Raw genomic sequence first — 114,560 nt, 5'->3', positions numbered from 1 at the left:
AACGAACTCATGCCCTGGCGCTACGCTGCTATCGCAGCGTAGCAGCGACCACCGGAACCACATCAGAGCGCCTTCGCCGGACGGTCACGGTTCATTGAACCTGAGAGCACTGTCTACATGCGCGTTAACCCTGCAGTTCCCGTAACAGCCGCTGCGTTTTCGGCATGCGGTCCAGGCTGGCCTCAATCCTAGAACGCCACTTGGGGCCACGAGAGAGTGCATCTTCGTAGGCGTCATTCAATTCATCCGGCCGATCCTGAGAAAGCACCTCTATTAGAAACGCGGCCTGTCGTCTGTCCTTTTCTGCTTTGAGGGCATTTTCACCGGGACGGCGACGGTCCGCGACGATCAACTTGTGGATGGCATAGCGTTCTGGTTGCGGGATCTGCACCAAAACGCCACTCCGGTAGGTTACAGCAGCGTTGATTGGCTCCGCGATGAGGTAGTTCAGGTGGTGCAGTCCTTGCGCATCCACTCCCAAAGCGGGCAGTTCGCGCACATCCTCATCCTCACCAAATGATGGAGTGAGGAATTCTATCAGCGTGTCGCCTCGTGTCTGTTTCCAACGCCAGGTGCGTCCGGCCGTGAGACTGGGCTGCGCCATGAAGTCGAAATCGCGGAACACATCTTCCAGCGGTGGTGATGCAGTGTCCTCCAGCACCAGCGACAACCTTGAAAAGCTGGCGATGTCGATGTCATCCGTGTGAGCGGTCATATCCATGTCGAAACGCACACCCAATTCACCTTCGTAAAGGCGGAAGGCGTGCGTCCCCACTATGGTGCCACCTAGACGAAATACGCCGGACGTTGCCATCGCAGAGAGCAGGCTGCCCGTGGCAGCGTCCAGACCCAGGAAACCTTCTGCTCTTAGGAGCCGCACGAGGCGCGCCCGGTTGCGGCGGCGGTCTTCCTGTTGGGCTTTCAAAGTTTTGTGCTGTTCCAGCCTGCCGCGCAGTTCCTCACAATCCTCTCCCAAGTAGTGCTTTTTGACATCGGAACCGACCCGGTAGGTGTCATACCAGTAGGTTCTGTCGTTGCGTTCGACTCGTGTGGGGGTGCCCCGGATGTCCGAAACAGAATCGTCCCGCAGTGAACGCAGGAGATCGTGATAAGCGGCATGTGCTATGGATGAATGGCGCGTGAACATCTTGGCTTCAACTGTGCTCAACGGATTTTAATTTTGTTGAACATGACGTATGCTCAACAAAAAGTAAAGATGTTGAACATACGCTTTTAGCCCTGTAACTCGTGAATACACACAGATGGGCATATATTTCTCGCGATGTCGCAGAGATGCGCGCGATGAGTCAGGTAGATCAGCTGGCCGCTTTTGCTCATCTCAGCTAGCAGGCCGAAGGCCTCGGCGGTGCGGTCGTCGTCGAAGCTTTCCATGATGTCATCGGCAATGAACGGCACTGGGCCGTTGTTGCGAGCAAATCCCATGCTGCTTCGCACGGGGATCTGGAACAGCATGTCCAGCCAACCTTCGAGCAGGGTGGATTTCCCAGCTTCGTTTGCACCGTAGATTACGTGCAGGTCGGGGTTACCGGGTGTTTGGACGGGAAACGACAGGCTCAGATCAGTGAACTTGCCAAAACGGGTGAGGTCGAGCCGGTTCAATCGCATCGCTCAACCATCGGTCTCTTCGAGGCGCGCAAGAACCTCCATTGCGCCCTGCTGCATCGCATGGACAATAGTCGCGGCCGTCGGCGTGTAGCAGGTCGAGGTCACGACCCGCTCTCCAGGCCAATGGAGTTTCTCCGGTCAGCACTGGTCGGACGATCAGGTGCTCACCAGCGTGGTCACGCCGCGCTGTGTGCAGAGCATGCTTCAGCGCCTCAATTAGGTCTGGCCAGTCAGACAATAGGTGGCATTCCACCGAGAGCCGTTCGAACTGCGCCATCGCGAGGTGCCGTTCCTCTACTGCGATCAAACCGTCGTCGGCCACCGAAACCAGCGAAACCGACTTGTTCCCGGCCTCGCCGATGTCGCGACCCTGCGGTATTCCGGGCATGACTACAGTTGTCGTGCCGGTGTGAATGGTCCGCCGGTGGATGTGCCCCAGCGCCCAATAGTCGAACCCGGTCGCTTGAAGTTCGGCCAGCGTGCAAGGTGCATATGGATCATGCCCCTGTGCTCCGCCGAGGGACGTGTGTAGCATTCCTATATTGAAAGCCCCCATCACTGGTAGCCCAAAACGGTTCAACAGAGTGTCGGGTGCATGGGGGTCACGAAATGAAACACCGTGAACAGCAACTGAATGATCGTTCCAGGCTGCGTTGTTTGACTACGTCGTAGAGTGGGCAGGTGGACCGGTAAAGTCCATCAAGAAGGGCTTCAAGGCCGCTGCGATCGAGGCAGGTCTGCCTGATGTGTCGCCGCACGTTCTGCGCCACACGGCAGCAGTCCACATGGCAGAGGCCGGCGTCACGATGGACGAGATCGCCCAATATCTTGGTCACTCGGATACGCGGATCACTGCATCCGTCTATGCACGCTACAGCCCGGAGCACCTTCGCAAAGCGGCCAACGCGCTGGAATTCGATTAGCGCTCAGGTTCAATAAACCTCGGATCGCTGTCTTACAAACAACAAAGGCGCCCTCGGGCGCCTTGTTTTACTGGTCGGAGTGAGAGGATTCGAACCTCCGGCCCCTGCCTCCCGAAGACAGTGCTCTACCAGGCTGAGCTACACTCCGACCGTGGCGGGTGATCTATACGGGGCTTTTTCGATGCGCAAGAGGATTTTGAGAAGCGGTCATCTGAATCTTCCGTCTTTGAACCGGTATCGGATGGGCTAAGCAGGCCACGCGACTCTCATGGCAGCGGATTCGTTTTGTACAGACGGATCTTGGTGCCTCCGTGGTCTACCACCGGACCGGGTGCCAGAAAAGGCAGACGGGTCGACCGAGCCAGGGCCGGGGCGCTGGTGACCACCCCGACACGCCATCCGCGAAACCGGGTCATCAGAGACTTACCCAAGACGCCGTAGACAGAGCGCAGACGCTTTTCATCTCCAATTCGCGCCCCGTAGGGAGGGTTCACAATGACCAGCCCGGCGGGCCCCGCAGGGGGTTTGATGTCACTGACGGAAAGCTGTTGAAATCGAGTATTGGCGTTTACCTGCGCTCTCTCTGCATTGGCTGTTGCGGCTTCGATTGCTCCGGCGTTGCGGTCCGAGCCGCAGAATGTGAGAGAACATTCAGCGACGTTTGACTCGCTGCGCATGTCTTGCCAGCGGTCAGGGTCGAAGCCCGCAAGGTTTTCAAACGCAAAACTGCGGGACCGACCAGGGCGCAGCCCCAGGGCAATCTCGGCGGCTTCGATCACGAAAGTACCCGAACCGCACATCGGGTCCAACACCGGTTCATTGCCGCTAAATCCGCAGTCACGCAGAAACATGGCTGCCATCGTTTCGCGCATTGGCGCTTTGGCAATTGCTTCTTTATGACCACGCTTGTGCAAAAGCTCTCCAGAACTGTCGACGGAAAATGTACAGATGTCCTTTTCGATTCTCAGCAAGATCCTGACATCGGCGTCGGAAGATATCGGAGCGCCCAGAGTTTCGGATATCGCTTGTTCAACTCTCTGCCGTGCGGCACCGGCATGATATATTCTGGATTTGCGGCTGGTGGCCTCGACTTTGACCGGAACACCGGAGCGCAGGAACTCGCCCCACGGGAATTTGCGCGCACGTTTGTCCAATTGGGCTAAATGCACGGCAGGAAAACTGCCCAGACGAACTAGAACCTTGTTTGCACCGCGTAAGGTCAGGTTGGCGCGCCAGACCTCGGACCACGAACCACGGCAAATGACACCCCCTGGAATCGTCTTGACCTGAGCGAACCCGTTGGACTGCGCCTCGGCACAGAGGGGGGCTTCAAGGCCCGGGGTGGCAATCAGAAAGATTTCGAAGTCTGTGTCTTTTTTCATTCCGGTTGCTTACACTGGAAGTTCAGCGGGCGCGACACGCAATTTTGACCCGAATTTTTGGCCATCTTGAGGGAAAACTCCAAGATTTTGCAGTTTGATCTTAACTTTCGGCGGTAACAGGTTTGCGTTTGCGGGCATCCGCGCGTAAAGGGTCCGTGATCAGAAATACGCCTGCGGAATTTGGACCCGTTTCGACGCTTTTGCGATGGGCACCGGAAAAAACCGCGTTATTGCATGACCCCTAAAGGGTGTCGGCAGGGCTGGCGCAGGAAAGAGGCTTGGAAGAACGTAGCGGCATGCAAACTTTCAAACTTAAAAAAGGGTTGGACCTGCCAGTGGAAGGCGCTCCCGACCAAACCATTCATCCGGGTCCGGAATACTCGACCGTTGGCGTTCTGGGTGGGGATTACATTGGCCTGAAGCCAAAGATGCTGGTGCAGGAAGGTGATAGTGTCGAGCGGGGTACGCCGCTCTTTTGTCACAAAGATGCGCCTGACGCGATGATGGTTGCACCGGTGACAGGCAAGATTGTTGCCATCAACCGGGGTGCCCGCAGGGTGTTGCAGAGCGTCGTCATCGAAGTGTCCGACGCCAATGACACGGGCTTGGATTTTTCGAGCGTGGGCGATGCGCACAGCGCCGAAGGCGTGACTGCAAAACTGTGCGTCGCTGGTCTATGGACCTCATTCCGCACGAGGCCTTATTCGAAAATGCCGGAACCCGGTGCCAAGCCGAACGCGATTTTCGTGACCGCCATGGACAGTGACCCTTTGGCGGCTGATGCCGCCACGATCATTGCCGAAGCGCCCGAGGCCTTTGCTGCTGGGTTGGCGGCAGTCAGCAAGCTAACCGAAGGCAAGACTTATATTTGCCAGAAACAAGGTGACACGATCCCCGGCGCGGATGTCGCCGGTGTCGAGGCCGTGGCGTTTTCCGGTCCACATCCATCGGGCCTGGCAGGAACGCATATTCACTTCCTCGAACCGATTTCGGGGGAAAAGCAAGTCTGGACTATCGGTTATCAGGACACCATCGCGATTGGCCGCCTGATGCAGACCGGGCGTCTGGATCCGAGTGTTGTGATCGCCTTGACCGGGCCCGGTGCGCGTCAGCCGCGTTTGATCCGCACCGTGATGGGCGCGTCCACGGACGACTTGACACGAGGTGAGGTAAGTGTGGACGGAACGCCCCGCATTATCTCGGGTTCGATCCTGTCGGGTCAACATGCCGACGGACCGACCGCATATCTGGGGCGGTTTGCCCGTCAAATCTGTATCATCCGAGAGGATCACGATCAGATTCCGATGGGTTGGATCCGACCAATGCCTTCCAAGTATTCCGTCCAGCCAGTATTGGGCTCGGCCTTTTCCAGAAAACTCTATGCTTTCACGTCCAACCTGAACGGTGGCCGCCGCGCGATGGTGCCGACAGGCGTGTTCGAAGAGCTGATGCCGCAGGATTACCTGCCCACACAATTGCTTCGGGCGTTGCTGGTGATGGATACGGATACGGCTCAGGCACTGGGAGCGCTTGAGCTGGACGAAGAGGATCTGGGCCTTGTGGGCTTTGCCTGTCCGGCGAAATATGAATACGGGCTGGCGCTGCGCGACTGCCTGAAAAAGATTGAAAAGGAGGGCTGATCCGAATGGGATTGCGTAACTTCTTTGACCGGATCGAGCCGAACTTTACCAAGGGCGGCAAGTACGAGAAGCTTTTTCCGATCTACGAGATGGTGGAAAGCTTCATCTACACTCCGAAAACCGTAACCACCGTTGCTCCTCATGCGCGGTCTTACGTGGATATGAAGCGGATCATGACGTATGTCGTGATTGCTACTATTCCGTGCATCCTGTGGGGAATGTGGAACACCGGTTATCAGGCAAACTCGGCCATTGCCGCGCTTGGCCCAGAGTCTGCAACCGGCTGGCGGATTGCAGTTCTTCAGGTTTTTGGCATCTCGCTTAGTCCGGACAGTATTTTTGCCAATGTCATGCACGGGCTTATGTACTTCCTGCCGATCTATATTGTCACGTTGGTGGCAGGCGGTATTTTCGAAGTCATTTTCGCAACTGTCCGCGGGCATGAGGTGAATGAAGGCTTTCTTGTCACTTCGATGCTTTACGCCTTGATCATGCCTGCAACCACGCCTCTGTGGCAGGTTGCCCTGGGAATTATTTTTGGTGTCGTGATCGGCAAAGAGGTTTTCGGCGGCACTGGCAAGAACTTCCTCAACCCTGCCTTGGTGGGGCGGGCGTTTTTGTATTTCGCCTATCCCGCGCAGATGTCGGGCGATGCAGTCTGGACCCCGGTTGACGGGTTTTCCGGGGCGACGGCTCTGGCTGTGTCGGCTGCCGAAGGCTATCAGGCGCTGGCCGCTGACGGTATCACCTGGTGGAGCGCGTTTTATGGCACCATCCAAGGCAGTATAGGGGAAACCTCGACGCTGGCCTGCATCATCGGTCTAGCCTTCCTGCTGATCACCAAGATCGCCAACTATCGGCTGATTGTGGGATGTCTGGCAGGCACAATTGCGTTCACCTGGCTGCTGAACCTGATCGGGTCCGAGACGAACCCGATGTTCGCTATGCCCTGGTACTGGCATGTCGTATTGGGTGGTTACGCCTTTGGTCTGGCTTTCATGGTGACCGAGCCGGTCTCGGCCAGCCACACCAATGCCGGTCGCTATGTCTATGGCGCCCTGATTGGTGTCATGGTTGTGTTAATACGTGTGATCAACCCAGCCTTTCCCGAAGGTATGATGCTGGCCATACTGTTCGGCAACGTCTTTGCACCGCTGATCGATTATTTTGTCGTTCAGGCCAACATCAAACGGAGGGCGCGTCGTCATGTCTGATACGCAATCCCCTGAACGCAAGGGCGCGATTGCCCGGTTTCTGGCGGCCTCACCAGATTCAGTTGGCAAAACGATCTTTATTGCTGTTGCGGTCTGTCTCGTTGCCTCGATGATCGTGTCGGCCGCCGCGGTCAGCCTGCGCCCGGTGCAGGAGGCCAACAAGCTGAAGGACAAGCAGGTCAATATCCTGCAGGTGGCGGGGGTGTATGAACCCGGCGTCAATGTCACCGAAGCATTTGCCGCATTCGAGCCGCATGTGCTGGACCTGGCAACGGGCGATTTTGTGGATAATCAGTTCGAACCGGCCACCTTTGACGATTTGGCCGCTGCCGGCGATCCGGACCTGAGCGTCGCGCTTGACGACGATCCCGCAGGCATTGGTCGAAAGGCAAAATATCGGGTCATCTATCTGCTGCGCGACGACAGCGGAGCGTTGGACAAGGTGATCTTGCCGCTGCATGGCTATGGGTTGTGGTCTACGCTCTACGGCTTCATCGCGCTGGAAAAGAACGGCAACGACATTTTCGGCCTGCAATTCTATCAGCATGGCGAGACGCCGGGTCTGGGTGCTGAGGTGGACAACCCGCGCTGGAAGACGTTGTGGAACGGCAAGAAGCTGCGCGACGACGCGGGAGTGTTGCAGATCACCGTCGCCAAGTCGCAGCCTGCGGCCGGGCCCGACTATTACATCGACGCCCTGGCAGGTGCGACCCTGACCACTGTCGGTGTCGACAACCTGGTGAGATTCTGGATGGGTGACGCGGGTTACGCTCCGTTCCTGGCCAAGCTGCAAGCAGGAGAGATCTGATGTCGCAGACCAAGAAAGAGCTGTTGGTCGACCCCCTTGTCGACAACAACCCGATCACCCTGCAGGTGCTGGGCATCTGTTCAGCTTTGGCGGTGACTTCGTCGTTGCAGGTGGCCTTTGTCATGGCGCTGGCGGTGACCTTTGTGACTGCGTTTTCGTCGATGTTCATTTCGATTTTGCGCAATCAGATTCCCAGTTCGATCCGAATCATCGTGCAGATGGTGATCATCGCCTCGCTAGTGATTTTGGTGGATCAGATCCTCAAGGCTTATGCCTTTCAGATTTCCAAGACCCTGTCGGTGTTTGTCGGCCTGATTATCACCAACTGTATCGTTATGGGCCGAGCCGAGGCATTCGCCATGAAAAACCCGCCGGTAGCGTCGTTCATCGACGGTTTTGGCAACGGCATGGGCTATGGCCTGATCCTGATGCTGGTGGGCATCATCCGGGAGTTGTTTGGATCGGGCAGCCTGTTTGGCGTGACAATCCTGCAAACGGTCAATAATGGCGGTTGGTACGTACCCAACGGCCTGTTGCTGCTGCCGCCGTCGGCGTTCTTTGTGATCGGCCTGCTGATCTGGGCTTTCCGCACGTGGAAGCCGAACCAGGTCGAAGAACGTGAATACAAAATCCAGCAGGTAGAGGCGCACTGATGGAAGGGCTTATCTCTCTGGCCGTGAAGGCCGTCTTTATCGAAAACCTTGCGCTCAGCTTTTTCCTTGGCATGTGTACCTTCATCGCCGTGTCGAAAAAGATTTCGACTGCCATCGGCCTGGGAATATCGGTCATGGTGGTGCAGGCCATCACCGTGCCCGCCAACAACCTGTTGCTGTCCTTCCTGCTGAAACCGGGCGCATTGGCATGGGCCGGGTTCCCGGATGTGGATTTGACCTTTCTCGGGCTGATTTCCTATATCGGCGTGATCGCAGCGATGGTTCAGATCCTCGAAATGATTCTCGATAAGTATTTCCCGCCGCTCTACAACGCGCTGGGGATCTTCCTGCCTTTGATCACTGTGAACTGTGCCATTCTAGGTGGTTCGCTGTTCATGGTCGAACGGGATTATAACTTTGCCGAGGCGACCACCTATGGCATCTCATCCGGCTTCGGTTGGGCGTTGGCGATCACCGCGATGGCGGGCGTGCGCGAAAAGCTCAAATACTCGGATGTGCCGGACGGGCTTCAGGGGCTGGGCATCACCTTTATCACTGCCGGGCTGATGGCGATGGCCTTTATGTCCTTCTCAGGCGTGAAACTGTAAGGGGGGCGAGAGAATGGAAACCTTTTCGCTCGGCGTTGTCCTGTTCACCCTGATTGTTCTGGCGCTGGTGGCCATCATTATGGCTGCTCGGTCAAAGTTGGTGTCAACCGGCAATGTCAACATCACCATCAACGGTGAAAAGACTATCTCGGTTCCGGCGGGTGGCAAACTGCTGCAAACATTGGCGGCCGAAAAACTGTTTGTTCCGTCAGCCTGCGGTGGTGGTGGTACCTGTGCCCAGTGTCGCGTGAAAGTGCATTCGGGTGGCGGTTCGATCCTGCCGACCGAAGAAAGCCATATTACAAAGCGCGAAGCCTCCTGTGGCGACCGTCTGTCCTGTCAGGTGGCGGTCAAGCAGGACATGGAAATCGAAGTTCCAGAAGAGGTCTTCGGCGTCAAGAAATGGGAATGCACCGTTCGCTCGAACGACAACGTTGCGACCTTTATCAAGGCCCTTACTCTGGACCTGCCCGAAGGAGAGGACGTGAAATTCCGTGCCGGGGGCTACATCCAGATCGAAGCGCCCGCTCATCAGTTGAAATACACCGATTTCGACGTGCAGGAAGAATACCGCGAGGATTGGGATCGCTTCAATCTGTGGCAATATGAGTCGGTTGTGACACAACCGATCGAACGCGCCTATTCGATGGCCAACTATCCGGATGAAAAGGGCATGATCATGCTTAACGTCCGGGTAGCTTCACCGCCTCCGGGCTCAGAAGGAATTCCGCCGGGCCAGATGTCGTCCTACATCTTCAACCTGAAGCCGGGCGATAAAGTTACTATTTCGGGTCCATTTGGCGAGTTTTTCGCGCGTGAAACCAAGAAGGAAATGGTCTTCATCGGTGGTGGCGCCGGCATGGCACCGATGCGCAGCCACATCTTTGACCAGCTCAAACGCCTTGAGAACCGCGACCGCAAGATCAGTTTTTGGTACGGCGCACGATCCAAGAAAGAGATGTTCTTTGTCGAGGACTTCGATCAGCTGGCGGAAGAGTTCGACAATTTCGAATGGCACGTCGCTCTGTCAGACGCCCAGCCCGAGGATGAATGGAAAGGCTATACCGGCTTCATCCACAACGTTCTGTTCGAAGAATACCTCAAGAACCACCCGGCACCTGAGGATTGCGAATACTACATGTGTGGACCGCCAATCATGAACCAGTCGGTTATCAACATGCTGCTGGATCTGGGCGTGGATCGAGAAGATATCATGCTCGACGATTTTGGCGGGTAAATAAAGACACCGGCGCTGAGTGCGCCGGTTTTTTCATTCCGGCACCAGGTCGACCTATTTTCCGTAATAGTCCCGATACCAGGCGACGAATTGGGCAATGCCGTCCTTCAAGTCGGTCTGCGGGCGATAATTCGTCAGCTGCTGCAACAGCCGATTGTCAGCCCAGGTGGCATGAACATCGCCCATCTGCATTGGCATGAAGTTTTTGACCGCTTTCTGGCCAACAGCCTCTTCGATGGCTTCTATGAAATCCATCAGACGCACCTTGTCTCCGTTGCCAATGTTGACGATGCGGTACGGTGCAACTGGCGACAAGCTGTCACCGTCTTCGATATCCGCGCGGCTGGTCGGGCGAACCGGTGGAACATCGATCAGCAACCTGATCCCGCGCACAAGGTCTTCTACATGCGTGAAGTCGCGATACATATCGCCATGATTGTAGATGTCTATTGGTCTGCCATCCAGTATCGCAGCGACGAACTTGAAATAGGCCAGATCGGGGCGCCCCCAAGTGCCGTAAACGGTGAAAAACCGAAACATCGTGGTCGGCAAATCCCACAGATGGGCATAGGAATGCCCCATCGCCTCATTCGCCTTTTTGGTGGCGGAATAGATCGTCAGTTGGGTGTCGGCTTTTTCTGTTTCGATGAACGGCATGTCTTCGTTTGCACCGTAGATCGATGAGGTCGACGCCATCAAAAGATGTTCCACCTTATGCTGACGCGCGATTTCCATCACATTGAACGTGCCCACAACGTTCGACTCGATATAGCTGCGGGGATATTCAAGGCTGTGCCGCACGCCAGCCTGCGCGGCCAGATGTACGATGACATCGGGCTGAAACTCCTCAGCGACCTGCACAAGCCGATCAAAGTTTTCCAAACGGTCTTCAGTTGCCGTAAATCCTGAGGTTTGAAGCAGTATCTGATGTCGACGCTGTTTCAGGGTCACATCATAATAGTCGGTCATCCCGTCGTAGCCGTGTACCTGAAACCCTTCTGCCAAAAGCAACTTGGCCAGATGGAATCCGATGAACCCGGCAGAACCTGTAATCAATACTCGTTTCATAAAACCCTCAGAACTCACTGCAAATTCATCGCTGGCTGGAAGGCTGATCCAATCATCAGATCAACTGCTTGCGAACATCCTGCGGGCATATCGGACAATCTAAGGCTCGTGGTCAACACTTTGCCTATTCAAACAGTTGTTGATTGCGACCACCGAGCGGGGCGGGTAGGGATCAAATGCCATGATGAAAGACTGGATCAGACGGCGGTTCCAATCCGCGGCGAGGGAAAGCTCCAATGCGATGCCATGCGACGTGGCACCAGCAGAAAAAGTGACAGCTGTCGGCGATATTCACGGTCGTCTTGATCTGCTTCAGGCGGTTTTGCCACGACTCGACGATCAAAGCCCGCTGGTTTTTCTGGGCGATTACATCGACCGGGGGGCATACAGCGCGCAGGTACTGCGGCATTTGCATCACCTGAGTGAAGCGTCAGACGGGCGGGTGCAATGCTTGCTTGGCAATCACGAAGAGATGCTGCTGCAATTTGTAAACGACCCGGAACGCTACGCCAGGCTTTGGTTTCATAACGGTGGAGCGGAAACTCTGGCATCTTTCGGCCTCGTATGTCCCGACGAGTTGCACAGTGGCAAGCATCTGCCTGAACTGGCAGAGCGTCTGCGGCACAAGATGGGCGACAGCTTGCTGGACTGGCTTGCAAATCTGCCGCTGACCTGGACCAGCGGCAACGTCACCTTTGTCCACGCGGCGCTTGATCCGCGGCAATCCATTCAATCCCAGGATCGCCAAATCTGTCTATGGGGTCATCCGATATTTCCACGGCTTGCACGCAGCGACGCGCAATGGGTTGTACACGGTCATACAATTGTAAACCAACCCCGGGTTAAAAACCGGGTTGTGTCGATTGATACCGGTGCCTTTGCCTCGGGCAGATTAACTGCCGTTGAATTAGACAGCGGTAGCATCGGGTTTCTTTCCACCGGTTGAAACTAGCCTACGATCATCTGCTTCATGCGAAGCGCTTCATACTCCAATTCCCTCAGGCGGAAATGCACTACGTCACCGATAGTGATGACACCGCACAAATTGCCATCACGCAGAACCGGCATATGGCGGAAACGTCCCTCGGTCATGGTCTTCAGCACGTCATTCAGCGTATCCTCGGGCATGCAGGCTTTTACATCCCTGGTCATCAGGTCTTCGACCGACTGTGGCAGGGTCTGTCCCGGCGTATCGGCCATGCGCCTCACGATGTCGCGTTCCGACAAAATTCCTTTCAATGACCCGTTTTGATCGGTCACCAGAACAGCACCAATTCGCTTGTCCTTGAGCGTGTTCACCACCGAATGGATGGTATCATTAGGCCGCACCGAAAACACCGCATCCCCTTTACCCTCAAGCAGTTTGGCCACGGTCGTCTGCGAATGCGACAGGTTTGATTCCGCTGATTGGCTGTAGGTTGTCTTGTCAGCCTTGTCACCGCGCGACGGCGACTGATAAGAAGTTGGGGCCATGGGCAATCTCCTTATGGTTCTTGCAAAGTCTTTCCCTTTCACTTTAGCGCAGCTAAACGACCTGTATAGGGTACAATTGCACGAGTTGGCCAAACGCAGGTCAGCAGAGGGAGCTTAAGCCTTTGAATGAACTCTATCTTACGCCCCCGGTTGCCGCGCTGATCTTCTTTGCGGCTGTTGTGTGCGGTCACAACTTTCGTATGGCGTGGAAGCAACAGAAGCCCGGGTGGCGGAAACGCGCGTGGTTGTTCGGAATTCCGGCTGGAACTGGTCTTCTGCTGTTGGGTTTCCTTCCATTGAAACTGTAATGCCAATTTGACTCTGGCGGGGACCGCTGTCATATGCCGGGCACAGAATGTCCCGGAGAACGTCCAATGCGTCTTTTGCCCGTACTGGCCTTTTTCACCCTTCTTTCAGGCTGTCTTTTTGACAAGGAACCCGAAGAAGTTCGTCTGTCCGGCGAGACAATGGGCACGACCTACAATATCACCGCAATTGGCGAGGACCTTGACAAAGACGCACTGGCCGCGGCCGTCAGTGATAAGTTGGCAGCTGTGAATGCCAAGATGTCCAACTGGGATCCGAACTCGGAAGTTTCTGTTTTTTCCGCGTCGACCAGCACAGATCCGATGCCTGTGTCCAACGAACTCGCGCTGGTTCTTTCCGCTGCGAACGAAGTGCACTCGAAATCCGGAGGCATTTTCGACGTAACCCTCGGCCCTCTGATCGAACTTTGGGGTTTTGGCCCACGCAAGCCCGAAGACCCGGTGCCATCAGATGCGGATATCAACGCCGCGCTGAATGGTGTAGGTCAAGAACGCCTGCTAGCGCTCGATACCGATGCTGGTACGCTTGCCAAGTCAAACGCCAGTGTGGGCATTAACCTGTCCGCGATTGCAAAAGGCTATGGAATTGACGCTGTTGCAGAAACCTTGAAGGCCGCTGGCATCGAAAACTATCTGGTTGAAATTGGCGGCGATCTTGTGGCCAAAGGTAAGAATGACAAGGGCGAAGCGTGGCTCATTGGTATCGAGAAACCTGAAACGGGTTCGCAAACCATCCAGTTGATCATTTCTTTGAATGACAGGGGCATGGCCAGTTCGGGCGATTACAGGAATTTCTTTGAAAAAGATGGTGTGCGATATTCGCATATCATCGATCCGACAACAGGCCGTCCAATCACGCACCGCACCACTTCGGTCACCGTGCTGGCCGAAAACGCGATGATGGCCGATGCCTGGGCAACAGCCATGCTGGCCTTGGGGCAGGAAAAAGGGCTAGCTCTGGCAGAGGAGCATAAACTTGCAGTGTATTTCATCTCGCGGGATGTGACAGGCGGCGAAGATGCCTATATCACTGCCCATAGCACAGCGTTCAAAGACGCGCTGGGATCGAACTGACTGTTGGAGCTGAGATGAGTACTTTTATTCTGGCCTTCATTCTTCTCGCTCTCATCATGGTGGGCATGTCATTGGGTGTCATGCTGATGGGCAAGACCATCAAAGGCAGCTGCGGTGGTCTAAACGCGATCTCGGGCGCGGATAAATGCGTTGTTTGCCAAAAAGACATCGACCCCGACAGCCCACTGCGCGACAAGCTGCAATGCAAACGTGCCAAGAAGATGCTGGAGCAAATGGACCGCCAGGCCTGACGCTGGTTTTGCTTCGCTCTGCGGATAGAAATGGCTAACTAGGTCCTCGTGACTTGTGGGGAAGGGCGTCAACTTGGCCAAGGCAAGAAACATCCTGTTCATCATGTTCGACCAGCTGCGATGGGATTATCTGAGCTGTTACGGCCATCCGCATCTGCATACCCCAAATATCGATCGTCTGGCAGCCAAAGGCGTGCGCTTCAACCGCGCCTATATCCAATCACCGATCTGCGGCAGCTCCCGCATGTCCACTTATACCGGGCGCTATGTGCATTCTCACGGGGCGTCGTGGAACGGAATTCCGTTGAAAGTCGGTGAGATTACAATGGGCGATCACCTGCGTAAGGCGGGGATGGATTGCTGGCTGGTTGGCAAAACTCATATGCGTGCAGATGCCGAAGGGATGGCGAGGTTGGGCTTGGAGCCTGACAGCCTGATCGGGGCCCGCGTCGCCGAATGTGGGTTCGACGTGTACGAACGGGATGACGGTATGCTGCCCGAAGGTCCGGATGGGTATTATGACCCGGAAGGGGCAAAGGAATACAACAAATTCCTAAAGGCCAAAGGGTATGAGAGCGACAATCCCTGGCATGACTTTGCCAATTCCGGGCTGGATGCGAATGGCAACGTTCTGTCAGGCTGGTTTCTGAAGAACTCACCCGAAGCCGCTAATATTGCCGAGGAAGACAGCGAAACGCCCTATCTGACCGGTCGCGGGATAGAGTTCATGGAAACGCATGATGGCCCGTGGTGCTGTCATCTGAGTTTTATCAAGCCGCATTGGCCGTACATCGTACCGGACCCATACGCCTCGATGTATGGACCGGAACATGTGCTGCCTGTGGTGCGATCCGAGGCGGAACGTCAGAATGCGCATCCCGTGCTTAAAGCCTTCATGGACACAAAGATCGGCCAGACCTTTTCGCGGCAGGACGTGCGTGAGGCGGTTATCCCAGCCTATATGGGGCTGATCAAGCAAGCAGATGACCAGATGGGCCGCCTGTTGGACTGGATGGAGAGAACCGGGCGGATGGAAAACACGATGATCGTGTTGACATCAGACCATGGTGATTTTCTGGGCGATCACTGGATGGGGGAAAAGACCTTCTTCCACAACGCCTCCACCAGGGTGCCGTTGATCATCTATGACCCGTCGCCCGAGGCGGACGCGACACGCGGTACCGTCAGCGATGCGCTTGTGGAATCCATCGACCTTGCACCGACCTTTGTCGATGCGGCTGGTGGGGAAGTGGCGACGCATATTCTGGAAGGTCACTCCCTGTTGCCTATTCTCTATGGGGAGAAGGACGCATTGCCACGCGATGTGGTGATCTGCGAATATGACTACTCGGCTTCACCAATCGCAAATGTTTTGGACGTGTCGGTCCGCGATGCGGTGATGTTCATGGCCGCAAGCAAGAAATGGAAACTGATCCATTGTGAAGGTGGGTACCGGCCAATCCTGTTCGATCTGGAAAACGACCCTGATGAGTTGAACGATCTGGGTGACAGCGCGGAACATGCCGGTGTAATCGCTGAAATGTACGAGCACCTGTTCGCCTGGACGCGGCGGGCGTCACAGCGCACAACCCGGTCCGAGCAGCAATTGATTGAAATGCGAACCAAAAGTCGGGGCAGGGGTGTTGTTCTGGGCGTTTATGATGAAAACGATGCGCCGTTGGACCTGACCGTCAAATACCGCAATCGCAAGGCGCGCCCATTCCGGTGCTATCTAAAAGACTAACACACTCTGTGTCGGTTAAAATTGTTCATCATTGCAAAGGTGGTTCACCCGTTGAAGTCCAAAGGATAGAAGGTGACCCAAGAGCAGAAAACGGAGTACATCAATGGCCACCCCCAAACCTGTTGTCCTGTGCATTCTTGATGGTTGGGGCCTGTCCGAGGACACAAAAGCCAACGCACCCTATCTGGCAAACACGCCGACGTTTGACGCGATCCTGTCTGAGTGTCCGCATTCAACCCTGATCACCCACGGCCCCGATGTGGGTCTGCCAAGCGGACAGATGGGAAATTCAGAGGTCGGGCACACCAATATCGGTGCAGGGCGTGTGGTCGCCATGGATCTGGGCCAGATTGATCTTTCCATTGAAGACCGGACTTTCTTCGAAAACGAAGCGCTGCAAGCTTTCATCGCCAGCGTCAAATCCGCTGGCGGCACTGCGCATCTGATGGGGTTGATCTCGGATGGTGGGGTGCATGGTCATCTGAACCATATCGTTGCCGCAACCACTGCCATAACGGATGCCGGTGTCCCGGTTGCACTACACGCAGTGACGGACGGGCGTGATGTCGCGCCAAGGTCAGCTCTGACTTACATCGCTGAGTTGGAAGAACGCTTGCCCGACAACGCACGCATCGTCACCGTAAGCGGGCGGTACTTTGCCATGGATCGCGACAATCGCTGGGAGCGTGTCAGTGAAGCGTATGCTGCAATGGTCAACGGGCAGGGCCGAACAGCAAGCAGTGCCCATGGCGCGGTTGATCACGCCTATAACCAGTCCGAATCTGACGAGTTCGTCACACCAACCGTATTGACGGGGTATGACGGTATTAACGATGGCGATGGTTTCTTTTGCCTGAACTTTCGCGCCGACCGTGCCCGTGAAATTCTGCGCGCCATCGGAGAGCCAGGATTTTCCGAGTTTGCGACAGGACCGCGCCCGAAGCTTTCAGCACTGCTGGGCATGGTCGAGTACTCCGATGGACATAATGCTTACATGACCACGGTTTTTCCAAAGCGCTCGATTGTGAATACGCTGGGCGAATGGGTCGCCAAGCAAGGGCTTCGGCAGTTTAGACTAGCTGAAACCGAGAAGTACCCGCATGTTACGTTCTTTCTGAATGGCGGTAAGGAGACGCCCGAACTAGGCGAGGATCGCTTTATGCCGAGCTCGCCGAAAGTGGCGACCTACGATCTACAGCCCGAAATGTCGGCCGCAGAGGTTACGGCGAAATTTATCGAAGCCATCGAAGGAGGGTATGACTTGATTGTTACAAATTATGCCAATCCCGATATGGTTGGTCATACAGGTGATTTGAATGCTGCGATCAAAGCGTGTGAAGCCGTCGATCAGGGGTTGGCGCAAGTCATTGCGGCTCTTGAAAAGGTCAAGGGAGCGATGATTATCACGGCCGATCACGGTAATTGCGAAGTCATGGTCGATCCTGTGACCGGCGGCCCGCACACGGCCCATACGCTCAATCCTGTTCCCGTGGCGCTGTTTGGCGGGCCTGAAGGTGCGAAATTGCGCCAAGGACGTTTGTCCGATCTTGCCCCGACCCTGCTTGAGCTGATGGGATTGCCGAAACCGCCGGAAATGACCGGGGAAAGCCTGCTGTCATGAAAATGGCTGCTCTGGCAGTGTGTCTGTTTTTAGCCTTGCCGGCACTGGCCCAGCCAGACGCCTCCAAGGCCGCTTTGGACGCAGCGCAGATGCTCGAACAGGCGTCCATCGCGTTATCCGAGGCCGAAAGCGCCCGGGACCGGGTCCATGCTCTTACGGAGACGATCCATGCCTATGAGGCCGGGTTGGGCGCGATGCGGGTGGGATTGCGCCAAGCGGCAACCCGCGAGGCGCAATTGAGTGCCGAATTGAGGGCGCGCGAAAAGGAAATCCGGCGATTGCTTGGTGTTCTGCAAACCATTGAAACGACCGAACCACCCGTCTTGATGTTACATCCGTCCGGCCCTTTGGGGGCGGCCCGTGCAGGTATTATGCTGTCCGAGGTCACCCCTGGCCTGAACGCCAGCGCGCAGGAACTGGCGCAGGACCTGAATGAAGTGCAGACATTGCGTGTCTTGCAGCAAAAGGCCTCGGAAACTTTGACAGAGGGTCTGACGGGCGTTCAGGAGGCCCGTACCCGTCTGAGCGAGGCAATCGCCGACCGCACGGATTTGCCCCGCCGTTTCGTGGAAGACCCGGTGCGTACGGCCATTTTGATCTCGTCGACCGAAACACTGGATGGCTTTGCAAGTGGTCTGTCCGAGATCTCGGAGGGAGAGATCCTCGACAGCAATGCCAGTGTCTTGGACAGGAAAGGCCGGATATCAATGCCGGTACAGGGAATCTTGCTGCACAAGGCCGGTGAAACGGACGCCGCCGGTGTCACGCGCCCCGGCCTGATTGTGGGTACACGCCCGCGCGCCTTGGTCACCTCGCCCACCGCGGCGACAATTCGCTATCGCGGGCCGCTGCTGGACCTGGGGAACCTAATCATCCTTGAGCCTCAATCGGGTCTTTTGTTCGTATTTTCCGGTTTGCAGGAGGTCTATGGCCAGCCAGGTCAGGTGATCCCGGAGGGCACACCGGTTGGCCTGATGCCCGGTGAAATGCCGGAAATCGGCGCAATTTTGTCAACAAGCAGTGATGGCACTGGAACTGACCGCTCAGAAACGCTCTATATAGAGGTAAGAGAAGATAATCGCCCCGTGGACCCGGAATCGTGGTTTCGGACCGACAAGGATGGATAAACGCGTATGAAGAAATTTGTGGTGGCCGGTCTGGCTGGAACTGTGGCAGGTATTCTTGCAACAACTCAGATCGCAGGACCCCTGCTGGCGCAGGAGGCCGAGAACAAGGCAAGCGTCTATGAACAGCTGGATTTGTTCGGCGACATTTTTGAACGTATCCGTGCACAGTATGTCGAAGAGGTTGAGCCCGAAGAACTGATCGAGGCGGCGATTGACGGCATGTTGACATCACTTGATCCGCATTCGAGTTATCTTTCTCCTGACGATGCCGAACAAATGCGCGTGCAGACCCGGGGCGAGTTTGGTGGGTTGGGTATCGAAGTCACGCAGGAAGAAGGCTTTGTAAAAGTCGTCTCACCCATTGACGATACCCCCGCCGACGCAGCCGGAATCGAAGCCGGGGATTTCATTACCCATGTGGACGGTGAAAGCATTCTGGGCCTGACGCTGGACAAAGCGGTTGACCTGATGCGCGGCCCGGTCGGGTCCGAAATTATCATCACCGTCGTACGTGAGGGTGAACCTGATCCCTTCGACGTCACTATTATCCGTGACACAATCAAGTTGACCGCTGTGCGCGCACGGACCGAAGGCACCAGTGTCGTGCTGCGTGTAACCACGTTCAACGACCAGACCTTCCCGAACCTGAAAGAAGGCTTGCAGGAGCAGATTGCCGAAGCAGGTGGCATCGACAAGGTGAACGGCTTTGTTCTGGACCTGCGCAACAACCCAGGCGGCCTGTTGACTCAGGCGATCAAAGTGTCGGACGCGTTCCTGAACGAAGGCGAAATCGTTTCTACGCGCGGCCGCGATCCGAACGAAGGTGAGCGGTTCAATGCAACCCCCGGGGATCTGGCCGAAGGCAAGCCGATTGTGGTGCTGATCAATGGCGGCTCGGCCTCGGCGTCCGAGATTGTGGCCGGTGCGTTGCAGGATCATCGCCGCGCTATCGTCGTTGGCACCAAGAGCTTTGGTAAAGGATCCGTGCAGACGGTCATGCCACTGCGCGGTGACGGTGCCATGCGCCTGACCACATCGCGCTATTACACGCCATCAGGACGCTCGATCCAGGCCCTTGGCGTCAGTCCAGACATCATTGTTGAGCAGCCTCGCCCGGCACCTGCACAAGAAGAGGATGAGAGTAATGTGCGGACCCGGTCCGAAGCTGACCTGCGCGGCAGCCTGAACAATGACAGCCTGAGCGAGGATGAAGTTCGCCAGATTGAGGAAGATCGCGCTAGGGCCGAAGCCACGGCCGAGCTGCGGAAAGAGGATTATCAACTAGCATATGCCATAGACATCCTTAAAGGCTTGTCAGCGTTCACCCCGCACGGGCCGTCCCAATAACCAAACCAATGGGCCGCGTACAACGCGGCCCTTTTCTTTCTGGCTCGCGGGATATTATTTCATCATCCAGCAGCGCAATACGCAGGCACCGCGCTTAGTGCACATAACTGAATGGATCATCGGACTTCGCAAGCGTTTCAGCCGTCTCCTCGGCTTACCCGTCGGAAAGCGCGTTTCAGCATATCCAGCTCCGCGCGCAAAAGATCCACTTCAGCCCTGAGATCATCGGCGGCTGGTTCACCTGCAATAATGGAGAAACTCCCAAGTTTCTCAACGCCGTCTGCGTCGACTATGACGAAGCTGTGCACGCCTTCGGACAGGGCTGTCACGGGTACCGGAACATTCAGGTCCCATCCGTTGTCTGCGGGCGAAAGCTCAACTCCCTCCAGTGCTTTCCCCAGATATCGAACCTCCAATCCCGGTTGCCGCTCGGCCTCAACATGACCGTGCCAAATACCGTTTTCGAACCGAATGAAGGTCAGGGATGTTTGTGTCATCTTTGATCGTCTCACAAGTCGGCGCGATGGAAACGGCAAAACGTAAGGTCTCGTACACTCATACGGTTCATTTCCGGTTTTTCAAAAATTAGATCCAGCCAGATCTTTTCGATCCTGCGTTCATTCAGGGGCAGGTGAGCCAAGTCAAACTCAACTGCGTTCACGGCGTCAGAAGGGTTCAGTTGCCGCAAAACCTGCTCCATGTTGGGTCCGTGCTGAACATTGAGACGTGCGAACACACCCGATGGTTTTTCGCAGTCAATCAGGGTTTCCAACCGGATCAGATGCTCGCGTGTCAGGTCGCGGGCGGCCTCACGCGGCAAGTCGATCGATACCGACAGGAACGACCCCTCGAAACCAAAGACCTCGACCTCCAGACTGAACGGAGCCAGATCACTTGCCCCCCGGTTGCGGATTTGCCGCACGACGATTTCGGTCAATGGGCAGTCGTGAAACAAGCTGACCTGATCGTCCATAACCGTTTTACGGGGAACAGAGGCCATGCCGGATTGCAACAACGGCGCGCGCCAAAGTCCGGGCCGCCAGCTCCAGTCGGTGCCGACAGGCCGGTGAAACTGAGTTGATCCTATTTTCGGACGGAGCAGGCGCGCATCCGCCAGTTGGATCAGGCGATCCAGTTGCCCACGCAGACTGCGTGCCTGATCGCGTTTCAATCGCAACTCGGCTTGCGCCGAATCTGGCGCCTGCCGCACAGCCCGGCTCCAGCGGCCGAGCGTCCGGCGATGAATATAGCGATCCAGAATCCTGCGCATGGTCTCTTCGTCCGATAATGTCCTTCTTTAGTCAAAGAAATGAGTAGGAATAAACCCGCAATCACAAAAACACTACTTGAGCGCTACGTTTTCAGGTTGGTGGGTAAGCGTAAAAAAGATAGGTGCCGGATTGGGGGGCTGATGCCGTCAATTCTTGCAATACGTCAGGTCAGTGCTTACCGTCTGTTTCCTAAAAATGGGTTACCCCAGAACAGCCAAACATCAGTTAAGCTATCGATAAGGCCAGGCTATGGAGCCCACATTATTTTCTTTTATTTGGAAGTATTCGAAAAAACAGCAACTTGTCCTGTTGCTGCTAACGGTCCTGTCCTTCCCTTTTCTATATGCGTCGCTGGAGCTGCCGAAACAAATCATCAATGACGCTATTGGTGCGCCGGGCGACACGGTGACAGTCTGGGGCATCACAGTGTCTCAAGTTCAGTATCTGATGATACTGTGCTTTCTATTTCTGGCCACTGTGATCGCCAGTGGTTTGATGAAGATGCGCATCAATACGATGAAAGGCATCTTGTCCGAACGTATGCTGCGCCGTCTTCGCTATACCCTGATTCAACGCTCGATGCGGTTCCCAAAGTCCTATTTCGCGACCACCAGCCAAGGAGAGCTGGTCTCGATGATCACATCCGAGGCCGAGCCGATGGGCGGCTTGATGGGGGATGCGATTGCGCAACCGGTGTTTCAGTTCGGCCAAATGATGACAATCGTAACCTTTCTGTTCATGCAAAGCCTCTGGTTCGGTCTGGCAAGCATCGCGCTGATCCCGCTTCAGGCCTGGTTGATCCCCAAGTTGCAACGCCAGATCAATTTGCTGAACAAGGACCGTATTCAGGAGGTTCGGCGTCTGAGCTCGGAAATCGGGGAAAGCGCGGCGGGCATCAGCGACCTGCGCACGAATGGCGGCTGGCGGTATCGTCTGGCACAGTTCAGTCACAGGCTGGGAACCTTGTTCGAGATCCGGTTCAAGATCTACAAAAAGAAGTTCTTTATGAAGTTCGTGAACAATCTGATCACTCAGATGACGCCTTTTTTGTTTTATTCGGTGGGCGGATACTTGGCGATCACGGGCGAGGTGACAGTAGGTGCATTGGTTGCCGCGTTGGGCGCGTACAAAGACCTTAGCGGGCCCTGGAAAGACCTTCTGACCTACTACAACCAGGTACAGGATATGTCCCTGCGATGGGAAGTGGTCACCGAAAGATTTGCCCCGGACAACATGATTCCCGAAGAGCTGTTCATCGGCGAGCCGGAAACCATTCCGCATCTGACCGGTGATATCGAATTGCGCAATGTGACCGTACGCGATGGCGATGGCAAAACCATTTTGGAGGACATTGATCTGACTATCCCACGTGGAGCGCGTGTGGCGATTCAATCCACCCATGCGTCGGAACGCAGTGCATTGGGCCAGTTGCTGACCCGCGAGGTTCTGCCTGTTCAGGGCGATGTGATCATAGCCGGCCACAAGCTGGACGAATTGCACCAATCAGTTATCGCGGCCCGGATCGGTTATGCCTATTCACGCCCGTATCTGTTTGACGGGACTTTGGGCGATAACCTCATGATGTCGTTGCGCACCCATCCGCAGCACGAGGCAGATGCCATAAGAACCCCGTCCCGTCGTCAGATCGAGTCTGTTCGGGCCGGTAACCCACCGGACTCGCTGGATGATGAGTGGATCGATCCGGGACTGGCCGGTCTGGACGATATTGATGGAATACGTGATTGGTGGTTCCAACTGGTGGAAGCCATGGGGATTGACGAGTTCATGTTCCGGCGCACTCTGCGCACCCAGTTTGATCCAGAGATACACCCGATACTGGCACAGGAAATAGTCAGGCTGAGAGACTCCATCGCTGAACGGTTGAAGGCAAAAGGACTGGATCGGTATGTTTATCGGTTCGATCCCAACCAGTTCAACCCGGCTGTCCCGCTTGGGGGAAACCTGTTGTTCGCGGCACCGTCGCGCGACATCTCTCCAGACATTCTGGCTGGCGACGCGCGGTTTGTACGATTGCTCAGCACCCATGATCTTGCAGATGACGCGATCAGCATATCGAATGCCGTCATGGATACTCTTGGCAAGACATTTGGGCGGGATGGGGCTGACCATCCCCTGTTTCTGCGGCTTGGCATGTCCAAGGACATGTATCATCGGCTGCTTGACATCCAGGACCGGCGCAAAGCCAAAGGGAATGCTGCGCTGAGCGATCAGGAGCGCGCCTTGCTACTGACAGTGCCTTTCCTTCTGACCGCAGAACAGATCGGTCCTGATTTCCCAGAGGAATACAAGGAAAAAATCCTTGCTATCCGCAAGACCCAGGCTGAACGGTTGCGTGGTGCAATGGACGGTTTGTTCATGTCTGTGGCGCCTGACATCTATGTGCCGCGCCTGACCGTGATGGAAAACGCGATCTATGGCCGGATATCTTTGATGGCAGGTGCCCATGCCGAAGATATCGAAGACATCGTTGCAGAGGCCATGAACGAAGCCGGTCTGCGCCGTCGAGCAGCGGCCATTATTTATGACCTTCCGTCCGGGCTGGGCGGCAACAACCTTCCAACTGTGTTTCAGGAGCGTGCCGCTTTTTCGCGCGCAGGCATCAAACGCCCCGACATTCTGATCCTGGACAAGGCGTTGGCCAGCCACGACTCGGAAAGCCGGTTGCGCACGCGCCTGAAACTGCGGGAGTTGCTGCCCGATTCCATCATGATTTTCATGGAGGATCATTTTGCGCACCCCGAAGCCTATGACTTGTTTGTAGAAATAAAGGATGGACGGATCGACGGCGTCTCGCGGAGCAGGCCAGCGCATGAGGACAGCACTTCGGACGATCTGAGCCGGAAACTCGAGATCCTGTCAGCAACGCAGCTGTTTTCTGGCTTGGATGGCCGAAACCAGCGGCTGCTGGCGTTTTCGGCGCAATGGTACGAGGCCAGCGCCGGACAAGTCATCTTTTCCCGCGGTCAGGCGCCGGATGCGGCCTATTTGTGCATTTCAGGACAGGCCAAACTGGATTGGTCCAACGAGGATGGAACGAAACGGACAATCTCGATCATAGAACCCGGACGGCTCATCGGCGACCTGTCCATCATTACAGGGGAACCACGGCAGCTGGATCTGGTCGCGACGGAAGATAGCAGCTTCTTGCGTATCGGCGCAGAAGAGCTGCGTGCCGTTGTTGAAAGCGATGCTTCGGTCGCTATGCAGTTGCTGCAGACGGTTGCAGGGTATCTGACGACGCTCTCGAACAGGATCAGCGTGACCCAGAACGCCGAAGACATGTTTCCGCCCGTGACAGATGAAACGGCGCAGGAAGGTATTGGTAAGAATGCCTAGAGCGTATTCGGCTCATGCGCGTTTGGTCGAAACAGCCCGCGCCAGACCCGAACTCTGGCGTCTTTTGCTGGGGCTGGCATTGATCGCCGCGCTGGTCAGCGTTTTGAACCTGGTGTTTTTTACCGTGATCACGGGGTTGGGCCCAGCGAAGTGGGGTCAGGAACTTTTGCAAGGCAACACACCTTTGGCGCTGCTTCTGATGCTGGCCAGTTTCGGGTTCATCATTCTTGGCGTGGCAGTGGCCGCGCGTCAGCTTCAGCACCGATCTTTGCGATCAATTTTTGGCCAACGGGGTCTGGTTGCGGCCCAATTTCTGAAAGTGCTGAAAGCCCTGCTTATCTTGGGCGCCGTCGGTGTCTTGCTGCCGCCCTACGGCTTGGGGGAATCTCTGTCAAAGAATCTGCCATTTTCAACTTGGCTCTTGTTGCTTCCGGTCTCGGTATTGGTTGTCCTGATTCAGACCAGCGCCGAAGAAGTTCTGTTTCGAGGGTACATTCAGCAAGCTCTTGCAGCCAGGTTTCAATCGCCCGTCATTTGGATGGGGGTTCCGTCTGTTTTGTTTGCCGCCGGCCACTACACACCGGAACTGGAAGGAGAAAATGCAATTCTGTTTGTGCTTTGGGCATTAATATTTGGGTTGTTTGCATCCGATCTCACAGCGCGATCAGGCACATTGGGGCCAGCTATCGCCTTGCATTTCTTCAATAACATCATCGCATTATTGTTCATTTCTTTGCCAGATAACTTGAGTGGGCTGGCGCTTTTCTCGCTTCCCTTCGATGCATCTGACGCCGAACGGCTTCGTCCCTGGCTGATGGTGGATTTGGCTGTGATGTTCGTATGCTGGCTGGCAGCGCGGCTTGCGCTCAGGCGTTGATTGCATTTCTTCCCGTGGCGTCTTATTTGACGTCAACACCGCACAAGCCAAGGTTCCGACATGAACTGGATCACAAACTACGTCCGCCCCCGGATCAACTCGATCTTCTCTCGCCGCGAAGTGCCCGAAAACCTCTGGCAGAAATGTGACGAGTGCGGAACGATGCTGTTTCATCGTGAACTTGCGGAAAATCAGAACGTCTGTACCCAATGTGACCATCACATGGCGATTACCCCACGCGAGCGATTCAATCACCTGTTCGACGGCGGTATTTTCACTGAGGTTGCAGTGCCAGCCCCCAAAGACGATCCCTTGCATTTCCGCGACCAGAAGAAATATCCCGAGCGTATGCGAGCGGCGCAGAAAAAGACCGGCGAAAAAGAGGCGATGCTGGTTGTCAAAGGAGAAATCGGGCGCACGCCTATCGTTGCAGCAGCGCAGGATTTTTCCTTCATGGGCGGATCAATGGGCATGTATGTGGGCAACGCGATCATCGCGGCCGCTCAAGAAGCGGTTAAGCTAAAGCGCCCACTGATCCTGTTCTCGGCAGCTGGTGGTGCGCGGATGCAGGAAGGCATACTCAGCCTGATGCAAATGCCGCGCACAACCGTAGCCGTCGAAATGCTGAAAGAAGCGAATTTGCCCTATATCGTTGTGCTGACCCATCCCACCACCGGTGGTGTGACGGCGTCATATGCGATGTTGGGCGATGTCCACATCTCTGAACCGAACGCGTTGATCTGCTTTGCCGGTCCCCGAGTTATCGAGCAGACGATTCGCGAAAAGTTGCCCGACGGCTTCCAGCGGGCCGAGTACCTGCTGGATCACGGGATGCTGGACCGTGTCACCAAACGTACCGAGATGCGCGACGAACTGATCACCATCACCCGGATGCTGATGAACCAACCGCCGGCGATCAAAGGTGATCTGCCAGCACCGATCCCGGATGAAACGGCCAAGGTCGCGCAGGCCGAAGAGACCGGAAAAAAATGAACACCAAGACATCTGACGCCATACTCGACCGGATGATGGCGCTGCACCCCAAGATCATTGATTTGACCTTGGACCGCGTCTGGCGATTGCTGGCCGCTTTGGACAACCCGCAGCTCAAGCTGCCTCCAGTTATCCATATTGCCGGAACCAACGGTAAAGGCTCGACCCAGGCCATGATCCGGGCGGGCTTGGAAGGGGCAGGGCGTTCCGTTCATGCCTACACTTCGCCCCATCTAGCGCGATTTCACGAACGTATCCGGTTGGCGGGCGAACTGATTTCGGAACCCGGCCTGACCGCGGTTCTGGATGAGTGCTACGCGGCGAATGGCGGCGAGAACATCACGTATTTCGAGATCACAACCTGCGCCGCCTTGCTGGCCTTCTCTCGCTGCAAAGCAGATTACACTCTGCTCGAGGTCGGTCTGGGCGGACGGCTTGACGCGACAAATGTGATTGATGAACCGGCGGTGACAGTCATTACGCCGGTTTCAATCGATCATGAACAGTATCTGGGCGACACCCTGGGAAAGATTGCCGCCGAAAAGGCGGGCATTATCAAACCTGGTGTGCCATGCATCGTCGGCCCGCAAGAAGACGAGGCGCTGGAGGTGATCGAGTACACAGCCGCCCGGTTGGGCGCACCGCTGCTTGTACATGGCCAGCATTGGCACGTTCATGAAGAAAAAGGGCGCTTGATCTATCAGGACGAAACCGGGCTGCGTGATCTGCCGCTACCCAACCTGCTGGGTGCACATCAGTTCCAGAATGCCGGTGCCGCCTTAGCGGTTCTGCGTCATCTTTCAATGGGTGACGCGGCCTACGAGGCTGCCGTATCCAATGCCGATTGGCCTGCGCGTATGCAACGTCTCAAAACCGGCCCGCTGACCGAGCAAGCCCCTCAGGTCGAACTGTGGCTGGATGGAGGGCATAACGCGGCCGCAGGTATCGCGCTGGCCGATGTGCTGGCGAAAATGCCGCAACGTCCCACGCATTTAATCTGCGGTATGCTCAACACGAAAGACGTGACTGGGTATCTCGCGCCACTGTCCAGACAGGTTGCAAGTCTGACTGCCGTCTCCATACCGGGCGAGGCGGCCACGCTCAGCGCCGATGAAACCGCCGCCGCCGCCGCCAAAGTTGGCTTGCCCTCTTCGGTCGCTGCAAGCGTTTCGGATGCGTTGAAGGCAATCACGGATCAAGACCCACAGGCGCGTGTCCTGATCTGCGGCTCCCTTTATCTTGCCGGAAACATCCTGCGAGAAAACGGTTAAGCTTCATCTTTTCGCAAATACTCCGGGGGAGGCGTGCGCAGCGCGACGGGGGCAGAGCCCCTACTTCCCCCAGTTCTGGTCCTGCATTTCCCGCAGGCGCGATGCAGTACGCTCAAACTCAAAGGTGCCTTCTCCTTCGACATACAACATCTCGGGTTCCGCCGCAGCCGAGCAGATCAACCGAACTTTTGCCTCGTAGAGCGCATCTATCAGGATGACAAAGCGCTTGGCTTCATTGAAGTTATTTCTCGACAAACGGGGGATATCCTCAAGCACCAACACTTTAATTGCTTCTGCAATAGCCAGATAGTCCGCCGGTCCCAGCATCCGGCCACACAGGTCATAAAACGAAGCCCGTGCAACCCCGTTGCGAAATGCGGGCAGTTCGACGGCGCGTCCTTTGACCTGCAATATCAACGGATCGGCAGGTCCGCCTGCAAGATCTTTCCAGACATCCCGTAATTTCTGCCGCGCTTCTGGTCCGATGGGTGCAAAATAGACCGGAGCCCCCTCTAATCTGTTCTGACGGTAATCCGTGGGCGATACCAGTTCCCATACCTGCAACTGGTCTTTGATATGGGCAATAAAAGGCAGGAACAATTGCCGGTTCAACCCATCCTTATACAGCGCGTCCGGATGCCTGTTCGACGTGGTCACGACAACAACGCCACCTTCATGCAGCAGGTCAAACAAACGGCCGACGATCATCGCATCCGTAATGTCAGTGATCTGCATCTCGTCGAAGGCCAGCAGGCGGACGGATTTCACCACCTCCTTTGCCACGGGTGCCAGAGCATCTTCGACGTTCTCTTTCCGGGCCTTGTGCATTCCGGCATGGATTTCCTGCATGAAGGCATGAAAGTGAACGCGCCGTGCGGGGACTTCACCCAGCGTGTCGACGAACATGTCCATCAGCATCGATTTTCCACGTCCGACGCCACCCCACAGGTATAGGCCTTTAGGCGGAGGCGGAGCCTTGCGGAAAAACCCTCGTTTAACCGGCTCGGCCAGTGCCGCACGGATGCGCTCAAACTGGGGCAACACGGCTTCTTGAGCGTCGTCACGCGTCAGAGTTCCATCCTCGACGCGGGCTTCGTAGTGCGAAATCAGATCCGTCATGACCCAGAGCCTTACCCATGACCCAGCCCGTTGAAAAGAAGCCTTTTCCCTGACGTATCAAATTTGCTTATCCGTGACCGCAAATCTGTTGAATTGACGCAACCCGTAAATCCAGTACGGTCCGTCGGACCAAGCTACCCGAGGTCTCTATGCCGCAATCCACCCGCATGTTGAACCCGATCCTGATCGTTGGATGCATCATCATCACAGTCAGCTTTGCCGTGCGCGCGTCTTTCGGCGTGTTTCAGATTCCGATCGCCAGTGAATTTGGCTGGCTGCGCACGGATTTCTCATTGGCGATTGCAATCCAGAATCTGGCTTGGGGCATCGGTCAACCGATCTTTGCAGCTATCGCTGAGAAAGTAGGAGACCGAAAGGCCATTATCCTCGGCGCCTTGACCTATGCTGCTGGTCTGGTTCTGTCGGCTTGGTCCGTCACACCGCTCGAGCATCAGGTTTATGCGTGGCTGGTGGGGTTTGGCATTGCTGGAACCGGGTTCGGCGTGGTTTTGGCTGTGGTCGGTCGTGCGTCCTCTGATGAAAATCGGTCCATGTCGCTGGCCGTCGTTACAGCGGCGGGCAGTTTCGGACAGGTTTTGGGCGCGCCGACGGCTGAGTGGTTGTTGTCATTCCTGCCCTGGCAACAGGTCTTCGTCGTGTTTGCCGCTGCAATTCTTGCACTAATATTGACCTTGCCCTTCATGCGGGCGCCTCAGCTAGATTCAAAGACAGCTTTGCAAGAAAGCATGGGCGAAATTCTGGGCAAGGCGTTCCGAGACCCCTCTTACGCTTTGATATTTATTGGATTTTTCAGCTGCGGTTACCAGCTGGGATTTATCACGGCTCACTTCCCCGCATTCGTGACCGAAATGTGCGGCCCGATCCAACCCGGCAGCGTGCTGCATTCCATCGGCATCACATCCACGTCCGCACTTGGCGCGGTATCGATTTCACTGATTGGTTTGGCCAATATCGCCGGGACCCTTTTGGCGGGCTGGGCTGGCAATCATTATCCCAAGAAATATCTGCTGGCCTCGGTCTATGCCGGTCGGACGCTTGCTGCGGCGTTGTTCATCATTTTCCCGATAACGCCGTTGTCCGTTATTACATTCTCGCTGGTGATGGGGTCACTTTGGCTGGCCACCGTTCCGCTTACGTCGGGTCTTGTCGCGCACCTCTATGGTCTGCGTTACATGGGAACACTCTATGGCATAATCTTCTTCAGCCATCAGGTTGGCAGTTTCCTGGGCGTCTGGCTGGGGGGACGTATGTATGACCAATATGGTGACTATGCCCTTGTCTGGTGGATCGGTGTGGCAATAGGGGCTTTCAGCGCCATCGTTCATCTACCGATCCGAGAGAACCGTCTGGCAGTCCCTGCCTGAGGTGACGTTTCGCTCTCGAACTATGTGAGCGTGCCAGCGGTCATGCCGCGTGGGGTGTAAATCTAGCCGGCTCGGTCCGGAAACAAACCGGCAAGGCCTTCGGCAGAGGCGGCACAGACGCCACGCTCGGTAATAAGCCCCGTCACCAGCCGGTTTGGTGTGACATCAAAGGCAGGATTGCCACCCTCCGTACCGTTCGGGGTGACGCGAACATCGGCAATATCCCCTTGGCCGTCCACGCCCACGACATGGGTCACTTCTTTTGTATCACGTTCCTCGATCGGTGTTTCCGACACTCCATCCCGAACCGTCCAGTCAATCGTGGGCGAGGGTAGGGCGACATAAAACGGAACCCCGTTGTCCCGCGCCGCCAAGGCTTTCAGGTAGGTACCGATTTTGTTGCAGACATCGCCTTGTGCCGTGGTCCGGTCTGTACCGGTGATGACCGCGTCAACCAAACCATGTTGCATCAGGTGACCGCCTGCATTGTCCACGATGTAACGATGGGGAATGCCGTGTTCACTAAGCTCCCAGGATGTCAGCGCCCCCTGATTACGCGGTCGGGTCTCATCCACCCAGACATGAAGCGGAATGCCCGCGTCATGCGCATGATACATTGGGCTTGTCGCCGTTCCCCAATCCACCGTTGCCAGCCATCCGGCGTTGCAATGCGTCAATAGCCGGACCGGTTCACCTGCGGGCTTTCGGGCTGCAATTTCCTTGATCAGTTGCAGCCCGTGGCGACCTATCGAGGCATTGATCTCAACATCTTCGTCTGCAACCTCCTGTGCCAGTGCCCAGGCCCGTTCAGCACGATCACTTGGGGCAAGTGGCATCAGCGAGTCGCGGCATCTGTCCAAGGCCCATCGCAGGTTTATTGCCGTTGGCCGGGTCGCGTGCAATACGTCATATGCGGCGTCGAACGAAGCGTCAGAGCTGTCACGGGACATCTGTTCGGCAATTCCAAACGCGGCTGTTGCACCAATCAGTGGCGCACCCCTGACCCACATGTCGCGGATCGCTGTCGCAAATTCATCCAGCGTTTTCAGGGTAACCACCCGAAAGTCATGGGGCAGCCATCGCTGGTCGATAATCCGAACCTCACCTGCCGATTTGTCCCACCAAATTGACCGGTAATGAGCACCCTGTACTTTCATAATTCGGTCTCCGTTTGCGAATAGCCTGATCAGAAGTCTTTCGCAGCCTGCGTTCTTTCAGCGGGCTTGTAAACGGGCGTTTCTGGTTGCAGGCTCGCATTTTAGCTTGCCGATGATTGCACTTATCCTCGGGTCGCTGCGCGAAGTTCCCGCTCTAACGCATCCAGAAACCTTGAACGATCTGCTTTGCTGAATGGTCGGCCGCCGCCTCCGGCCCCCAGCGGATTGGCGGCCCGCAGGTCAGCCATCAAATCACGCATTGCCAATTGCTGGCCTATGTTCGCTGCCGTAAAAGCTTCGCCGTTCGGGCGCAAAACTTGGGCACCCGCTGCGACGCATTTCGCGGCCAGAGGGATATCGGAGGTAACAACTACATCCCCTGCGCCACAGCGTTCTGCAATCCATTTGTCCGCTTCATCAGCACCTTCCGAGACCACAATGACCTGTACAAGCGGGTTTGCTGACGGTCGAAGACCGCCATTCGACACCAGTGCCATTGGCACCTTGTGTCGCGTAGAAACCCGTTCGGCCTCGGCCTTTACAGGGCAGGCATCGCCATCGACATAGAGCGTTGTCACGCCTTTTTGGCCTCTTTTTTCTCCGGTTCTGCAGGTTTCTTCCGCACCTTGAATTCCTCCGGGATCGGCATCCGGTTGAAAGCATCCAGCCCGGCGATCTTGTAAGCCTCGGCCAGAGTTGGATAGTTGAACGTGTTTTGAACGAAGTAATCGACAGTGCCCTTCAGGTTCAGCACCGCCTGAGCAATGTGGATCAGTTCGGTCGCACCTTCGCCCACAATCTGCACGCCCAAGACACGGCGGGTCTTCAGCGAAAACAGCATCTTCAGCATGCCGTGTTCCAAACCCATGATATGCCCTCGTGAGGTCTCGCGGAATCGGGCAACGCCGACCTCATAGGGTATGCTGCGCTCCTGAAGTTCTTCCTCGGACATGCCGCAGGTGGAAATTTCGGGAACAGAGTAGATGCCATAGGGGTACCATGGGCTTTCCGGCAGTGTAGGTGTCTCAAGCGCATGGCAGGCAGCCACGCGCCCTTGCTGCAGTGAAGTAGAAGCCAGCGAAGGGTGGCCGATCACATCACCGGTCGCATAGATATGCGGAACAGCGGTCTGATATGTCTTGCGGTCTACCTTGATCCGGTTGCGGTGATCGGTTTCCAGTCCGACAGAATCCAGATTGAGTTTCGATGTTGCGCCCATGCGCCCGGCTGCAAAAAGCAGCATCTCCGCCCGCACGTGGCGCCCGTTTTCTAGGGTCACTTCGACGTGCTCGCCCGCATCTTCAATCTTTTCGACAGCCGATCCCAACCGCAGATCAACACCGTTTTCGCGGATTTGATGGGTGAAATCATGGATCAAGCGGCAGTCGATGAAGTCCAGAAACGTATCCCGCGGCTCGATCAGCGTAACCCGAACGTCCAGCGCCGAGAACATCGTGGCGTATTCGACCCCAATGACCCCGGCACCGATAACAACCAGTGAACGCGGGATTTCTGCCATTTCCAGAAATTCGTCGCCATCAACCACTGTCTTGCCGTTGAACGGAACATAATCGGGGCGATAAGTTTTGGTTCCCGTAGCAATCAGAAACTTGGCCGCTGTTATTCGGGTAGTCTCGCCAGCATCAGTGGCGACTTCCACTTCGTGCGGTCCAATGAACCTTGCCAGACCGTTCAACGTATCGACATGGTTCCGGTTGAATTGATGTTCCAGCACGTCGACCTCGTGATCAAGGGTCATGTGCAGGCGGGCTTTCAGATCCTCGGCGCGGATCTGGTCTTTGACCCGATAGGAACGGCCATAAAAGCTGCGCTCGCGCCAGCCCGACAGATTCAGAACCGTTTCACGCAATGTCTTGGATGGGATTGTTCCGGTGTGAACGGATACCCCACCAAAACGGTCTTTGCGGTCGATCACCAGAACCCGTCGCTTGAGCTTGCCAGCCTGAATGGCAGCGGAACGCCCCGAAGGCCCGGATCCGATGATGACCAGATCATAGTCGTATTTGCTCATACCTCAGTCTCCGTACAGCGCTTCGGCGTGGAAAACGATGTGGTCTTCCATGAAGGTAGATACGAAGAAGTACGAATGGTCATACCCTGACTGGAGGCGGAAGGTTGCTTGCTGGCGACGCTCAGCGATGGCTTGGGCAAGCGTTTCGGGGCGCAGCAGGTCCATGAACTGATCATTGCTGCCCGTATCGATCAGGACGGGACCGTCGAAACCGGTTTCCTTCATCAACAGGGAAGCATCGTGTTTGGCCCAAAGGGATTTATCATCCCCCAGATACGCGCCAAGCTGTTTGCGCCCCCAGTCTGCACCCGTCGGGTTCGAGATGGGCGCAAAGGCCGAAACCGAGCGGTACCGTCCCGGAAGGTTCATGGCCAGTGTCAATGCACCATGCCCGCCCATGGAATGACCGGTTATGGCCTGACGTTCGCTGTCGATGGCAAAGTTTTCGAACAGCAAGGCGGGCAATTCGTCGGCAATGTAATCCCACATCCGGAAATGCGGTGCCCAAGGCTCGTGCGTGGCGTTCACGTAGAACCCAGCGCCCTGGCCCAAATCGTAGTCGTCGTGATCCGCAACACCTTCACCGCGTGGCGAAGTGTCGGGAAACACCACTGCAATACCCTGTTCCGCAGCCCACGCCTGTGCGCCGGCTTTTGTCATCGCGTTTTCATGAGTGCAGGTCAGACCAGACAGATACCACAGAATCGGAACCGGGCCATCTTTCGCCTCGGTCGGAAGAAAAAGGCCAAACGTCATGTCGCATTGGCATGCCGACGAAGCATGGCGATACACGCCTTGCACTCCGCCGAAACAGGCATTTTCCGAAAGGGTTTCCATCAGGCATCGTCCTTATTCTAGAGTCGCAACATGGCTAACGATCCACGGACCCGGCGTAAAGTCCGAGTGCCTTTGGAGTGAGTATTTTTAAAAAGGTGAAGGTCAGGGAGTTCCTAGAGTCGCAATAACAAGCGGTATTGTGACAATGCTGACGAGCGTCGACAGCAAAATAGCAGCCGAGGCGCGCTGTGGGGCAATGCCGTAATGCGCGGCCAACATATAGACATTTCCTGCTACGGGCAGAGCGGACGCCGCAATTGCAACGCTTGCCGGGAATGTTTCGACCGGGATCAGCCAGATCAGGGCGATTGCCACGAAAAGTGGGTGGAGCACCAGCTTGCAGAAACTCAACCAGGCTGCGATCTGAATTCTTTCTGCGGATTTGCCAGCCAGGGACGCGCCGATTGCAAAAAGCGCTCCGGGGGTAGCGGCACCACCGAGAATGGTCAGAAAGCTGTTCAGCGGATCGGGAACCGGGATTTGCAGGGATGACCAGACGAGCCCGGCAGAGATCGAGACAATCATCGGGTTCTTGAGCAGACCCATTCCAATCAGTTTGAAAGTGGCTGGCGTCAGCCTTCCGTCACGCCCACCGTTGATCAGGATCACGATCAGAGACGAGAATACAACCAGATCTACGGTCAGAACCAGCATAACCGGGCCAATAGCTGCTTCGGTGAACAGCAGCGCGAGCATTGGCAGGCCAAGAAAGCCAACGTTTCCAATGGCAGCGCATTGTGCTTCAACCGCCGAAGTCGGCACTTCAAGGCCGCGAATCCACGCTACGCAAGTGGCTATGCCATAAACAGCGGCGGTGCCTATGAGGTAACCGAAGATCAGTCTTGCGTTAAAAATCTCTGCAAATGGCAGAGTCGCCGCAAATCGAAAAAGCATTGCCGACAGTGCGAAGAAGAACACGAACTTGGTCAGATATGCGGTTGCTTCGGCCGTAAAGAACCGTGTGCGCCCAGCCCAAAAGCCAAGGCCGATGATCGCAAAAAAGGGAAGAGTACGCAAAAAGATATCGGCCATGGGCCAAGTCCTAACACGGTTTGAAACCGTCGCAAGAGACCTGCGGCACAATGAGAGCATTGTCAGATATTAGCGAAATACGAGAATCCTTGTACCTGAACCGAACGGTTTATAAACTGTGTCAGGTATTGCTCAAGGAGATGACATGACCCAGACCGCCACCATCCTGCGCACAGGCCGAAAGTTCGATCAGGTTTTGCGCGGGGCCCGAGAGGTTTTCATGGCGGATGGATTCGAGGGCGCAAGCGTGGATGATATTGCACGCGCGGCTGGGGTGTCAAAAGCAACCTTGTACAGCTATTTCCCGGACAAGCGTCTTTTGTTCATGGAAGTTGCGCAAACGGAATGCTGCCTGATGGCTGAACGGATCATCGCGATGATTGACGAGACCAAACCCGCCCGCGAAGTACTGATGATCGCGGCCACGCAATTGACGGCGTTTCTGGTTTCAGATTTCGCGCAGCAAGTTTTCCGGATTTGTGTTGCCGAACGGGACCGGTTTCCGGAACTTGGCCGCGCATTTTATGAAGCGGGGCCGCAAAATGGCCAGCGTCAAATGGCGGAATATCTTGAAAAAGCCGTGGCCAAAGGTGAGTTGGCGATTGAAGATGTTTATATCGCGGCTGAGCAGTTCTCCGAGCTTTGCAAGGTAAGAATCTGGACCCGGGCCGCATTTGGAATTCAGAATTCGTTCAGCAAAGAAGAAATCACCGAAGTGGCGACACAAGCCGTGGATATGTTTCTTGCCCGTTATGGGGTCTGATCCGATTAAGAAATGGCCCATGTCCGGGTCAAGGGCACAGGCCATTGCTCACACACCAGAACACTCGATGCAGTTCAGCTTACTGCGATAAGTCTTTTCAAACTCTTTATTTGTCAAAGCGTTGGCGTGGCTTGGGACCCAACGTAGGTCGGAAAGAAAAGCAAATCAGTGTTCGAGCTTGTTGCCCGGCTTGGTGCGCTTCAGCGCGTTAGCAGCAGGCCAAGCCAGAAAGCGAACCAGCACAGAGCAAGGCTGAACAGAATATTGCCTGCTGCCAAAAACAATGTGCGTTCGCGGTGAAGCTCGAGCGATTGGTAGGCAAAGCTGGAGAAGGTTGTAAAACCGCCGCAAAACCCGAAAACAAGGCGTTTTTGGTCCTCGGCTATGTCTACAGGACCTCCCAAGTACCCCACCCAGATCCCCAGCAACAAGCTGCCCAACACATTTACGAGCAAGGTTGCCAGTGGCAGATCGTGCCGAATTTTCAGCGCCAGCCAATGGCGCATCACGGCCCCCAGACCCCCACCCAACGCGAACATGGAATGAAGATACAATTCGCTCATGACGACGACTTTTCAGAGTGAAAATGACGACCAAGGCTTTCGCCAATCAGCGCGGCCGCAAGGCCAAATGAAACTTCCAGCCCGATTGCCAGGGACGTTACCCATAGGCCGCCTTCGGCCATACGTTCAAGATCAGCAACAAAAGATGAGAAGGTCGACAATCCGCCGCAAAATCCGACGGCGCCAAGGTGCAGAACATGCGCGTGCACTTTATTGCGCACTGAATACAGCCAGCCCAGAACAAAACAGGCGGTCACGTTGATGCCGAAGGTCGAGGTGAGAAAGCTGAGGCCGGGGATTTCTAGTGCAAACGCCTCACGCATCAACGACCCAAGCGCCCCACCGACGAAGACGGACAGAAACATCACGCTTTTTCGTTCACGCCAGAGATGGGATTGAGTGTTTGCCAAGGATCGGCCCTTTGTCGTCCGGTTCGCGTGATTTATCCGCTGGTTGCATTGGGTTCAACAGTTGGGCGGTTCGTAACATGATTTCACGTTTACGTCCCTCAGCAGACATTTTTCCGCGGGCACTTGAAATAAAATTTCAATCTGTTTCACGTTGAGTTCTGACAGCATGGCTCATCAGCCCAATAGAAACACAAGGAGTTTGGAACATGATTGTACGCAGAATTTTCTTTTTTCTGAGCTGTGTCTGTCTGCCGTTGGTTCTGATCCTTGGGTTCTTCTGGTCGCCTGCGCTTTGGCTTCTGATCATTTTGGTGCCGTACGCGATCATCGGTCTTTATGATGTTCTGACGACCAAACATAACGTCCTGAACAATTATCCGGTTCTTGGGCATTTCCGGTACATGCTGGAATTTGTAAGCCCGGAAATTCGCCAATATTTTGTGGAAACCAACGAAAGCGGACGGCCTTTCAACAGGATTGTCCGAGGGCTGGTTTATTCTCGGGCCAAGGGGCAGGTGGACACACAGGCGTTCGGCACGCAATACGACATTACCGAAACCGGGTATCATCGCGCCAACCACTCACTAGCCCCCAAACATGTAGACAAAAGTGAAGAACGCATAATGCTGGGGGGTCCGCAATGTACGCAACCTTACAGCGCCTCACGCCTTAATGTGTCTGCCATGAGCTTTGGCGCGCTCAGTGCCAATGCCATCCGCGCGCTGAACGGAGGAGCCAAGGATGGGGGGTTCGCGCATAACACCGGAGAGGGTGGGCTGTCACCGCATCATCTGGCCGAAGGCGGGGACATCATCTGGCAGATCGGGACGGGTTACTTCGGGTGCCGGACCCCTGCTGGTGGATTTGACAAGGACAAGTTTGCCGAAAAGGCAGGAAGGGACGTGGTCAAGGCTATTGAGATCAAGCTGTCTCAAGGTGCAAAGCCCGCCCATGGCGGTGTTCTGCCTGCTGCCAAAGTTGATGCTGAGATTGCCGAGATACGTGGTGTGCCCGAACATCAGGATGTGATTTCTCCGCCCACCCATAGTGCCTTCGATGGGCCCACAGGTTTGATGCATTTTGTCCAGCACCTGCGAGAAATGTCAGGCGGCAAACCTGTCGGGTTCAAGCTGTGCATCGGCAGGCCGTCCGAATTCATGGCGATCTGTAAAGCAATGCTTGAAACGGGTATCTTGCCGGATTTCATCACAATCGACGGGGCAGAAGGGGGCACGGGCGCAGCCCCGGTGGAATTCACCAACCGGTTGGGTATGCCCCTGAACGAAGCCTTGATCTTTGTCAGCAACTGTTTGCGCGGTGTCGGAGTGCGTGACAAGATTCGGATCATCTGTTCCGGAAAAGTGGCGACCGGTTATGACATGGTCGAGAAGTTGGCGCTTGGTGCCGACATGTGCAACTCTGCGCGCGCGATGATGTTTGCGGTGGGTTGCATCCAGGCATTGCATTGCAACACAAACCGTTGTCCGTCAGGGGTGGCTACACAAGATCCCATCCGCGGGCGCGCCGTGAATGTGCCGCAGAAACGCCGGCGTGTTCATCGCTATCACGATGCCACACTGGAAAGTTTCCGCGAGCTTTTGGGCGCGATGGGCAAGGAAAAAGCGTCCGAGTTACATCCCCGTGATATCCTGCGCCGAACTGCGGACGAGCATGAGCGTACCTATGCCGAGCTTTATATTTATCTGGAGGACGGTGCCTTGTTAAAGGACGACATTCCCGAAGAATTTGCAGATGATTGGAACCGAGCTTCGGCCGCACAATTCTGAAAACCACATTGGGTAGCGCGATGATTGGTCATGTGAAAGCGCGGCCGTAGTTGCCCGCTTTTTCCGCCGTCTTATGCAACTTTCGTTATCTGGGAATGGATCGCGGGTTGTTTGCCACGTGGGTATTGATCTTGCGAATGCTCCATTCAACAGAATCTCTCATCGCGCGCCCCAACGCCAGGTCAAACGCGTTGATCAGATCCGGCGTCTGATCGCTTGCCGCCACGACGTTTTCCTGGAACGAGCTGGATGCAACGATTTTATCTTCGTATTCGTCGATCACCTTGATGTTAATACGAACTTCGACGCGAATATTGGCTCCGTTCTCGGTATTTTCGATCACGACCCCCTGAAACTCTCGAAGGTCCGGGGCTATTACATAATCGGCCCGCAGGCCAACGGTTGAGCGTCCAACAGCTGCGACTTTGCCCGAGTTCTCAAAGCTTTCAACCAACAAGGTTTGAACGATCAAGGGCGCGCGATCCACCCAGCGGGCGCGGGGCAAATATTGAACCTGCAACGAGGTGGGCTGAATGGCAATCTGGTCCGTGTTCACTGCGGCAGTTGCCGTGGGTTCCTGAACGACGATCTGCTTTTCAATCCTGGGCAGTGCGGAGGAAAACGTGCTTTTTGGGGTCAGCAGATACAAATCATTTGGTTTCGCCGCTTGTTGCAACGTGCCCAGACCAGCGCAGCCGCCAAACAACGCGACCATCAACATTGCAAGTGCAGGCTTGATCATTGACGGAACTCCGATGCTTGGGTGCCCAGAAGGAAACGTGCCGGATCGCGTTCAACTTTGTCTACGAGGCGATCCAGACTGATAACAAGACGCTGGGATTCTTCGATGAAACGAACAAACTGAGGCAACCCGACCCGCAGGAAGTCTGACACTTGTCGGCGGTTGCTCTGAACAATGCCGTCGATGGTTCCCAGCAATTCGGACGCGGAATTTGACGCGCTCAGGACGTCGTCCGAGATCTGGTCGATCTTTTCCGTTATGCCCGCGACAGTTTCAGTCACCTGATTGGCCGCCTTCCGGACATCTTCCGCAACAGGTGCCACGTCTTCCTCCATGACACGATTTGCAGAGTCAAAAGCGGATTCTGCCGAAGCCAGCGCCCCCTTGGCGGACTCCATGGCCGTAGTAATCGAACCAAGCGTCGTATTGGCGTTCATCACGGTTTCGTTTACAATTCCAAGGGTGATGCTGCCTTCATCAGACAGAACGGTCAATCGTTCAGCCAGTTGCGAGCCTCGCTCGATGAAAGGCTTCACGTCCTGCTGCAAAATGCGGTCCGCCGTCTGAAGGGTTGTTTTAGCTTCGTCCAGCGCCGTTTTGGCGGACCCGGATGCCGTTTTGACGGCTTCCAATGTTTCCGTGCCGGTCTTGAGCGTTGTTTGCGCAGTTTCGATCAGTGGGTCCAGCCGCTTTGAAAACGCGCCAATATCCTGCGCAGCGCTGCCGATGTCATTTGCGACGGATTCAAAACTTGTCAGTGTCTTGTCCAGTTTACCCGTAGCCGAAGCAAGATTGTCCAGAATACCGCTCACAGCTTCCCGGTTTTTATCATCGACGACTTTGTTCAGGTTTTCCAAAAGTGTCACGGCTTCATCCAGAACTTTTGGCGCGCCTTCGAACAGGGATTGAATTGCGCTGCGTTTGCTCTTGATAACACTCTTTTGTGGCAATCGTTCAGCGTTAGCCGATCCGCCGGTCAGTTCAACATAGCCAACACCGGTCACGCCAAGTGACTGAAGCTGCGCGATTGTCTCATTGGTTATCGGAATGTCTGCGTCCACTTCGATCCGCACCCGAACCTTTGACGGATCATTTTCATCCAGTTGCAAGGAAACGACCTGCCCGACCGGCAGGCCGTTGAAGTTCACGCCGCCGGCTGCCGACAGACCTGCGACATTGTCAAATAGTACATCGTAATAAGCGTATTGGCGCGTGATCTCAAACTTGGCGAGCCACAGGAAAAAGCCGAATGCGCCCAACAACCCCGCAAGGGTAAACGCGCCGATCAGGATATAGTTCGCCCGGGTTTCCATTGCTTTTACCTGTTTTGCCCCTTCTGTTGCGCCGCGCGGGCGCGGGGGCCTGTGAAGTATTCCTGTACCCAAGGATGGTCGACCTTGGTCATGTCCTCAATCGGACCTTCAACCAGTACGCGCTTTTCTGCAAGCACTGCAACGCGGTCGCAGATCGCGTAAAGACTGTCCAAATCATGGGTGACCATGAAAACGGTCAACCCAAGTGCCTGCTGTAACTCACCGATCAGTTCATCATACGCGGCTGCGCCGATCGGGTCCAATCCTGCGGTTGGTTCGTCCAGAAAAACGATCTCGGGGTCAAGGGCCAGCGCCCGAGCCAGCGCAGCGCGCTTGCGCATGCCACCCGACAGTTCTGACGGAAACTTGCCGCAACTCAGCTGTGGCAGACCCACGAGGCTAATCTTCAATGCACCCAGAGACTCCATTAGTTTTTCGCTGAGACCTGTGTGTTCCCGCAACGGAGCCATCACGTTTTGCAGCACGGTCAATGACGAAAACAGTGCCCCGTCCTGAAAGGCAACACCCCAGCGGCGTTCGATCCTGCGGCGGTCATCCTCTGGGCCATTCAGAACATCGACGCCCAGCACCTCGATTTCTCCGGCGGCGGGTTTGTTCAGCCCTACGATAGTTCTGAGTAATACGGATTTACCGGTGCCCGACCCGCCAACGATTCCCAGAACTTCTCCCTTCCAGACATCAAGATTCAGGTTTTCGTGTACCACCTGGGTACCGAACTGAGTTCGGAGCCCGCTTACACGAATGACAGCCTCACGGTCTTTAGTTGTGGCGACTGATGGCTGTGGTGTATCCCCGGTCATGTCATATTCCGATCTCTGAGAAGAAGATCGAAAACAAAGCGTCGATTGCGATCACCATGAAAATGGATTGAACAACTGATGCTGTCGTACGTTGACCGACACTTTGGGCGGACCCTTTGACCTGCATTGCCTGCCAGCAGGCAATAACGCCAATAACGAGCGCAAAGAACGGAGCTTTGATAAGACCGACCGCCAATTGCCAGACGTCGGTGTTTTCCTTCAAGCGAGTAAGAAACATGCCGGGGCTTACACCCAGGTCGATCCAGCTCATCAATGCGCCACCAAACAGACCCGCGATATCGGCGACAAAACCCAGTATGGGCAACATGATCAACAAGGCCAAAACGCGGGGAATGACCAGAACTTCGATCGGGTCCAGACCCAGTGTTCGCATTGCGTCGATTTCTTCCTGCACTTTCATCGAACCGATAGATGCGGTGAATGCAGAACCCGAGCGCCCGGCAACAATAATTGCCGTCAACAATATGCCCAATTCACGCAGAACCGAGATCGAGATCAGTTCGACAACGAATATCTCAGCTCCAAATTGCTTCAACTGGGTTGCGCCCTGAAAGGCCAGTACTACACCGATCAGAAATCCCATAAGGGCCACGATTGGCAGTGCTTTGAACCCGGTCTCTTCCATGTGTGTGACCAGCGCTGCCTTGCGCAGTCGCCATGGCATAACAATGGTACGAAACAGCCGATGCAGTGTCAGACCCAGAAATTCGAGGATGGAAAGCGTATCCCGCCAGGCACCTACGGTGATGTGACCCATTTGTGCGATCAAATCCAACAGACTTCGCGGTTTATCAAGTTCACCGGGTTCGTCGGGTATGCTGCGGGTTACAGTATCTATCAGAGTGGCATGTGCCGGTTTCACCCCTTGAAATTCAAGTGTTGCACCTTGCGACGTGAAGCGTTTGCCAAGGTCCGCGATCAGCCAGGCACCGCCGGTATCCAGGGCTTCGACCTCGGACAGATCGAGAACAAGCCTGTCTCCGGTTGGGCGGACAGAGGCAAAACCTTGTTCAACGGTTTGCAGCGATTGCGTGAGCAGCTCTCCGGATATGCGTACACGAGTACCGCTGGAATCGTGTTCTGAGATTATCGAAGGCTGCGTCATGAGGTCATGTGAAGTGAAACATTCAATGACCGCAATGGCTTTGTGCCATTGAACATCTTTTTGCCGCGCCGGATGGCCTTGACGTCACGCCGACCGTCGCATTGGAGCTATGCTGAACAGGTGCTTACCAGAAGTTATCGCACAGCAACTTTGTCGGGATAATACGCCTTTGTCCGACCGACAAATCGGTTGCGCTATGGCGGGAAGCAATACACATTCCGCGTTGTTTATTTTATTACGGCGCGGAATCGGAGAAGTCGGTATGCATCAGACCAAGAACGTCTTGTTTGTCATCATCGATCAACTCAGAGCGGATTGCCTGTCCGGGGCCTTGGCAGACCATGTGAACCTTCCGAATTTGCGGGCTTTTATGGATGAGGCCGTGACCTTTACCCGCCATTTCTCGGTCACCAATCCCTGCGGTCCCTCGCGAGCATCGATTCTGACCGGCCAATATGCGATGAATCATCGGTCGGTTAGAAACGGAACGCCGTTGCGACACGATACCCCGAACATTGCCACGGAAATGCGCAAAGCTGGTTACTTGCCAATGTTGTTTGGGTACACAGATACCTCCGCCGATCCGCGCGTCCATGATCCCAATGACCCTGACCTCAAGTCTTACGAACAGTCGATGACCGGGTTCGTTGAAGTTGTCGAAATGCGCCTTGAAGAATCATATCCATGGCAAGCCCATCTGATGAAAAAGGGGTATCAATTCGAAAAGTACTGGGACGTCTACAAGCCCGTTTCGCCCGATGGTGGACACCCGCGGCTGAATGATCCCGCGCTGTATCGGGCAGAAGACAGCGATACAGCCTTTCTGACCGATGCCTTTCTGGACGGAATCGCGCCTCATCGTGGAAAGGGTTGGTTCGCCCATTTGACCTATATCCGCCCGCATCCGCCGTTGGTCGCACCGGCCCCCTACAATGACATGTATGACCCGGCGGACATCCCTCTGCCGCACTGCTTGCCGAGCGCAGCAGCAGAAAAAGCGCTGCATCCGTTCTTCGGACCAAAGCTGGATACCTATAGCGCGAAAAAATTCGTTCACGGTTTTGATGACGTTGAACCTACGGACGAAAACAATCGCACTTTGCGTGCTATATATCTTGGCCTGGCAACAGAGGTTGATCACCACATCGGTCGTGTTGTCCAGTACCTGAAGGACAGCGGGCAATACGACGATACACTGCTGGTTATCACCGCCGATCATGGTGAAATGCTGGGGGATCGACACAGCTGGGGCAAGATGACGGTCTACGATGCGGCGTATCACACACCGCTGATGATCCGTTTGCCCGGGAATGAAGCTATGGCGGGAAGCAAGATCACCGTTCCAACCGAGTCTGTGGATGTCACACCAACCATATTGGACTGGATTGGACAGGCTGTTCCGAACGCTATGGATGGACGGTCCTTGCTGCCATTGTTGCGGGGTAATATCCCAGACGATTGGCGCGACTATTCTTTCAGCGAACTTGATTTCTCAGAACCTGAAAACCCGACGTTATGGCAGCAAGAATTGGGGACCGGTAACAGCGACTCGTGTTTGGGAATATTGCGGGATGAACGGTTCACCCTGGTCGAGTTCGCTGCCGACCTGCCCCCGATCCTGTTCGACCATCAAGGTAAGGGCGAATTTGAGAATGTCGCGGAGAATCCGGATTTTGCAACAGATCTCGCACGGTTAGGCCGACAGATGTTGCGCCACCGGATGAAAAATATGGACCACACATTGTCCTTGCACTCGATCACATCTGAAGGCGCAAAATCCTGTCCCAGATACACATCTTAGAACGCGGTTTATTGTCAACGTTCATCTATTCTGCCTGTACCGGATGCTCGGTCACGGGCGGGTGTGTCGAAGTATTTTGCTTTGTGCACTCCCGGATTGCAAAAAGCAATTGAACGAAGACAGGGTCCGAAACGCCTCCCCTCAATTCCACTACCCGTGCATGGTTTCAGATGCTAGGCATGAGCCGAGGAGAAGACGAACTTGGACATAACGGAAAAGCGTATCAAGGCGATGACGACCGCCGGGCTGAACCTGATAGGTCAGGCGCTTTCCATTTATGACAGCAAATTGCAACTGGTGCTCAGCAATCGCCGTTTCCAGGAAATGTTCGGTTTGCCGGACGAGCTTGTTCAAAGGGGTGCTTTGTTTCGGGATACGATCCACTTTCTTGCCAGTCGCGGTGAGTATGGCGACGATGAAAGTGTCGAGGAAATGGTCAATCTGCGGGTTCAGCAAGCCTTGGCGTTTGAGCCTCACTACATGGAGCGCGTGCGTCCCAATGGGCAGGTTGTTTCAATTGAAGGCGCACCGCTGCCACAAGGCGGGTGGGTCGCGGTCTACACCGATATCACCGGAACGCGGCGGGCGGAAAACCTGTTGCGCGCGCGGTCAGAGGAACTGTCGGAACAGTTGCTGAGCCACGCGGAAGAACTGTCCGCAACCAATCGCAAACTTGCGGCCACGATCGCGGCGCTGGAAGAGGCCAAGCGGGAATTGACCGAAATCGAAGCCCGTACTCGTATGGTGACCGAGATGATGCCGGCTCATATTGCGCATTTGGACAGCGACGGCCGATACGATTACTCGAACCGTCGCCTGAGCGCCGTCATGCCTGGGCGTCCGTCCGATATTCTGGGGCTTCACATTTCTGAAGCGCTGGGTGCGACCGCCTTTGAACGGGTTCAGGCCCATTTGTTTAAGGCCTATAGCGGAGAGCCGTCGGTTTTCGAGTTCACCGAAGATCAGGATTCCCGACGCATCCGGGTTTCGTTTACGCCGGATGGGGCAGGGGGTGTGTACGTGATGTCGGTGGACATCACCGAAGAGACACAGGCACGCGTTGCATTACAGCAAACCCGCCGCCGGGCGATGGCAGCCCAGATGACCAGCGGGCTTGCCCATGACTTTTCCAATCTGCTCACTATCATCCTGGGGATGCAGTCCCGCCTCGACAAGATGGATTTGCCGGATGGCGCGCAGGAACTTGTGGCCGCAACTCAACAAACCGCGCGCCGGGGCGGGCAGCTGCTGAACCGGATCGCCGACATGACTGGAAACCGAACGCCGCAACCGCAGGCAACGGACATCGGGGGATTGTTGGAAGACCTGAGGATTCTGGCGACACCCTCACTGCCTCGCGGTGTGGGCCTGTCCGTCGTAAACACCTTGCCAAAACAAACATTGATGCTTGATCCGGGTATGGTTCAGGATGCGCTTTTGAATTTGGTCCTGAATGCCCGGGATGCCTGCGGGAGCACGGGTCAAATCACAATCAGTGCACATGCCATAGGTGAGATCTGGATCGAAGTCACGGTTTCCGACACCGGGCCGGGGTTTTCACCCGAGGCGCTAGAAAAGGCACTGAACCCGTTTTTCACAACAAAAGGGAGCGACGGGTCAGGACTGGGTCTGCCGATGGTTTATGATACGGTCAAGCTTGCCGGTGGCGATCTGAATCTAAGAAATACACCATCTGGGGCCTCAGTTGTCATGCGTTTGCCTTTTCGGCCCGCTCCTCCGGCTCAGGGTGGATTGGTACTGTTGGTTGAAGACAGCGAAGACCTGCGCGGGCAGTTTAGGGACATGCTGGTGGATTTGGGCTTTACTGTCATTGAAGCAAATTCAGTTGATGAAGCACTGGCCTTGATATCGAGTGTGAAGGACATTTCGCTGGTCTTGTCGGATATCCGTCTGGAAGGACACGGTACAGGCTTGGACATCCTTGAACAGTTGAAACCGGGGTTGCCGCTTATCCTTATGACATCTCTGCCAAATTCAGATCCGCTGCATCAACGGGCGCTTGCCCTGGCACCTGTTTTGCGTAAACCGTTCTCACAGGCTCAATTGTCTGCTCTGATCCAAACCGAGGCCGCCTGATGTCGCAACCACTGGTGACCATTCTCGACGACGAACCCGAGATACGGCGCATTCTGACGGATGCACTGGAAGATGCCGGTTTCCGGACGCAGAGTTTTTCCCGTGCCAGAGAGTTTGAAGCAGCCCTTAATCGAGTAACCCCTGATGTTTGCCTTGTGGACCTGTCTTTACCAGATACCGACGGGCTGGCGCTAGTTCATCGCTTGGCGCTGGAACAGGGTGCAGCAGTGATCATTATTTCCGGCCGGGCACAGGTTCAGGACCGTGTGACAGGACTGGAGCTTGGCGCGGATGACTATATTACCAAGCCGTTTGACCCGACAGAGGTCGTCGCCCGGGTCCGGGCCAGATTGCGCGCGCCGCGCGGTAGGACTTCACAATCGGATAGGGCGGAATTCAACGGCTGGATTGCGCATTTTGATCGGTATGTTCTGGAAGACGGGTCAGGGACTGAAACACCTTTCAGCCATGCTGAAGGCGAGGTTTTGCGTCTGTTTCTGGAAAGCCCCAAGCGGCTGATCAGCAGGGGGCAGATGCAGGAGTCCTTGGGCGGTGCAGCGGGCGACAGCTTTGATCGTGCTATGGATGTCAGAATCTCCAGGTTGCGTACGAAACTTGGTGAAGACCCCAAAAATCCGCGCCTGATCAAAACGATTTACGGTGCCGGGTATATTTTCCTGGGGGATGTCGACTGGAAATAGTGACCCCCTGGTGGGCAGATTGCGAACCTGAATTTCTTTCCGCCCTCTGCGTCAGGCGATGTTGATAGAAAAACACTGTAAGCGTCGGAAAAACAACTATTTTGCACTTACTCACGCAAAGCTTGATCTTTTATCTTCACGACAGGTTCCAGCAGATACTCCAATACGGATTTTCGACCTGACAAAATGTCAACCTCTGCGATCATGCCGGGTATGATTTCCACCGCGACACCATTTCCATCGAGCATTGTGTCGCTCGTGCGAATTTCCACAACGAACACCTCTTCGTCGTTCCGCTCTGAACGTTTGACGGTATCGGCGCCAATCCGTAGGATTTCACCATCCAGCGCCCCGTATCGCGCAAAATCATAAGCCGTGATCTTTACCTTTACGGGCTGTCCAGCACGTAAAAATGCAATATCTTCGGGCTTTACGTAAGCCTCGACCAATAGTGTGTCGTCCAGGGGAACAATCTCGACAAGGTCTTCGCCACTTCGCGCCAAACCTCCAATGGTGGTTCGGTGGATGCGATTGACGATACCGCGAACCGGAGAGCGAACCTGCGCTCGTGCAGCGCGGTCGCGTAGGGCAGGCAAGGCTGGTTGCAAGGCCGCCAGTTCCGCAGTTGCAATTGCCAATTCAGTAAGCGCCGCACTTCGAAATCGGCTATGAGCAGCCAGAATCCGATCATCGATTTCATCCAAACCAGTTTGCAACCTGTTGGTCACGGCTTCGGCCCGGACCTTGCGACCGCGCCAATCAGCCTCGCTGCGCCGCAACGCCAGCAATGTTGTCGCAGGTTCCATTTGCCGCTCAACAAGCGGAGCAATGATCGCACGCTCCTCCCCAAGTACATTTAGGGTTTCTTCTGCCGTCACCTGATCCACTAAACCTTCTTCGTGTTCTCGCTGCTTTTGTTCACGCTGACGTTCCAAAATTGCGATTTCTGCCGCCAGCTCTGCTTGCCGACCCTGATACAATGCAGTTTCCGAACGCACGACACTGGGTGCACCTTCGATCAGCTGCGCATCGAAACTTAATTGTGTTCCATCAATTTCTGCCTGCAGACGTTGTGCACGGGCTTGCAGCCCGAAAGCGCGCTGTTGTTCCTGGCTAAGTTGGCTGTCGATTTGTGTGGCGTCCAGTTCCATCAACAATGCCCCTTTGTCGACCAACTGGCCTTCGCGCACATGAAGCGACCGCAACACGCCGGGCTCGGTGGCATCGATCACCTGTATGTTGCCCGAAGGCACGATCCGCCCATTGACGCGCGTTACGTCATCCAACTCGGTCAAATGCGCCCACAACCCGGCCGAGACAATACAGGACAGGATCAACAGCAAGAGCAATGAACCACGAACGGGGGAGCGCCCCTGCATTTCGCGCGCCAACTTCGCCAGATCAGGATGCTGCGACATTCAAGTGCCTCCCTTTCTGGCGCATGTGCTGCGTCAGCAAGCTCTTGGGTCCATCAGCTGCGATTTTTCCGTTTTCCAGAACGATAACCCTGTCCACAAGCTCCAGCAGGCTGGTTCTGTGCGTTACAATGACCAGGGTTGATCCGGAGGTTGACGTACTCAGGCGTTGAACCAGTTGGGCTTCGGTTTTGACGTCCATCGCACTGGTTGGCTCATCAAAAAGCAAAACCGGAGGACGCCCGACAAGTGCCCTTGCAAGTGCGATTGCTTGCCGTTGACCCCCGGAAAGCCCCTCACCGCGTTCCGCGAGTTGAAGGTCATAGCCCGACGGATGGCTGTTCACGAATTCTTCGACACCGGCAATACGACCGGCTTCGACTATATCGCAATCTCTAGGCCGGACTGCTCCACTTGCGATATTGTCCCTGACAGACCCCGAAAAAAGCCAGACATCCTGCAGAACGGATCCGATATTGCGTCGCAAGTCACCCGGGTCGATCTGACGTATGTCTAATCCATCAATCATGACCGAGCCCACTCGCGGCGTGTAAAGCCCCAATAGCAAGCGCGCAATCGTGCTTTTCCCGCATCCGATTTGACCGAGAATTGCAACTTTCTCACCGGGTTTGATGGTGAATGAGACACCATGCAGGGTATCCTCGCCTTGGTCAGAATACGAGAAATGCACGTTATTGACGGCAATTGCCCCTTTGAAATCAGATCGGGTCAGCCATGTGCGCCCCTCCGGGCGTTCGCTTTCTGCGTGCATTAGCGCATTGAGGTTGCGATAGGCGCATCTGGCCTGGTTTACGCGCGTCAAAGTCTGCGCCAGTTGACCCAGAGGGGCCAACGCCCGTCCAGTCAACATTACCGAAGCGACCAGGGCACCCATGCTGGCCTGCCCGTCAGTGATCAGAAAAACACCAAGAAATACAACAAGCACTTGCGCGGCCTGTTGGGTGAAACCGGTCAGGTTCAGGGCAAATTGCGTGACAGTCCGGCTTCGTGCACCATGCGCTGATTGCTGTTCGATGGCCTGTTCCCATCGTGCGCGCATTTTTCGGCCTGCTGCCGTTGTTTTAATGGTTTCAAGTCCCGAGACAGCCTCAACCAGAACTGATTGCTTGGACTGCCCGTCGGACAAGCTTCGTTCCGCCATCCTTGATAAAATTGGTTGCACCGCCAAACCTGTCAGGAGCACCACCGGTACGGCCAGTGCAGGGATCAAAGCCAGTTGTCCGCCTACCAGAAAGATCGCCAGGATAAACAATCCAATGAACGGCAGGTCGACAACGGCCACCAGCGTCGCGGATGTAAAGAACTCTCGCAGAGTTTCAAATTCGCGAATGGTGCTGGTCATGGCACCGGTAGACCCCGTGCGCGATTTCATCTGGATGTTCAGCAACTGGTCGAAAATGCGCCGGCCCATCAACAAGTCGGCTTTCTGCCCAGCCTTGTCGATAAATCCCGCCCGCAGCAACTTGAGGGCAAAGTCAAAACACAGTGCCAACCCCACACCCACGGTCAAAGCGATCAGCGACTCCGTTGCTTCGTTGGGCAATACCCGGTCATAGACCACCATGATGAATACGGACGTGGACAAACCAAGAAGATTTGCCAGCGCCGCTGCTAGCGCGACCTGAATGTATGACCACCGGTTTGCGGTTAGTGCGTTCCAGAACCAGTGACCGCCATGTGAACCGGGCACCCCCAATGCTTCGCCGTCGTGATGGCGCCGGAACAGGATTGCATAACCGGTATAGCAGGTTGCCAGCCTGTCTTCGGAAATCTCACCGACACCTTCGCCTAGCTCTGGGTCGAAAACCAATAAAGTACCCTTCTGCCTTCGTCCGTGAAAGACAACGGCTTTACCCTCTGCCAACAGCAACAGGGTAGGTGTCAGATTGTTATCCAAGTCGGAAAGGCGCTTTGCCCCATACCCCGCCTGGATGCCCGCCTTTTGCGCGAGGGTGAGAATGTCCCGTATTGTCAAATCCCCATCTGTGCCAGTTTGCGCCGCGTGCAGCGCCGCGAGACTCAATGGCCGTTCAAGTGCCGACGAGATGTTCAACAGACAGGCTTCAAACGGTGTAAGTAGAGAGGCATTGGGGGCAGGGTCGGATGCGTTCATTGCGTATTGCCCCAGTCGCCCAATGAAACCCCGAGCAGGTCGAGTATGTCCCCGGTCAGGCTTAGGGCTGCATAATTGGTCAGAAAGTAGCTCTGTTCCGCAAGGATCAAACGTTCCTGAGCATTAACGTAGTCCCGCTGCGCATCCAGAATTTCAATGAGGCTACGACGACCGATCGAAAATTGTTCGCGGGAAGCAGCGACATTTTCTGCGTTAGCCTCCACGGCAATCCGGGCTTCTCGTAACCGATCGGCACCCGCTTTTTGATCCGAACGGATAAAACCCAATTCTCGCGTTATTTCGCGGATAAGCTGCTCGCGCGCAAACTCGGTCTCTTTGACCAGCGATTCCGCCGCTGCTATTGCAGCGCGGCGCTGGCCGGTGCTGTCCAGCTCGTAATTGAAAGAAAAATCAACTCCAAAGTTCGCGTCACGATTGTTATTCTGGTTCGCGAATGCGGCGACCCTGACATCAGGGCTGCGACGCGCTTGCGCTGCGGACCATTCTGCCTTGGCAGCAAGCAGGCTTGCATCGGACCGCCGAACCTGAGGGCTGTTCATTATGATCTGCATGTCACTTCTTTCCAGTCCAGGTGCCGGAACTGGTGCAGAAAGAGCGCCGGGCTCATCCCCGAATACCTCGCGGAATCGCGCTTCGGCGCGGTCTGTTCGCGCATGCGCATCAGCCAGCTTTGTGCGCGCATCGGACATGCGCGACCGGGCTGCCAGGACGTCGGCACTCGAACCGACACCGTTTTCTGTTCGGTCGGTTATCTGGCGAACAAGCTCTTCATGTGTCCGAACATTCTGTGCTGCGATGCTTCGAATCTTTCGTTGATCGAGGACAAGTACATAGGTCTCGATAGCTGCGAGAGCAGTGGATGAGGCTGTTTGAATCTGATCGCCTCTGCTTTCCAAGACACGTGCCCGCGCAGCGGTCAGATCCCCAGAGGACGCCCCGCCGTCATAGACCAATTGTGAGACCCTCACATACGGCGATACATCCGCTACATCTGAGGCAATCCTTTCAGATCGTGCGTTTAGCCCCAGCGAAACCTCCGGGAGAAAAGCGCCTTCAGCTGCGTCTTGTTTGGCTTTCGCGATGCCCATTCTGGATTTGACTTGCGCCAGGTTGGGGCTGTTCTCGACCGCCTTTTTCACCCGCTGCCCGAAGGCGCTGTGGCTGAGTGTTTCTGATGGTTTTGTTGCCCTGGCACCGGCCGTTTGGGCTGCAAAGGACATCGCAACTGGCGTCAAATCGGGCGGGCGGGTGCAGGCGGAAATCGAGACCAAAAGCAGACTGAGCGTGACAAGATGCGGTGAATACTTATTTAATCGCATACTGACCCTCCTGCCACCGATGGTTCAGCAGGCATTCTTTTTGTTGGGCGGCGGCCAGCGCTTCTAGAAAATCTGAAGCATCAGATCGTACGCTTGGCGACGACCTTTCAGCCATTTGTTCGGCGCGCAATTGAGCGGTCGTTAGCCACGAAAAATGGGTCCAGGATACTTGGTGGGCATGTATGAGGCGCAGGCCTCCGTTCATGGCGAGCAATGACAGATGCGCTGAAGGAACTTGCCGCAAGGCAACCAGATTGACACCAAAGTAACCGTCGAGGCTTTCGTCCGTTTGTGCGCAAGCGAGCGGAGAAAAAAGCCCCATACCGGCTATCGTACGGCACAACCGATATGTGTTCTCCAGTGATGCTGTAAGAGTGCGAAAGAACGCTTGGACTTTTTTCAGTTCCAGCCCCAGCTCTCCGGTTTTGTCAAAGAACGGCTCATCTTCGGGGTTGTCGGTAACCAAGTCCAAGCTTTCGTTGACAAGTAAGTCAAACTCCCCCTCACCGATTTTATCGTGAAGTTCAGGTGGCAGGAATTGAAACGGTGCACATCGCAGTGCAGAAGGAACATAGCTTGCACGCCAATCCCCTTCCGCTGACACGAATGGCGTCGGTTTGTCTGGTGTCATCGATAAGATTGCGACGGGGTAAAATCCCCGGTCGGATTTCCGAAATGCGATTGGAAAAGTGGCTGCTGCCTGAAGGATCTCTGCCTCTGCCACCGGGCAGTCGACCATATCGCGCGCGAATTCGAACGACGTATAACGTTTCCAGAACCGATGACCATGTCGTAGTCGTGTGATTGGGGTTAAGCCATTCTGTGCCATAACTGCCTCAGGAAAATGATGGGCGCCAATTTGTTTCGAAGCCGCGTCAGGCGGTCGCGCCGGTTGGGTCGGTGTGTATGATGTTGTCCGCGGTCAAGCCGCTGAGATCGCCCAAACCATGGAAAGTGGCGAGGGTTTCGACGTTGGCGTCGCCAGGTGTCACGAAATCAACTTTGATCAGAACACTGTCCGTTCCGTCCGTTGCCATCACATAAAGCTCGTCACCTGTAGATGCCCCGGCAAGGCTTTCTACAGCCGTTTCGAGTGTAACGGCATTGAGGTCTGCAAGAACGGTATCGAGGCCTACAAATCCAGTATCTATGCCCAATGTGCCACCGACAGAAAGCAGTTCGAAACCCGTACCATCACCGCGGAGCGTAGCGACATTCAGTCCGCTGAACATTAGGGCGTCGGTTACTTCTGCTGCAGACCCAATTGTGAAACCGGTTATGCTGTCTACGCCATTGTTATTAGGGTCGGCTTCAAAGACAACGACGTCCCGCCCAGCTTCGGTGATGTCAATACTATCATCGCCACCACCGCCACGAATGATTGTATCCGTGTTTGCCGCGGTTAGGATGTCATTGCCATTGGTGCCAAACTGAATTGCAACAGGGCCACCTTCAGGTGATTTTATCGTTAACTCAATGGGTTGAGCAGCGTCCTGTACTGTCATCGTGAAGGTGACAAGAGGTTGGGACAAATCAGAAAAAACAGTCGCCGCCCCAGCGAAGTTGATGATGTCACCTGTGCCTGGGTTTGCCAGGAACAAATCAAACGCGCTGTGTTCCGTGTCTGATCCAATGTCGAATGTGGCAACGGCTGAGTCGAACTCAAGCTCCGCTGTAAAAGCCAGGCCACCAGAGATGTCACGATTTGCATCGGCATAAATGGCAAACGTTACGGTTGACCCACTGCGCCCGACTTCAGAGATCACGTAGGCAGCTGGCTCATGAGCAACCGCCTGATCCGATACAGGAAAGGGATCTGGTCCCCCTGCAACAGTTGCCTGGGCAGAGAAAATAAGATCATCCCCAGCCTCTATGGCGGCGAAATCTGACGACGCAACAGCCAGTGTCCAGGATCCGTCCGCGGTTACTGTCGCGCTACCGACGGAACTGCCGTTCAGCAAGACATCCACGACCTGGCCGTTTGAAAGCCCGGCAGAGGAACCGCTGACAGTAATGCCTGACACCTTGGCGTCGGCAAGGGCCACCGCGTTGTTTACGCCGATATCGTCTAGCATCAGAACAGGCCGAAAGTCCGTCGTTACCGAACTGCTTGCTGCAACCGAGCTGTTGCCGGCGATATCGTCAACTGCTGCGGTGATGGTGTGGTTTGTTCCGTCGGACAGCGCGCCTAGGTCGCTGGCTGGCACAGTGATCGCCCAGGTTCCGCTCGATGCAATACCGGTATAGGTTTGGCCGCCAAACGTGACAGACACTGTTTGGCCATCTTCGGAGGTCGTCGTGCCTGAAATTGTCAGGTCTGTAGCTTGTTCCGTTACATCCAATACGGAGCCAACCGGCAAGCTGTCGATCGTGATTGCTGGCGCCGTAAAATCGGTTGTAAAACTTGTCGAGGTTTGGTTGCCATTCCCAGCCGCGTCGGAAACAGAAGCCGTGACGTGGTAGGTGTTCGCATCCTGGAGCCCTGATAGCTCCGCCGATGTGGCTGTGTAGGTCCAGACACCACCGGTTACCGTTGCGGTACCGCTTATATCTACTGTTCCATCTGCGCGTGCGACCTCAACGGTAATGACCGTTCCATCCTGAGCGTCTGAGGTTCCCGAGACAATCAGGTCGGTACCTTGCTCAGCAGCGTTCATGACAGTGCCGTCAGAAATACCGGTTATTCTCAGGGTAGGGGGTGTGAAATCGGTCGTGAAACTGTTGCTGGCCTGTGACGCCGGATTTCCTGCGGCGTCGGAGACATCAGCCGTGACCATCACGTTGGCGGCATCAGAGAGAGCCGCAAGGTCGGCAGCGGGGACAACTGTGCTCCAAGACCCTCCGGTGGGTGTAGCAGTGTACGATTGACCGTTCAAAGTGACGGTCACGACTTGGCCATCTTCGGCCGACGTTGCGCCCGATATTGTCAGGTCCACCGCCTGTTCGGCAGCATTCATGAATGCGCCGGTCGAGAACGTGTCGATGCTGAGGGTCGGTCCTGTGACGTCCTTCGAAAGTGTCACATCAGCCTGAGGGGCTGTCAGCCCGTTTGCGTCGCTGACATCTGCGGTGATCTGAAAGCTGCCTCCGTCGGCCAAAGATGCCAGATCACCGGCTGAGACAGTAACAGTCCATGTTCCGCCCGTCACTGTCGAGGTATATGTTTGACCATCCAGTCTGACGGTGACTTGCTGGCCATCTTCGACATTGGCGGTTGTCCCGCTGATAGCCAAGCTTGCCGCGGCTTCAGCGGCGTTGAGAACTGCGCCGACGGAAAGCGGAGATATCGAAATTGAGGGACCGGTCAGGTCCACAGGTACAGTAACAAGAATCGGCGCGGCCGGGTTGCCAGCGATATCCTCGACCGCCACAACAACTGCAGCAGGTGTTCCGGTGGATAGACTGCCGAGGTCGGAATTGGGGATCCTGACAGTCCAGTTTCCGCCTGTCGCAGCACCAGTGTACACCTGACCGTCGAACGTGACGATGATGGTTTGCCCGTCTTCGGCCGTGGTGGAACCCGTTAAGGTTAAGTCACCAGCCACATCAATCAGGTCAATTGATCCACCCGCAACTGGATCCAGAGAAACACTTGGCGCGGTGAAATCCGTATCAAAGCTTCCGCTGGCCTGTGCGGCCGGGTTTCCAGCCGCGTCAGTCACGTCTGCCGTTACATTTACGATTGCGCCGTCAGGCAAGGCGCTAAGGTCAGCCGCCGGGACGGTTACGCTCCACTGTCCACCGGAAACCGTACCGGAATAGCTTTGCCCGTTCAGTAAAACCGTTACGATTTGCCCGTCTTCAGCATCAGTTACACCGGTGACCGTCAGGTCGGTGGCCTGTTCGGCCAGGTTGAGTACCGGCCCGTCAGAAAATCCGGTGATTGACAGGCTTGGCGGGACCGTATCGATGTCAAACTGAACGGATTGTGTCGACAGCTCAGCCCCCGACCCATCCAGGTTCCTGATGGTCACCGTCGACACCCCCTGTGGAAGCGCGCTGGCCTCGGCGGCTGTCAGAGAGATGCTCCAACTGCCATCGGGGTTGGGTGTCACGGTTTTGACCAGTGACCCTATTGTGACTTCGATAGTCGCAGTCCCTTCGGGAGCGATGGCGTTGGTGCTGACATTGTTCAGTGCAGTGGATTGCAGCTCTGCGAGGTTGAGGCTTGTGTATGTCGGCATGGGTTCGGATACGACGGGGCTGTCTTCACCGCCACCGCCGCCACCTCCTGCGGCCGCAGCCGCCCCGGCCAGACCCAATCCGCCCAACGCCGCGCCGGCCCCACTGATGCCGCCTGCGGACGCGCCTGCTTCCACAGCGCTGAACTGGGCAATCTCCTGAACCACATTCTCAGCGATCATGATGGCACCGCTGTCCAGGATCTGGACGTTTTCAGCCGCCACAATCATTGTGCGGCCATCGGCCATTTTTAGAAGAACATCGCCATTCTTCAACAACTTGACAGAGCGAACGCCTGGAATGGTTTCCGCGAATTGAAAAGCATACAGTTCTTCAATTGTGGCTTGTGATAACGCGGGCAAGGCCATCAAAGTTGAAATCAACCCACCGGCAGCGCCGCGCCCTGCCCAGCGACCAAGTTTTCCATCGATCCACTTACGAATGTGTTGCTTGCGGTCCGTTTCCGAAGGTTCAGCCGCCGGACGGTTGTTGAACTCTGGTGCTTTGGTCATCTTACCCTCACATGTGGTTTCCGCGATCACCGAAAAGGAAGACATGTCGCGCTGATAACGGCTGGTCCATCTGTCTTTCCCACTGGTTACTGTTGCGATCGAAAGTGAAAAATTGAGTTAATCTGAAACCGAACTTCTCGTTTTCACCACAATTCCGCTTTTGTTTCGGTCCGTGCATCAGGTCATCTTTTGGTCAAGGCCAGGGGTGGCGCAGGAGGTGTGGCTGAGATGCTTCAATTCGAAGGTGTGGTGGCAACGGGGAGCGCGGCGCTCGATTCAGGTATCGGCGATACGGCTTTAAAAACGTTTAACGGAACCACGTATCTTTATACCGTCACCGGACCGGGCGGCGGCGTCGCGGTCTGGAGGCTGGTCGAGGGCGCGATGCCTCAACTGGTCGACACGGAATATTACAGCGGCACAATCACGTTTCACGTTGGTCGCAGTGGCACACCAATAGCGCTGGCGGGAACCGAACAACTTGTACTGGATGTGAATATGGCGGTCGGGTTGGTCGGATATGACCTAAACCCGGATGGTACCCTGGACACCCTTACGGAAACCGGATCTCTGACAGGAGGCGGAGATATCTCGGCCATTGTTCAAGTGTCGATCGGACCCATGGATGTTCTAGCAATGGCTCATGAAGAAACGGGTCAAATTGGGACATATCTTGTTAATCCAGACGGAACGCTGAGCCTTGCTGGCCTTGTTGCAGGCTTTAGTGGCGCGATGCAGACGTTGCGCGCAGGAACAGACCATTTCCTGATCTCAAGTGATGCGGCCAGCAATACAGTCTCAACTTATCGGGTCGACAGCATTTCGGGTCAGTTGACCGAGATTGACAACAGTTCGGCCCTCGGAACCCTTGGAATCTCTAACCCGACAGCCATCGAAACGACCGAAGCCTACGGCAAGTCCTGGGTAATCGTGGCGGGTGCAGGCAGCAACTCGCTCAGCGTGCTTCAATTTAACGCTGACGGCAGCCTGAGCGCCACAGACCATATTCTGGATTCGCTCACGACCCGCTTTGAATCCGTGCAGGACCTTGAGGTCGTGGACATCAACGGGCGCGTATTCGTCGTGGTGGGTGGCGGCGACGATGGGCTTACATTGTTCACGCTGACACCGGAAGGCCAGCTGGTCTATCTGGACAGTTTCGCCGACACTTTGACTAGTGGATTGCAGAATGTCGAATCGCTGAGCATTGCACATGTCGGCAATGAGTTGCAGATTCTGGTTACGTCGGAACAAGACGCTGGAGTCACTGTTATTTCGGTTCCTGTCGATGATCTGGGGATCGTGGACAAAGGGTTTGGAACAGTGTCGGGGACAACCTCAGACGACATGCTGAGCGGCAGTATTCTGGATACAACCTTGATTGGCGGAGATGGCGATGACATACTGATTGCCGGAACAGGTACTACGACTATGTCAGGTGGGGCAGGGGCCGACATTTTCGTGATGCAGTCGGGCAGCGGTCTGACCACGATCACGGATTTTCAACCGGGTGTAGACCGTCTGGACATGTTCGACTATTTGCTGTTGCGGTCCCCTCAGCAACTGACCTTTACTAGCACCACTCAAGGGGCGCGGATAGAGTATCGGGGCGAGGTGGTGCAGGTTCAGTCTGCTTCGGGTGGAACGCTGACCAGTACCGATATTTTCGGGGCCGGGTTTGAAGGCCCCGATCACATTCCGGTTGATTTCGGTGATTTCGGCGGTTTGACGCCCGACAGTTCGGATGGCGTGCTTGGGCCAATCACTGTGGACAGCCAATCTGCAAATCCCGGATTGTCGGATGCAGAGATCAAGTTCACTCCTGACGGTGGTGGCACGGTATCTGTCACGGCTGACGATCAGGGGCAATTTGATTTGGACCTTCCGGATGGCACTTTCCCCGGAAGACTGGACGTCGTCAAACATTATTCAACGGCGAGCAAAGAGATCGACGCCCTGGATGCCTTGCAAGTGTTACGCATTTCGGTTGGCCTCGATCCGACATGGGGACCTGCCGATGCGGAGAACTTGATCGCGGCGGATATCAATCAAGATGGAACCATCAATGCCCTGGATGCACTGGCGATCTTGCAGGTGGCCGTTGGGCAAACCACTGCGCATGAACCTCAATGGGTCTTTTTGGATTCAGATGCGGACTTGTCGGGAATTACAAAAAGCAACGTTGATTATCAGACTGGAATGGATGTTGTTGCCATAGACGGGGTGATAACCGCCGATATGACGTCCATATTGCTCGGCAACCTCGAAGCGGCATGAATTGATTTGAACGGTGCTGCAACTCAGTCATTGCAAGCCTTCCGCTTGGACCGCAATGTTGGCCCTAGATACACAAACACAAAAGGACAGGCCATGAATCGTCTTTCGGAACGCAGAGATTTTGCCATCGCGGTCTGTGAAGAAGCTGGGGTGATTGCAGAGAAATACTTCTTGGACAGGAGTAATCTGGTCATCGATCAAAAAGGTGCTCAGGACTGGGTGAGCGAGGCGGACAAAAACGTCGAAACCTTCATTCGCCAAAAGATCATGGATGCCTGGCCGCAAGACGGGATATTTGGCGAAGAACACGGCGCTGCCACCGGTGAGAGCGGGTTTGACTGGGTGATTGATCCAATTGATGGAACTACGAATTTCGTCAATGGCATACCGGTATGGACGATTGTTCTGGCCGGTGTCACCGAAGGGCGCACTGCGGTCGGTGTGATCCGGGATCCGAATATGGACGAAACCTTTGTGGCAACACGTGGAGAGGGTGCGACACTGAACGGTTCACCGATACACGTGGCCTCTGGGGTTGCTCTTCAGGACGGGACGGTTTCTGTGGGGTATTCGAACCGGATCGAAACTCGCCACGTCGTGCCGGTGGTCGCAGCGCTGATCGAGCGCGGTTCCATGTTTCACAGAAACGCCAGTGGTGCATTGTCATTGGCCTATGTCGCAGCCGGGCGACTTCTGGGTTATGTGGAAGAACACATGAACGCTTGGGATTGTCTGGCTGGGCAATTGTTGGTTACGGAAGCGGGTGGTGTTGTCGAAGATCAAGACGCCGACGCGATGATCCGCGACGGTGGGCGTGTGATCGTCGGAACGCCAGATGTATTTGAAAGCTTGCTGGAGATCGCAGAGAACGCTTGGGGTGCTTAACGTCTAGGCCATTGATAACCAAGTGGAATAAGGTCGTAGATTTGTCAGGCTTGCCTGCCAATAATGGCCTTGTGACGGTTGATCGTACTGGCGGTTAATCGGATTTCCAGAAAGTTCACACCACAACAATGTACCGACCGCGCCATGTGTAACGATTGCGAGGTCTCCGGCTCCATGGGCACGAATGATCTCCGACACTGCACGACGAATGCGCCTCTGAGCATCGGCCGCAGTTTCCCAACCGCGAAAGCTAATGTCCGGCTGGGCAAAGAATGCGTCGGCGGCCGCCTCGAACTTTTCCCGTGGCAGGAAACCTGTGGCACTCCGATCATTCTCGCCAAGATCCGGGTGGAAATATAAGGGCAACCCCAAGGGCGCAGCCAGAATCTCACCAGTGTCGCGAGCCTTTCGTTCGCTGCTGGCCCAGATATGGCTGACATTGGCCATAGCTTCACTGGCGGCAAAGGATGCGGCGCGCCAGCGACCTGTCGTGCTCAGACCCCATTCCGTAATGGGGGTATCCGGATCAATAACGACCTCGGGGTGAGTGATGATCAGTAAATTCGGCATCTAGTCAGGCAGAAGTACCGGTCCTTTGCCCGCAAACCCCATCCTGATTTCGGTACCCGGTGCAAGCGGTGCATCAACATCGTCGTGGACCGCAAAAACCTGACCAAATGCGCCGGTCAGCGTGTATTCCATCCGCACGCCAACATAGGTTGCCTTGGCCACTGTAGCGGCGATGCCGTCATCAGAACCAATCACAAGGCGCGAGGGTCGTACAGCGATGGTCGCGGCCCCATTGGTCAAACCCCGACGCGGCAGAGTGTGACGGTATCCTTCGATCTCGATCGTTGCAATATCTCCGTCAGTTGCAATGATTTGACAGTTGAGCAGGTTTGCCTCGCCTATGAAATCGGCAACAAACCGGTCATTCGGGGCATCATAAAGCTCGCGAGGTGTACCCATCTGAGCGATCGCGGCGTTCCGCATCACAACAATCTCGTCCGAGACGGCCAGGGCCTCTTCCTGATCGTGGGTGACATAGACAACCGTCAATCCAAGGTCTTGCTGAATGGCCCGGATATCCTCGCGCACCTGGCGTCGCAGCTTGGCATCAAGGTTGGATAGCGGCTCGTCAAACAGCAGAACCTGTGGTTCAAGAACCAGCGCTCGCGCGACGGCGACACGTTGTTGCTGACCACCCGAGAGTTCGGAGGGAAGGCGATTGTCGAACCCCTTGAGCCCTACCAATTGCAAGCCATGCAAGGCGCGGCTGCGAGCCTCATCCTTGGCAAAGCCCGAGAATGTGAGGCCGTACATCACGTTCTCCAGCACGCTCATGTGGGGAAACAGCGCGTATGATTGAAACACCATTGATACGTCGCGATCTGTTGCGGGCAGTTTGGTGACGTCCCGGTCGCCAATCATAATCTTGCCAGAGCTTGCCATTTCTAACCCGGCGATCATGCGCAACGTCGTTGTTTTCCCACAGCCTGACGGACCAAGCAGCGTGACCAGTTTTCCCGCTTCGACATGAAGGTTAATGTTATCAACAGCCACAACGTTTTTGCCGAACACTTTCGACACGTTCTCGAACCGTACCGGCGCGGCCTTGGATTGCAGGCTCATGTCAAAATCTCCTAAACATTGGTGCGTGACTGCGTCATTCGACGCCCGATCTGAGTGCGACCAACGATCAGCTGCATCAACGCAACAACTGCCAGCATCACGAAGATCAGCGTCGTCGAATACGCAATGGCTAGACCATAGTCGTTATTCTCGACCCGCCCGATAATATAGCTGGTTGCCATGTCGTATTCGGCACTGACCAGAAAGATCACAGCCGAGATCGCCGTCATCGCGCGAACAAAACTGTAAACAAGTGCGGCCAGTATCGCGGGGCGTAGCAGCGGCAGAATGATACGACGAAATGTCTGCCACGAGTTTGCACCAAGGGTCAGCGACGATTCATCAAGACTGCGGTCAAGTTGCGACATGCTGGCGATGCCCGCACGGACCCCAACCGGCATGTTGCGGAATATGAAGCTGATAACAAGGATAACGCCTGTGCCGGTTATTTCGATTGGCGGAACGTTGAAGGCAAGAATATAGCTGACACCAATCACCGTACCGGGGATAGCAAAGGACAGCATGGTTCCAAACTCGAAAGCGTTCTTTCCTGCAAAGTTCTGCCGGGTCAACAGGTAAGCCGTTACCAGCCCAACCGCCGCCGTCAGAGGTGCAGCAATTGCCGCAATGGTTATGGTGGTCCAGAAGCTGTCCCAAGCGGCGCCGGTCCAACGAATGCCCTCTTCTTCAAATCGTACAGAGAATGCAGTGACGTAGTGCTTTAGGGTCAGGGAGTTATTGACACCCCAAAGCTCGACCACACTGCCGTAGATGATCATTGCATAGACAATGATCGTGAACACCGCCCAGCCAAGGGCGAATACCAGCACGGGAACAGAAAGGCCTGTCGGCATCAAAGGGTGCACGCCTGCGTCGCCTTTGCCTGTTACGGTTGTATAGCTTTTCTTACCCAGCCAAACACGCTGTGCGTAAAAGGCCGAAAGGGTGAAAAACAGCAATACCATGGCCAGAACGGCGGCCCGTCCTTGGTCGTATTGTGCCCCTACGATGGCAAAGAAAATCTCAGTCGATAGAACGTCGAAATTCCCACCCAGAACAAGTGGGTTTCCGAAGTCGGCCATACTTTCGATGAAGCCCAAAAGAAATGCATTGGCAAGTCCGGGGCGCATCAGGGGCAGGGACACTGTCCTGAACGTTTGCCACCTGCTGGCGCGGAGAGTCTGGGCCGCTTCCTCCATAGATGGCGAGACGCCTTCCACCACGCCGATTAGAACGAGGAATGCAATAGGTGTGAACGCAAGGGCCTGTGCGATGAATATACCTGGCATTCCGTACAGCCAGCGCGTTGGCTGCGTGCCGAACAGATCGGCGACGAACCGTGTGACTGAGCCTGACAGGCCAAAAAGCAGGATCAGCGCAAGCCCAATCACAAATGGCGGGGTGATGATCGGAAGAACAGTCAAAGCCCGCAACAGGCGTTTGTAGCGAAAGCCCGAGCGGGTCACGACCAGTGCAAAGCACAAACCCAGGGCAGTCGTGACGAAGCCAACCAGGATGGCAAGAAACAGTGAGTTCCATGCCGCGCCACACCTGGCACCATAAAAACACCCCAACCCCCAAAGCCGGGCATCAAAGAACTTTGAAAAGAAGACAGCAATGGAATATGCGCCATCTTCAGTGACGAAGGCAGCGAACAGCATCTTGGCGATCGGAAAAAAGACAAAGACGGTGACGATGGTAATCACACCGCCAATCGCACTAACAACAAAGACGTCACCGTTGATGGCACCTCTTGCCGCAATGCCTTGGGTCAACAAGAACAGAAAGCTTGATGCGCAAATCATTGCACCATAGCCCATGCCGAACTGGCGATCGCCAAGTTCACCAAAATAGGCTGCCAACCAATTGAAATTGAAACCCCTGATGCCAATCCCGAAGCCCTGTGCGATCAACCAGCCGAAGCCGAGTGCACCGGAAAGGATCAGAACACGGGCATAGAGCGGGTCAGATTTCGCTCGTTTCAACACCAGAAGGGGTAAGGTCAGGGCGATCAACAGCGGGGCAAGCCAAAGCTTCTCACCCTGTGCGATCAGGAATGCAGCGGGGGCATAATCTTCGTCAAACGGGTAGCCGTCAAAAAGCCATTCGAATGACCACAGGCCGCCGTCGACCATATACCACGGCAGCAGGCAAAACCCGACCCACCCGGCGATGACCCAAAAGATCAGAACCGGGCGGGTCTTTTTTGAAGTCTGGTCAGTCATTTACTGCGGCAGAACCGAAACCTCTTCGTCCCATTTCTGCAACAGACGTTTCCGTTCGTCTGAGGAACCATACTTTTTGAAGTCATAGTCAATCAGCTTGATCTGGCTCATGTCAGGCGCGCTTTCCGATGTTTCCGCGCTCTTGTTCGATGGCACCTGAAACGCGCTGACCTGAAGAGCAAGGTTCTGCGCCTCGGGCGACAGTGCCCAGTCATAGAACTTCTTAGCCTCTTCCTCGTTGCGGGCGCCTTCAATTATGGACATCGAGCCAATTTCGTATCCCGTACCCTCGCACGGCGCGACGACCTTGATCGGGAAACCCGATACGGCCTGCTTTACCGCATCATGCATGAAGACGATGCCAATCGTGTTCTCGCCACGACCAGCTGCTTTGATTGGTGCCGATCCGGATTTGGTATACTGGTTGATATTCGAATGCAGGCCTTTCATGAACTCAAAACCTTCATCCTCGCCAAAGATCTGCACCATCGAGGCCAGCGTCGTATAGGCCGTACCAGACGAGTTCGGGTTGGCCATCTGAACGTGGCCCTTGTATTCAGGCTTTAGCAGGTCTTTCCAACAGGCGGGTTCAGGCAGGTTGTTGGCCGCCAGCAGGTCTGCGTTATAGCCATACCCAAGTGCGCCGGAATAGATACCTATCGTTCTGTTTCCGGCACTCTCGGCCTGGGAAATCGCCCAATCATGAAGCTGGTCGCGCATTGGCGACATGTATTCCATTGTCAGGCCCTCTTCAGCGGCCTGCAAATGCGGGTCACCCGTGCCGCCCCACCACACGTCTCCTTTCGCGTTTGAGCTTTCGGCACGGATTTGAGCAAAAGTTTCACCTGACGACTTACGCGTCATGTTGACGTCGATGCCCGTCGCATCTTCGAAGCTACGCGCCATGAGTTGGCACCAGTCTTCCTGCGCGGAGCAATAGAGTGTCAGCTTGTCTGCCTGCGCTGCCGACACAGACGCGGCTATTGCAATCAGCGACCCGACGGCCGTGGATGTAAGTTTTTTCATTATCATTCCTCCCTTTGGTTATTTTGCGCCCAGTATTTTTTGTTTTGTCAGGCGCTTTCTCATCCAGCTTTTCGAAGCTTGTTAATGACAGACTGGGCGTTCTGATTGCCCGTCAGATTTTTCAGAATACTTGAGAGATCTCTTTCTTCCACCAGCTTTGCCGCTTTCCCTGGTGAAAACCAGTGACGTGTCCGTTCGTCCCGTTCTTTCCAACGCCGTTTCAGTTTTTCAACGACCATGGGATAGAGGGTTACGCGGCAACGAACGCTATTCGCGCCCTCAAAGCGTTTGTCATAGAAAAAATGACCAACTGGCTGTTTCGAGATTGCCCCGACTGCACCTGCTTCTTCCAGTGCTTCAATTTCGGCGGCATGCCAGGGTTTCTTTCCTTCCATCAACCAACCTTTTGGGATGACCCACCGTCCTGTATCGCGCGAAGTCACCATCAGAACACGCAGCTTTCCATCCCTGTCCCAGCGCATCGGAAGTGCTGCAATCTGGTCTGTTATGTTGCCGTCGCTCATGCTGCCCTCAATGACACGGTATCAAAAGCGCACCCAGAATAACCTTCAGTCGTTAATGGTGGTCCTTGGGTTTTCACTTTGAAACGGTTCAATTCACACATTCTTGCCTTGCGCTTTGGACTCTTCCGAATTGTCACAACCTACTGAGGGTTATGCAACAAAAATTATTGCATTATGCCCGAAATCCCACAAAGGTGGGGCTTGAAACCTGATTGGGTTGTTGGATGTCCAAAACGAAAATACGTGCCAAAACGATTGAAAAGGGTCGGGGTAGGGTAAAGAAATCCGACCGGCGCCAGCAAATACTGCTGGAGTTGAAGCTTCGCCCGCACGTTCGCATCAATGAATTGGCCCAGCGTTTCAACGTCTCTAACGAGACGGTGCGCAGGGATTTTGACGCCCTTTCGAATGACGGCCTGATCGCACGCGCGCACGGAGGGGCATCTGCCCCGGCACAAGGGCATTATCCAGGTCTGGACGAGCGAGCCAACGCGCGGATTGAGGAACGCGAACGCATAGGTATCAGCGCGGCGGGGTTGGTACGCGATGGTGAAACGGTCATGATCGATTCCGGTTCGACCACAATCGAAATGGCCCGTGCATTGGCCTATCTCGGCACTCCTTGCACAGTGATTACGAATTCTATTCCGGTGGCAATGACCCTCGGCCATGGGGCTGCCGAGGTTTTGCTTTGTCCAGGAGAATATCTGGCAACCGAATCTGCGACGATTGGAACCGAAACGCTGGAATTCCTGTCTCGGTTCAATGTCGACAGATGCATGATCGGCTCGTCAGGTTTTTCGGTCGAAGGCCCTTCAGAAACCGTGCGCGGCTTTGCGGCTGTCAAAAGAATGATGCTGACGCGCGCAGCAAATCGACATCTTTTAATCGATTCAGGGAAATTTGGTCGTAAAGGCCTGTCTCAGGTCGGAGACCTGACCAAACTGGATTCCATAGTTTCCGACACGAAACCAACAGGAGAGTTGCTTAACGCGATCAACGGTGCCGAGGTTGATGTTCTCGTCGCCCCGTAAACACTGATATGAATGACGAACAGCGGACTGCAAAATGACCGCGCATGACTGGGAGGAAAACATGAAGATAGACATCAGATTATTGGTTGGGGCATCGGCAATTGCGCTCATGTCGCTTTCCGGGACAGCTTCGGCGCAAGATTGCCCGAGGGGTGATCTGGACGAGCGGTTTTGCGACGTCGATGGGGATTTGATTGCGGATATCCCCACAGATTCTTCCCAGCTAATTGATCCTGACACCCTGATTTTTGCCTATACACCGGTCGAAGACCCAGCCGTATACAAAACCGCATGGTCAGACTTTCTAGAGCATCTGAAGGCTGAGACAGGCAAGGATGTGGTCTTTTTTCCGGTCCAAAACAACGCCGCCCAGATCGAGGCGATGCGGTCGGGACGCCTGCATATTGCGGGCTTCAACACCGGGTCCAACCCACTGGCAGTAAACTGTGCCGGGTTCCGACCGTTTACGATTATGGCCTCAAAAGACGGTAATTTCGGTTATGAAATGGAGATCATCACCTACCCAGGCTCGGGCATCGAAAAGGTTGAGGATATCAAAGGTAAGCAACTTGCCTTCACGTCACCCACTTCCAACTCGGGCTTCAAAGCACCGTCGGCGATCCTGAAAAGTGACTTCGATCTTCTGCCCGATCGCGACTTCGAACCCGTCTATTCGGGAAAGCACGACAACTCGATCCTTGGTGTGGCGAACAAGGACTATCCAGCGGCATCGATTGCAAATTCGGTAAAGGCACGAATGATTTTGCGGGACGTGATCAAGGAGGAAGATGTTGTTACGATTTACAAATCGCAGACCTTCCCAACCACCGGATTTGGCACTGTCTACAACCTGACGCCCGAATTGCAGGAGAAAATCCGCAATGCTTTCTTCAACTTCGAGTGGGAAGGGACGACGCTTGAAGCAGAGTTTTCCAAGTCGAACGAAGGCCAATTTCTGGAGATGACTTACCAGGAATTCTGGGACGTCATTCGGAAAATTGACGCGGCAAACGGCGTCTCCTACGCCTGCCAATAAGCCTTGCTTAATCAGGCGGGCCTGAGAAGGCCCGCTATCCACCCTAATCGGGGGCATTTTATGCTGCGTCTTCAAAAGCTGACGAAAACCTACAAGACCGGAGATCAGGCACTGAAGGCCATCGATCTTGAGGTGCCCAAAGGGCAGGTGCTTGCACTGATCGGGCCCTCGGGTGCGGGAAAATCGACGATGATCCGCTGCATCAACCGTTTGGTTGAGCCTACAAGCGGCGGTGTTCTTCTGGATGACATGGACCTGACCAAACTCGGGTCGGGTGCGTTGCGGAAAGCACGCCGCGAAATGGGTATGATCTTTCAGGAATATGCTCTGGTCGAACGCCTCACAGTGATGGAAAACGTATTGTCCGGTCGGTTGGGGTATGTCGGATTCTGGCGCAGTTTTCTACGGCGGTATCCGCAGTCGGATGTGGACGAGGCTTTCCGCCTGCTGGACCGGGTGGGGCTGTTGCATATGGCTGACAAACGCGCGGACGAGTTGTCGGGTGGTCAACGCCAAAGGGTCGGTATCTGCCGCGCCCTGATCCAGAACCCAAAGTTGTTGCTGGTCGATGAACCGACCGCGTCGCTGGATCCGAAGACCAGTCGTCAGATCATGCGGCTGATTACCGAGCTGTGTCAGGAGCGCGGGCTGGCAGCCATCATCAACATCCATGACGTGGCACTAGCCCAGATGTTCGTTCCCCGTGTCGTGGGCCTCCGCTTTGGAGAAATCGTGTTTGATGGTCTTCCAACAGGGCTCACCCCGGAAAAGCTGACCGAGATTTACGGTGAGGAAGATTGGGAAGCGACCATCGAAAAAGTGGATGAGGATGAAGATGTCGAGGCTGCAGAATGAGCCATCGAGAACTTGACGACATGCTGGGAAAAGGTTGGCGCAAACCGGCCTTTATTAAAAACACGTTGCTGCGCAGGGCATTGATACTTGGGTTCTTCGCTTACCTGATTGCGGCTTTCATGACCATCGATGTTGATTGGGGCAGGGTCTATGAGGGACTGGACAGGGGATGGGCGTTCGTCCTTGCCTTTACCAGCCCGGATTTCATTTCACGGTGGTCAGATATCTGGGCCGGCCTTCTGGAAAGCATTGTGATGACCGTGGCCGCGTCGGTTGTCGGTATCCTGATTTCGATCCCGATTGGATTGGGGGCTGCACGTAATATCGCCCCGTTGCCAATCTACATAATGTGCCGCGGCATTGTCGCGTTAAGCCGGGCATTGCAGGAAATTATCGTTGCCATTTTGCTTGTGGCCATCTTTGGCTTTGGCCCGCTGGCAGGATTTTTGACGCTGTCTTTCGCAACCATTGGGTTTCTTTCCAAGCTTTTGGCCGAAGATATCGAGGCGATGGACAAAGTTCAGGCTGAGGCGATTCAGGCCTCTGGTGCACGATGGCTGCAATGGATCAACTACGGGGTTCAGCCTCAGATCATGCCTAGGCTTGTGGGTCTTTCCATGTACCGGATCGACATCAATTTCCGGGAAAGCGCTATTCTCGGGCTGGTGGGGGCAGGCGGCATTGGCGCGACACTGAACACTGCGTTTGATCGATATGAATATGACACGGCAGCCGCCATTCTGATCCTTATCATCGGGATCGTCATGGCCCTTGAATACCTTTCGGGGATTATCCGCGCGAGGGTTCAGTAATGCCTGTTCTTGAACGCGACGATACAAAAATCTGGCGCAGGCGGACGACGGGCCAAAGCCTGGTTCGCTGGTTTGGCTGGCTTTTGGGCGTAGCGATTTTTGTCTACTGTTGGCAGCTCATTTCAGAATCGACAACCTGGTTTTTTGTCTGGGACGCGCCCCGTATCGCCAACGATATATGGACCCGAGCAACGCCGCCCAAATGGGACTATATCACCCAGTTGGGTCGCCCGATCTGGGATACCCTGAACATTGCTACTCTGGGCACGATCATCGCTCTGTGCTTGGCTGTACCTGTTGCCTTTTTGGCGGCCCGCAACACTACTCCGTCGGCGTTGTTCATCCGCCCCATTGCCTTGTTGGTCATTGTCTCGACCCGCTCAATCAACTCGCTGATCTGGGCGCTGCTATTGATCGCTATAATTGGACCGGGCGTGTTCGCAGGTGTCATAGCAATCGCCATCCGTTCAATCGGGTTCTGCGCTAAACTTCTTTACGAAGCGATTGAAGAGATTGATCACGGTCAGGTCGAGGCGATCACAGCCACCGGTGCTTCGCGGTGGCAAGTCATGGCGTATGGGATCGTTCCGCAAATCCTGCCAGCATTTGCCGGAATTGCAGTCTTTCGTTGGGATATCAACATTCGCGAGTCCACAGTGCTTGGGCTGGTTGGCGCCGGTGGCATCGGGTTGCAGCTTTCGGCCTCGCTTAACGTTCTGGCGTGGCCGCAAGTGAGCCTGATCCTAATTGTAATTCTTTTTGCGGTCATGATCAGCGAGTGGGTTTCGGCAAAAGTACGAGGAGCGATCATTTGACCGGATTCTCAGCGCAAGAGGCTTTCAAGGCTTACGAAGCCGTCCGGCACCGCCTTCCAGATATTGAACCGAACGACGTGAGCTATCGTCGTATCGAGACTCTTTCCGAAATTAAGGATGAGTTTGACGTGTTTCTTCTGGATGCGTTCGGGGTTCTTAATATAGGCGACACGGCGATCCCCGAAACGCCCGAACGGATCAAGTCACTGAAGGCTGCGGGCAAACGTGTCTTGGTGGTGTCGAATGCCGCTGGGTTTCCCCACGCCACGCTGTTGGAGAAATACACCAGACTGGGATATGACTTCGCGCCGCAGGATGTGATCACCAGTCGGGCTACGTTGCTGTCCGGGCTGAATGGCCAACGTGGGCTGCATTGGGGTTTGATGGCGACACCCAGCGCCGGTCTTCGCGACTTGGAAGGTTTGAAATTAACCTATCTGGAGGATGACCCGCAGCCCTACGAATCTGTTGATGGTTTTCTGATGATCGGGTCAGCCGCCTGGACCGAAGCCCGGCAGGCGATGTTGGAGGCGGCATTGCTAAGCCGCCCCCGCCCGGTATTGGTGGGCAACCCGGATATCGTTGCCCCGCGCGAGTACGGCTTTTCCAAAGAACCAGGTCTTTTCGCACACCGTTTGGCCGACCGGACAGGTGTAGCCCCGCAATTTTATGGAAAGCCATTCGGCAATATCTATGATCTTGCTTTTCAGCGACTTGGGCCTGTCAACAAATCCCGCGTTCTGATGGTGGGTGACAGTTTGCATACTGACATTCTGGGCGCGCGTCATGCCGGAGTGGCTTCGGCACTTGTCTCGGATTTTGGATTCTTCGCCGGGCATGATGTCGAGGAAGCGATCAAACAGGCAGCGATCGTGCCGGATTTTGTTGTGACCCGACCTTGAGATTTTGAAGTAATGCGAATTGTAGGTGGAGCGTCCGGGCAGTGTTGGGTTAATTCACCTTTGATTTGCAGGAAGCTCGCGTAATGATGATTATGTTACTTTTACGGAGACGCATCCAGTCGGCGAATTTTACCTAACCGAGGTAATACTCACAGTCACGGAAACTCGAAACTGGTTCTTCCGCATCCTAACAATCTAGAACTCAATGCTAAGGGTCACTTTCGAGAACTCAAACCATCTCAGGCTGGAAACACCGCTGTTTTCTTGACTGTTCCATAAACAAAGCTGGTGTCGATCGAAGCTATCCCGCCGATCGGGTGAATTCGGTTTCGAATAAAGTCTTCGTATGCTTCGAGGTCCGATACCAATACCCGCAACTGGTAATCCATTGCGCCGGTCAGCACGTGGCATTCTAGAACTTCATCGATCATCCGAACGCGTTTTTCGAATTTCTGCACATCTGTTTCATTGTGCCGCTCAAGCCGGATGCGGACAAAGACGGTTATAGCCATCCCGTATGCAGCAGCGTCCACATCGGCACTGTATCCCTTGATGACACCGCTGGCCTCAAGGTTTTTGACCCGCCGCAAACACGGTGAAGGAGACAGATTGACCTCATCAGCAAGATCCTGGTTCGTCATACGCCCATCCCGCTGTAACGCTCGAATGATTTGCCTGTCCTTGGCGTCCATCTTATCTCCATTTTTTAGCATAATATGCCAATGTAGGTCCTCAACGTGGCATTATTCGCAACCCATTGCTCAAAGTAAAGGCGCAAAGTGATAACGACTTAGATCAGGAGCCCACCGTGACCCACACAACCGGATTTGCCACTCGCGCCATTCATCATGCCTACAACCCATTTGAAAATGATGGTGCACTGACCCCGCCCCTCCACTTGACCTCAACCTTCTCCTTCGAAACCGCAGAGGCAGGCGGTGAAATGTTTGCTGGCGAGCGCGCAGGTCATATCTATAGCCGGATATCGAACCCTACTTGTGACCTTCTTGAAAAGCGTATTGCCGTGCTGGAAGGTGCCGAGGCTGGGCTCGCGCTCTCCAGTGGGATGGGCGCAATTACCGCCGTACTTTGGACCCTGTTGTCGCCAGGTGACGAAGTCATTGTCGACAAAACACTCTATGGCTGCACATTCGCTTTCATGCGCCACGGTCTGGCAAAATGGGGTGTCACTATTACCCATGTTGACATGACGGACACCGCGAACCTGAAAGCCGCTGTTTCCGAAAAAACCCGTGTCGTCTACTTCGAAACCCCAGCCAATCCAAACATGCGCTTGGTGGATATCGCCGCCAGTTCAGAGATCGCGCATTCTGTTGGTGCGCAGGTTGTAGTCGACAATACATATGCCAGCCCCTATCTGACCCGCCCGATCGAGCACGGCGCGGACATCGTCCTTCACTCCGCCACCAAATATCTGGGCGGGCATGGCGATGTGGTCGCGGGTCTTGTGGTCGGAACCGCCGAGCAGATTTCTGAGATCCGGCTTGTCGGCATGAAGGACATGACAGGCGCAGTGATGGCACCATTCAACGCAATGCTGATCCTGCGCGGGCTGAAGACACTGAACCTGCGACTGGATCGCCACTGTGCGTCCGCCAAGGTTGTTGCCGATTACCTTCAGGCACACCCTGCCGTCAGTGAGGTGTATTTCCCGGGGCTTGAGAGTTTTGCCCAGCACGATGTCGCACGACGCCAGATGTCGCAGCCGGGGGCCATGATCGCCTTTGAAATCAAGTCTGGCCTGTCCGGTGGCATCAAGTTCATGAACCGCCTGAACATGATCCAGCGCGCCGTGTCCTTGGGGGACGCAGAAACCCTAATCCAGCACCCGGCATCCATGACCCATTCGACGTATACTGCGGAAGAACGAGCAGAACATGGAATCAGCGATGGCCTGATCCGACTTTCCGTCGGGTTGGAAGACGTTGAAGATATCCTTGCAGATTTAGAGCAAGCTTTGCCCTACCCTGCCCGCAGTGCCGCCTGAGTCCCGGAGACCACCATGCCGTATGATCCCAACCAGTTGAAAATCGTTGAACAGCGTCTGCTGTGGCTGTCGCATTGGATGATCCACCATGCCAACCATATCCGGCCCAAGGTTGATGGGATAAAGGTCGGTGGTCATCAAGCGTCGTCTGCGTCGATGGTTTCGATCATGACTGCGCTCTACTTTTCGGCTTTACGGCCCGAAGATCGGGTTGCGGTAAAACCGCATGCGTCACCGATTTTCCACGCGATGCAGTACCTCATGGGCAACCAGACCCGCGAGAAGATGGAAAACTTTCGCGGGTTTGGTGGCGTGCAAAGCTATCCCAGCCGGACAAAGGATATCGATGATGTCGACTTCTCGACAGGTTCGGTAGGTTTGGGTGTCGCGATCACCTCGTTTGCTTCGATCATTCAGGACTACGTCAAGGCCAAAAACTGGGGGGCAGATGCCCCTATGGGGCGCATGGTGGCGCTTGTAGGCGACGCTGAACTGGATGAAGGCAACATATACGAAGCATTGCAGGAAGGCTGGAAAAACGGCCTGCGCAACACGTGGTGGATTATCGACTACAACCGGCAGTCACTTGACGGCATCGTTCGTGAAGGGTTGTTCGAACGGATCGAGAAAATCTTTGATGCCTTCGGATGGGATGTTGTGCGCGTGAAGCACGGCGTGTTGCAGCGTGCGGCCTTCAAAGAACCTGGCGGCGATCGGCTGCGAGACTGGATTGATGCCTGCTCGAACCAGGAATACTCGGCCCTGACGTTCATGGGTGGCGAGGTTTGGCGAAAGCGCCTCATGGACGATCTTGGGGATCAGGGGGATGTGACGGCGCTGATCGAGCGGCGCACAGATGCCGAACTTGCTGCATTGATGGAAAACCTCGGCGGCAACTGTGTCGAGACCATGGCCCAAACCTTTGCTGCCATCGAACATGACCGCCCTACTTGCTTCTTGGCCTACACGATCAAGGGATGGGGTACGCCAATTGCGGGCCACAAGGACAACCACGGTGGGCTGATGAACAACAGCCAGTTCGTCGCGTGGCAAGAACACATGGGCGTGCCTGCCGGTGAGGAATGGGAGCCACTTGCGGCAGTGCAGGACCCGGAAGCGCTGAAAGACTTTCTGTCGAAAGTTTCCTTCTTTGCCAAAGGTCCGCGACGCTACTTCGATGACAAGCTGGATGTTCCATCTATTGACATCGACACAAGCCGCGAAATCTCGACCCAAATGGCTTTCGGCAAGATTTTGGATGACTTGTCGAAGGGCGACAGTCAATTGGCCGAGCGTATCCTGACGACATCCCCTGATGTCACAGGGACAACAAACCTTGGTCCCTGGGTAAACCGGCGCAAACTGTTTGCCAGATCCGAGCAAGCCGACGCTTTTATTGAACACCGTATCCCCTCGACGGCCAAATGGGAGTTTACTCCTGAAGGGCAACATATCGAGCTTGGTATTGCCGAGATGAACCTCATGTTGCTTCTCGGTGCTGCGGGCCTTTCGCATTCCCTGTTCGGCAAGCGGCTTGTCCCGATCGGTACTGTGTATGACCCCTTTGTCAGCCGCGGCCTCGATGCGCTCAATTATGCTTGTTATCAGGATGCGCGCTTTATGCTGGTCGGCACGCCTTCGGGCATTACGCTGGCCCCAGAAGGCGGCGCACATCAATCCATTGGCACACCGTTGATCGGGATGAGTCAGGACGGTCTGGCGGCCTTTGAGCCAGCCTTTGCCGATGAACTGGCCGTGATCATGGAATGGGCCTTTGATTATCTTCAGCGCGACGGCGAAGGGCAGCCGGACGAACGCACCTGGCTGCGTGACGAAACAGGCGGTTCGGTTTATCTGCGCTTGACGACAAACCCGATTGAACAGCCTGGCAAACGCGTGGACGATGAGTTCCGTCAAGGTGCCATTGATGGTGCATACTGGTTGCGGAGGCCGGGCCCGAATTGCGAGGTCGTAATCGCTTATCAAGGGGCCGTTGCACCCGAAGCGATCAAAGCCGCTGGCGTGATGGGCGAAGGACGCAAAGACATCGGAGTGCTGGCGGTGACTTCAGCAGATCGGCTAAATGCCGGGTGGACGGCAGCGCAACGGACGCGTTCGCGCGGCAATCAGACGGCTCGGTCCCACATCGAAACTTTGATGTCCGGTCTGCCGCGCCACTGCAAGCTGGTTACCGTGATTGACGGACACCCCGCGACATTGTCTTGGCTGGGTGCCGTACAGGGACATCAGACCATCCCATTAGGGGTCGAACATTTTGGCCAGACAGGGACAATCGGCGACCTCTATCGGCACCATAGCATTGACGCGGACTCCATCCTGGAGAAGGTGAACGGACTGACCCATGGCAAGGCTTTGCTTCGCACATGAGCGGCGGTAATGGGCGTCGCAGCTAGGGCCTAACCCTCAGGGTAATTGGGCCCTTTGTGCTGGCGCGCCCTTGGGTTCGAAACCCGGAACGAAAGGCACCTTGTTCGAGCCAAACTTTTGGGATCTGAGAAGAATTGCCGTTCGGGTGGAAAACCGCCTTGGCCTGGATGCACTGGATGACATTCTGACCACAGATGTCGACGGCGTATTTATCGGTCCGTCAGATTTAGCCGCGGATATGGGCCACATCGGCAATGCTGGCCACACCGACGTGGTCGAAGCGGTTTTGGACGCGTTGAAACGGATCGTGGCCGCGGGCAAGGCAGCGGGCATCCTGACGTTGGACCCTGTGATGCAGCGCAAGTGCGTGGATCTTGGGGTTACGTTCCTGGCCACGAATATCGACGTAACACTTTTTGCGAAGGCTATGCGCGGGGCGGCTGAAACTGCGTTGGAAATGTTGCCGGACCAGAGCGCGTCAGGAAATGCGCCAACAGATGTGGCCAGCAAGTATCTTCAGCAGTTATGCAAGCACTGGTCCTACAAGGGGCAAGTAGAATTTGATGTAACTGAAGGGAAAGTTTCATTTGAAAACGGGTGTGCGGTCGCGATGAAAGCGACGGACGAGGGGCTGGACATAGTTGCTTCAGTCGGCCCACGTGGCGATTTGAACTCCTGGAAAGTAGTCATAGAAGACCACTTGAAACGCTTTGCATTTCGCGAAGAGTTCAAGGTTGATTGGAGTGCATAACACTGGAATGCAGGGGCAACCGAGCGACCTCCTGACATTCGGACACCGCCGCAGGCTACGATTTGTAGTCTGCGGGTATTCGACAAGACCCTGCACCGGATTCTTACTCGGGTAAGACAAGCCGCAACTGAGGATTTTCCAAACCTAAAGCGGCATCATCCTCGACAAACGTCCTGACAGCGGAAACAGACAGGCTTGCAACGAGTGGTAGATGTCCGGCTTGCCGTCAAAAATAGATGTCACTACAGCCCCTGCCCCATCCACTGCTGGAAACCAGCCGCCATGTCGATGATCCACAAGTGTTTCACTCGCATAGGTCCAGAGCTTTCTGTACCACTCCTCGTCTTCTGGCCTTCTGTCTAGCGCGATCAGAGCGGCAACCGCCCCTATGGCTTCGGTGATGGGCCACCAGAACCGCGAAGCATTGGCAACGCGACCATCAAAATCAAGAGTATAGGCCAACCCGCCGCCAGGCAGCCACGCATCATTCAAAGCCTGCGCAATCAAGCGGCGCGCCCTGTACGGAGCATTGGGGTTCGTTCGGCCTGACAAATCCCAATGCTGAAGCTGAAGCCGACCCAATTCGAACGAATGCCCCGGCGTTGTTCCGTAAGGTCTGAACATCGGGTCACCCGCATAATCCCGGTTGATCTGCCAATCAGACGAATAGTGTTCGGGAAGCCGCCAGTTTTCACCGGGTGCAATTTTGCCAATGAAGAAGTCCAGAATGCGACCGGCGCGGGACAGGAAGATTTCGTCTCCTGTGGCTTCAAAGGCGGCCAGCATTGCCTCAACGCCGTGCATATTTGCATTCATTCCGCGATATGTGGAAAACGGCGTCCAATCCCTGTTCCATTCATCGCGAAACAGGCCTGCTTCTTCGTCCCAGAAGTGTTTTTCCAGAACACTTTGGACATCTGTCATTAGCTTGTCTGCATCCGGGTGACCCGCCAGTTTCGCACTTGCCGAGGCAAGAAGGACAAAGACGTGCCCATAGGCAAGCTTGCGGTCATCCTTGATCTGATCCCCATCCAACGCCCAGAGATATCCGCCGTGGTCGCGATCTCGGTGATGGCTATCGAGATATGTCATGCCGTGATCAATGATCCGTTCAGCACCTTGGAAACCGGACAGAAGTCCTAATGCATAAGAATGAACCAACCGGGTCGTCGTGTGCAGCTCCTGCGGCTTGCCGGGCAACGGGCGGCCATCGTGACCAAGTGTATAGAACCCGGACTCATCCCGGCAGCTCGCGCTGAAGAACGTAAGTTGCCGCATGGCCTGATTCATCAACCAATCGCGATGTCTTGACGTTTCAACCCAAAACCCGGCTTCGGACTGCGACCCCGGCAGCAATAACTGGTTATCGTTCATCTAAAGATCCCGCGGATGGAGTTTTATCGCATGCGGCGAAGCCCAATCTTCCAAATTATCCACCATCTCAGCAAGCCCGTCTCAACGCTGTACCATCCGAAGCAAACAGATGTGCATTCTGTGCTTGAATGCGCAAACCGAGGCGATCCCCGGATTTCACCGGGATATTGCCATGCTTGCGCACCATCATGGGGCCGATCCCTTCGGCATTGACGTAGATGTTCGTGTCCGACCCCAGATGTTCCACAACATCCGCCACGGCCGACAGATCACCGGTGCCGTTGTCCACAACATCGATATGTTCCGGCCTTACACCCAGTTCTTTCGCCTGAGCGGTAAGGGGTTGATCGAGTATCCTGATTTCAACCCCATTCCCGACATTCACACCTGTTTTGGTTCCCAATACAGGCACAACATTCATGGTGGGTGAGCCGATAAACTGGGCAACAAATTTGTTGGCCGGCCTTTCATAAAGCTCGAGCGGACTGCCGACTTGCTGGATATCCCCTGCGTTGAGAACAACGATCCGATCTGCCAGCGTCAACGCTTCGACCTGATCATGGGTCACATAGATCATGGTCGCACCTAGTTTTTGATGAAGCCGCGCGATCTCCAGCCGCATCTCGACACGCAGAGCCGCATCAAGGTTTGACAATGGCTCGTCAAACAGAAATGCGCGTGGGTCTCGGATGATGGCCCGCCCCATGGCAACCCGCTGACGTTGACCTCCTGAAAGGGCCTTGGGCAAGCGATCCGTCAATTTGGTCAACCCCAGCGTCTCTGCCGCCTGGGCGACCTTTGATGTGCGTTCAGCCACCGGAGCTTTGCGGATTTCCATTGAGAAGCCCATGTTCCGAGCGACATCCATATGCGGATAGAGAGCGTAGGACTGGAACACCATCGCGATGTCCCGATCCCTTGGCCTCACATCATTCATGCGCTCGCCATCGATCAGAAAGTCGCCGCTTGATATCGGTTCAAGACCAGCAACCATACGCAGCAAAGTGGACTTGCCGCAGCCTGATGGGCCGACCAGAACGATGAACTCACCATCCTGAATCTCAAGGTTGATGTTGCGCAGAACCTCGACGGATCCATAGCGTTTTGCAACGTCACGAAGTTCGATACGTGCCATGATTTGGCCTCCTATCCTTTGACCGCGCCGGACGTGAGGCCCTGCACGAGATAGCGTTGAATGAAGATGAAGAAGAGGCAACTTGGGATCAGTGCCAGCACGCCGGCTGCCATCATTTGCCCCCAATCGACCGAGAATTTGGAAACAAATGTCAACAAGCCAACCGGGAATGTCATCGCGTCGTTCTTTGAAATCAGCATCAACGCAAACAACAGCTCGGACCATGCGGCAGTAAAGACAAATCCAAGCGTCGCCCCGAGACCGGGCAATGTCAGCGGGAACACCACTTTGCGCAGCGCCTGAAACCGTGTACAGCCATCCATCATCGCCGCGTCTTCAAGATCTTTGGGAATGCCGTCAAAGAATGACTGCATCAGGAATGTTGCAAAGGGGATGTTGAACGCGGTGTAGACAACAATCAGGCTTGTCAGCGAATTCAGCAGCCCCAGGTCCGCGATGATCTTGTAGATGGGTGCGATGATCATCAGCAGCGGGAACATCTGGGTGACCAGCATCAAGGCAATGATGATCCGTTTGCCCGCGAAAACAAAGCGGGAAAAGGCATAACCCGCCCCAGCCGCGAACAATGTCGTAAAGAACGCCGCCCCCAGCGACACCACAAGAGAGTTCCGGAAATAGGCCACAAAATCGGTCTGAAAAATGACTGTTTTGAAGTTTGAAAAGGTCACTTCGCTTGGAAACAGCCGGGTGCCCTCTGAAAAGATCAGTGCGTCCGGGGTCAACCCGATCTTGAGCAACCAGTAAAGCGGGAACAACGCAAAGATCAGATAGAACGCAAGTGCCGCGTATTTGCCCACAACCAGCAGGGGGTTGGGTTTCCTGACAGCTGACATGGCCTACTCCTCAAATCTTGACCAGCTTCTTGCGAAGCCAGAGCAGGATAACGGCGTAAATCAGAAGGATCACCAGCAGCGCCACAGCAATGGTTGACGCGTAGCCGAAGTCCAATTTTCGAAAAGCTGTGGTGAAGATGTAAGTCGACAGGATTTGGGTCGAATTGGCAGGCCCGCCGCCGGTCATCACGTAAATCAGGTCGGCGAAATTGGCGATCCAGATCGTCCGCAGCATCACGGTGATCGCGATCATCGGAGCAAGGAACGGCAAGGTGATCTTGGTGAAGGTCTGCCATGGGGTCGCGCCATCTACTTCTGCGGCCTCATAAAGCTCACCGGGTATCGATTGCAAAGCCGCCAACAGCGTGATCGCAAAGAACGGTACGCCAAACCAGATATTTGCAGTGATCGGCCCCCACATGGCAAGCTTGGGGTCGCCAAGGATATTGTAGGGCTCTGACAGAATGCCAAGCGCGGCCAGCCAATGCGGTAGCGGGCCGATGACAGGGTTAAATAGCCACGCCCATGTCAGCGCGGACAGAAAGGTCGGGACAGCCCAGGGTAGGAAAACAAGCGCCTGAAATAGTTTCTTTCCATAGAACTGTGTATTCAAAAGCATGGCAAGGCCAAGGCCAAGCAGAAACTGGAACGTTATTGACCAAAAGGTCCAGAACAGCGTGTTTTCCATCGCTATCCAGAACTTGCGGTCTCCCCACAGATCAACGTAGTTTTCAAACCCGATCCAGCCAGAAGCAAAAGGCTTCAACAGCTCAATGGATTGGAACGAATATGAGATTCCGATGATTAGCGGAACCATGATCACCGCACCGATCAGAAGAATAGCGGGTGACAAATAGAAAAACGGCTCGACCATGTATTGCAAGTAGAGCGAGCGTCGTGCCCGGGTGTCCCCGGGCCTGACAGTTTTCTGAGTGCGCGAAATCACTGTTTTGCCTTCCACTTGGCGTGCTCGTCGGTGAGGAACTCAGCCCACTCATCCGCGACGTCCTGCGCGCTGCGCTGCCCCAACAGGGCTTCCTGACTGGTTTCCAGCAGAAGCGTGCTGCCAAAATAGCCCCACTGTTCCAGGTTGGTTGGCATTGTTGTTGGCACATATTGCTCGCCGTTCAGTTCTTCGAACCAGCCTTTGAATTGCTCGGTCTGGAAATGAGGATCCTGATCGGCACCTTTGTGGATCGGAATGACACCAACACGCTTTGCCCACGCGGCATTGGCTTCGGGCGTCGACAAGGCCGCAACCAGATCAAAGGCTTCGTCCTCGTGTTCTGTCGCGCTGAAAATCGACCAACCTGCGAACCCAATGGTCGGGAAAGCTTTGCCCGAAGGTCCGACAGGCATCGGAATGACCGCAAAATCTTCGGCAGGCATCCGCTCGGCAATAGCGATCAGTGCGTCCGGGTCCTGATCGAGGAATGCACATGTACCGGAATAGAAACCGGCCACGATCTCGTTAAAGCCCCAACTGACGGCGTCCTTGGGCGCATATCCGTTCTGATACATGTCGATCATGAACTGGATACCTTCGACCGAGCCGGGCTCGTTGATGCGGCTGACACCGTCTTCTGTGAAGAACTCGTTGGTGCCGTTCATGGCTGCGGCGAACATGATCCAGCCATTTGTTCCACCGGGACCACCGCGCAGACAGTACCCATACTTGCCCTCAAGCTCGGACACTGCGGCCGAGGCTGCCTTGAACTCCTCCATCGTTGTCGGGGGAGTGTCGATACCCGCTTCGGCCAGCAGTTTCTTGTTGTAGAACATCGCCCGCAGATAGAATCCGTACGGGATCATATAGAGATCACCCGCCTGGCTGCCCATAGCGACTGTCTTGTCAGTCAGCGAAGCCCCGTGTTCCCATCCGGCGACATGATCCTTGAGACTGACCAGCTGATCGGACCCAGCATAAAGAGCCTGCCAGGTATCGGGCATTTCAACCACATCAGGGATGTCGCCACCTGCCACCATTGTTGCCAGCTTTTCGAACGCGTTACCCCAAGGTAGCGATACAATCTCGACAGTGACGTCGGGATTATTGGCTTCAAATTCATCCACCAGTCCCTGAAGCACGTCTGTACGCTCAGGGCTTGTAATAACCTCGACCAGTTTCAGTGTGGTCTCGGCGTAAGATGCCGATCCCATGAGCACGGCCGCAGCCGTCATTCCAGTTAGTAGTTTCTTCATGTTTTCCTCCTGTTGATTTTATTGAGCGAACGGTTCTAAGCCGTGCTTTCGGCGAGCGCCGAAGAAAAATCGGCCCATAGATCTTCTGCCGACTCGAGCCCCAGACTCAGGCGCACTAGATTGGGTGAGACCCCAAATTTCTGCATTGAGTTTTGTTCACCAGCCTGAGCAAGCCCGACGCGCGCAGGCAGGATCAGACTTTCGAAGCCACCCCAGCTCACACCGAGGCGGAAAAGGTTCAAGGCATCAGAAAGTTTGGCGATGTCGACACTGTCATCAAACTCAACCGACATAAGTCCGGACCGCCCCGTCAGCCCGGGCACGTCGTTGGCGCCTGGTGAGTTGACCTGCCTGACCTGCGGAACAGTGGCTAGGCGATCAACAAACATGTTGGCCGTCGCTTGATGCTGCATCATGCGTGCGTTCAGCGTGCGCAGGCCGCGCGTCAGCAGGAAGGCCTCAAAAGGTGCCAGTTTGGCCCCAAGCAAAGGAAGTGTCAGATCACGGATGCGGGCGATATGGTCCCGGGAGGCAACCACCACGCCCGCAACCGTGTCCGAGTGCCCCGAAATGTACTTCGAGGCCGAGTGGATGACGATGTCGATGCCCAGTGCGAGGGGGCGTTGGAACACCGGGCTTGCCCATGAATTATCGATTATCGTCAACACATTGTGGCGTCTGGCATGCTCTGCGACACGACGTAGATCCATCGCCTCAAAAACAATCGATCCGGGGCTCTCCAGATAGGCCACCGTTACATCGGCAAGCAGATCGGGGTCGTTCTCGAAACGCTCCGGCGCATGGTAGTCGATATGCACCCCGAACGGGCGCAGGATGCGCTCCATAAACCGGAATGAATCCGGATAGACGTGTTCGACGCAGGCAATCCGGTCACCGGGTTTGACAAATGCCAGCAGCGTTGAGGAAATGGCCGCCATCCCGGAAGCAAATGCAACGGCAGCCTGACCTTGTTCGGCTTCAGCCATGAGCGTTTCAAACGCGGCGACGGTCGGGTTTTCCACGCGCGTGTAGATGGCTGTTTCTGATCTTCCGGCCATCCGGTCTTCAAAACTCTGATAATTGTCAAAGGTGAATAGTGAGGTTTGAACAATAGGAGGCGTGACCGAACCTGCCTCTTCCGGGAAGATAGTTGCAAGACGCGTTGCAAGGTCTCTGTAATCAGACATTCTGACTTTCCATGATTTCTAGGACTTCTGCTTCGACCATGTCCATGATCTCGCCGATAATACGCGCGGCTTCATCTGCACGGCCTGCGACAACTGCTTCAGCCAGCTGCGCATGTATTGGAATTGAGGCTTGACCCAAGTGTGGTTGGCCGAATGGGGTGTCATATACTTCGTGAAATGCTTTCTGAATTTGCCGTATCAACTGCCCGAAAAGTGGGTTTCCGCACGCTTCATGCAGTGCCGCGTGAAACCGGTAGTCGGCCGGTCGCCAATCCTCACCCGCAGAATGAACAGCTATGAGCTCGGCAACGCGGGCCGAAATCAAAAGCCGCTGCGCGTCTGAGCAATTCAATGCAGCCAACCTTGCAGCCTCGATTTCCAGTGGCCGGCGCACGGCGTGTGTCCGCAAAAGGCTTTCGGCTTCGAGCTTCAGCGTGAGTGGGAGATGGATCGTGTTGGCAGATACCTCGGCTGCCAAACGCGTCCCTGCTTTCTTGTTCCGCACAACGATGCCCATGTTCTGCCAACTTGTCAGGGCCTCGCGAACCTTCGCCCGTCCGATTCCAAGCTGATTTGCAATTTCGATCTCTGGCGGCAGGCGATCGCCTACTTTCAAACCTTCCGCTTCGATCATTCCAGAGAGAGCTTCCAGAACGTCCCGGCCACTGCTGCCAGCCGGTAGCACCTTCAAGGTGTTGCCGACACTCTCAGCTTTTTCCTTTAGGGGCGTTCTTTTGACCACGTGCGACTTCTCCGATTCGTGTTTCATTCACTTCTACATTTAATGTAGGACAAAATAAACAATAATGTCCGACAATATAACAACACTTGCCATCCCTACAGATAAAGTCGAAAAAATTTGGTCTCGGTCATTTCGCGGCCGGATCGATACAGCCTTCCTCGCCTGCGGCTTGTTGGCGGGTTGTGGTCTTTGCGTGACCGTCTTTCTTGCTGTATTCCGCCCGAATTGCCGTTATCCTGAAGCGCCCGCCTAACGGTGCCCATAATCGCCGTTAGGTTTTTTTGTCAGCTACGGCTGAATAGTGCTTCTTTACGCCAAGGACCCGCGGTTTCTTGCCCAAAAAAAGATGTGCAAACTTGGCAAGGCTGATCTAACTTTTTAAGTGCGGGGTCGCATCTCCGAATAATATGGATTTAAAACATTGAAACCTGAACACCGCGTATCCGCGGCCCCCCGACATGAACTGCGCAATGTGCGCAATCAGGGGATCGCGTTCCTTGCTTTGGCGTTCTTGTTCAGCATTTTTGTGAACCTGCTTATGCTGACAGGCCCATTGTTTATGTTGCAGGTGTATGACCGGGTATTGGGCTCGCGTGCGGTGGAAACACTGACAGCGTTGTTTTTGTTGGTGGCGTTGCTTTATGCGCTGATGGCGATGCTGGATTTTGCCCGCGGACGCATCGTTGCCCGGTTCGGCGCACGGTTCCAGTCACAGTTGGATGAGCGCGTCTTCGAAGCAACGCTGCGGCGTTCACTTATGCCGCAAATACGATCTGCCCCGGCGACGGCCTTGCGTGATCTGGAATCCATTCGAAACCTATGTTCGTCCCCCGTTCTGCTGGCGGTGATGGATATACCATGGACGCCTGTTTTTCTGGGCGCGATTTTCCTGTTTCATCCCCTGCTGGGTTGGCTGGCCGTGACAAGCGGTGTTCTACTTGTCGTGATTGCACTGCTCAATCAGGCGCTGACCAGCAGGAAAGTCGCCGAGGCACAATCTGCAGCGGCGCGGGCAAACGCCTTTGCGGAACATGCGAGACAAGCGGCAGAGGTTGTGCGCTCTCAAGGTATGCAGGCGGACGTGACAAAGCGGTGGTTGGACCAGCGTTCGAATGCCTTACGCCAAACCATTTCTGCCAGCGATTGGACAGGCAGTTTTACATCTCTGACCAAGTCGCTACGACTGTTTCTTCAATCTGCAATGCTTGCCTTGGGCGCGTGGCTGGTTCTGCAAAATGAAATGACACCGGGCGCGATGATTGCGGGCTCAATCCTTTTGGGTCGGGCCCTCGCCCCGGTCGAACAAGCGGTTGGCCAATGGGGCATGATCGAACGTGCGCGAACAGCCTGGACTTCCCTCAGCCGGTTTTTGGATCAGACCCCACCCGAAGAGCAGCGGATCCGCTTGCCCATCCCGAAGGCGCAGCTGGAAGCAAAATCGCTGACTGTCATTCCCCCTGGGGCAACAACGCCAACGTTGCGGAACGTCAATCTGAAACTGCAACCGGGCAAGGCGCTGGGTGTCATCGGCAAAAGCGGGTCGGGAAAGACGACACTGGCCAAGGCGTTGCTGGGGCTTTGGAATCCGGCAGCCGGGGAAATTCGGCTGGGTGGTGCCACTCTGGATCAATATGACTCCAACGATTTGGGCAGCCATATCGGATATTTGCCGCAGCAGGTTACCCTATTTAACGGAACGGTGGCCGAGAACATCGCCCGGATGTCGGAGAACCCGGATTCCGAAGCGGTGGTGGCCGCGGCCAAAAAAGCCAATGCACACGACCTGATCCTGTCTTTGGAGAAAGGTTATGGCACCTTCCTTGAAGGCAATGACAGTCAGTTGTCAGGTGGACAGAAACAGCGCATCGCTCTGGCCCGCGCCCTCTATGGCGACCCTGTTCTGCTTATTCTGGACGAACCAAACTCGGCACTGGACGCGGATGGCACCGAAGCCTTGAACGCGGCCGTGAGGGGGCTCAAGGCGGCCGGCAAAGCCGCGATCATCATGACACACCGCCCGCAGGCCATTTCGGAATGTGACGATCTGGCCGTTGTCGAAAAAGGACAAGTGGTCAAGTTCGGTAGTCGTGACGAGGTTCTCAGCGCAATGGTGCAGAATGCGGGCGCGATTAAGCGCAAGCTTAGCCCCGTAGGTGAATAATGGCAAAAAACACGACCAAGAAGCAGGCGCAGGCCTGGAGTATGAGAATCCCCGCCCTGGTAGGATTCGCCGCGCTTGCCATTTTGGTCGGCGGACTGGGCCTTTGGGCAGTGAAGACACGCCTAGCTGGTGCGATCGTATCCTCAGGCGTGATCGAGGTACAAAGCAACCGTCAGGTGGTCGAACACCCTGATGGCGGCGTTGTTGGCGAAATCTTTGTACGCGATGGTGATGTGGTCGCCTCGGGCGAGATGTTGCTGAGACTGGATGATACTTTCCTATTGTCCGAACAGACGATTGTGGAAGCGCAGCTTTTCGAACTTCTGGTCCGGCGTGCCCGGCTTCAGGCCGAACGCGACGGGCTTTCGTCGCAAGAGCTGTCGGCGCAGTTGCACGAGGTACAGGAGGAATACAGCATTGATCCCGACCTGATTGTAGGGCAACAAAACTTGTTCGACGCGCGGGTGGAAACAATGTCCAAGCAGCACGAACAACTGAAAAAGCAGTTGGTTCAGATCGAAAGTGAGATCGAAGGCACACAAGCCCAACTCGTTTCCCTGCGCCGTCAGGTTGAGTTGATCGAGGATGAGCTGGAAGACCAGCAAAGCCTGTTGAAACGTGGATTGACCCAAACCAGTCGCGTGCTGGCCCTGCAACGGGAAGAAGCCAGCCTGACAGGTGAAATAGGTCGACTGGAAGCCGCTGTCGCCCGCCTCAAAGGGCAGATCGCATCAACCGAGATCCAGATCGTTGAACTGACTGCAACCCGCCGGGAGGAGGCGATTACCACTTTGCGAGACGTACAGGCCCAAATTGCTGAACTATCGGAACGCCGACTATCCCTGTCCGAGCGGATGGCACGTTTGGACATCCGCGCACCTGTCAACGGAACCGTTTACGGCAGTCAGGTCTTTGCCCTGCAGTCGGTGATTCAGCCGGGCGAACCCATGATGTATGTGGTCCCACAGGATACGCCATTGCTGGTCGCCGCGCGTGTGGACGCAATCCATGTGGATCAGCTGCACGTGGGCCAACCTGTCGCCCTGCGATTTCCGGCCTTCAATCAGCGCGAAACACCTGAATTGGACGGGCAGGTCAAAAACGTGTCTGCCGACACTTTCACGGATGAACAGTCCGGCTTCACTTTCTACCGCGCCGAGGTAATTATGAATGATGGTGAAATGGACCGTCTCAACGGTCAGGAGCTTTTGCCGGGTATGCCTGTTGAGACACTGATCAAAACCGATGAGCGCACTCCGTTGTCCTATCTTGTCAAGCCGATGGCCGATTACTTCAATCGTGCATTTAGGGAATAACGGCAGGGTTATCTCTGGATTACCGCGCTTTCCCATTCGGCCAGAAACCGGCGGCGTTTTAATCTGTCCAAAAACGTCATCAACGCTGGATCCAGCCCGATCGTTTCACGTTCTTCGTCCGTGTCATAAGGCGCCAAAGGCGGGAGGGTATGGCTGCCACCTGCCCGGCTGGATTGACTGGATACAAGGTGACGGACAAATGACGCGGCAAATTCAGGTACGGGTGTACCTTCAAGTACCATCGCCGTGCGCATCATGGTCGTCTGAAAATCCGACGGCAGTATAACCTCAAGCGTATCCTTGTGCCCGGCGCGCGCATCCGCGTAGCTGCCAAGTACATTGTAGGCGACGGCGATCTCGCCTTTGACAAGGTCGTCAATCATGTCGCCCGAACAGCAGTACAGACGCACATCCAAACCGCCCATGACTTCCATCAGACGCCAGAACGTTTCTGACGCACGGGCATCCTGCGTCGCAAACAGATACCCTAGACCGGACTGACGGATGTCATAAGTTCCCACCCGGCCTCGAAAACTGTCCGGTCGCATTCGAAGTGCTTCGATCAGTTGCTGTCGGGTCTCCGGGATAGGCGTGCCGGAAAAGGCGGCACGGTTGATCACGATGGTCGCGGGCTCAAACGTGAAGGCGAAAAGACTGCGATGCCACTGCGCCCAGGACGGCAGAGATATGTCATCGATCACGCGTCCATATCCGTCATTGGCCAGTTTCAGTTGCAGGTCCATAGCGCTGGAAATGACAATATCGAAATCTTCCGGTGCGGCACGCACGATTCGATCGATGTCGGCAGTACCCGTCACCATGTACTCGACAGAAATGTCAGAGTTTTCCTTGATAAAACCGGAAATCATAGGCTCAAACAAAAACGTATCCGTGCTTGAGATGACCCGAATATGCGCCTCGTCTGCTTCGGCGTTGAATACTTGCCGATCCTCCCAGATTTGCGCCAGTGTAACGGCAGGAATCCAAAGGAAGACTAAAGCGATAATGTAACGCATGCACCGCCTCCCCGCCTGTTGGACAAGTCAAGCGTTCCACCATGCGCTGTTGCAACGTCCCGCGCGATGGTCAGGCCCAGACCGGACCCGATGGTGCCACTTGCGTTCTTACCCCGTTCGAAACGGCGCGTGAGAGTGTCAATTTCGTTTATGGGGAACCCCGTGCCACGATCTTTTACCCGGATTTGAACCCGTGGTTCCGAAGTGACTTCGATGCGAACAGAACTGTCGGCCGGAGCATATTTCAGTGCATTGTCAATCATGTTGCGTACGGCGTTTTGAATGAGGATGGGGTCACCTGAATACATGACCTGTGGGTCGCCACAAAGCGACAGTGACAGGTCCTTCATCTCGGCAATTGGTGTTAGGCGCTGCACAAGGTCACGGACCAAGGCGTTCAGGTCTATGTCTTCCCGCTCAAGATGATCAGCCCGGAACGTGATCATTGCGTGATCCAACAGCTGACCAGCTGCACGTGAGCTTTCGTCAATGGCGCGCACCATCGAACGCAGCGCCTCGCGGTTTTCTTCTTTTTCAACCCTTTGCAAAGTGGCATCAGCATATGACCTGACAGTGGCAAGCGGGGTGCGAACGCGGTGAGCCGCTTCGGCGATAAAATCTTCTGACTGGCTCAGTGACTGATCAAGCCGACCCATCAATGAGTTCAGTGAAGCAACCAATGGGGCCATTTCGCGGGGTACCGGCTTTTTGAACGGGCTCAAGTCCTGTGGGCCACGGCGGGTGACAGAGGTTGTCAATCTGTTCAGCTGCCCGATGGTCGAGGACGTCGCCCAAAAGGAAAGAGCGGCGGCAAGGGCAAAGAACCCTACTCCCAGAATCGCCGCATTGCGCGAAATCTGGTCCAGAGTCTCCGCCAACGCATCTTGCGTTTGCCCCAGCGCGACCACGAGCTCGGTTTGCTTATCCAATCCCACCAAAGTCCGGCTGGCGCTGACCTGACGAATGGTTTCACCGCGAATCTGGCTGAACCTGAAAAGCGACTTGCCGTCATGCGGTCCTATGGTCGGTGGAAAATCCTCGTATCCGGACAGAAACGACCCGTCCTGAAAGATAGAATAGAAGATTCTGTCGTCCGCAGGGGTGCTTAGCATCGCGAAGGCCGCATACGGGATATCGACCTCCAACACCCCTTCCCGCAAAGCGGCCGCATCGAGGATAGAGGCCACTGATGCGCCAAGTATGTTGTCTTGCCCCTGTAGCGCGACCTGCGCAGCATAGTTTCGTACTGCGACAAACAGCAGGAACGCAAGTATGGCCGCGCCACCGATCAGTGTCAGAACCAGCCTGTTCCGCAGTGATCCTGACACATTGGGATCAGGAGGCATGATCCAACCTGTATCCCAGCCCACGCAACGTAGTGATCTTCAGGTCCGAGGGTTCCAGATGCTTGCGCAAGCGGCCCACATAAACTTCGATCGCGTTATCAGAGACATCATCATCATAAGAAAACAGCCGGTCGGTTAGTTTTTGTTTCGAAAAAACCTGACCAGGTGCGCTAATGAACAATTCCAGCAGGCGCAGTTCACGGTTACGCAGCGACACGGTCTCGTCACCCACCGTCAGATGGCCTGCCAGAGGGTCGAATACGATGCCGCCGACTTCTATCGTTGTCTTCGTATTCCCAGACTTGCGGCGCAGAACAGCGCGGCAGCGCGCTTCAAGTTCGGCATGATCAAACGGTTTGGTGACATAGTCGTCAGCACCCAGATCAAGCGAGCCGATTCGATCCGAAACCTGACTGCGGGCCGTCAAAACGATTACTGGCGTGTCCAAATGGCTCGCGCGATGCCGCTTGAGGAAATCGCGACCGTCCCCATCCGGCAGCATGATATCCAGCAGGATCAGATCGTATTCCTGAGTTTCAACAAAGGCAGTTGCATCGCCTAATGTGGACGCGTTATCAACCACATGCCCGTCCAACCTCATGCGGGAACTGATCGCGTTTGCGAGGTCTAGATTGTCTTCGACAAGCAGAAATTTCATCGGGCTTTAATACTATTCTCGCGCGTGACAGGTTGATGTCAGGTTGGTGTGTTTTTGTTCTTCCCAATCTGAGCCGCCATGCGGCCCGTTGTCAAATGGGAGGACATCATGACAACTTTCGCACTGGGCCGTCGCGCCCTGATCGCAGCTGTAGCTGCAGTAGGACTTGCAGGACCCGTTCTGGCTGAAGACCAGCTGGTGGACAGCATCCACTTTCTGATCCCCGGCGGCGCCGGTGGTGGCTGGGACGGTACCGCTCGCGGCACCGGCGAAGCGCTTACGAACGCCGGTCTTGTGGGCACCGCGTCTTATGAAAACATGTCAGGCGGTGGTGGCGGCAAAGCCATCGGGTATCTGATTGAAAACGCCGACAGCAACCACGGGACGTTGATGGTAAACTCCACGCCAATCGTGATCCGTTCGTTGACTGGCGTGTTCCCTCACAACTTCCGCGACCTGACGTTGGTGTCGGGCACGATTGGAGATTACGCAGCAATTGTTGTCGGCAAAGACAGCCCTATCAACTCTATGAGTGATCTACTTGCTGCATTCGACGCCGACCCGGGCAACACGGCCATTGGCGGTGGCTCAGTTCCTGGTGGCATGGACCACCTGGTCGCAGCAATGGTGATGGAAGCCGCTGGGAAGGATGCTCTTGGCGTGAAATACATCCCATATGATGCAGGTGGCAAAGCCATGGCTGCCCTTCTGTCCGGTGAGATCGCAGCCCTGTCTACGGGTTTTTCGGAGGCCGTCGATCTGGCCAACGCAGGTGAAGTTAAGATCATCGGCGTCACATCGGCAGATCGCGTAGATGCCGCCCCAGACGCGATGACCATGAAAGAACAGGGCATCGACACCACCTTTGTGAACTGGCGTGGCTTCTTTGCGGCCCCGGGTCTGCCCGAGGACAAGCTTGCAGCCTACCAGGCCGCGATTGCCAAGATGTACGACACCCCGGAATGGGAAGAGGTTCGTGCACGCAACGGTTGGGTGAACATCCACAACTCGGGCGATGATTTCCGGTCATTTCTTGAGCAGCAGGAACAACAGATCGGTGATCTGATGAAGAAGCTGGGCTTCCTCTGAATACAACTTGGGCAGAGCGGTAACCCGCTCTGCCATCTCTGACGACCAAAAAAGGAGGGGGTCCCATGGCGCTGGATCGCTGGATCGCGCTCATTCTTCTGGGTGTTTGTTTAACATATGGCTACGCCGCTTGGTTCACGATGGACAGTAGTCTTCCCCCTTTCATGCAGAGAAACCCCATATGGCCAAGCACTTTCCCCAAAGTGCTGTCAATTCTGGGGATCATCACGGCCACGATCATTCTGCTGGGCTTTGAAAAGGCTGAACCCAGCGAACCTGAAATCGACTATCGGCGGTTGGGCGATTACCATCTTGGTCAGGCGATCATGTTACTGGTTCTGATGGTCGTCTACGCGATGTGCCTGCGCCCCGTAGGGTTCCTGATCTCAACTTCGGCCTTCCTGATCTTTGGGTCTTTTATCTTGGGTGAACGAAAATGGCATATCATGCTGCCCGTCGCCCTGATCGCCACAGGTACGGTCTGGTATCTGGTTCAGGAAGTCCTTGGCATTTACATGCGCCCTTTGCCCGGCATTTTCGGAGGCTGACATGCTTGAAGGACTTCTGATAGGCCTGCAAACGGCATTCTCACTGCAAAACCTGCTGATGGTCGTCGCGGGCTGTCTGATTGGCACATTCATCGGAATGCTGCCGGGTCTGGGCCCGATGTCGATCATCGCCATCATGATCCCGGTGGCAATTTCCATGGGTGACCCGTCCGCCGCGCTGATCCTGCTGGCCGGCGTATATTATGGCGCCATTTTTGGCGGTTCGACCTCTTCAATTCTGCTGAATGCGCCGGGGGTCGCGGGTACCGTCGCGTCCAGCTTTGACGGCTACCCGATGGCCCGTCAGGGCAAAGCGGGCAAAGCCTTGACCATTGCCGCAATCGCGAGCTTTGCAGGTGGCACGTTCGGTGCGTTGCTGTTGATGGTCTTCGCTCCTGCCCTGTCCTCCGTTGCGTTGCTTTTCCACTCGGCCGAGTATTTCGCGCTGATGGTTGTCGGCTTGTCCGCCATTGCCGCTTTCGCGGGAACAGGTCAGGTTGCCAAGGCTATCATAATGACAATCCTTGGATTGATTATGGCAACCGTCGGCGAAGGCGCGCTGTTCAACATGCCTCGCTTCACCATGGGCATCATGGATTTGCAGTCGGGTTTTGGCTTTATCACACTTGCAATGGCCATGTTCGCGTTACCCGAAGCTCTGTTTCTTGTTCTCAAACCCAAGGACCTTAAGGGCGAAGAAGGCGAAATCAAGGACCTGCGCATAAGCAGGGAGGAAGCCAAAGCCATTGCCCCGGTGATTGGCCGCCAGTCTATCCAAGGGTTTTTCATCGGGGTTCTGCCGGGTGCCGGTGCAACGATTGCCAGTTTTCTGGGCTATGCGGTCGAGCGTAACATCGCCCCAAAGGCCGAGCAGGACGAATTCGGCAAAGGGTCAATCAAAGGGCTGGCCGCGCCTGAAACAGCAAACAACGCCGCCTGTACCGGCTCGTTCGTGCCGCTGCTGACCCTGGGCATTCCCGGATCGGGTACGACGGCGATCTTGCTTGGCGCATTGATTGCCCTGAACGTGACGCCGGGCCCACGCCTTATGCTGGACGAGCCGCAGATCTTTTGGGCGGTCATCATGTCCATGTTCATTGGCAATCTGGTGCTTCTGATCCTGAATCTGCCGCTGATCCCCTACATTGCCAAAGTTCTCTCGGTGCCGCGCAACTATCTGATCCCCTTTATTTTGTTCTTTACTCTGATGGGGGCCTATATCGGGCAGAACAATGCAACCGAACTGCTGATACTGGTAGGTTTTGGGGTATGCGCAACGGCGTTGAAATTCGCTGATTACCCATTGGCACCACTGTTGATCGGTTTCATCCTCGGCGGCATGATGGAAGACAACTTCTCACGGTCCATGCAGTTGTACGATGGCATCGCCTTTATATGGGAGCGCCCGATGACGCTGGGTCTGCTGGTTATTGCGGCGCTTCTGGTGCTCCTGCCCAGCTACCGCGCGCGCCGTGCACAGGCCCGGGCGGAAGGTGTTGCCGAAGGTGACTGACCCGCTGGCGGGAATACGGGTTCTCGATCTGACCAATGTCCTCGCGGGTCCGTATTGCTGCTACCAACTGGCATTGATGGGTGCCGACGTGATCAAGGTCGAGCGCCCCGATGGTGGCGACCTTGCTCGCGTTCTGGGTGCCGATCCCGCTAGAAACAAGGCGGGGATGGGGATCAGTTTTCTGGCGCAGAATGCCGGGAAAAAATCTGTCACGCTGGACATGAAATCGGAAAAGGGCAAGGCGCTGCTGAAAAGCCTTGTCCAGTCAGCCGATGTTCTGGTGGAAAACTTCCGGCCCGGAGTAATGGATCGTCTTGGTCTTGGGTATGAAGTTCTGCGCAACGTCAATCCCAACCTGATCTATTGCGCCATCAGCGGGTTCGGGCAGGATGGCCCCCGGCGCGGCGATCCGGCTTATGACCAGATTGTGCAGGGTATCAGCGGCGTGATGTCAATCACCGGCGCCCCCGACACGGCACCGTATCGCGTCGGCTATCCGTTGGCAGACACGGTCGGGGGGATGACGGCCGCCTTTGCAGTCGCGGCGGCATTGAACGCCAACCCGCGCGGCACCTACCTGGATGTTGCGATGTCCGAAGCCGTTATTTCGACAATGGGTTGGGTCGTTTCAAATTTTCTGGTCGGTGGCGTAACGCCCGGAGCGCATGGGAATGAGAACACGAGCTCGGCCCCCTCAGGTACATTTGCCACGCTGGACAGCCCGATCAACATCGCGGCCAATCGGGACGAGCAATGGCAGGCACTTGCCCGCTGTCTGGGGCGGGATGAACTGCTGGACAACCCCGACTACGCAACGCGTGAAGACCGCAAAAGTAACCGCCACGCCTTACGTACAGAACTGGAACGAACCCTGAAAACGAAGGCTGCGGCCGAATGGGTGAGTGAATTAAACGCTTTGGGTGTTCCAGCTGGGCAAGTTCTGACCGTACCAGAGGCCCTTGCAGACCCGCAACTTTACGATCGCGGTCTGATTGGCTCTTTACAGGTTCACGGCGAACAGATGCAGCTTGCAGGTAGTCCCGTCGTAATGGATGGCACCCGGCGAATGCCGCAAATCGCGCCACCAAAACTTGGGGCCGACAACAAGGCAGTGTGGTCTGAAATCGGATTGACCGACGCGGAAATCGACGCGCTGCGCAGAGAGGGGATCATATGAACGATGTGTCAGATTGGTGGGCAACATCCATCATCGATATGGAACCTGGCCGGATCGACCTGCGCGGAGAGCCGATTCAAAACCTGATCGGACGCCTTGGTTTCGCGGAGATGATCTGGTTCATGGTACGCGGCGACCACCCATCAGAAGCGCAGTCCCAATTGTTCGAAGCCGCGCTGGTCGCGGCAGTCGACCACGGTCCGCAGGCCCCATCGATTGCGACCGCGCGCATGTCGGTGACCTGTGGCCTGCCTCTCAACAACGCGATGGCGAGCGCCGTGAACATGTTGGGCGACATTCATGGAGGGGCTGGCGAGCAGGCCGTGGAGCTCTACCACTTTGTGGGCCTTTACCCTGGCACTTTGGAGCAGGCAATCAATGCGAGGATCGAAAGCCACGGAAAGATACTTCCGGGTTTTGGTCACAGGTTTCACACACCCACAGACCCTCGTGCGCCGCGCCTGATGGAACTGGTTGTCGAAGCGGTGAAAACCGGTGCTTGCGATGGGCAATTCATGCGCATTGCGCAGCAGATCGAGGCAGAGCTTGCGCGGCGTAAGGGCAAACCCGTCCCGATGAACATCGATGGCGCAACCGCAGTTATTTATGCCGAGCTTGGGTTTGCGCCACCATTGGCGCGCGGCCTTTTCTGCCTGTCCCGATCAGTGGGTATTCTGGCACATGCCTGGGAGCAGATGCAGCAAGGTGGTCGCAACAAAGGGCCGACCCCACCCTCGTATCGCTGGACGTACCAGCCGGGCTAAGCACTTTTCCGATGGGATCGATTTTTCAACAGATCTGCGGCAGCACGGGCAATAACCAGCTCTTCGTTTGTCGGAATAACCATGGCCACCACACGGGACAGATCTGTCGAGATGATCCGATCATTGTCCGCGTTGGCATCGGGATCCAGTTCAATCCCCAGCCACCCCATTCCGGAACATACCCTGTCGCGTACAAGACGCGAGTTTTCTCCGATACCACCAGTGAAGATCAGGGCATCAATACCGCCCAATATTGCGGCCATTGCTCCAAGTTCGCGGCGGATGCGGAAAGTGAAATAGCTGATGGCCTGTCGGCTTTCACGGGTATCTGCTTTTTCAAGAGTGCGCATGTCGCTTGAAAGTCCGGACAGACCCAGCAAACCTGATTTGCGAAACAGAAGGTCGGAAATCTCTGAGGCGCTCAACCCTTCCTGATCCATCAGATACAACAAAACACCTGGATCGAGCTGACCGCAACGTGATCCCATCGGCAGCCCGTCCAACGACGAAAACCCCATGGTCGAACCGACGGATCGCCCCCCGATCATGGCACACATCGACGCACCGTTACCCAAATGCGCGACCACAACCCGCCCCGCGTGCAAAAGTGGCGCGGTTTTGGCCAAATGGTCCGAGATGTACTCATAACTAAGCCCGTGAAAACCATAGCGGCGGACGCCTTTGTCGTAATACTCGCGCGGCAGGGCGAATACGTCGTTCTCCCAGGGGTGATTGCGATGAAAGGCCGTGTCAAAACAGGCAATCTGGGCGGCATTTGGAAAGCGTTCCATAGCTGCCTTGACGCCAGCCAGGTTGTGCGGCTGGTGCAGAGGTGCATACGGAGAGAGCTTGTCCAACTCCTCCAAAGCAGCGGCGGTCAACGGCAATGGCGTATCGATCTCAGGTCCGCCGTGAACAATACGATGCCCAACCGCGGTGACCTCGCAACTGGGGAAGGCACGTGACAACAGGTTCAGTACCCAGTCCAGGGCGGCGGCGTGATCGTGAATATCTCCTGCCGTGCCATTCGCAAGAACTCCACCGCCAGATGACCGCGCCTTGACGGTTGGCTCAGGCTCGCCGATCCGTTCGACCACACCGGTGCACACCATGATTGGATCGTCTTCTGTCAGTTCAAACAGGCCGAACTTCATCGAAGACGATCCGGCATTCAGTGTCACGACATGTGTCATGCATACCCTCTGGTTTACGAAAAGGTGAAGCTCAGGAAGTTTACAGATCCGCCTTGGGCCAAGGTTGTGCTTCAGACGTTATACAAGAGACTACGAACCAGCCCACCGCGACAACCCCGGTCTTTTCGAACTTTCAAGAAAGAAAAGATCAATTAGCCCAGCCGTTTCTGTAGCGCCAACATCACCTTCATTCCGGTCGTCCCAGTCGTAATCATGGATTGAACCACCTGCAAGATACTAAGCTGACGCCCCTCAAAACGCGGTTTCAAGAAGGCAGCGCACTTCATCACGCGTCGTTTTGCGATCACGCGCGACGATGTCCGCCGCCACTTTGTTTTCGCATGGTCAACCCAATACGCTTTCTCGGGACATCAACATCGACAACACGTACTTTAACTACCTGCCCGGTCTTAACCACGTCATGCGGATCTTTGACAAACCGGTCTGCCAGCTGGCTGACATGAACAAGCCCATCCTGATGCACACCGATATCCACAAAAGCGCCAAAAGCCGCGACGTTGGTGACTGTGCCTTCCAAAACCATTCCGGGTTTCAGATCGGTGATTTCTTCGATACCATCGGTGAATGATGCGGTGACGAAACTGGGTCTGGGGTCACGTCCGGGCTTTTCCAGTTCGGCAAAGATGTCCCGAACCGTCGGCAGGCCGAAATCCTGAGTTACAAATTGTTCCGCCCGCAACCCCTTTAACGCGCCATTATGGCCCATGATGTTTCGGATATCACGGCCGCAGGCGGCAACAACCCGGCGCGCAATGTCATAGGCTTCGGGATGTACCGAAGACGCATCCAGCGGCTCGGAACCGTCCCTGATACGCAGGAAGCCGGCGCATTGTTCGAACGCGCGCGGTCCTAGGCGGGCGACGGACAGCAAATCCTTCCGCGATAGGAAGGGCCCATTCAGATCGCGGTGGGTGACAATCGCTTCGGCTTGCGCTGGCCCCAGACCTGATACGCGTGACAGCAAAGGCGCGGACGCTGTGTTCAGATCGACACCGACAGCATTCACCACATCCTCGATCGCGGAATCCAGCGACTGCGACAGGCGATGCTGATCCACATCATGCTGATACTGGCCGACACCAATGGATTTCGGTTCGATTTTAACAAGCTCGGCCAAAGGGTCCTGCAATCGGCGCGCAATCGAGACCGCACCACGTAGCGAGACATCCAGATCCGGAAACTCGCGCGCAGCCAGTTCAGAAGCGGAATAGACCGAAGCCCCAGCTTCTGACACCACCACTTTTGTTGGTGCTTTCACCGTCTTGGGTAGTAGCGCAAGAGTGTCTGCAACCAATTTTTCGGTTTCACGGCTGGCAGTCCCGTTCCCGATTGCGATCAGTTCGATCTGATGAGCAGATATCGGATTGAGGATACTGGCCTGTGCACCACGCAAATCATTTTTCGGCTGAAATGGGTACAAGGTGTCAGTGGCAACGACCTTGCCGGTCGCATCAACGACAGCAGCCTTTACGCCCGTACGAATGCCCGGATCCAGACCCAATGTCGCCTTGGCACCTGCCGGCGCGGCAAACAGTAGGTCTTTGAGGTTTCGCGAGAAGACCTGAATGGCTTCGTCCTGCGCCCGGCTGCGCAGATCAGCCATCAGTTCGACCATCATGGACAGCGAAAGCTTTACCCGCCATGTCCAGCCCGCGACTTTGCGCAACCATGCGTCTGCCGGCCCCGTGCCACGTGTCTGTAGATGAGCGGCAACAATCGTCTCGGCCCGCGCGGCACCAAATTCCGGTTCAGGCGCGATATCCAGCGTGACGATGCCCTCTTTGGATGCCCGCAGCATCGCCAATGCCCGATGCGACGGCACGTCTGCCCACAATTCGGCATGGTCAAAGTAGTCGCTGAACTTTGCGCCGTCCTTTTCCTTGCCTTCGATGACCTTTGCGCTGAGCAGAGCCTCGCGCTGCATGAAGCTGCGCAATTCGCCCAGCAGTGTGGCGTTTTCCGTCAGCCGCTCGGTCAAAATGTCCCGCGCGCCGTTCAATGCATCCCGGGTCGTCGTTACCGCCTCGGTGAGGTACGCCGCGGCCAATGTTTCAGGGTCGCAGTTGCGGTCCGCCAGAATAGCGTCAACCAAAGGTTCAAGCCCATTTTCGCGCGCAATCATCGCCTTGGTGCGCCGTTTTGGCTTGTATGGCAGATAAATGTCTTCCAACTGCGCTTTGGTTTCGGCACGTGCTATGGATTGGCTCAGATCTTCTGTCAGTTTGCCCTGATCCTTGATCGAGTTCAGGACGGTCTCACGCCGCGCTTCAAGCTCGCGCAGATAGGTCAGCCGCTCGGACAGCAGACGCAACTGGGTGTCGTCCAATCCTCCGGTTGCTTCTTTTCGATACCGGGCGACAAAAGGCACGGTTGCTCCGTCGTCCAGTAGCTTGATCGCGGCACCGACCTGCTCGGATCGTGCATTAATCTCGGTGGCGATGGTGCGGGCGATACGGTCCAATGGGGCCTCCTGAAACGACGCTGGAAGAACTTCTTAACCAGCTGTTTCGGCAAGGGGAAGACCCTTGGTTCAATCTGAACCGGTCACAGATTGACGCCGCTCAGTTGCGGCGTGCAATCGACGATTCCAGCGTTGAGCGCAGTAGTTGCGCATCTAGCGGTTTGTAGAGCAAAGGCAGATTGGCGCGCTTGCAACGCTCGGCCAGTTCAGGTGATCGGTTGGCCGAGATAATGCAGCCGGGCAGAGGGCCAAACTCGTGCGTCAGGGCATGTATCGCGTCAACACCGGTTCTATCGTGATTTAACTGAAAATCGGCAACTATTGCGTCAGGCAGAATGTCAATTTCACGAAGTAGATTGATTGCTTCGTCTTCGCTTTCGCTCTCCAGAACCCCAACCCCCCAGGATTCGATGGTCATGGTCAGTGCACTACGGAGGTTTTCATCATTCTCAATCAACAATACGACCGTGTTACCAAGGACCTTGGAGCCCGGATCGCGGGCCGCAGGGGCGCTGCTGCAAATGGTCTGCTCTTCCTGCGCCAACGGAACTTCGACCGAGAATCCAGTTCCTTTGCCTACTTCGGAATACAGCTGGATTGGATGTTGCAACAGCCCACAGGCGCGCTCCACGATTGCAAGGCCCAATCCCATACCCTCTGCGGCGCTGGCATCAGAATGCAGGCGCTGAAATTCCTGAAAGACGAGGTCTCTTTGGTCTGACGCGATACCGATACCTGTATCCCAGACCTGCAAGGCAATTGCGCCTTTGCGACGCCGCACACCGACCAGAACCTTTCCGACCTCGGTATACCTGATCGCGTTCGAAAGCAGGTTCTGCAAAATCCGACGCAAATAGCTGGCGTCGCTGGTCACGCGCGCGTTCGTGTCAACAAAAGACAGCTCAAGCCCTTTTGCCTGCGCCACCGGGCGAAACGCATCTTCCATCTGCGAAAACAGCGTACTCACTGTTATGGTCGACAAATGCGCGGTGGCCCGCCCTGAATCAAGTTTCGAGATATCCAGCAGCGCTTCCAGAATGTGTTCAACACTGTTCAGCGCACTTTCAGCCTTTCCTGCAACGGTTCTTGCGTCGTCTTTGTCCAGACCGCTGCCCAGCGATGCAACATAAAGCTTTGCCGCTGACAGAGGTTGCAACAGGTCGTGACTGGCCGCTGCCACAAATCGCGACTTGGATGCGTTTGCACGCTCGGCCTCGTTCAAAGCGTCAGCCAGTTCCATCGTGCGCGATGTTACGCGCTGTTCCAGCAATTCTTTGGCCTCATATAAGGCCTGGGCGGATTTTCGTTCTGCGGTTACATCGGTGAAGGATATCACAAAACCGCGGTCGGGCATTTCCTGCGCAAAAACAGAAAGTATCTTCGACCTTCCACGGTGCATCTGAAATTGCAGAGGACGGCGATAGGTTTGCCGCGTCACCCAGTTCAGAAGATCGGCTTCCGTTACCCCCTTCTGGAACCTGATGTTCGCGCCAAGGCGATTGGACAGCGATTCAAACCGGGTTCCCGTCTGAAACTGTGCGATTGGAATGGCCAGCAACTCGCTAGCGCGGTTGTTCCACCCGATCAGACGGTGTTTGTTGTCAAAAATGCAAACGCCCTGTTCAATATGTTCAAGCGTTGCGCGGATCAGCCTGGCCTTGTCATCCAGTATCCGGTCACGCTCCTGCCGTTCGATCCGCATGATATCGGTCACATCGGTTTGCAGAATAACAGTGCCGCCATCCGGCGTGCGGTGTTCGGACACTTGTGACCACCGATTGCCAACAAGCCGGACGTTGAACACCACATGATCGTCCGTGTGCCGATCCAGGCGACTTTTGGCCCAGTCTGTCGGTGTCATTGTTTCAGGCAGGGACAGAAACCCTGATCGGCTGACCAGTTCGACATATTCGGCAAAGCTCAATCCCGGGCTCAGCCGCTCCTGAATGTCGGGCATATGCAGACCAAAACGGCTGTTACACAGCACCAGTTTTTCGTCGCGATTGAAAAGGGCAAACCCCTCTTGCACCGTTTCGATTGCATTGGCCAGATCCGCGCGTGCGGCTTCGGTGTCCTTGTTCGCCTGTGCCAATCTGGCATTGGAATCGTTCAGCAATTCAAGGGCACGTTCCAGATCATTCGTCCGGGCGCGGACCTCTTGTTCAAGCACGGCCGCACGCTGAAACTGCGCATAAGCTGCGCCTGACGCATCGGTGGATTCTTCTACCCGACGCATCAGCGCTTCGGCGATCTTGCGAAGTTTCTCGTTCTGGCGGTCAACCGAGTCCGACGGGTCAGTAAGATGCTCGATCATGCGTTACTCTTTCTCGGGCGGATAAATCGCAACACCCGTCAGAGTTTGGTTCACATGGATTGAGTTGTACTGCTCTCCGTAAGTTGAAAATCCGACAACGTGATTGCGGGCCAGAATGTCCGAGATTTCGCGTGTCTTTTGCTTTTCCTGCGCTTCCAGTCGGCGGAGAATGCAATCACAGCCCAGAATTGTGTCGGGTTGCCGTTTCTCGGTCAGAAGGCCGATTTCTTCCTCAAGGTGCTCTACCATGTCCCTTGGTTCGGCCAGCGTCAGCACAAGCCCTTCATCAATGGCCGAGAAAAAGACAAGGTCCCCGTTGCCCGCCACCTGCTGAATGGCGCGGACGTGATGCTGCCCACCAATCTGCACAACAACGGGGTGCGCCGCAAAGGTGAATGTCGTCAGTTGTTCCGGATCCTTGCCAAGGATACGGGCGTACTCGCGGGCGGCGGGCTCGGCATTGATCTCCTGAACGATGCGTTTTGCCGGATCCGCCTTGGTTACGACCATACGCCGGGTCGTTGGAACCAGATGATCCGTTTTGAACACCTTGATCGGGCACCGCGTACGAACCTGAGTCAGTATGGCAGCATTGCTCAGTGCCTTGCCCTGATGCAGCACATAGGTACGCCCGAACCGGGTTCCATCACCGGCCGATCCGCCAAACAATGGCACCGGCCCCAAGCCGACGGCCAACTCGGAGGTCAACGCATCCTCTTTGGTCGACAATCCGTCGATCATCAGGAACGTAAACTCATGGCTCCAGTCGGGCGCCGTGACCATCATGGCATTTCGGTTGTGGATCATCTCGTTGATGATGCTTTCCGCCTCAAAATCGTTCAGATCGGAAACTAGGACCGTACGCGTGTCGAAATGGGATTGCGGGAGGCCGATTGCGACGATCTGGTCTTCGCAATAACCGCTATCCGCAAGTTCTCCGGCGGTGGTGCAGCCAACCACCGGCGTAGGCGCAAACACCTGCTCGGCTTTGGCAATGACCGCAGCGGCGTCCGCGTTCGGACTGACGAACAATATCACCAGCGCAAGTGGCTCAGCCCCGATTTGACGTTCGAGCACCCCAAGCGCCTGCCCGGTGTCGTAACGCACGAAAGCCGTTTTGACGATGCCTGTTGCACCGGTCCGGGCTGTCGCCCACCCGACTGCTTGGTCCATCGAGCCTCCTCCTTAAAGCGCGACGATGTGGTGAGAGTATGACGCTTAGCCTTGGTCTTGCAAGACGCTGGCAAACGAAGCTTTCTTTGCAATCAGAACGGCTTGCGTCCGGCTTTGCACACCCAGTTTCCGCATGATTGCCGTGACATGCGCTTTGACCGTGGGTTCCGCAATGGACAGGTCATAGGCAATCTGCTTGTTCAGTTTACCTTCGCAGATCAGTTGCAGGATGCGGGCTTGCTGATTTGTCAGTGTCGCAAGCCGATTGACCGCGTCGGCGTGTTCATCCTCTTCAACATTGATCAGAACGCATCCTTCGGGCACAAAAACTTTGCCGGAATGCACTGTCTCGAATGCCAGGCGAAACACATCGCGTTGGCTATGCTTGGGTACATAACCCGATGCACCCGCCTGAATCACCTGACTGACAACGCGATTATCCGTCATCGAGGACACCACAATAACCGGGGCATTCGCAGCAGCCTTCAGACGGACAAGGCCGTCCAGCCCTTCCACATCCGGCAGGTTGAGGTCCAGCATGACCGCGTCCGGTTTCAGCCCCCCTGATAGAAGTTCCATCGCGCCTTCCAGTCGGTCTGCGGTATGGATTTCGCCGATCTGCGCCACGCTTTGCAAGGTCATCGACAGCGCGTCGCAAAACAGGGGGTGGTCATCGACGATCAGCACTTTCTCGAAGCCAGACCTTACAACGGAGTCAGCAAGCATTTGGTATTGCCTTTTTTCAATCAGATTGTCCCCAGCTTACCCAATCCTAACAACGAAAGTAATCTGCGCCTACTGGCCCAAAGTCGTACATAAGACCGGCTCGGCGTCACCTACACCCAAGGTCTAATAGGCAGGGCGAAAAACACCACGTAGCGTAAGAAAAAACACCTGGAGAAGAGAAATGGAGCTTAGCGACAGCCGCGTCATCGCCGCGCCGCGATCCAAGGTCTGGGATGCGCTTTTGTCGGTTGAGGTTCTGAAAGAATGCGTTCCGGGATGTCAGGAAATGACGGGCTCGTTCGATGACGGGTTCGAAGCGACGGTGGTGCAGAAAGTTGGCCCCGTCAAAGCGACCTTCAAAGGGGCCGTTACCCTTTCTGATATCGTAACGCTTGAAAGCGTGAAGCTCTCGGGTGAAGGTAAGGGTGGGGCTGCGGGTTTTGCCAAGGGTGCGGCCGATGTCAGTTTGTCTGATGTGCCCGAAGGTACTCTGCTGACCTATACCGTCGACGCACGTGTCGGTGGCAAGCTGGCCCAGCTTGGCAGCCGGGTCATTGATGGCGTCGCCAGAAAAATGGCCGACCGGTTCTTTGAAAACTTTCAAAACGCGGTCGAACCGGAAAAAACGCCCGATCCGGAAACCTCGGATCAGGTTCAAGCCGAACCTTCGGTCGAGGATGAAGAAGGTGAAGCAAAAAAAGGTTGGTTCAAGCGCGTATTGGGCGGTTGAACCGTTGGAATTCAGGGAGGAGAAAGTCATGAAAATTTCCATGACCGTGAACGGCAAGGCCGTAAGCGGCGAGGTTGAGGGCCGGACATTACTGTCCGGCTTTCTGCGCGAGCAACTGTCATTGACGGGCACGCATGTCGGCTGTGATACGGCCCAGTGCGGCGCTTGCGTTGTACATGTGAACGGCCAGGCCGTGAAGTCGTGCAATATGCTGGCTGTCGAAGCAGACGGGGCTGACGTTGGTACAATCGAAGGTCAGGCAAATGCCGATGGTTCGCTGAATGTGATCCAGCAAGCCTTTCAGGATCATCACGGCCTTCAATGCGGGTTCTGTACTCCGGGTATGGTGATGAGCGCCGCAGCGCTGCTGAAAGACAACCCGCGCCCATCTGAGGCCGAAATCCGGAAATACCTGGAAGGCAACCTGTGCCGCTGCACAGGGTACCACAATATCGTCAAGGCGATCATGGCCGCCTCTGGCCAGGACGTCGGCAGTATCGCCGCGGAATGATGCCGCTGCGGGCGAAAATGTTGCGCCCGTGGGACAAGTGAAGGGTGCAACAGCATCCGTTTATGGGAGGAGAACAAGCAATGCCCAAAGACAGTGGCATCGGAGCCAGCTCCAAGCGGCGCGAGGACGTCCGCTTTCTGACCGGAGCAGGCAACTACACCGACGACATTAACGTACGTGGCCAGGCTTACGTATATTTCCTGCGGTCCGACATCGCGCATGGGCGGATCAATTCTGTGGATACATCAACGGCCGAGGGTATGCCCGGCGTGGTCAGGATATTCACCGGCAAAGACTTTGAAGGCGTGGGCGGAATGCCCTGTGGCTGGGAAGTGACCGACAAGCACGGCGCACCGATGCAGGAACCGCCACATCCCATTCTAGCACAGGGCAAGGTGCGCCACGTGGGCGATCCCATTGCCGCTGTGGTGGCCGACAGTCTGGAACAGGCGCGTGACGCGGCTGAGGCTATTGATCTGGATATCGAGGAACTGCCCGCCGTGATCGACATGAAATCCGCCGCGCAGGAAGGCACGACGCTGGTTCATGACGATCTGAAAAACAACATCTGCTACGACTGGCAGCTGGGTGAGGCCGACGACGCAAAGGTGAACGACGTCTTTGCCAACGCGGCGCACGTTACCAAGCTGGATCTGGTGAACAACCGGCTGGTCGCCAACCCGATGGAACCGCGCGTGGCCGTGGCGGAATACAGCCGTGGCACGGATGAATATACGCTCTATACCACTTCACAGAACCCGCATGTCATCCGCTTGTTGATGTGCGCCTTCGTTCTGGGTTTGCCGGAACATAAAGTCCGCGTCGTGGCCCCGGATGTGGGTGGTGGATTTGGCACCAAGATATTCCACTATGCGGAAGAAGCGTTCTGCACCTTTGCCGCCAAGGCCTGCAACCGCCCCGTCAAGTGGACCGCCAGCCGGTCCGAGGCGTTCATTTCGGATGCGCAGGGTCGTGACCATGTCAGCACGATTGAACTGGCTCTGGATGCGGATAACAACTTCATCGGCCTGCGGACCAACACCTACGCCAATCTGGGCGCTTATCTGTCGACCTTCTCCAGCTCGGTGCCGACGTGGCTGCACGGGACGCTGATGGCAGGCAACTATAAGACCCCGGTCATTCAGGTAAATGTGAAGGCGATGTTTACAAACACGGTGCCGGTGGACGCCTATCGCGGCGCTGGCCGCCCCGAAGCAACCTTCCAGCTGGAGCGTGTCATCGACAAGGCCGCCCGCGAGTTGGGTGTGGATCCGATGGCCCTGCGTCGCCAGAACTTTGTTACGCAGTTCCCCTATGACACGCCAGTGGCGCTGACTTACGACACCGGGGACTACAACGGGACAATGGACAAGCTTGAGGCTGCTGCCGATCTGGCAGGCTTTGCCGCCCGCCGTGCAAAAAGCGAGGCCAACGGCAAGCTGCGGGGCCTGGGTGTCAACTGCTATATCGAGGCCTGCGGTATCGCGCCGTCGAACATCGTTGGCATGCTGGGGGCCCGGGCGGGTCTTTATGATGCCGCGACCGTTCGGGTTAATGCCACCGGTTCGATCAGCGTCATGGTCGGCGCGCACAGCCATGGTCAGGGGCATGAGACGGCCTTCCCGCAGGTTGTGGCCGACATGATCGGCATCGACGAGTCGATGGTCGAGATCGTGCATGGTGACACCTCGAAGATCCCGTTTGGCATGGGCACCTATGGCTCACGCTCGCTGGCGGTTTGTGGATCGGCGATGGTCAAGGCGACCGAAAAAGTGATCGACAAGGCCAAGAAGATCGCCGCCCACCTGTTGGAAGCGTCCGAGGCGGATATCGAGCTGAAGGACGGTCAGTTCAGTGTTGCGGGGACCGACAAGTCGGTGGCATGGGGGGATGTGACCCTCACGGCTTATGTCCCGCACAACTATCCGCTGGAAGTTGAACCGGGACTGGAAGAAACCGCGTTTTATGACCCGGCCAACTTTACTTTCCCGGCAGGGGCTTATGCATGTGAGGTCGAGGTTGATCCGGACACAGGTCAGGTCACGATTGAGAAGTTCACGGCTGCGGATGACTTCGGCAATATCGTCAATCCGATGATCGTTGATGGACAAGTGCATGGCGGTATTGGTCAGGGCATCGGTCAGGCCTTGCTTGAAAACTGTGCCTATGACGAGAATGGCCAACTGCTGAGCGCGTCCTTCATGGACTACGCGATGCCACGCGCTGATGACGTCCCGTTCTACAGCGTCGATCATTCAAGCCAGACGCCCTGTACACACAATCCGCTTGGTGTGAAGGGTTGCGGCGAGGCCGGAGCGATCGGTTCGCCGCCGGCGGTGGTCAACGCGGTTCTGGACGCACTGAACTCGGGCGGAAAGGCTGTTGATCATATCGACATGCCGATGAGCCCGTCACGCGTTTGGACGGCGATGCATGGTTGAGAGGTTGGGGAGCGAGGGGCCAGCCCCTCGCGCTCCCCGGGATATTTATAGCCAGATGAAGGGCGGATCAGCGCCTTTCGGAAAGGAAGAACGAAATGTACAATTTCGAGTTTGAGAAGCCCTCGACCATTGCTGACGCGGTTGCAGCATTGGCAGCAGAGGATGCGCAAGCGTTGGGAGGTGGGCAAACCCTGATCCCGACATTGAAACAGCGATTGGCGGCACCGTCCAAACTGGTGTCGATGGGCGGCATAGCAGAGATGCAAGGCGTCTGCGTTGATGATGACGGCTCGGTCTCAGTTGGGGGTGCAACACCCCACGCTGTCGTTGCTCGCGACGTTGCGGGGTCTTATCCCGCGCTGGCGGCATTGGCTGGACAAATTGGCGACCCGGCAGTGCGCAATCGTGGAACCATCGGTGGTTCGGTTGCAAACAATGACCCGGCAGCCTGTTATCCGGCGGGCGTGCTGGGATCGGGCGCAACCGTGGTGACCAACGCGCGTAAAATTGCGGCAGATGACTTTTTTCAAGGCATGTTCACGACAGCCCTGGAAGAAGGAGAGATCATCACTTCGATCCGCTTTCCGGTTCCGCAGGCGGCAAGCTATCAGAAATTCCTGCAGCCAGCGTCGCGGTTTGCACTTGTTGGGGTCTATCTGGCCCGTTTCACGGACGGCGTGCGCGTGGCGGTGACCGGGGCAAGTGAGGACGGCGTCTTCCGTTGGAGCGAAGCCGAGCAGGCGCTGAACAAGGAGTTCCGCCCGGACGCCTTGATGGACCTTCGGATTAACCCTGCCAACATGATCGCTGATTTACATGGCAGCAAGGAATACCGGGCGCATCTTGTGTCGGTCATGACCAAACGCGCCGTTGAAGCCTGCATGTAGGAATTTCACGAAATGATGCTCAAAAGCCCCGGTTTTTACCGGGGCTTTTTCGTTGAGATATGGTTTTGGTGTCTCGCCACAGTCGGGCTGGCCAGCACCTTTTCGTTGTTTGAGGGTCGTGGCCAGTGTCTACGCAAAAAAATCAGGCCGCCCAATTCCAGACGGCCTGATCACGTCATAAGCTAAGCATTTGCTTATTCGGCGGCTTGTGCACCTGTAGCGGCATGTTTGTCACGCTGACTGTCTCGGAACAAAGCTTTGGCCAATGCAATACACATCAAACCCATTACAGCAGTAAAGGGCAGTGCTCCGATGATCATTGCGTTTCGCAAAGCATCCATCGGGTTGTTTTCGCCCGCTGCGAGGACCAGCGCGCCAATCACAGCCGTCAGGATGACACCCCAGATGATGCGGTGCTTGATGCCCGTCTCCTGGCTGCCGCCCGACATGATGGTGTTCATCACCAGAATGCCCGAGTCTGCCGACGTGACGAGGAATGTCATGATCAGGATCACGCACATCACGTTCAGCAATGACAACAGACCTCCGTCAATCATGTAAGACAGTGTCACGAACAGCTTGTTGGTGTTTGATGCTCCGACGATCGCACCTTCTGCAGCGCCTGCCAGTTCCAGGTCGATCGCGGTGCCGCCCAAAACCGTCATCCAAGCAAAGCACACCAACGCCGGAGCGAACACGCAACCCACGATGAACTCGCGGACAGACCGTCCTTTCGAAATACGGGCAAGGAACAAGCCCACAAAGGGCGAGAACGCGATCCACCAGGCCCAGTAGAACGTGGTCCAGCCCGACTGCCAGCCGAACTGACGCCCCTGCTCACCCGCCGCATAAACGGCCGCCAGCGTTGCTTCATCCAACTCGGCTGCTGCCCCTTCCAGGCCGCTCTTGAAACCGTCAAAGCTGCCCCACGCATTGGTAGCTCCGCCCATCAGATCATTGGCATGGGCTTGTGCTTCGGCGGGCAGAGCCGCAGCGAAGGCTTCAACTGACAGTGGACCATAGGCGTTAAAGCTGAGCGACAGGATATGCAGAATATAGTCGACCATTGCTGTGCCATAAGTGGTCATGGCAAAGACGAACGAGCCGAAGACGATAAATGTGCCCAACAGGATGATCGACAATACGAGGTTCAGGTTCGACAGGTATTTAACACCACGACCAACGCCTGATACGGCCGAAATAATCGACAGACTCATGATGATGACCAGACCGGCGATCAGACCCACTTTGCTTGGGGTTGGAACTTCGCCACCCAGATCCATGACCCATTCCATACCGGTGATGGCATAAAGCCCGTCGATGAATTGGCTGACACCATAGCCGATGGTGACAGAAACACCGAGGATCGTTGCAACAACGCCCAAAACGTCAACCACATGGCCGAAGAAGCCATTGACGAAGCGGCCAAACAGGGGCGTCAGCGCCGAGCGGATGGTGAGAGGCATGTCGCGGGTATAAGCGTAATATGCCAGCGACAACCCGGTAACCACATAGATGGCCCAAGCGTGAAACCCGTAGTGCAAGAAGGTATATCGGTAAGCCGACTGCAGTGCTTCGGGTGTATTTCCCACGACCGCCTCGGACACGACTTCGGGGTTCGAACCCCACAGCCCCAACGGTTCTGCGGTTGCAAAAACCATCAGACCAACACCCAGGCCGGCGCCGAACATCATGGAGAACCATGAGAAGTTCGAAAACTCGGGCTTTTCACCGGGTGTTCCCATCACACGGCGACCCGTGGATGGAATAGCGGCGACAACGGCCAGAAAAACGAGGAACAACCCGACAATGACAATGTAGAAGCTGTTGAAAAGCTCAAGCAACCGCCCGTTCAGGCTGCCAAGCGTACCGTTTGCGTTTGCTGGGAAGATCAGTGCCCACAAAACCAGCGCGACCATGATGGACTTGCTGATCAGGGCAATTGGGACGCTGTAATTTTCGTAAAAACCGGCATCCGCCGTCTTTATCTCAACGTCCGTGAATGGATCGGGTATCGACATATTGCGTTTTCCTCCGTGTGTTCGCCGTTTCTTGTTCTTTGGATTTCTGCTTGGGGTGCACCGCGCGGGACGGCGTAAACAAACATGCCCAATGCACCAAACGATCAGCGAGTTGACTGCAACTCAGCTGAGATTTACGGGGAAGACCACACACCATGTGGGATCGCCCACCGCTCTTTTCCTCCCAGATTGTGTTCGCTTGCAAAAGCTGTTGGTTCGTTGTGGCAAGTCTGTCTGCCGTTGAACCTGGTAGCAGCTTCGCAAGAAGTGGTTGCGCCCTTCAATTCGGGAAAACCTATGACAGAGGTTAGGGCAGCTCACCCAAGAATCCGACCCTTATGCTACTCGAAACGACGCTCTCGGTTACTCGAAACACGTGTTAGCGAGAACAAGTAAAGGGCGTGATTGTGGTTCCTTCTACAGTTTCAATACCAGTTTGTCCGACTTGGCCCGCGAAACGCATGTGCACAGGAACTCATGCGTTTCCTGCTCTTGCGGAGTAAGTATACCGTCGCGATGATCAACTTCGCCGGACACGACATCAACGATACAGGTTCCGCAAAGCCCTTCGGAGCAGCCGAAATCAACCTGCACACCATTGGCCTGCAAAACCTCCAGAATAGATTGGTCCTTGCCAACGGGATAGACCGCGCCGGTCGACTGGATCTCGATCTGGAAATCGGCGTTCGGGGCATGTTCAATGTCCGACGCGGCGGCGAACCGTTCAAAGTGTATCGCGCCGCCACGCAGCAAGGCACCTGCTTCCAGTACCGCATTCAGCATCGGTTCCGGGCCGCAGGTATAAACGTCTGCGCCCATCGGCATCGATTGCATGACCGATCTCAGATCGAATACCCCGTCTGTGTTATCACAATGCAAATGATACCATTCATCCAGTCCAAGCGCCCGGAATTGCGCATCCATCGCCGCGTATTCTTTCGAACGAACAAGATAGTAGACACGAAAATCCTGCCCTCGGTTCAGCAACTCACGTGCCATTGCAACCAATGGTGTGGCCCCGATACCGCCAGCGATCAAAGTGACGTGCCGATCATGGCTTTCGAGTTTGAAATGGTTGCGGGGACCGCCAATTTCCACGGTCGCGCCCTCTTGCAGGTCATGCATCGCCAGTGACCCGCCTCGCCCTTCGTCTTCGCGTTTGACGGCCACGTTGATCAGGCGTCCATCCTGGCTCCAGCTCCACAGCGAGTATTGCCGTATCAGACCGTCTTCAAGATGGATGTCCACATGCGCCCCGGGCTCGAGGCTGGTGAAGCGCCCGCTTTCGATCTCGAAGCAGAAATCAGAGGTGTCGGGACTGAGTGGTGTTTTTCGCACAAGGCGGGCAACTTGAGTATCCATCACTTGTCCTGTTCGGTCTCACGTGGCGTACATTCTGCGTCTTTCAGCAAACAACAGGAAAAAAGATAGATTTCAATTGCAAAATTTCTAACATTCGGGTGAATTGAGCTCACCCAGAGTTCAAAAGCCAACAAACCTCCATGTCTCGACGCCACTACAACCTTCCTCCACTTACGACACTATCGGCCTTTGAAGCCGCCGCTCGGCATCTCAGTTTCAAGGAAGCCGCAAGCGAGCTTTCCGTGACGCCTGGTGCCGTCAGTCATCAGATTAAGGCGCTGGAAAGCGAGCTGGGCGCGGCCCTTTTTGTCCGAAAGCACCGCGGCGTGGAACTGACCGAGGATGGGCAAGACCTGTTTGAGGCACTCGGCACTTCGTTCCGGCAGATTTCAAAGGCACTTGAAAAGATTCGCAGCAATGATTCCGAGAACCACGTAACCGTTGGATCAACCACTGCAGTCGCCGCACTTTGGCTGTCGCCATCTGTCATCCGGTTCTGGCAGGATTTTCCGCACGTGAAAGTGAACCAGATGGCGCAGGACAAGGCCTTCACGGACCGGCCGGATATCGACCTGTTCATCCGCTATGGCCGGGACGCCAACGCGCAACTCACGCACACGAAACTGTATCGCGATATCCTGACACCCGTTTGCAGCCCCCAGATGGCCGCGGACCTTAAAGGGGCCAGCCTTGAAGACCTCGTGCAGCGGCGGCTGATCCATCTCGAAACTCAGGACAGCACCTGGACGACCTGGTCATCCTGGTTCCACGACCTCGGGTTTTCTGGAGTTGTTCCCGTGGAATCGCGGGTGAACAGCTACGCGCTTGCCCTTCAGGTGGCGCGTAAAGGGGCGGGCCTTGCGCTGGGATGGAAACGTCTGGTCCAGCCCATGCTGGCTTCGGGGAAACTCGTCGCGCTGGAGGAATTCAGCCTGCCCGCCCCGGACAACTTCTATCTTGTCGGTCGCCCGGACGATCAGCTTTCGGAAGGGGCGCTGGCTCTCAAGAATTGGTTGCTCAACGAACTGTCTGAAGGTTCGGTTTAGCCTGCCTCAATTTGCCATTAGGTTTTTTAGTATTGAACGTGGGCGGCCTCAGCCGCCAATGGATGCAGCGATAAACTCATTCAAAATCACTCAGGAGTGGCCGATGAACAAGCACGCACCGCTTTCGTCTGTTCTGACACCGGTAAACACCGCAAAGGGTCTGCCGAACGAGCATTATATTGATCCCGCAGTTTTTGCCGAAGAACGGGATGCGGTCTTGTTTGCGAACTGGTCCGGCATCGGCTTTGGCAAAGACATTCCCGAGGCGGGAGATGCATATCCGATCGATTTCCTCGGTGTGCCGCTGTTGATGGTTCGTGATCGCGACGGTCAGATCGGCGTGTTCCAGAACACCTGTCGTCATCGCGGCATGATTTTGGTCGACAAGCCGCAAAAAATCCGCGGCGCGATCCGCTGCCCCTATCACAGCTGGTGCTACGGCCTGAATGGTGAATTGCGGACTGCCCCTCATGTCGGTGGCCCTGGGCAGAACACCCATGAGGATCTGGACTTCGCCGAGTTGGGCCTTATCCGCATCCGCTCGTATGTCTGGCGGGATGTTGTCTTTGTCAATGTCAGCGGCGACGCGCCGGAATTCGAAGATGTCCATGGCGAGTTGATGGAACGCTGGAAAGAATTCGATCAACCGATGTATCACGGTGGCGCTGGCGCATCGGTTTATCTTGAGTTGAACTCGAACTGGAAACTGGCTGTTGAGAACTACTGCGAAAGCTATCACCTGCCCTGGGTTCATCCCGGCCTGAACAGCTATTCGCGTCTGGAAGACCACTACAACATCAACGAACTGGGCAAATATTCGGGTCAGGGCACCTATGTCTACCGCCAGTTCGAGGGTCACGATGGCGAAAAGCTGGATGATTTCGAGAATCTGAGTGAGCAGTGGAATGACGGCGCGGAATATATCGTCGTTTACCCGAATACCCTGCTGGGTGTTCAGCGTGACCACGGCTTTGCCTTCCTCATCGATCCGATCACGCATGAGCGTTCGAACGAACGGATTGAGCTCTACTACGCCAAAAAACCCGAAGACGCGCCCGAACACGAAGCACTGCGTGCCAAGAACGCGCAACTGTGGAAGACGGTGTTCGAGGAAGACGTCTTTGTGGTTGAAGGCATGCAGAAAGGCCGTCACGGCGTGAAATTCGATGGCGGTCGTTTCTCGCCCGCGATGGACGGCCCGACCCATTGTTTTCACCATTGGGTGGCCACGCAGATCGAAAAAGCCCGCGCTGAAGCGTAAGCAATCCTGAAAAGTCGATCTGGTCAGGCCTGACTGACCAGATCGCGGGTCGGTTGCAAACACTATAGACGGGACGGCGTTGCCGTCTTTTCTTTAGTATTGGGCAGCCGGTGTGAATTCGCTGAAAGGATCACAGTGGATCTGAACGAACTCGATAAACAACTCTTACGAGCCCATGCGGAAAAAGATGTACCCGCATTGATCCGGCTTTATCACGAAGCGGCGATTCTGGCCGAACAACGTCAGGATCATGAAGCCTCGTGTTTTTACCTGACCCACGCATTTGTGTTTGCGTTGGAATATGGCGCGCCGGAAGCAGATGAGTTGAACCTAAAGCTGTTTGAACGTGGCCGCGCACACCGATTGACGTTCTGACGAATTCGTTTGCTTAAGCGTATTGCGCCGTCAGGCATTCTCCAAATTTGAGTTTAGCTGACTTCATTCGATCTCGAATTTTGTCGACATTGTCGATGGGTCAGTCTTCATGAAAGAACAAGCGCGAACGAAAACGCGCGAGATAGCCAAAATGCGAAACGAAGCTCAGGCCGTGGTCATCGGCGGAGGAGTGATCGGGTGCTCGATCCTGTATCATCTGACCAAACTGGGATGGTCCGATGTAGTTCTGTTGGAGCGGGACGAGCTGACCTCGGGGTCAACATGGCACGCAGCCGCCAACATTCACGGATTACACGACAGTACCAATATCAGCCGCATCCAGCATTACACGATGAGCCTGTATAAAGCGCTGGAAGCTGAAACCGGTCAAAGCTGCGGCGTATTCCAGCCCGGCTCGCTATACCTGGCCCAGACAGAAGAGCGCGAACATCAGCTGAAGCTACAGGCCGCAAAGGCCAGACTGTATGGCATGAACTTCTATGAGATCAGCATCGAAGAAGCCCAAAAGCTGAACCCGCTGGTCAATTACGACGGCATCCGTTGCGTGATGTTCGAACCCGATGGCGGCAATGTGGACCCGTCGGGCGTGACCAACGCCTATGCGG

98 protein-coding genes and 1 tRNA gene (1 of these 99 only partly in view) are annotated in these 114,560 nt (G+C 55.5%); 50 read left to right on the top strand and 49 right to left on the bottom strand.

Annotation, left to right across the window (positions count from 1 at the left end):
• Positions 1-124: 124 nt before the first annotated feature.
• The 3 genes from ACR0AM_RS13735 to ACR0AM_RS13725 form a co-directional block, all read right to left on the bottom strand.
• Positions 125-1,147, bottom strand: a complete 1,023-nt coding sequence (locus ACR0AM_RS13735) for a nucleotidyltransferase family protein (RefSeq protein WP_480623196.1) — start codon at positions 1,145-1,147, stop codon at positions 125-127.
• An 86-nt stretch (positions 1,148-1,233) separates the two neighbouring features.
• A complete protein-coding gene (locus ACR0AM_RS13730; RefSeq protein WP_480623195.1) occupies positions 1,234-1,620 on the bottom strand; it encodes an ATP-binding protein in 387 nt (128 codons plus the stop codon).
• The gene (locus ACR0AM_RS13725) at positions 1,580-2,161 is read right to left on the bottom strand and encodes a metallophosphoesterase family protein (RefSeq protein ID WP_480623194.1); all 582 of its coding nucleotides are present in this window, start codon (positions 2,159-2,161) and stop codon (positions 1,580-1,582) included. The genes ACR0AM_RS13730 and ACR0AM_RS13725 overlap by 41 nt, the downstream gene beginning before the upstream one ends.
• Positions 2,162-2,279: 118 nt before the next feature.
• On the opposite strand from ACR0AM_RS13725, the gene ACR0AM_RS13720 reads away from it, so the two are divergent.
• A complete protein-coding gene (locus ACR0AM_RS13720) occupies positions 2,280-2,549 on the top strand; it encodes a tyrosine-type recombinase/integrase (RefSeq protein WP_480623193.1) in 270 nt (89 codons plus the stop codon).
• A gap of 71 nt (positions 2,550-2,620) precedes the next feature.
• Here ACR0AM_RS13720 and ACR0AM_RS13715 read toward each other — a convergent pair.
• A tRNA-Pro gene (locus tag ACR0AM_RS13715) sits at positions 2,621-2,697 on the bottom strand.
• Between the two features lie 118 nt (positions 2,698-2,815).
• On the bottom strand, positions 2,816-3,931 hold the full coding sequence (locus ACR0AM_RS13710; protein ID WP_480623192.1) for a THUMP domain-containing class I SAM-dependent RNA methyltransferase: 1,116 nt from the start codon (positions 3,929-3,931) through the stop codon (positions 2,816-2,818).
• Between the two features lie 296 nt (positions 3,932-4,227).
• On the opposite strand from ACR0AM_RS13710, the gene ACR0AM_RS13705 reads away from it, so the two are divergent.
• From ACR0AM_RS13705 to nqrF, 6 genes are read left to right on the top strand one after another with little or no spacing between them, the layout of a single operon-like run.
• Positions 4,228-5,571 (top strand): Na(+)-translocating NADH-quinone reductase subunit A, encoded by a 1,344-nt coding sequence (locus tag ACR0AM_RS13705; protein WP_480506988.1) that lies wholly within the window; start codon positions 4,228-4,230, stop codon positions 5,569-5,571.
• A gap of 5 nt (positions 5,572-5,576) precedes the next feature.
• On the top strand, positions 5,577-6,785 hold the full coding sequence (locus ACR0AM_RS13700) for an NADH:ubiquinone reductase (Na(+)-transporting) subunit B (RefSeq protein WP_480623191.1): 1,209 nt from the start codon (positions 5,577-5,579) through the stop codon (positions 6,783-6,785).
• Positions 6,778-7,593 carry a Na(+)-translocating NADH-quinone reductase subunit C gene (locus ACR0AM_RS13695; protein WP_480554910.1) on the top strand — a complete coding sequence of 272 codons (816 nt, stop codon included), beginning with the start codon at positions 6,778-6,780 and terminating at the stop codon, positions 7,591-7,593. The genes ACR0AM_RS13700 and ACR0AM_RS13695 overlap by 8 nt, the downstream gene beginning before the upstream one ends.
• The gene (locus ACR0AM_RS13690; protein WP_480554912.1) at positions 7,593-8,246 is read left to right on the top strand and encodes an NADH:ubiquinone reductase (Na(+)-transporting) subunit D; all 654 of its coding nucleotides are present in this window, start codon (positions 7,593-7,595) and stop codon (positions 8,244-8,246) included. The genes ACR0AM_RS13695 and ACR0AM_RS13690 overlap by 1 nt, the downstream gene beginning before the upstream one ends.
• A complete protein-coding gene (nqrE, locus tag ACR0AM_RS13685) occupies positions 8,246-8,854 on the top strand; it encodes an NADH:ubiquinone reductase (Na(+)-transporting) subunit E (RefSeq protein ID WP_209507136.1) in 609 nt (202 codons plus the stop codon). Before ACR0AM_RS13690 ends, nqrE begins: the two co-directional genes overlap by 1 nt.
• A gap of 13 nt (positions 8,855-8,867) precedes the next feature.
• Positions 8,868-10,091 (top strand): NADH:ubiquinone reductase (Na(+)-transporting) subunit F, encoded by a 1,224-nt coding sequence (gene nqrF, locus ACR0AM_RS13680; RefSeq protein ID WP_480477174.1) that lies wholly within the window; start codon positions 8,868-8,870, stop codon positions 10,089-10,091.
• A gap of 54 nt (positions 10,092-10,145) precedes the next feature.
• Here nqrF and ACR0AM_RS13675 read toward each other — a convergent pair whose 3' ends face one another.
• Positions 10,146-11,159 (bottom strand): NAD-dependent epimerase/dehydratase family protein, encoded by a 1,014-nt coding sequence (locus ACR0AM_RS13675; RefSeq protein ID WP_480623190.1) that lies wholly within the window; start codon positions 11,157-11,159, stop codon positions 10,146-10,148.
• A gap of 181 nt (positions 11,160-11,340) precedes the next feature.
• Between ACR0AM_RS13675 and ACR0AM_RS13670 the strand changes: the two genes are divergently transcribed.
• Positions 11,341-12,105 carry a metallophosphoesterase family protein gene (locus tag ACR0AM_RS13670; protein WP_480623189.1) on the top strand — a complete coding sequence of 255 codons (765 nt, stop codon included), beginning with the start codon at positions 11,341-11,343 and terminating at the stop codon, positions 12,103-12,105.
• Positions 12,106-12,107: 2 nt separating this feature from the next.
• Here the strand turns inward: ACR0AM_RS13670 and ACR0AM_RS13665 are convergent, their stop codons facing one another.
• On the bottom strand, positions 12,108-12,632 hold the full coding sequence (locus tag ACR0AM_RS13665; protein ID WP_480623188.1) for a CBS domain-containing protein: 525 nt from the start codon (positions 12,630-12,632) through the stop codon (positions 12,108-12,110).
• Positions 12,633-13,006: 374 nt separating this feature from the next.
• On the opposite strand from ACR0AM_RS13665, the gene ACR0AM_RS13660 reads away from it, so the two are divergent.
• From ACR0AM_RS13660 to ACR0AM_RS13635, 6 genes are all read left to right on the top strand, one after another.
• Positions 13,007-14,032 carry an FAD:protein FMN transferase gene (locus ACR0AM_RS13660; RefSeq protein WP_480623187.1) on the top strand — a complete coding sequence of 342 codons (1,026 nt, stop codon included), beginning with the start codon at positions 13,007-13,009 and terminating at the stop codon, positions 14,030-14,032.
• 14 nt (positions 14,033-14,046) lie between these two features.
• Positions 14,047-14,283, top strand: coding sequence for a (Na+)-NQR maturation NqrM (nqrM, locus tag ACR0AM_RS13655; RefSeq protein WP_480623186.1), 237 nt, complete (start codon positions 14,047-14,049; stop codon positions 14,281-14,283).
• 73 nt (positions 14,284-14,356) lie between these two features.
• Positions 14,357-16,027 carry a sulfatase-like hydrolase/transferase gene (locus ACR0AM_RS13650; RefSeq protein ID WP_480554917.1) on the top strand — a complete coding sequence of 557 codons (1,671 nt, stop codon included), beginning with the start codon at positions 14,357-14,359 and terminating at the stop codon, positions 16,025-16,027.
• A 103-nt stretch (positions 16,028-16,130) separates the two neighbouring features.
• The gene (gene gpmI / locus ACR0AM_RS13645; RefSeq protein WP_480623185.1) at positions 16,131-17,648 is read left to right on the top strand and encodes a 2,3-bisphosphoglycerate-independent phosphoglycerate mutase; all 1,518 of its coding nucleotides are present in this window, start codon (positions 16,131-16,133) and stop codon (positions 17,646-17,648) included.
• On the top strand, positions 17,645-18,775 hold the full coding sequence (locus ACR0AM_RS13640; protein ID WP_480623184.1) for a murein hydrolase activator EnvC family protein: 1,131 nt from the start codon (positions 17,645-17,647) through the stop codon (positions 18,773-18,775). Before gpmI ends, ACR0AM_RS13640 begins: the two co-directional genes overlap by 4 nt.
• A gap of 6 nt (positions 18,776-18,781) precedes the next feature.
• A complete protein-coding gene (locus ACR0AM_RS13635; protein ID WP_480494176.1) occupies positions 18,782-20,122 on the top strand; it encodes a S41 family peptidase in 1,341 nt (446 codons plus the stop codon).
• Positions 20,123-20,259: 137 nt separating this feature from the next.
• Here ACR0AM_RS13635 and ACR0AM_RS13630 read toward each other — a convergent pair whose 3' ends face one another.
• Together ACR0AM_RS13630 and ACR0AM_RS13625 are read right to left on the bottom strand one after the other, a co-directional pair.
• Positions 20,260-20,619 (bottom strand): hypothetical protein, encoded by a 360-nt coding sequence (locus tag ACR0AM_RS13630; protein WP_480623183.1) that lies wholly within the window; start codon positions 20,617-20,619, stop codon positions 20,260-20,262.
• Positions 20,620-20,630: 11 nt separating this feature from the next.
• Positions 20,631-21,392, bottom strand: a complete 762-nt coding sequence (locus ACR0AM_RS13625; RefSeq protein ID WP_480623182.1) for a DUF6478 family protein — start codon at positions 21,390-21,392, stop codon at positions 20,631-20,633.
• A 250-nt stretch (positions 21,393-21,642) separates the two neighbouring features.
• On the opposite strand from ACR0AM_RS13625, the gene ACR0AM_RS13620 reads away from it, so the two are divergent.
• The 4 genes from ACR0AM_RS13620 to ACR0AM_RS13605 are packed head-to-tail and all read left to right on the top strand — an operon-like array spanning position 21,643 to position 27,891.
• A complete protein-coding gene (locus tag ACR0AM_RS13620) occupies positions 21,643-24,750 on the top strand; it encodes an ABC transporter transmembrane domain-containing protein (RefSeq protein ID WP_480623181.1) in 3,108 nt (1,035 codons plus the stop codon).
• Positions 24,743-25,627: a CPBP family intramembrane glutamic endopeptidase gene (locus ACR0AM_RS13615; protein ID WP_480494170.1), complete on the top strand. Its 885-nt coding sequence runs from the start codon at positions 24,743-24,745 to the stop codon at positions 25,625-25,627. The genes ACR0AM_RS13620 and ACR0AM_RS13615 overlap by 8 nt, the downstream gene beginning before the upstream one ends.
• Before the next feature lie 60 nt (positions 25,628-25,687).
• A complete protein-coding gene (accD, locus tag ACR0AM_RS13610) occupies positions 25,688-26,620 on the top strand; it encodes an acetyl-CoA carboxylase, carboxyltransferase subunit beta (protein WP_480477200.1) in 933 nt (310 codons plus the stop codon).
• On the top strand, positions 26,617-27,891 hold the full coding sequence (locus tag ACR0AM_RS13605) for a bifunctional folylpolyglutamate synthase/dihydrofolate synthase (protein ID WP_480623180.1): 1,275 nt from the start codon (positions 26,617-26,619) through the stop codon (positions 27,889-27,891). Before accD ends, ACR0AM_RS13605 begins: the two co-directional genes overlap by 4 nt.
• A 60-nt stretch (positions 27,892-27,951) precedes the next feature.
• On the opposite strand, the gene zapE is transcribed toward ACR0AM_RS13605, so the two are convergent.
• A complete protein-coding gene (gene zapE, locus ACR0AM_RS13600) occupies positions 27,952-29,010 on the bottom strand; it encodes a cell division protein ZapE (protein ID WP_480483700.1) in 1,059 nt (352 codons plus the stop codon).
• 149 nt (positions 29,011-29,159) lie between these two features.
• On the opposite strand from zapE, the gene ACR0AM_RS13595 reads away from it, so the two are divergent.
• The gene (locus tag ACR0AM_RS13595) at positions 29,160-30,395 is read left to right on the top strand and encodes an MFS transporter (protein WP_480623179.1); all 1,236 of its coding nucleotides are present in this window, start codon (positions 29,160-29,162) and stop codon (positions 30,393-30,395) included.
• A gap of 62 nt (positions 30,396-30,457) precedes the next feature.
• On the opposite strand, the gene mtnA is transcribed toward ACR0AM_RS13595, so the two are convergent.
• The 5 genes from mtnA to ACR0AM_RS13570 all read right to left on the bottom strand — a co-directional run bounded on the left by mtnA (position 30,458) and on the right by ACR0AM_RS13570 (position 35,453).
• A complete protein-coding gene (mtnA, locus tag ACR0AM_RS13590) occupies positions 30,458-31,552 on the bottom strand; it encodes an S-methyl-5-thioribose-1-phosphate isomerase (protein WP_480623178.1) in 1,095 nt (364 codons plus the stop codon).
• Between the two features lie 122 nt (positions 31,553-31,674).
• Positions 31,675-32,130 carry a YaiI/YqxD family protein gene (locus ACR0AM_RS13585; protein ID WP_480623177.1) on the bottom strand — a complete coding sequence of 152 codons (456 nt, stop codon included), beginning with the start codon at positions 32,128-32,130 and terminating at the stop codon, positions 31,675-31,677.
• Positions 32,127-33,584 (bottom strand): Si-specific NAD(P)(+) transhydrogenase, encoded by a 1,458-nt coding sequence (gene sthA, locus ACR0AM_RS13580; RefSeq protein WP_480623176.1) that lies wholly within the window; start codon positions 33,582-33,584, stop codon positions 32,127-32,129. The genes ACR0AM_RS13585 and sthA overlap by 4 nt, the downstream gene beginning before the upstream one ends.
• A 3-nt stretch (positions 33,585-33,587) precedes the next feature.
• Positions 33,588-34,421, bottom strand: coding sequence for an S-formylglutathione hydrolase (gene fghA / locus ACR0AM_RS13575; RefSeq protein ID WP_480623175.1), 834 nt, complete (start codon positions 34,419-34,421; stop codon positions 33,588-33,590).
• A gap of 102 nt (positions 34,422-34,523) precedes the next feature.
• Entirely contained in the window at positions 34,524-35,453 is a 930-nt protein-coding gene (locus tag ACR0AM_RS13570) for an AEC family transporter (protein WP_480623174.1), read from the bottom strand.
• 145 nt (positions 35,454-35,598) lie between these two features.
• Here ACR0AM_RS13570 and ACR0AM_RS13565 point away from each other — a divergent pair, with 145 nt between their 5' ends.
• Positions 35,599-36,216 carry a TetR/AcrR family transcriptional regulator gene (locus tag ACR0AM_RS13565; protein WP_480554930.1) on the top strand — a complete coding sequence of 206 codons (618 nt, stop codon included), beginning with the start codon at positions 35,599-35,601 and terminating at the stop codon, positions 36,214-36,216.
• A gap of 200 nt (positions 36,217-36,416) precedes the next feature.
• Here the strand turns inward: ACR0AM_RS13565 and crcB are convergent, their stop codons facing one another.
• Together crcB and ACR0AM_RS13555 are read right to left on the bottom strand one after the other, a co-directional pair.
• Entirely contained in the window at positions 36,417-36,779 is a 363-nt protein-coding gene (gene crcB, locus ACR0AM_RS13560) for a fluoride efflux transporter CrcB (RefSeq protein ID WP_480519924.1), read from the bottom strand.
• Positions 36,776-37,144, bottom strand: a complete 369-nt coding sequence (locus ACR0AM_RS13555; protein ID WP_480623173.1) for a fluoride efflux transporter FluC — start codon at positions 37,142-37,144, stop codon at positions 36,776-36,778. The genes crcB and ACR0AM_RS13555 overlap by 4 nt, the downstream gene beginning before the upstream one ends.
• Before the next feature lie 251 nt (positions 37,145-37,395).
• On the opposite strand from ACR0AM_RS13555, the gene ACR0AM_RS13550 reads away from it, so the two are divergent.
• Positions 37,396-38,976 carry an FMN-binding glutamate synthase family protein gene (locus ACR0AM_RS13550; RefSeq protein WP_480623172.1) on the top strand — a complete coding sequence of 527 codons (1,581 nt, stop codon included), beginning with the start codon at positions 37,396-37,398 and terminating at the stop codon, positions 38,974-38,976.
• 85 nt (positions 38,977-39,061) lie between these two features.
• Here the strand turns inward: ACR0AM_RS13550 and ACR0AM_RS13545 are convergent, their stop codons facing one another.
• The 4 genes from ACR0AM_RS13545 to ACR0AM_RS13530 are packed head-to-tail and all read right to left on the bottom strand — an operon-like array spanning position 39,062 to position 42,978.
• A complete protein-coding gene (locus tag ACR0AM_RS13545) occupies positions 39,062-39,718 on the bottom strand; it encodes an ABC-type transport auxiliary lipoprotein family protein (protein ID WP_480483711.1) in 657 nt (218 codons plus the stop codon).
• Positions 39,715-41,031 (bottom strand): MlaD family protein, encoded by a 1,317-nt coding sequence (locus tag ACR0AM_RS13540; protein WP_480487477.1) that lies wholly within the window; start codon positions 41,029-41,031, stop codon positions 39,715-39,717. The genes ACR0AM_RS13545 and ACR0AM_RS13540 overlap by 4 nt, the downstream gene beginning before the upstream one ends.
• A gap of 5 nt (positions 41,032-41,036) precedes the next feature.
• A complete protein-coding gene (locus tag ACR0AM_RS13535; RefSeq protein WP_480519932.1) occupies positions 41,037-41,852 on the bottom strand; it encodes an ABC transporter ATP-binding protein in 816 nt (271 codons plus the stop codon).
• Between the two features lies 1 nt (position 41,853).
• Positions 41,854-42,978 carry an ABC transporter permease gene (locus ACR0AM_RS13530; protein ID WP_480519934.1) on the bottom strand — a complete coding sequence of 375 codons (1,125 nt, stop codon included), beginning with the start codon at positions 42,976-42,978 and terminating at the stop codon, positions 41,854-41,856.
• A 262-nt stretch (positions 42,979-43,240) separates the two neighbouring features.
• Here ACR0AM_RS13530 and ACR0AM_RS13525 point away from each other — a divergent pair, with 262 nt between their 5' ends.
• The 3 genes from ACR0AM_RS13525 (at position 43,241) to ACR0AM_RS13515 (ending at position 47,577) form a co-directional block, all read left to right on the top strand.
• Complete coding sequence (locus ACR0AM_RS13525; RefSeq protein WP_480519936.1) at positions 43,241-44,779, top strand: alkaline phosphatase family protein; 1,539 nt, start codon at positions 43,241-43,243, stop codon at positions 44,777-44,779.
• Between the two features lie 201 nt (positions 44,780-44,980).
• On the top strand, positions 44,981-46,876 hold the full coding sequence (locus tag ACR0AM_RS13520) for a PAS-domain containing protein (protein WP_480519938.1): 1,896 nt from the start codon (positions 44,981-44,983) through the stop codon (positions 46,874-46,876).
• Positions 46,876-47,577: a response regulator transcription factor gene (locus ACR0AM_RS13515; RefSeq protein ID WP_480477238.1), complete on the top strand. Its 702-nt coding sequence runs from the start codon at positions 46,876-46,878 to the stop codon at positions 47,575-47,577. Before ACR0AM_RS13520 ends, ACR0AM_RS13515 begins: the two co-directional genes overlap by 1 nt.
• A gap of 107 nt (positions 47,578-47,684) precedes the next feature.
• On the opposite strand, the gene ACR0AM_RS13510 is transcribed toward ACR0AM_RS13515, so the two are convergent.
• From ACR0AM_RS13510 to ACR0AM_RS13490, 5 genes are read right to left on the bottom strand one after another with little or no spacing between them, the layout of a single operon-like run.
• A complete protein-coding gene (locus ACR0AM_RS13510; protein WP_480623171.1) occupies positions 47,685-48,995 on the bottom strand; it encodes an HlyD family type I secretion periplasmic adaptor subunit in 1,311 nt (436 codons plus the stop codon).
• Positions 48,979-51,126 carry a type I secretion system permease/ATPase gene (locus ACR0AM_RS13505; protein ID WP_480623170.1) on the bottom strand — a complete coding sequence of 716 codons (2,148 nt, stop codon included), beginning with the start codon at positions 51,124-51,126 and terminating at the stop codon, positions 48,979-48,981. The genes ACR0AM_RS13510 and ACR0AM_RS13505 overlap by 17 nt, the downstream gene beginning before the upstream one ends.
• Positions 51,123-52,466, bottom strand: a complete 1,344-nt coding sequence (locus tag ACR0AM_RS13500; RefSeq protein WP_480623169.1) for a TolC family protein — start codon at positions 52,464-52,466, stop codon at positions 51,123-51,125. The genes ACR0AM_RS13505 and ACR0AM_RS13500 overlap by 4 nt, the downstream gene beginning before the upstream one ends.
• Complete coding sequence (locus ACR0AM_RS13495) at positions 52,453-53,295, bottom strand: SapC family protein (RefSeq protein WP_480623168.1); 843 nt, start codon at positions 53,293-53,295, stop codon at positions 52,453-52,455. The genes ACR0AM_RS13500 and ACR0AM_RS13495 overlap by 14 nt, the downstream gene beginning before the upstream one ends.
• Positions 53,296-53,341: 46 nt before the next feature.
• Positions 53,342-57,160: an Ig-like domain-containing protein gene (locus ACR0AM_RS13490; RefSeq protein ID WP_480623167.1), complete on the bottom strand. Its 3,819-nt coding sequence runs from the start codon at positions 57,158-57,160 to the stop codon at positions 53,342-53,344.
• 228 nt (positions 57,161-57,388) lie between these two features.
• Between ACR0AM_RS13490 and ACR0AM_RS13485 the strand changes: the two genes are divergently transcribed.
• Positions 57,389-59,437: a dockerin type I domain-containing protein gene (locus ACR0AM_RS13485; protein ID WP_480623166.1), complete on the top strand. Its 2,049-nt coding sequence runs from the start codon at positions 57,389-57,391 to the stop codon at positions 59,435-59,437.
• 93 nt (positions 59,438-59,530) lie between these two features.
• Positions 59,531-60,322, top strand: coding sequence for an inositol monophosphatase family protein (locus tag ACR0AM_RS13480; RefSeq protein ID WP_480554943.1), 792 nt, complete (start codon positions 59,531-59,533; stop codon positions 60,320-60,322).
• A 3-nt stretch (positions 60,323-60,325) separates the two neighbouring features.
• Here ACR0AM_RS13480 and ACR0AM_RS13475 read toward each other — a convergent pair whose 3' ends face one another.
• The 5 genes from ACR0AM_RS13475 to ACR0AM_RS13455 are packed head-to-tail and all read right to left on the bottom strand — an operon-like array spanning position 60,326 to position 65,729.
• The gene (locus ACR0AM_RS13475; protein ID WP_480519952.1) at positions 60,326-60,892 is read right to left on the bottom strand and encodes a histidine phosphatase family protein; all 567 of its coding nucleotides are present in this window, start codon (positions 60,890-60,892) and stop codon (positions 60,326-60,328) included.
• Entirely contained in the window at positions 60,893-61,954 is a 1,062-nt protein-coding gene (locus tag ACR0AM_RS13470; RefSeq protein WP_480554945.1) for an ABC transporter ATP-binding protein, read from the bottom strand. It lies immediately after the preceding gene.
• A gap of 11 nt (positions 61,955-61,965) precedes the next feature.
• Entirely contained in the window at positions 61,966-64,179 is a 2,214-nt protein-coding gene (locus ACR0AM_RS13465; RefSeq protein WP_480623165.1) for an ABC transporter permease, read from the bottom strand.
• Positions 64,180-65,205 (bottom strand): ABC transporter substrate-binding protein, encoded by a 1,026-nt coding sequence (locus tag ACR0AM_RS13460; protein WP_480623164.1) that lies wholly within the window; start codon positions 65,203-65,205, stop codon positions 64,180-64,182. It abuts the gene before it with no gap.
• 59 nt (positions 65,206-65,264) lie between these two features.
• Positions 65,265-65,729: an NUDIX hydrolase gene (locus ACR0AM_RS13455; RefSeq protein ID WP_480519960.1), complete on the bottom strand. Its 465-nt coding sequence runs from the start codon at positions 65,727-65,729 to the stop codon at positions 65,265-65,267.
• 224 nt (positions 65,730-65,953) lie between these two features.
• Between ACR0AM_RS13455 and ACR0AM_RS13450 the strand changes: the two genes are divergently transcribed.
• The 6 genes from ACR0AM_RS13450 (at position 65,954) to ACR0AM_RS13425 (ending at position 71,183) form a co-directional block, all read left to right on the top strand.
• The gene (locus tag ACR0AM_RS13450) at positions 65,954-66,763 is read left to right on the top strand and encodes a DeoR/GlpR family DNA-binding transcription regulator (protein ID WP_480487502.1); all 810 of its coding nucleotides are present in this window, start codon (positions 65,954-65,956) and stop codon (positions 66,761-66,763) included.
• 61 nt (positions 66,764-66,824) lie between these two features.
• Complete coding sequence (gene phnD / locus ACR0AM_RS13445; RefSeq protein ID WP_480483730.1) at positions 66,825-67,799, top strand: phosphate/phosphite/phosphonate ABC transporter substrate-binding protein; 975 nt, start codon at positions 66,825-66,827, stop codon at positions 67,797-67,799.
• Positions 67,800-67,859: 60 nt separating this feature from the next.
• Positions 67,860-68,654, top strand: a complete 795-nt coding sequence (gene phnC / locus ACR0AM_RS13440) for a phosphonate ABC transporter ATP-binding protein (protein ID WP_267366602.1) — start codon at positions 67,860-67,862, stop codon at positions 68,652-68,654.
• Positions 68,651-69,466, top strand: a complete 816-nt coding sequence (gene phnE, locus ACR0AM_RS13435; RefSeq protein ID WP_209507091.1) for a phosphonate ABC transporter, permease protein PhnE — start codon at positions 68,651-68,653, stop codon at positions 69,464-69,466. Before phnC ends, phnE (ACR0AM_RS13435) begins: the two co-directional genes overlap by 4 nt.
• Positions 69,466-70,281, top strand: coding sequence for a phosphonate ABC transporter, permease protein PhnE (gene phnE / locus ACR0AM_RS13430; RefSeq protein ID WP_480477272.1), 816 nt, complete (start codon positions 69,466-69,468; stop codon positions 70,279-70,281). The genes phnE (ACR0AM_RS13435) and phnE (ACR0AM_RS13430) overlap by 1 nt, the downstream gene beginning before the upstream one ends.
• Complete coding sequence (locus tag ACR0AM_RS13425) at positions 70,278-71,183, top strand: HAD-IIA family hydrolase (RefSeq protein WP_480519962.1); 906 nt, start codon at positions 70,278-70,280, stop codon at positions 71,181-71,183. The genes phnE (ACR0AM_RS13430) and ACR0AM_RS13425 overlap by 4 nt, the downstream gene beginning before the upstream one ends.
• A gap of 239 nt (positions 71,184-71,422) precedes the next feature.
• Here the strand turns inward: ACR0AM_RS13425 and ACR0AM_RS13420 are convergent, their stop codons facing one another.
• Positions 71,423-71,875 (bottom strand): Lrp/AsnC family transcriptional regulator, encoded by a 453-nt coding sequence (locus ACR0AM_RS13420; protein WP_209507088.1) that lies wholly within the window; start codon positions 71,873-71,875, stop codon positions 71,423-71,425.
• 116 nt (positions 71,876-71,991) lie between these two features.
• Here ACR0AM_RS13420 and ACR0AM_RS13415 point away from each other — a divergent pair, with 116 nt between their 5' ends.
• The 3 genes from ACR0AM_RS13415 to ACR0AM_RS13405 all read left to right on the top strand — a co-directional run bounded on the left by ACR0AM_RS13415 (position 71,992) and on the right by ACR0AM_RS13405 (position 76,330).
• Complete coding sequence (locus tag ACR0AM_RS13415; RefSeq protein ID WP_480519964.1) at positions 71,992-73,191, top strand: methionine gamma-lyase; 1,200 nt, start codon at positions 71,992-71,994, stop codon at positions 73,189-73,191.
• 15 nt (positions 73,192-73,206) lie between these two features.
• Entirely contained in the window at positions 73,207-75,579 is a 2,373-nt protein-coding gene (locus tag ACR0AM_RS13410; RefSeq protein ID WP_480623163.1) for a 1-deoxy-D-xylulose-5-phosphate synthase N-terminal domain-containing protein, read from the top strand.
• Between the two features lie 100 nt (positions 75,580-75,679).
• The gene (locus ACR0AM_RS13405) at positions 75,680-76,330 is read left to right on the top strand and encodes an aldolase/citrate lyase family protein (RefSeq protein ID WP_480623162.1); all 651 of its coding nucleotides are present in this window, start codon (positions 75,680-75,682) and stop codon (positions 76,328-76,330) included.
• A gap of 144 nt (positions 76,331-76,474) precedes the next feature.
• Here the strand turns inward: ACR0AM_RS13405 and ACR0AM_RS13400 are convergent, their stop codons facing one another.
• The 7 genes from ACR0AM_RS13400 to ACR0AM_RS13370 form a co-directional block, all read right to left on the bottom strand.
• Positions 76,475-77,704 carry an AGE family epimerase/isomerase gene (locus tag ACR0AM_RS13400; RefSeq protein ID WP_480520560.1) on the bottom strand — a complete coding sequence of 410 codons (1,230 nt, stop codon included), beginning with the start codon at positions 77,702-77,704 and terminating at the stop codon, positions 76,475-76,477.
• A gap of 67 nt (positions 77,705-77,771) precedes the next feature.
• On the bottom strand, positions 77,772-78,839 hold the full coding sequence (locus ACR0AM_RS13395) for an ABC transporter ATP-binding protein (protein WP_480520558.1): 1,068 nt from the start codon (positions 78,837-78,839) through the stop codon (positions 77,772-77,774).
• 11 nt (positions 78,840-78,850) lie between these two features.
• The gene (locus tag ACR0AM_RS13390) at positions 78,851-79,693 is read right to left on the bottom strand and encodes a carbohydrate ABC transporter permease (RefSeq protein ID WP_480477286.1); all 843 of its coding nucleotides are present in this window, start codon (positions 79,691-79,693) and stop codon (positions 78,851-78,853) included.
• A 10-nt stretch (positions 79,694-79,703) separates the two neighbouring features.
• Positions 79,704-80,654, bottom strand: a complete 951-nt coding sequence (locus tag ACR0AM_RS13385; protein ID WP_480623161.1) for a carbohydrate ABC transporter permease — start codon at positions 80,652-80,654, stop codon at positions 79,704-79,706.
• Positions 80,636-81,895, bottom strand: coding sequence for an ABC transporter substrate-binding protein (locus tag ACR0AM_RS13380; protein WP_480623160.1), 1,260 nt, complete (start codon positions 81,893-81,895; stop codon positions 80,636-80,638). The genes ACR0AM_RS13385 and ACR0AM_RS13380 overlap by 19 nt, the downstream gene beginning before the upstream one ends.
• Before the next feature lie 35 nt (positions 81,896-81,930).
• Positions 81,931-83,082 carry an aminotransferase class I/II-fold pyridoxal phosphate-dependent enzyme gene (locus ACR0AM_RS13375; protein WP_480606788.1) on the bottom strand — a complete coding sequence of 384 codons (1,152 nt, stop codon included), beginning with the start codon at positions 83,080-83,082 and terminating at the stop codon, positions 81,931-81,933.
• The gene (locus tag ACR0AM_RS13370; RefSeq protein WP_480477294.1) at positions 83,075-83,851 is read right to left on the bottom strand and encodes a FadR/GntR family transcriptional regulator; all 777 of its coding nucleotides are present in this window, start codon (positions 83,849-83,851) and stop codon (positions 83,075-83,077) included. The genes ACR0AM_RS13375 and ACR0AM_RS13370 overlap by 8 nt, the downstream gene beginning before the upstream one ends.
• Positions 83,852-84,245: 394 nt before the next feature.
• On the opposite strand from ACR0AM_RS13370, the gene ACR0AM_RS13365 reads away from it, so the two are divergent.
• Both ACR0AM_RS13365 and ACR0AM_RS13360 read left to right on the top strand, forming a co-directional pair.
• Entirely contained in the window at positions 84,246-85,985 is a 1,740-nt protein-coding gene (locus ACR0AM_RS13365; protein WP_480520548.1) for a type I secretion system permease/ATPase, read from the top strand.
• A gap of 41 nt (positions 85,986-86,026) precedes the next feature.
• The gene (locus ACR0AM_RS13360; protein ID WP_480520546.1) at positions 86,027-87,301 is read left to right on the top strand and encodes an HlyD family type I secretion periplasmic adaptor subunit; all 1,275 of its coding nucleotides are present in this window, start codon (positions 86,027-86,029) and stop codon (positions 87,299-87,301) included.
• Positions 87,302-87,309: 8 nt separating this feature from the next.
• Here ACR0AM_RS13360 and ACR0AM_RS13355 read toward each other — a convergent pair whose 3' ends face one another.
• From ACR0AM_RS13355 to ACR0AM_RS13345, 3 genes are read right to left on the bottom strand one after another with little or no spacing between them, the layout of a single operon-like run.
• Complete coding sequence (locus ACR0AM_RS13355; RefSeq protein ID WP_480623159.1) at positions 87,310-88,317, bottom strand: ABC transporter substrate-binding protein; 1,008 nt, start codon at positions 88,315-88,317, stop codon at positions 87,310-87,312.
• Complete coding sequence (locus tag ACR0AM_RS13350; protein WP_480623158.1) at positions 88,296-89,663, bottom strand: sensor histidine kinase; 1,368 nt, start codon at positions 89,661-89,663, stop codon at positions 88,296-88,298. Before ACR0AM_RS13350 ends, ACR0AM_RS13355 begins: the two co-directional genes overlap by 22 nt.
• Positions 89,653-90,321, bottom strand: a complete 669-nt coding sequence (locus tag ACR0AM_RS13345; RefSeq protein WP_267366073.1) for a response regulator transcription factor — start codon at positions 90,319-90,321, stop codon at positions 89,653-89,655. The genes ACR0AM_RS13350 and ACR0AM_RS13345 overlap by 11 nt, the downstream gene beginning before the upstream one ends.
• A gap of 108 nt (positions 90,322-90,429) precedes the next feature.
• On the opposite strand from ACR0AM_RS13345, the gene ACR0AM_RS13340 reads away from it, so the two are divergent.
• The 5 genes from ACR0AM_RS13340 to ACR0AM_RS13320 all read left to right on the top strand — a co-directional run bounded on the left by ACR0AM_RS13340 (position 90,430) and on the right by ACR0AM_RS13320 (position 95,412).
• The gene (locus ACR0AM_RS13340; protein ID WP_480477304.1) at positions 90,430-91,410 is read left to right on the top strand and encodes a tripartite tricarboxylate transporter substrate binding protein; all 981 of its coding nucleotides are present in this window, start codon (positions 90,430-90,432) and stop codon (positions 91,408-91,410) included.
• Between the two features lie 65 nt (positions 91,411-91,475).
• Positions 91,476-91,958, top strand: a complete 483-nt coding sequence (locus ACR0AM_RS13335) for a tripartite tricarboxylate transporter TctB family protein (protein ID WP_480623157.1) — start codon at positions 91,476-91,478, stop codon at positions 91,956-91,958.
• A 1-nt stretch (position 91,959) separates the two neighbouring features.
• Positions 91,960-93,471: a tripartite tricarboxylate transporter permease gene (locus tag ACR0AM_RS13330; RefSeq protein WP_480477308.1), complete on the top strand. Its 1,512-nt coding sequence runs from the start codon at positions 91,960-91,962 to the stop codon at positions 93,469-93,471.
• Positions 93,464-94,648: a CaiB/BaiF CoA transferase family protein gene (locus ACR0AM_RS13325; protein ID WP_480623156.1), complete on the top strand. Its 1,185-nt coding sequence runs from the start codon at positions 93,464-93,466 to the stop codon at positions 94,646-94,648. Before ACR0AM_RS13330 ends, ACR0AM_RS13325 begins: the two co-directional genes overlap by 8 nt.
• Positions 94,645-95,412 (top strand): citryl-CoA lyase, encoded by a 768-nt coding sequence (locus ACR0AM_RS13320; RefSeq protein WP_480623155.1) that lies wholly within the window; start codon positions 94,645-94,647, stop codon positions 95,410-95,412. Before ACR0AM_RS13325 ends, ACR0AM_RS13320 begins: the two co-directional genes overlap by 4 nt.
• On the opposite strand, the gene ACR0AM_RS13315 is transcribed toward ACR0AM_RS13320, so the two are convergent.
• The 5 genes from ACR0AM_RS13315 to ACR0AM_RS13295 all read right to left on the bottom strand — a co-directional run bounded on the left by ACR0AM_RS13315 (position 95,409) and on the right by ACR0AM_RS13295 (position 103,300).
• Complete coding sequence (locus tag ACR0AM_RS13315) at positions 95,409-96,605, bottom strand: acetate/propionate family kinase (RefSeq protein ID WP_480623154.1); 1,197 nt, start codon at positions 96,603-96,605, stop codon at positions 95,409-95,411. The two genes, ACR0AM_RS13320 and ACR0AM_RS13315, sit on opposite strands and share 4 nt — an antisense overlap.
• 304 nt (positions 96,606-96,909) lie before the next feature.
• On the bottom strand, positions 96,910-99,087 hold the full coding sequence (locus tag ACR0AM_RS13310) for a Tex family protein (protein WP_480623153.1): 2,178 nt from the start codon (positions 99,085-99,087) through the stop codon (positions 96,910-96,912).
• A gap of 100 nt (positions 99,088-99,187) precedes the next feature.
• Positions 99,188-101,401 carry a hybrid sensor histidine kinase/response regulator gene (locus ACR0AM_RS13305; protein WP_480623152.1) on the bottom strand — a complete coding sequence of 738 codons (2,214 nt, stop codon included), beginning with the start codon at positions 101,399-101,401 and terminating at the stop codon, positions 99,188-99,190.
• A 3-nt stretch (positions 101,402-101,404) separates the two neighbouring features.
• Positions 101,405-102,574, bottom strand: a complete 1,170-nt coding sequence (locus tag ACR0AM_RS13300; protein ID WP_480520526.1) for an FIST N-terminal domain-containing protein — start codon at positions 102,572-102,574, stop codon at positions 101,405-101,407.
• Positions 102,575-102,619: 45 nt separating this feature from the next.
• A complete protein-coding gene (locus tag ACR0AM_RS13295) occupies positions 102,620-103,300 on the bottom strand; it encodes a response regulator (protein WP_480484332.1) in 681 nt (226 codons plus the stop codon).
• A 181-nt stretch (positions 103,301-103,481) separates the two neighbouring features.
• On the opposite strand from ACR0AM_RS13295, the gene ACR0AM_RS13290 reads away from it, so the two are divergent.
• The 4 genes from ACR0AM_RS13290 to ACR0AM_RS13275 all read left to right on the top strand — a co-directional run bounded on the left by ACR0AM_RS13290 (position 103,482) and on the right by ACR0AM_RS13275 (position 107,869).
• Positions 103,482-104,030, top strand: coding sequence for an SRPBCC family protein (locus ACR0AM_RS13290; RefSeq protein ID WP_480623151.1), 549 nt, complete (start codon positions 103,482-103,484; stop codon positions 104,028-104,030).
• A 28-nt stretch (positions 104,031-104,058) separates the two neighbouring features.
• Positions 104,059-104,541: a (2Fe-2S)-binding protein gene (locus ACR0AM_RS13285; protein WP_209507073.1), complete on the top strand. Its 483-nt coding sequence runs from the start codon at positions 104,059-104,061 to the stop codon at positions 104,539-104,541.
• A gap of 80 nt (positions 104,542-104,621) precedes the next feature.
• Complete coding sequence (locus tag ACR0AM_RS13280; RefSeq protein ID WP_480623150.1) at positions 104,622-106,982, top strand: xanthine dehydrogenase family protein molybdopterin-binding subunit; 2,361 nt, start codon at positions 104,622-104,624, stop codon at positions 106,980-106,982.
• A gap of 95 nt (positions 106,983-107,077) precedes the next feature.
• Complete coding sequence (locus ACR0AM_RS13275; protein ID WP_480623149.1) at positions 107,078-107,869, top strand: FAD binding domain-containing protein; 792 nt, start codon at positions 107,078-107,080, stop codon at positions 107,867-107,869.
• 194 nt (positions 107,870-108,063) lie between these two features.
• Here the strand turns inward: ACR0AM_RS13275 and ACR0AM_RS13270 are convergent, their stop codons facing one another.
• A complete protein-coding gene (locus tag ACR0AM_RS13270; protein ID WP_480606824.1) occupies positions 108,064-109,890 on the bottom strand; it encodes a BCCT family transporter in 1,827 nt (608 codons plus the stop codon).
• A 417-nt stretch (positions 109,891-110,307) separates the two neighbouring features.
• Positions 110,308-111,252, bottom strand: a complete 945-nt coding sequence (locus ACR0AM_RS13265) for a PDR/VanB family oxidoreductase (protein ID WP_480546676.1) — start codon at positions 111,250-111,252, stop codon at positions 110,308-110,310.
• A gap of 140 nt (positions 111,253-111,392) precedes the next feature.
• On the opposite strand from ACR0AM_RS13265, the gene ACR0AM_RS13260 reads away from it, so the two are divergent.
• The 4 genes from ACR0AM_RS13260 to ACR0AM_RS13245 all read left to right on the top strand — a co-directional run.
• A complete protein-coding gene (locus tag ACR0AM_RS13260) occupies positions 111,393-112,298 on the top strand; it encodes a LysR substrate-binding domain-containing protein (RefSeq protein ID WP_480488703.1) in 906 nt (301 codons plus the stop codon).
• Between the two features lie 103 nt (positions 112,299-112,401).
• Positions 112,402-113,559, top strand: coding sequence for an aromatic ring-hydroxylating oxygenase subunit alpha (locus ACR0AM_RS13255; RefSeq protein WP_480623148.1), 1,158 nt, complete (start codon positions 112,402-112,404; stop codon positions 113,557-113,559).
• Positions 113,560-113,694: 135 nt separating this feature from the next.
• Entirely contained in the window at positions 113,695-113,934 is a 240-nt protein-coding gene (locus ACR0AM_RS13250) for a hypothetical protein (protein ID WP_480520512.1), read from the top strand.
• A 151-nt stretch (positions 113,935-114,085) separates the two neighbouring features.
• A protein-coding gene (locus ACR0AM_RS13245) for a GcvT family protein (RefSeq protein ID WP_480623147.1) crosses the window boundary here: on the top strand, positions 114,086-114,560 show its start. It continues 1,946 nt past the right edge of the window; only the first 475 of its 2,421 coding nucleotides appear in the window; its start codon is at positions 114,086-114,088; the stop codon falls past the right edge of the window.

Source organism: Ruegeria sp. AD9, from assembly GCF_056542305.1.
This window is presented reverse-complemented; position numbering and strand designations above follow the sequence as displayed.

Excerpts from the sequence above, each read along its gene's own strand:
- ACR0AM_RS13735 (WP_480623196.1), bottom strand. The coding sequence starts at position 1,147 with ATGTTCACGCGCCATTCATCCATAGCACATGCCGCTTATCACGATCTC.
- ACR0AM_RS13725 (WP_480623194.1), bottom strand. The coding sequence starts at position 2,161 with ATGCTACACACGTCCCTCGGCGGAGCACAGGGGCATGATCCATATGCA.
- ACR0AM_RS13710 (WP_480623192.1), bottom strand. The coding sequence starts at position 3,931 with ATGAAAAAAGACACAGACTTCGAAATCTTTCTGATTGCCACCCCGGGC.
- ACR0AM_RS13705 (WP_480506988.1), top strand. The coding sequence starts at position 4,228 with ATGCAAACTTTCAAACTTAAAAAAGGGTTGGACCTGCCAGTGGAAGGC.
- ACR0AM_RS13700 (WP_480623191.1), top strand. The coding sequence starts at position 5,577 with ATGGGATTGCGTAACTTCTTTGACCGGATCGAGCCGAACTTTACCAAG.
- ACR0AM_RS13695 (WP_480554910.1), top strand. The coding sequence starts at position 6,778 with ATGTCTGATACGCAATCCCCTGAACGCAAGGGCGCGATTGCCCGGTTT.
- ACR0AM_RS13690 (WP_480554912.1), top strand. The coding sequence starts at position 7,593 with ATGTCGCAGACCAAGAAAGAGCTGTTGGTCGACCCCCTTGTCGACAAC.
- nqrE (WP_209507136.1), top strand. The coding sequence starts at position 8,246 with ATGGAAGGGCTTATCTCTCTGGCCGTGAAGGCCGTCTTTATCGAAAAC.
- nqrF (WP_480477174.1), top strand. The coding sequence starts at position 8,868 with ATGGAAACCTTTTCGCTCGGCGTTGTCCTGTTCACCCTGATTGTTCTG.
- ACR0AM_RS13675 (WP_480623190.1), bottom strand. The coding sequence starts at position 11,159 with ATGAAACGAGTATTGATTACAGGTTCTGCCGGGTTCATCGGATTCCAT.
- ACR0AM_RS13670 (WP_480623189.1), top strand. The coding sequence starts at position 11,341 with ATGATGAAAGACTGGATCAGACGGCGGTTCCAATCCGCGGCGAGGGAA.
- ACR0AM_RS13665 (WP_480623188.1), bottom strand. The coding sequence starts at position 12,632 with ATGGCCCCAACTTCTTATCAGTCGCCGTCGCGCGGTGACAAGGCTGAC.
- ACR0AM_RS13660 (WP_480623187.1), top strand. The coding sequence starts at position 13,007 with ATGCGTCTTTTGCCCGTACTGGCCTTTTTCACCCTTCTTTCAGGCTGT.
- nqrM (WP_480623186.1), top strand. The coding sequence starts at position 14,047 with ATGAGTACTTTTATTCTGGCCTTCATTCTTCTCGCTCTCATCATGGTG.
- gpmI (WP_480623185.1), top strand. The coding sequence starts at position 16,131 with ATGGCCACCCCCAAACCTGTTGTCCTGTGCATTCTTGATGGTTGGGGC.
- ACR0AM_RS13640 (WP_480623184.1), top strand. The coding sequence starts at position 17,645 with ATGAAAATGGCTGCTCTGGCAGTGTGTCTGTTTTTAGCCTTGCCGGCA.
- ACR0AM_RS13635 (WP_480494176.1), top strand. The coding sequence starts at position 18,782 with ATGAAGAAATTTGTGGTGGCCGGTCTGGCTGGAACTGTGGCAGGTATT.
- ACR0AM_RS13630 (WP_480623183.1), bottom strand. The coding sequence starts at position 20,619 with ATGACACAAACATCCCTGACCTTCATTCGGTTCGAAAACGGTATTTGG.
- ACR0AM_RS13625 (WP_480623182.1), bottom strand. The coding sequence starts at position 21,392 with ATGCGCAGGATTCTGGATCGCTATATTCATCGCCGGACGCTCGGCCGC.
- ACR0AM_RS13620 (WP_480623181.1), top strand. The coding sequence starts at position 21,643 with ATGGAGCCCACATTATTTTCTTTTATTTGGAAGTATTCGAAAAAACAG.
- ACR0AM_RS13615 (WP_480494170.1), top strand. The coding sequence starts at position 24,743 with ATGCCTAGAGCGTATTCGGCTCATGCGCGTTTGGTCGAAACAGCCCGC.
- accD (WP_480477200.1), top strand. The coding sequence starts at position 25,688 with ATGAACTGGATCACAAACTACGTCCGCCCCCGGATCAACTCGATCTTC.
- ACR0AM_RS13605 (WP_480623180.1), top strand. The coding sequence starts at position 26,617 with ATGAACACCAAGACATCTGACGCCATACTCGACCGGATGATGGCGCTG.
- zapE (WP_480483700.1), bottom strand. The coding sequence starts at position 29,010 with ATGACGGATCTGATTTCGCACTACGAAGCCCGCGTCGAGGATGGAACT.
- ACR0AM_RS13595 (WP_480623179.1), top strand. The coding sequence starts at position 29,160 with ATGCCGCAATCCACCCGCATGTTGAACCCGATCCTGATCGTTGGATGC.
- mtnA (WP_480623178.1), bottom strand. The coding sequence starts at position 31,552 with ATGAAAGTACAGGGTGCTCATTACCGGTCAATTTGGTGGGACAAATCG.
- sthA (WP_480623176.1), bottom strand. The coding sequence starts at position 33,584 with ATGAGCAAATACGACTATGATCTGGTCATCATCGGATCCGGGCCTTCG.
- fghA (WP_480623175.1), bottom strand. The coding sequence starts at position 34,421 with ATGGAAACCCTTTCGGAAAATGCCTGTTTCGGCGGAGTGCAAGGCGTG.
- ACR0AM_RS13570 (WP_480623174.1), bottom strand. The coding sequence starts at position 35,453 with ATGGCCGATATCTTTTTGCGTACTCTTCCCTTTTTTGCGATCATCGGC.
- ACR0AM_RS13565 (WP_480554930.1), top strand. The coding sequence starts at position 35,599 with ATGACCCAGACCGCCACCATCCTGCGCACAGGCCGAAAGTTCGATCAG.
- crcB (WP_480519924.1), bottom strand. The coding sequence starts at position 36,779 with ATGAGCGAATTGTATCTTCATTCCATGTTCGCGTTGGGTGGGGGTCTG.
- ACR0AM_RS13555 (WP_480623173.1), bottom strand. The coding sequence starts at position 37,144 with ATGTTTCTGTCCGTCTTCGTCGGTGGGGCGCTTGGGTCGTTGATGCGT.
- ACR0AM_RS13550 (WP_480623172.1), top strand. The coding sequence starts at position 37,396 with ATGATTGTACGCAGAATTTTCTTTTTTCTGAGCTGTGTCTGTCTGCCG.
- ACR0AM_RS13545 (WP_480483711.1), bottom strand. The coding sequence starts at position 39,718 with ATGATCAAGCCTGCACTTGCAATGTTGATGGTCGCGTTGTTTGGCGGC.
- ACR0AM_RS13540 (WP_480487477.1), bottom strand. The coding sequence starts at position 41,031 with ATGGAAACCCGGGCGAACTATATCCTGATCGGCGCGTTTACCCTTGCG.
- ACR0AM_RS13535 (WP_480519932.1), bottom strand. The coding sequence starts at position 41,852 with ATGACCGGGGATACACCACAGCCATCAGTCGCCACAACTAAAGACCGT.
- ACR0AM_RS13530 (WP_480519934.1), bottom strand. The coding sequence starts at position 42,978 with ATGACGCAGCCTTCGATAATCTCAGAACACGATTCCAGCGGTACTCGT.
- ACR0AM_RS13525 (WP_480519936.1), top strand. The coding sequence starts at position 43,241 with ATGCATCAGACCAAGAACGTCTTGTTTGTCATCATCGATCAACTCAGA.
- ACR0AM_RS13515 (WP_480477238.1), top strand. The coding sequence starts at position 46,876 with ATGTCGCAACCACTGGTGACCATTCTCGACGACGAACCCGAGATACGG.
- ACR0AM_RS13510 (WP_480623171.1), bottom strand. The coding sequence starts at position 48,995 with ATGTCGCAGCATCCTGATCTGGCGAAGTTGGCGCGCGAAATGCAGGGG.
- ACR0AM_RS13505 (WP_480623170.1), bottom strand. The coding sequence starts at position 51,126 with ATGAACGCATCCGACCCTGCCCCCAATGCCTCTCTACTTACACCGTTT.
- ACR0AM_RS13500 (WP_480623169.1), bottom strand. The coding sequence starts at position 52,466 with ATGCGATTAAATAAGTATTCACCGCATCTTGTCACGCTCAGTCTGCTT.
- ACR0AM_RS13495 (WP_480623168.1), bottom strand. The coding sequence starts at position 53,295 with ATGGCACAGAATGGCTTAACCCCAATCACACGACTACGACATGGTCAT.
- ACR0AM_RS13490 (WP_480623167.1), bottom strand. The coding sequence starts at position 57,160 with ATGACCAAAGCACCAGAGTTCAACAACCGTCCGGCGGCTGAACCTTCG.
- ACR0AM_RS13485 (WP_480623166.1), top strand. The coding sequence starts at position 57,389 with ATGCTTCAATTCGAAGGTGTGGTGGCAACGGGGAGCGCGGCGCTCGAT.
- ACR0AM_RS13480 (WP_480554943.1), top strand. The coding sequence starts at position 59,531 with ATGAATCGTCTTTCGGAACGCAGAGATTTTGCCATCGCGGTCTGTGAA.
- ACR0AM_RS13475 (WP_480519952.1), bottom strand. The coding sequence starts at position 60,892 with ATGCCGAATTTACTGATCATCACTCACCCCGAGGTCGTTATTGATCCG.
- ACR0AM_RS13470 (WP_480554945.1), bottom strand. The coding sequence starts at position 61,954 with ATGAGCCTGCAATCCAAGGCCGCGCCGGTACGGTTCGAGAACGTGTCG.
- ACR0AM_RS13465 (WP_480623165.1), bottom strand. The coding sequence starts at position 64,179 with ATGACTGACCAGACTTCAAAAAAGACCCGCCCGGTTCTGATCTTTTGG.
- ACR0AM_RS13460 (WP_480623164.1), bottom strand. The coding sequence starts at position 65,205 with ATGAAAAAACTTACATCCACGGCCGTCGGGTCGCTGATTGCAATAGCC.
- ACR0AM_RS13455 (WP_480519960.1), bottom strand. The coding sequence starts at position 65,729 with ATGAGCGACGGCAACATAACAGACCAGATTGCAGCACTTCCGATGCGC.
- ACR0AM_RS13450 (WP_480487502.1), top strand. The coding sequence starts at position 65,954 with ATGTCCAAAACGAAAATACGTGCCAAAACGATTGAAAAGGGTCGGGGT.
- phnD (WP_480483730.1), top strand. The coding sequence starts at position 66,825 with ATGAAGATAGACATCAGATTATTGGTTGGGGCATCGGCAATTGCGCTC.
- phnC (WP_267366602.1), top strand. The coding sequence starts at position 67,860 with ATGCTGCGTCTTCAAAAGCTGACGAAAACCTACAAGACCGGAGATCAG.
- phnE (WP_209507091.1), top strand. The coding sequence starts at position 68,651 with ATGAGCCATCGAGAACTTGACGACATGCTGGGAAAAGGTTGGCGCAAA.
- phnE (WP_480477272.1), top strand. The coding sequence starts at position 69,466 with ATGCCTGTTCTTGAACGCGACGATACAAAAATCTGGCGCAGGCGGACG.
- ACR0AM_RS13420 (WP_209507088.1), bottom strand. The coding sequence starts at position 71,875 with ATGGACGCCAAGGACAGGCAAATCATTCGAGCGTTACAGCGGGATGGG.
- ACR0AM_RS13410 (WP_480623163.1), top strand. The coding sequence starts at position 73,207 with ATGCCGTATGATCCCAACCAGTTGAAAATCGTTGAACAGCGTCTGCTG.
- ACR0AM_RS13400 (WP_480520560.1), bottom strand. The coding sequence starts at position 77,704 with ATGAACGATAACCAGTTATTGCTGCCGGGGTCGCAGTCCGAAGCCGGG.
- ACR0AM_RS13395 (WP_480520558.1), bottom strand. The coding sequence starts at position 78,839 with ATGGCACGTATCGAACTTCGTGACGTTGCAAAACGCTATGGATCCGTC.
- ACR0AM_RS13390 (WP_480477286.1), bottom strand. The coding sequence starts at position 79,693 with ATGTCAGCTGTCAGGAAACCCAACCCCCTGCTGGTTGTGGGCAAATAC.
- ACR0AM_RS13380 (WP_480623160.1), bottom strand. The coding sequence starts at position 81,895 with ATGAAGAAACTACTAACTGGAATGACGGCTGCGGCCGTGCTCATGGGA.
- ACR0AM_RS13375 (WP_480606788.1), bottom strand. The coding sequence starts at position 83,082 with ATGTCTGATTACAGAGACCTTGCAACGCGTCTTGCAACTATCTTCCCG.
- ACR0AM_RS13370 (WP_480477294.1), bottom strand. The coding sequence starts at position 83,851 with ATGAAACACGAATCGGAGAAGTCGCACGTGGTCAAAAGAACGCCCCTA.
- ACR0AM_RS13360 (WP_480520546.1), top strand. The coding sequence starts at position 86,027 with ATGAGAATCCCCGCCCTGGTAGGATTCGCCGCGCTTGCCATTTTGGTC.
- ACR0AM_RS13355 (WP_480623159.1), bottom strand. The coding sequence starts at position 88,317 with ATGCGTTACATTATCGCTTTAGTCTTCCTTTGGATTCCTGCCGTTACA.
- ACR0AM_RS13350 (WP_480623158.1), bottom strand. The coding sequence starts at position 89,663 with ATGCCTCCTGATCCCAATGTGTCAGGATCACTGCGGAACAGGCTGGTT.
- ACR0AM_RS13345 (WP_267366073.1), bottom strand. The coding sequence starts at position 90,321 with ATGAAATTTCTGCTTGTCGAAGACAATCTAGACCTCGCAAACGCGATC.
- ACR0AM_RS13340 (WP_480477304.1), top strand. The coding sequence starts at position 90,430 with ATGACAACTTTCGCACTGGGCCGTCGCGCCCTGATCGCAGCTGTAGCT.
- ACR0AM_RS13335 (WP_480623157.1), top strand. The coding sequence starts at position 91,476 with ATGGCGCTGGATCGCTGGATCGCGCTCATTCTTCTGGGTGTTTGTTTA.
- ACR0AM_RS13330 (WP_480477308.1), top strand. The coding sequence starts at position 91,960 with ATGCTTGAAGGACTTCTGATAGGCCTGCAAACGGCATTCTCACTGCAA.
- ACR0AM_RS13320 (WP_480623155.1), top strand. The coding sequence starts at position 94,645 with ATGAACGATGTGTCAGATTGGTGGGCAACATCCATCATCGATATGGAA.
- ACR0AM_RS13315 (WP_480623154.1), bottom strand. The coding sequence starts at position 96,605 with ATGACACATGTCGTGACACTGAATGCCGGATCGTCTTCGATGAAGTTC.
- ACR0AM_RS13305 (WP_480623152.1), bottom strand. The coding sequence starts at position 101,401 with ATGATCGAGCATCTTACTGACCCGTCGGACTCGGTTGACCGCCAGAAC.
- ACR0AM_RS13300 (WP_480520526.1), bottom strand. The coding sequence starts at position 102,574 with ATGGACCAAGCAGTCGGGTGGGCGACAGCCCGGACCGGTGCAACAGGC.
- ACR0AM_RS13295 (WP_480484332.1), bottom strand. The coding sequence starts at position 103,300 with ATGCTTGCTGACTCCGTTGTAAGGTCTGGCTTCGAGAAAGTGCTGATC.
- ACR0AM_RS13290 (WP_480623151.1), top strand. The coding sequence starts at position 103,482 with ATGGAGCTTAGCGACAGCCGCGTCATCGCCGCGCCGCGATCCAAGGTC.
- ACR0AM_RS13285 (WP_209507073.1), top strand. The coding sequence starts at position 104,059 with ATGAAAATTTCCATGACCGTGAACGGCAAGGCCGTAAGCGGCGAGGTT.
- ACR0AM_RS13280 (WP_480623150.1), top strand. The coding sequence starts at position 104,622 with ATGCCCAAAGACAGTGGCATCGGAGCCAGCTCCAAGCGGCGCGAGGAC.
- ACR0AM_RS13275 (WP_480623149.1), top strand. The coding sequence starts at position 107,078 with ATGTACAATTTCGAGTTTGAGAAGCCCTCGACCATTGCTGACGCGGTT.
- ACR0AM_RS13270 (WP_480606824.1), bottom strand. The coding sequence starts at position 109,890 with ATGTCGATACCCGATCCATTCACGGACGTTGAGATAAAGACGGCGGAT.
- ACR0AM_RS13265 (WP_480546676.1), bottom strand. The coding sequence starts at position 111,252 with ATGGATACTCAAGTTGCCCGCCTTGTGCGAAAAACACCACTCAGTCCC.
- ACR0AM_RS13260 (WP_480488703.1), top strand. The coding sequence starts at position 111,393 with ATGTCTCGACGCCACTACAACCTTCCTCCACTTACGACACTATCGGCC.
- ACR0AM_RS13255 (WP_480623148.1), top strand. The coding sequence starts at position 112,402 with ATGAACAAGCACGCACCGCTTTCGTCTGTTCTGACACCGGTAAACACC.